This is a genomic window from Nonlabens xylanidelens, from assembly GCF_002934445.1.
Taxonomy (GTDB): Bacteria; Bacteroidota; Bacteroidia; order Flavobacteriales; family Flavobacteriaceae; genus Nonlabens; species Nonlabens xylanidelens.
On record NZ_PTJE01000006.1, the window covers coordinates 1 to 115,343 of the forward strand.

A 115,343-nucleotide genomic window follows, 5' to 3' on the forward strand; every position below is an offset into this window, starting at 1 on the left:
CTGCGGTAACAGGTCTAGTAGGTTTTCAACTAAGTGATCAAATGATGATAGGATTTGCCTATGATAGAGAGACTACAGAGTTAGGAAATGCCGTTTTTAATGACGGTAGTTATGAGCTTTTCATGAGATTTGAATTATTTAACAGCTACGATCGTATCATTACACCTCGTTTCTTCTAAGAAAAATAAACACAGCATACATTATGTTAAAAAAACTATCCATACTAATCATTCTTTTTGCTTTCTCTTTTGGACATGCTCAAAAGGGTAAGTTAGATAAAGGAAATGAAAAATTTAAATCTTTAGCATTTATAGAAGCTCAAAAAATGTATCTTGAGATTGTAAACAATGGTTATGAAAGTGTAGAGCTCTTCCAGAAATTAGGAGATACTTACTATTTTAATAACGATTATAAGAATGCTCATAAATGGTATTCTAAACTTTTTGAATACAATCAAGATACGATATCAAAAGAATACTATTTCAGGTACATACAATCATTAAAAGCAGTAGGTGATTACACTAAAGCAAATGATTTACTTGCCAAGTATAGAAGGATAAATGGCGATGATAATTATATAAAAGAATATGCTAATGATGTTAATTATTTAGAATTGATAGAGTTACAATCTTACAGATTTTCTATTGTAAATGAGCCTATTAATACAAAAAGGCAAGATTTTGGAACGGCTTATTATCGAGGAACAAATAAAGTAGTGTTTGCAAGTGCAAAAGACAGCTCTTCATTAGTTAGTAGAAGACATAAATGGAATGATAGACAATTCTTAGATCTTTATGAGGCAGATATGGATAGCCTCACTGGAGAGTTAAGTAATGTAACTAAATTTGGTAATGGAGGAAATGAGAAGTTGAACACTAAATTCCATGAAAGTAATGCTGTTTTTACAAAAGATGGACAGACCGTTTATTATTCTAGTAATAATTATTTTAATAAAAACTTTAAAAAGAGTTCAGACGATGTAAATAAGCTTAAGATATTTAGAGCTCAAAAAACGTCTGATGGTTGGGGTGATATCATAGAATTAAAAATTAATAGTGATGAGTTTTCTACAGCGCATCCTGCTTTAAACATTGATGAGTCTAGACTTTATTTTGCTAGTGATAGACCGGGAAGTAAAGTGGGTTTACAGGGTAGAGTACTTTCTGATATATGGTATGTAGATTTAAATGAAGATGATGAACTTTCAGAGCCTGTAAATGTTGCTTCTATTAATACTGCTGGAAATGAATTGTTCCCATTTATTTCTGATAATGGGGATTTATATTTTTCTTCAACTGGACACATGGGGCTGGGAGGTCTAGATATTTTTGTAACGCCATTAAATAAAACTTACAATAAAGAGAAAGTAACAGTTACAAATATAGGTAAGCCGGTTAATGGTCAACATGATGATTTTTCATTTATCATTAATGACAGTACTCAGATGGGATATTTTAGCTCTAACAGACCAGAAGGTAAAGGACTGGATGATATTTATAGATTTGTACAAAATAATCCTCTGGTATGTAAAGACATCATTCAAGGTGTTGTTACCAATGAAAAAACAGGATTGTTAATGCCAGACACACAAGTTAATTTACTAGATGCAGATAATAAAGTAATAGAGTCTGTTGTAGTAGGTAAAGACGCGGCTTATAAATTTAGTGTAAACTGTTCTAGTGATTATTCTATTAGAGCTTTAAAAGAAGGTTATTCTCCTGCTGAGGCTAACACAACTACGCCGAATACAGTGGCAACTATAGATTTACCATTACAAATAAGCAAATCTATAGATGACAGGTTAAAAGATGTGAAAGAAGGAGATGACCTTAATGATATACTAGATATCAACATGATCTACTTTGATTTTGATAAACATAATATACGTCCAGATGCTGAATTAGAATTGCAAAAAGTATTGCGATACATGAAAGCATATCCTACAGTTAGTATAAATATACGTTCTCATACAGATAGTAGAGCGCCAGATGGATATAATATCAAATTAAGTGATAGAAGAGCAAAATCTACTAGAGCTTATTTGATAATGAAAGGAATATCTGCAGACAGACTCACAGCTAGAGGTTATGGAGAGTTTCAGTTAGTAAATGAATGTGCAAACGGTGTAGAGTGTACTGAAGAACAGCATCAATTAAATAGACGTTCTGAATTCATAGTAACTAAAAGATAAAACAAACATCATCTTAGAGTTAAACTTTAAACTTAAAAAGAAGTCTATATTAAGTTTAGAAAATCATCTATAATAACTTGTGTTTAATAAGCTTGTTGGTTTATGTTTAAGAGATCAACAAGCTTATAACAAGTTTCTTGAAAAAGAAATAGTAATTATTATCTTTATTGCTATAGTTAGAATTTCAAACGTATGTTTGTGAATTCTATATATTTGATTCATTTCTAAATAAATAAAATATGATAACCCTTAAAGATCTGGCTGCCACCTTAGGAGTTTCAGTTTCGACTGTTTCTAAAGCTTTAAAGGATAGTCCAGAAATAAGTAAAGACACGATTGCTCGTGTAAAAGAAATAGCAAAAGAGCTTAATTACAGGCCTAATACACTAGCACTTAGCCTTAAGAATAGAAAAACCAAGACTATAGGTGTTATTATTCCTGACATCTTGAATGTGTTTTTTGCACGAATACTTTACGGTATAGAGCAGGAATCTAATGTTTTAGGTTATAATATAATTACTTGCCTTTCAAATGAATCTTTTAAGAAAGAGAACAACAGCCTTAATCTTTTAGCAAACGGTAGTGTAGATGGATTTATCATGTCTGTAGCACAAGAAACACAAACTAATGGAGAGGTAAAACACCTCAAAGACACCATTAATCAAGATGTTCCCATCGTGATGTTTGATCGTGTAGCAAATGATGTAGACTGTGATAAGGTAATCATAGATGACTTTAATGCAGCTTTTAGAGGTACCGAGATATTAATCAAAGAAGGTCGTAAAAAAATCATTTTAGTAAATACATTAGGAGATTTAAGTGTTGGAAAACTTAGAATCTTAGGATATAAAAAAGCTTTAGAAAAACACGAGTCTTATAAAGGAGAACCTATAGTCATAGATATAGAAGATGACAAAGCAATTCTTAATGACCAGTTAGAGAACATCATAAGGGAACACAAAGATATGGATGGTCTATTTTGTATAGATAATGTATCTGGTGTGATGTCTGTTAATATAGCACAACGTATAGGGAAAAAAGTTCCAGAAGAACTATCTGTAATAGGGTTTGCGTCAGATGATATTTCACACTTGTCCTATCCACATCTTTCTACTATTACACAACATGCTGAGGCTATAGGGCAGCAATCTGTACGTATGTTGGTTGCTCGTTTAGAAAGTAAGGAAGAGGCGATACCTACATCTACAGCTACAGTAGATTTCACCATAGAATTAAGAGGTTCAACCTTAGAAAAGTAATGATATCTAGATACTGGTGTGTCCAGTAATAGATATCATAATAAATAGAACATTAATTCATTTTGTAATGAATAACTAGCCTTAACTACTTAGTAAATGTTTAAGGAATCAAAAGGGTTTCCTTTTGTATTTTTGTTATATAAATTATTAGAAATCATAGAACAAGTAATCTTAGTAAACGAGAACGACGAGCAAATCGGTCTAATGGAAAAAATCGAAGCTCATGAAAAAGCACTATTGCATAGAGCTTTTTCTGTCTTTGTAGTAAATGATAAGAATGAAATCATGCTGCAACAGCGAGCACTAGATAAATATCACTCACCTGGTTTATGGACTAACACCTGTTGTAGCCATCAACGTGAGGGAGAATCTAATATAGAAGCTGGTAAAAGAAGGCTCATGGAAGAAATGGGTTTTGTGACCGATCTAGAAGAGCTGTTTCATTTCATCTATATAGCACCTTTTGATAATGGACTAACAGAGCATGAATTAGATCATGTGATGATAGGCCATTATAACGACGCCCCTCAAATTAATCCAGAAGAAGCAGCCGCATATAAGTGGATGACAGCACAGGCCATAAAAGAAGATATGGCACAGCAACCAGAGATTTATACCGAGTGGTTTAAAATCATTTTTGAAAAATATTATTCCCACATTTCATGATATTAACTGCCTACCGAAAAGCTCATTTTAACGCAGCACATCGTTTATATCGCAAGGACTGGAGTGATGAAAAAAACGCTCAGGTTTTTGGACTATGTAGCAATAAACATTACCACGGCCACAATTATAATATTGAGGTAGGAGTGACAGGAGAGGTAGACCCAGAGACAGGTTATTTAATAGATCTCAAAGTTCTTAAAGACATTATTAAAGAAGAGGTAGAAGACGCCTTAGATCATAAAAACCTTAACGAGCAAGTGCCAGAGTTTGCTTCCTTAAACCCAACTGCAGAAAACATAGCATTTGTAGTTTATAATAAAATTAAAGCAAAATTAGATCCTAAATTTGATCTAGAAATTAAGCTTTATGAGACAGAGCGCAACTTTGTAGTCTATAAAGGACTGTAAAATATATAGATGTATTTCTGTTCCGCTTTCGCGAAAGCGGACTAATTATCAAGAATTTAAAAGTGAAAAAGCAGATAGTTACTATTACGATTCTATGCTATCGTGTAACTCTTTTATTCACTATTTTTGCAACAAATTAAATTATTATGGCAAGTATAAAAAATCTTAAGCAAGACATCAATTACGTATTAGGAGATATCATAGAAGCAGCACTTATCACTCAGGCATTAAGCCCAGAGAAAACTGCAGAGTCTGAAAAGATCGTTGATGATTCTATCGAAGTATTTGACGGTTTAATCGCTAGAGTAAACGACCGCAAAGTAGAAAACCGTAAGGCTCATCTTACTGCAGTACGTTCTGACTTAGAAACTCAAGGAAAAGGACTTATCGATAGAGTTAACGCTCTATAAATTATCCTTAGCGTTATTTATTAATTCAGACAGTTGTTTTCCATAAACAGTTGTCTGAATTTTTTTTGGCATACTTCTATACACGCTATCTAGTAAAATAGGATTTGCCTCACTAGCCTCACTTACTAGTAAATATGGGGCCACCACTTTATCATTATGTAATTGTGCATAATTAATAGCGTGTAACACCTTTTTTCTTAAGTACCTGTCATAGGCAGTATTGATAGAATCTGTCACTGCTAGAGTTCTAGTCTCATCAGTAAGAGACATACTTCTTTTTACTAGATCGGTATAAACCACATTTAGTTTTTTACTATTTTTTAAATAAGTAGCATAAATATCTTGATTTTTAGAACCGCTAAAAGCAGCGTCGTTTACAAAATTATCCCAGGTAGAATTCATGGTCATTGTTGTGTCCTCTGCAAAGAACAAAAGACGGTCATTAAACTCAGTTCCATCCTTTACATCTAGATGTAGGTACATGATTTCTGGTTGACTTAATGATGTTTTAAGGTAAAAATCAGATTCTCCATCAAAAACTACAGAGTCTACATTTACCAGAGTTGAATCTTGTAAACGTTGTAAGAATATTTTTCCGACCTTAATTCCATCTACAGTTCCAGAAATAGAAAAGTTGCTAGAGTTAGAATCACTACAAGATGCTATAAGAGTAATAGCGATAAGAAGGAAGAATACTTTTTTCATGGTAAGTTTTTAATGGCTGCAAATATGCATTATAAGTTTTAATTATGATAATAATCCTACTATGAAGTAGCGACCATTTGCATTAAAATGGTACAACCTATAGCGCCTATCGTACCCACTACATAACCAAAAACGGCAAGCAAAACACCAACACTTGTTAATGATGGATGAAACTCTGCCGCAACTATAGGAGCGCTGGCAGCGCCACCCACATTTGCTTGCGAGCCTACGGCTAGAAAGAAGTAAGGAGATTTGGTAAGTTTTGCCATTAAAATAAGAAGTCCTGCATGAATAGCCATCCATATAATTCCTACTAGAATAAGTAATGGATTTTCTACTATTTGAGTCAGGTCCATTTTCATACCTATTGTAGCTACTAGGACATAAATAAAAATACTACCTATTTTACTAGCACCTGTACCTTCATAACTTTTGGCAGGCGTAAATGACAGTCCTATACCTATTAAAGTAGAGATAGAGATCATCCAGAAAAACTGACTAGTTAAGAAACTCAAAAAGATGTTTTTTGCAATACCATCCATGCTCTTCATTAATTCAGATAAGTAGTTTGCTCCAAAATGTGCTACTGCTACAGCACCAAAGCCTATCCCTAACATGACCATCTTATCTGTAAAAGTAGCCTCGCGCTTTACACTTTCTGTATATTTTGAAACTCTATTTTTTAGATCTTCAATAGACTTACTATTTGCACCGAACCATTTATCTATTTTGGCAGCTTTTGCAATACCGAATAACAATATTCCCATCCATAAGTTAGCCACCACTATATCTACTAGAACCATACCTCCATATTTAGATTGGTTAAATTGATACACCTCTAACATAGCAGTTTGATTTGCGCCACCACCTATCCAGCTACCGGCAAGCGTAGAAAGGCCACGCCATGCAGCGTCAAAACCTTCTCCACCTACAGTCTCCGGAGAAAAAGAGCCAACTATTAAAATAGCGAGAGGTCCACCGATAACGATTCCTATTGTTCCAGTTAAAAACATGATTAATGCCTTAGGACCCAGATTAAATACAGCTTTTAAATCTATAGACAGTGTCATTAACACTAACGCTGCTGGCAATAAATAGCGAGAGGCCATGAAGTATAAACTAGAACTTTCTTCTACTATTTTACCGTCTTTAACAATTTCCCAAGGCTCGCCAGAAATGACTCCTAATGAACTTAAAATAGAAGGCAATAAATAACACATCAATAAAGCTGGCACTATTTTATAAAACTTAGACCAGAATCCTTTTTCTAATGAAGAAGAATAAAAGACTAAGGCTAGACACATCATTAATAAACCAAAAACAATTTTGTCATCGGTAATCATAGGTGGTAATACCTCGATAGTAGGTTCTATAAATGAAAAAGCCATAAAATCATATTTTGAATAGCTGCAAAATACGACTTTATAAGAAGTTGTTTAGGGTAGTTTCGCTTTCGCGAAAGCGATATATGGAATTATTTTATATTAAAAACTATTTTACAAATGCTGTAATTAGTTCTAACAGTCTTTGATTTAATGGGAAGTTGGGGTTTATGTAGCTTTTAGAAGCTTCTATCTCATCATTTCCCACGGTCTTAAGAACATGGTTCATGTTTTCTATAATCTCAAATGTAGCAGTAGGTGCGGCGTCTTTTAAAAGTTGCGCTTCGGTAGCATCTACCTGCCTATTCTTACTGCCGTTAACAATAAGAACAGGAGCAGAGATGTTTTTTAACTCTGTTGCAGGATCATATTGCATCCATGATTTCATGAAGGGCTGCACCTGTGGACCTATAATAACATAAAGATCGCGTTCTATGTCTACTACCGGTTTTTCAGATTTCTTTACTCTTTCAAAGGTCTCTGCAGCTACCTTATCTAGACCAGGCTGTTGTTGTGCTATTTGTTGTACAATAACGTTATCAATAGATTGTCCTGCACCGTTAATGGATATAATTCCATCAACATTTTTATCTACAGCAAGCATGGCTACAAGAGATCCCTGACCGTGTCCGGCTAGATATATTTTAGAAAATCTACGGTCGTTTTTGAAAAAATAAACAGACTCTTTTGCGTCTATTATAAAATCACTGAATAATGTCTTATCACTAGGTTTGCGATTTTTTATTTGGGTTAAGATACGCTTGTCATATCTATAAGTAGCAATACCTCGAGTAAGTAAAGAATCTGCAAGTTGTAAATAAGCGTTGCTCTTTGTTCTACGTTCATTACCATTGCGATCTACAGCACCTTGATCGCCTATGATGATGACCAGCGGTACTTTTTCATAAGTATCTGGTGTGAGTAATGTTCCTTGAATATTTTTATTAATATTTACCTCAGTAAGATCTTCGGTAGGTTTTTGTGCATTTTTTTTAGAAAAAGCATCTTGCGCTATAGTCACAAGAGGTAAAAGAAGTAAAAGGAATAATGACTTTTTCATGATTTGGCTGTTCTCTATTAATAACGTCCAAATCTAGGCAATAGGTATGCCATTACATATATTCTATTAAAAAAATCTAATTATCGTTTTGCAATCTTATTACCAGTACTACGCTGCATACTACATTTAAAACGACTCATTTCTGGATCTCGCTGGGCACGGTGTTTAGTCGCACGACCTTGCACACGCTGGCGCCACATTCTAAAACTGCTTTCCTTCATCTCACTGCGCATGATCATGATCACTTCTTTTTCTGTCACGCCGAATTGTGCCTCGATCGCATCAAATGGTGTGCGATCTTCCCAGCCCATTTCTATAATGCGGTCTATCTGACGATCGTTTAAATTTGCTAAAATGTCTTTTGCTCTAGTTCTTGCCATAAAATTAAAGTCGTTAAAATTTCTAATAATTACAGATTGTATTTAACTAAAAGCTGTTTTATTATCGATTTAACAGATTACAGAAATTGCCATAATTCTCGCGATGTTTTATGATGAGACTCTAATAATTATTTTACCACGTTTCTAAATGTAAGATTGATGCGTAGACCTACCTTTCTTTTAGTTTTAGCAATCTGATGTTTATAAGTATGCTGCGTTTGTTTTTCCATTATAAGCAGGCTACCATTTGCTAGAGGGAATTTAAAACGCCAGTCTTTGTTCACATTATGTTTTAGGTGAAAAAATCGTTCTTGTCCTAGACTTACAGAGGCGATAGTAGGGTTAGTGCCTAGTTCTTTTTCATTATCTGCATGCCAGCCGTTAGAATCCTGACCATTACGGTATTGATTTATGAGACATACATTAAAGGTGGTGCCGGCTGCTTGCTCCACATCTGCTTTAATCTGTTTCAATGTGTCTGTCCATGGTAATGCTTTGAATTCTATACCGCTGTATCCATAGGCGATATCTGCATCTCCATATAATTGGGTTAATCTTGGCTCGTCATGTGTTTTACCGAATAGCTGTATTTTATTTTGTCGCCACGGTGTTTCAGTTAATAAAGTGTTTTTTAAAAGTTCCGCTTTCGCGAAAGCGTAAAAAGAACCATCATAACGCACCGATGCATCTGGAATCTCGGGAAAAGTATCTGAAAACAACTTGTTATGCATGCATATAAAAAACAGGTTCAAACTAGCAAGATAATGAGACTGTCACGTATCTTGCGAAAGATTTAAAACAAATTTATGTATACTTCTCGCATAGCCGGAATGGGGAAATTTGTCCCTGAAAATGTGGTTACTAACGATGATCTTTCTAAAGTAATGGATACTAACGATGCCTGGATACAGGAACGTACTGGAATCCAAGAACGTCGTCACATTAAGAAAGGCGATGGAAATTCTACAGCTACCATGGGTGTTAAAGCTGCAGAAATAGCTCTAGAAAGAGCAAAAATATCTAAGGACGACATTGACATGATCGTGTTTGCAACCCTATCTCCAGATTATTATTTTCCTGGTTGTGGTGTGCAAGTACAAGAAATGATGGGTATTCATACCTGTCCAGCTCTGGATGTAAGAAACCAGTGTAGTGGTTTTATTTATGGACTGTCTGTTGCAGACCAGTTTATTAAAACAGGAATGTATAAAAATGTACTCGTAATAGGATCTGAGAATCACAGTGGTGGTTTAGATTTTTCTACACGTGGCCGTGGTGTGACGGTAATATTTGGAGATGGAGCAGGAGCAGCAGTTCTTACCAGATCAGAAAATGAAGGTCAGGGTATCCTTTCTACCCACTTACATAGTGAGGGAAAACATGCACTAGAATTATCTCTTAAAGGACCATCTACTATGCACTGGGTCCCTCAATTAATTGAGGAGAATCCGCAAGAAGATATTCCTTATTATCCTTATATGAATGGTCAGTTTGTATTTAAAAATGCAGTGAGACGTTTTAGTGAGGTGATTATGGAAGGCCTTCAAAAAAATAATCTAGAAGTAGGTGATATAGATATGCTTGTGCCACACCAGGCTAACTTGCGTATATCTCAATTCATACAGAAGAAATTCCAATTAACAGACGATAAAGTCTATAACAATATCCAGAAATACGGTAACACTACAGCTGCATCTATTCCTATCGCTCTTTGTGAGGCATGGGAAGAAGGTAAGGTAAAAGAGGGTGATACGGTGGTTCTTGCTGCTTTCGGTAGTGGGTTTACTTGGGGTAGTGCTATTATTAAATGGTAACAACATCTATAGGTGCGGACTTAAGTCCGCACCTATAGATGTTGAGCAAATTGATTATTTTTAAAGATGTCCAAAAATAATCTTCAAGTTTATATTCACATTGTATTTTGTACAAAGAATCGAGGTGTGTTAATTTCTGATACAATAGAGAAAAAGTTATACCCATTTATCTGGTCTGTTATAGAAGATAATGATTGTACTCCTTTAATGATTAATGGTATGCCAGACCATGTCCATATATTATTAAAAATGGACTCAAAAGTTTCATTATCTGATTTGATGAGATTCATTAAAGGTAAAAGCTCTAGATTCCTTAATGAGAATTACTCGTTTTTAAACGGCTTTGAATGGCAGCGCGGCTATGGTGCGTTTTCTGTTAGCTCAAGTCAGGTATCTCAGGTCGCAGATTATGTTAAAAATCAAAAGCATCATCATGTGGAAGGTTTTATTATTGAAAATATCGAGCTTTAAACCATGTTTCATTCATAGGTGCGGACTTAAGTCCGCACCTATGAATAGAAATGATATAAATACAAAATCCCGAGCCTGCAAGCTCGGGATTTCTAAATCGTATAATAACACTAACCATTAATTATGAATTATACGATTATGTGTGTCTTTTAAATTTAAGTCTTAAACGTAAAAGACATTAACCTTTGAATTCTTCTTTTTCAATAAAATTCAATTAACCAAATAAATCAGAAGGGTTTATCACGTCCTTCATAATAAAAGACGATCTATTTTGTATATTGTTACATATTAAATCATAAAAATGTCTAAAAAAACTCTAGTACTAGGTGCGTCACTTAAAGAAGAACGCTATTCTAACATAGCTATTTACCGATTGCGCAAGTTTAATATAGAAACTGTCGCTATAGGATTGCGTGAAGGGCTAGTAGATGACGTAAAAATTCATAAGGAACTTATACCTTTTCAAGGGATAAATACGGTGACCCTATATTTAAATGCGCAAAGGCAACCACAATACTATGATTATATCATAAGCCTTAAACCAGAGCGTGTTATTTTTAATCCAGGAACAGAAAATCCTGAATTCTATCAAAAGCTGACAGATCACAATATTGAACATGAAGTGGCGTGTACACTAGTTATGCTGGGGACACATCAATACTAACTTTTTGATTACTAAATGCCGATGCGATTAATAAACCTAAAAAGGTGATGAAACCATTGAGCAATAGTATAAAGAAACCAAATTCAAACCCAAAGTAATAATCAGCGGCGGTGCTTAATGCATAGGCTATGAATGGCGATGCAATAGCAATAAACGGAATAAGTCTATGGTTGACTTGAAGCTTTGTCAGTATCCCAAATCCAAATAATCCCAATAAAGGACCATAGGTATATCCAGCAAAAACAAAAAGTTTTGTAATCACACTTGCATCTTTAATGATATATTCAAAACTCACGATGACAAGTATGAGTAGAATGGAAAAAGCAACGTGAACGAGTTTGCGCATCCAGCTTTGTTTTTTCTTATCATAGTTTTTTTCTAATCGTAATATATCTACAGAGAACGATGTGGTGAGTGAAGTAAGTGCGCTGTCTGCACTAGAGTATGCTGCGGCAACCAGCCCTAGAATAAAAACGAGTCCTATACCTATTCCCATGCCGCTTTGTACGGATATACAAGCAAATAAACTGTCTTTGTAGCCACCTGTTAATTCCGCTTTTGCAAAAGCGGTAAGCAAAACACCTAATCCTAAGAATAACAAGTTCACAAAAGTCAACACAATAGTAAACCAAAACATGTTTTTTTGAGCATCTTTAAGGCTGCGACAGGTCAAGTTTTTTTGCATCATATCTTGATCCAGTCCTGTCATTACAATAGCAATAAAAGCACCTGATAAAAACTGTTTAACAAAATGCTGACCACTTTTCCAGTCGTCAAAAAAGAAGATTTGCGATAAATCACTATCTGCTATAAAGCCAGTAATCTCACCGATACCATTGAGGTTAAGACTGTCTGAAATGTAGTAAATACCGACACCTACGGCTATTAACATAAACAAAGTCTGTAGTGTGTCTGTCCAGACTATGGTTTTGATTCCAGATTTAAAAGTGTACAACCAGATAAGAATGACGGTAAGGGTAACCGTTTGCCAAAACTCCACACCCATACTTTCAAACACAAATTCTTGCAACACACCAGCAACCAGATATAATCTAAAACTAGCACCTACCACACGAGAAAGTATGAAGAAGCTAGAACCGGTAAATTGAGCAGCACTTCCATATCTATCGTTGAGGTAACTGTAAATAGAAGTGAGGTTCATTTTATAATAAAGTGGTAATAGCACAGTACCTATGACTAAATAACCGACTACATAACCCAGTACTACTTGAAAGTAATTCATGGCACCTTCTTCTACCGCACCAGGAACTGAGATAAAGGTCACACCACTAAGCGATGCACCTATCATCCCAAAAGCGACAATAAACCAAGGCGATGATCGATTACCTCTAAAGAAAGTGGCATTATCACTTTTACGACCAACAATAAATGAGATAGCAACAAGTACTGCAAAGTAACAAGCTATGGTAATAAGTATTTGAGTAGAAGTCAAGACTTTTAATTTTTAATGCTAAGGTAAGAAGGTTCAAGTTCAAACTTAAATCTAAATCTAAATTGAAAATAAAAACTGATGTCAGTTCGAGCGCAGTCGAGAACGCTTATTTACGAAAATAGACTGTACGATCTAAAAAAAAAGGTTTCGACTGACGCTCAATCAAATTTTCTAAGGCACAGGATCATAACCACTACCACCAAAAGGATGACAACTAAAAATACGCTTTAGAGCAAGCCAGCCACCTTTAAAAGCACCGTGTTTGATCAATGCTTCTTTAGAATATTGAGAACAAGTAGGAGAGTAGCGACAACTAGCAGGTGTAAAAGGTGATATCACCGACTGATAAAATCTGATGATCAACAAAAACGGATATGCTAGTATTTTTTTCATAAACCTAGATAGATGTCTTAATTTCTGAAATTACTTTTTAGTTTTGGAGATTTTTGATTTGTTTTAAATCAAAAATCTCTAATCGTTAACCCTTAATCAACACTATAACTGGTCCCGTCAGCGCCATCTTTTAAAGAAATTCCAGCCGCAGCTAGTTCGTCTCTTATTTTATCACTGGTGCTCCAGTCTTTATTAGCTCTTGCCGTTGCTCTCAGGTCGATTATTAATTTCATCGCACCATCCATTCCTTTATTAAGTGATGCGCTTCCTTCTTCTTTGGCATCCTGTAAACCTAAGACATCAAAGAAAAATGCGTTCATCGTTTCTTGAAGGTCGGCTAGATCACTTGCTGTGATGGTTGCATTTCCATCATTGATAGAATGAATCATCTTTACTGCATCAAAAAGCTCTGCAATAAGAATGGGTGTGTTAAAATCATCATTCATGGCAGCATAGCATTTTGCTTTCCATGAAGATAGATCTATAGAAGAGGTTTTAGATACAGGTAATTTATCCATAACCTTCATTGCTTCTGTAAGTCTGTTAAAACCTTTTTCAGCAGCAAGAATTGCGTCATTACTAAAATCTAAAATAGATCTATAATGAGCTTGCATCATGAAAAAGCGCACGACACTAGGTGCAAATGCTTTTTGCATAAAGTCGTTTTCTCCAGTAAAAAGCTCTACCGGTAAAATGCTATTTCCGGTAGATTTAGACATTTTCTGACCGTTTAAAGTCAGCATGTTTGCGTGCATCCAGTAATTTACAGGGCTGTGGCCATGTGCGGCCTCACCTTGTGCGATTTCACACTCGTGATGTGGGAATTTAAGATCCATTCCACCACCGTGTATGTCAAATGTTTCTCCTAGGTATTTAGAACTCATTACTGTACATTCTAGGTGCCAGCCAGGAAAACCATCACCCCATGGACTAGGCCATCTCATAATATGCTCTGGACTTGCTTTTTTCCATAAAGCAAAATCTGCTGGGTTTTCTTTATCGCTTTGAGCAGCCAGTTCACGAGAGTTGGCCATCATATCTTCTAGATTGCGACCACTTAATTTACCATACTCATGGTCTTCATTAAACTTAACAACGTTAAAATAGATAGAGCCATTTTTTTCATAGGCATATCCATTTTTCATGATCGTTTTAATTATCTCTATTTGCTCTACTATGTGACCTGTAGCAGTAGGTTCTATACTAGGTGGGTAGGCATTAAATTGCTTCATTACCGTATGAAAGTCCAGCGTGTATTGCTGTACTACTTCCATAGGCTCTATTTTTTCTAACCTTGCTTTTTTAGAAATTTTATCTTCACCTTCATCTGCGTCATCTGTTAAGTGGCCGGCGTCTGTAATGTTACGTACATAACGTGTTTTATACCCTAAGTGTTTAAGGTATCTAAATACCATGTCAAAACTGATAAACGTACGGCAATTCCCTAAATGCACATTGCTGTAAACGGTAGGTCCACAAACGTACATTCCTATGCGACCTTCAGTAATCGATTTGAAAACCTCTTTTTCGCCTTTTATGGAATTGTAAATCCTTAATTCATTGTCTTGATAAAGCGCCATGACTTGTTTTTATGTGATGTTGATGGTGTTGATCTCGCTTTCGCGAAAGCGGAATCTCAATACTAATTATTCTCAAAAATAACCGTAAATATCTAATAGAGCTTAATTGCTAGTTTAGATTTTAAATTTATTCTAAGTAAATGGGTAATTTAAAACTTGGTCTCCATTTTAATGTAATCTAGGAATTCCCTTTTTACTTCTGGATCTTTAAATTTACCACCGAATTCTCCTGTAACGGTACTGCTCTCGATATCTCTAATACCACGACTGTTAACACAAAGGTGTTTTGCATCTATAATACACGCTACATCTTCTGTATTCATTACTTTTTGTAATTCTCGCACGATCTGTATATTTAAACGTTCTTGAACTTGTGGACGTTTTGCATAATAATCTACGATGCGATTCATCTTAGAAAGTCCTACTACGCTACCGTTAGAAATATAGGCAACGTGAGCACGACCTACTATAGGTAATAAATGATGCTCACATGTAGAATAAACCACTATGTCTTTTTCTACCAGCATCTCATTATACTTGTACTTGTTTTCAAAAGTACTAGCGTTAGGTTTTTTATCTGGGCGTAAACCTCCAAAAATTTCATTCACAAACATTTTTGCAACACGATTAGGTGTTCCTTTAATGCTGTCGTCTGTCATGTCCATACCTAGAGTTTCTAGTATACTATAGACATCTTTTTTGATAGATTCTATTTTATCAGCATCGCTTAATTCAAATGCATCTGGACGTAAAGGGGTTTGCTCGTTTGAAGAAAGGTGATCGTGATCTTCAATATTATCTAATAGGTCGTCAATTTTCATATAGGTACTGCAATTAATAGCGGCAATTTATTTTAAATGCAAATTTACACATTGAAAGGCATAAGTGCATTGTTTTGTTAGATTTAGACTAAGATTAACTATGTTACGTTAAGTAATAGTTAACAATATTTCTCATATTTGTTGTTTAGAAAAAAGCCCACTCATATTCAAAACTGTAAATGATGAAAAGAATCTTATTTTTTTTAATCCTAATTAGCTCTTATTTTTCTGTAGCACAGACTAATATAAATATGCCTCAAGGTACTAATGGCGGTAATGGATTTCGTTTTGTAGGTTGTGGTTTAACGGTGTTTAATGATAGTCAGGGTAATCAAAATTACGAGATTAATGAAGATAATATTTCTGTTTTCTGTCCTGCTATCGATACAGATAGAATGCAGTTGGATTTTTTACAGGTCGGTTTATTAGCAGGTGATGTGGTAACTATCTATGATGGAGATTCTACAGCAGCTGCAGTATTAGGTACTATTACTGACACTACTGCAGCAGCAGGTTTGTTTCAAGCTAGTGCGGCCAACCCTACGGGATGTCTTACAGTAAGATTTGTTTCTGATGGTTCTGGAGTGAGTTCTGGGTGGAGAGCAAGAAGAACTTGTTTTGATCCATGTCAGACTATTACCACAGCTATAACTACTACTCCAGCAATGGATGCAGATGGTATACTAAGAATATGTCAAGGTGATACGGTTACCTTTGATGGGTCTGCAACTTTTAGTGTCGATGGTACTGGTGCAACATATGAATGGGACCTAGCAAATGGTAATGGGTTAAATATGGGACAGATTCAAACAGAAACGTATACTGCACCTGGAATATATCAAACAAGATTTATTGTTACTGATAGTAGTGGCTGTACGGATAGAGATGAGATAGATTTAATAGTTCAGGTCTCTACCGACCCTGATTTTACAGGTACCATGGCAGACGATACCGTACTGTGTTTTGGAGAGTCGACCACTCTTAGAGGAGTTGTTTCTGCTGAGGAGTTTGCTATACCAGTTTCTCCACCAGTAACAGGTTTAACATTTTTACCTGATGGTAGCGGTGTGAGTTATGTAACATGTATTGATGTAGATTTATTTGCTCCTGGAGCATTAATTGCTAGCGCCAGCGATCTTGCGGATATTTTTGTGAACCTAGAGCATAGTTGGGTTAATGATTTAGAAATTATTTTAACGGCACCTAATGGTACGTCTGTTATATTATTACCTAATCCTAATGGAGGAGGTGGAATTTATTTTGGTCAAGCAGTTGATGATACTTCTGGAACTCCTGGGGTGGGATTTGACTATATCTTTACGGAAAGAGCAACTGCGACACAAACCTTACAACAGGCAATTCCTGCGGTAGGAAATGCACAACCGATACCGGCTGGAGAATATTTGCCTGAAACTGCTTTTTCTGGGTTAATTGGTTCTCCGTTAAATGGACAATGGTGTTTAACTATAACTGATAATTTAGGTGCTGATGATGGGTATATATTCTTTTGGGGTCTTAATTTCGACCCAGCGATTATTCCTTCAGAGCTTTCTTTTACACCTCTTGAGACTACTGCAGCATGGCAAGCAAATCCGGATATTGCAATGAATACAGGTAGTATCGTTACAGTGACACCTTCAATGCAGGGTTTAAACTGTTATGATTATGTGTTTACAGATAATCACGGTTGTTCTTATACAGAGCAAGTATGTATAGATGTTGTTGCTCCTATACTGTCAGGTGCACCTAACGATATTGTTATTTGTGATCCTACTGGTTCTACCGCGGTGGTAGATTTAACGGTTAATGATGCTCCTATTTTAAATGGTCTTAGTGGTACGAACCATGTAGTTAGTTATTTTGAAACCCCTACTGATGCAGAAAATAATACCAATTCTATCACTAACCCTACTGCTTATACCAATATATCAAACCCTCAAACTATCTATACTAGAATTACAGAAGGAGCGAGTGGCTGTAATAATCTAGATTCTTTTGAGATAAGAATAGGGAATGTTGTTTTTACACCTGTGGATGATCTGGTTCTTTGTGATGACTCTACAAACGATGGTTTTGAAGTTTTTGATCTTACTTCTCAGTCTGCTGGGATTTTAAACGGACAAGATCCTGCAGATAATATTGTTACTTTTCACACATCACAAGCAGATGCTGATAATAACGTAAATGCTATCGTTAATCCTGATGCTTACACAAATGTAATTTCTCCTGTAGAAACTATATATGTGAGAATAGAAAACAGTACAGATGCTACTTGTAATGCTACAGGAACATTTGATATAATTGTTGCTCCAGCACCACAAACAGTTGTTTTACAAGATCTAGAATTATGCGATTTTGCTAATGATGGTGTAGAGCTTTTTGATTTAACGGTTAATGAACCTGTTATTATAGCAGGTCAGGCTCAAGGAACTCCGGCTGCCCCTTTAAACTATGTAATAACTTATCACACCTCTCCAGCAGATGCTTTAACTGGAGTAAATCCTATTATGAATCCTGATGCTTATGGTAATACATCTTCTCCTCAGACTATTTTTGTGAGGGTAGAAAGTGATCTTACATCAAATTGTTTTAATGCAGACATGAGTTTTGAAATAGCTCTTGTTGCTCAGCCAGTTTACAATGTAGTGGATGACATGGTAGTTTGTGATGATGTTACCAACGATGGTGTAGATATATTTGACCTTAATAGTCAAGAGGTAGGTATCCTAAATGGACAAGATCCTGCTTTATTTAATGTTGAGTTTTATGAAACTCTAGCAGACGCTCAATCGGGAACTAATGCCATAATTGATGAAGCAAATTATCAAAATACGTCTAGTCCTCAAACGATATACGTTAGAATAGTTAATAGTGTTAATTCACTTTGTGATGACAGTACAGGGTCATTTCAGTTAGTAGTAAATGCATTAGCTATCGCAAATCCTTTACCAGATGTTGAGGTGTGTGATGACTCAAGTAACGATGGTTTAGGTGGTTTTCAATTTGATGCTTATACAGCACAAGTATTGCAAGCACAAGACCCTTTAATGTTTATAGTTTCTTATCATGAATCACAAGCAGATGCTGATAGTGGAGCAAATCCATTATCTACTACATCTTATACTAATATCTCAAATCCACAAACAATATATGTACGTGTTGAGAGTTTGGAAAATGTACTATGTACTGCTTCTACATCATTTGATTTAATTATCAATGAATCACCTACTATAACCAGTGCTCCAGACCTTACTTTATGTGATGATCCTAGCGGTGATGGAGTAGAGTCTTTTGATTTAACACAAAACGACGCGACTATTTTAAATGGATTAAATCCTGCAGATTATACAATTACTTACAGTAATGCATCTGGCGCAATTACTTCGCCTTATGTAAATGTTTCTAGTCCAGAAACGATAACGGTATCGGTAGAGAATAATGTAACAGGCTGTTCAGACACAACTACATTTGATTTAATAGTAGGCGATGTGCCAGTCACTATTCCTACTTTTTTAATAGAAGAGTGTGATGAAGATGGCGATGGCGCTGCAACATTTATCCTGAGTGAGACAACTACTCAAATAACAAATGGACAAGTAGGTACACTTGTTACATTTCACGATGCTCAAGCCGACGCGTTGTCTGGTGTGAATGCATTGAATGATGCTAGCTATGATAATACTAGTAGCCCACAAACTATTTATTATAGAATAGAATTTACGGCGACGGGCTGTTTTGCTATGGGAGATTTTACCATAGAGGCGGTAGATGCGCCTATAGCTATTGTACCTAACGCATTAGAATCTTGTGATAACGGTAATGGAACGGCTACGGTAGATGTTAGTCTGGCAAGTGCTGAGGTAACAACAGGACAAGTAGGTTCTACAGTAGTTTATTACTTAAATCAAGCAGATGCAGATAGTCAAGTAAACGGAATCACTGGAAACTTTGATTACTCTTCAGACACTACTTTAATAGTAAGAGTAGATGACGATAATACAGACTGTTTTAGTTTCACAACTCTAGATCTTATATTTAATGAACTTCCTGCTCCTTCTTTATTAGATCAGTATGTGCTTTGTCTGGATGAAGTTGGTAATCTAGTAAATGGTCCTGTAACCTTGGATACAGGTTTAAATAATACAGATTATTCCTTTGAGTGGTCACTAGATGGTACGGCAATAGCTGCAAGTACGGCGTCTATAGATGTGTCTGACGGTGGTGATTATGAAGTTATAGCAACTGATGTTGTTACAGGTTGTTCTAATAATGAGACGACTAATGTGCGCATCTCTAGCGTTCCAGATGTATATGATATCGATATTACTACAGATCCTTTTGATAAAGACCATCAAGTAATAGTAACTGCTGAAGGTCCAGATCAATACTGGTTTAGGCTAGATGATGGTCCTTATGTTAACAATGGTACATTTAATAATGTAGAGCCTGGACCGCATACGGTAACCATAGCAGAGAGAAGTGGTTGTGGCGAGATAGTGGTGGATATATTCGTATTCGGTTATCCAGATTATTTCACACCTAACGCAGACGGTATTCATGACACTTGGAACATAGTAGGTGGAGATCGCTTACCAGGTACGGTTCTTTATATTTTTGATAGATATGGAAAGCTAATTAAACAACTGGATGTAGCAGGTCCAGGATGGGATGGAAATTATAATGGCCAGCCTTTACCTAGTACAGATTATTGGTTTAAAATTGAATATGCATTTGATGGAGAGCAAAGAGAGGCTTCTGGTCACTTTGCAATGAAAAGGTAATAAATCACTACTCATAAATATAAAAAGCACATCGATTAAGATGTGCTTTTTGCGTTTATAAAGGTCGTGTTCCAGATAAGTTATTTTTAGTTAGATATCAGTTCCGCTTTCGCGAAAGCGGAATTACTACCATCTTCACAATAATTAATTTACCCTATTGATGGGTTTTAATAGTTCTTTTTATCGTGTCTTTTTATCGTGTCTTTTATATCTTCTTTGTAGTCTAATAGGTTATTACCTATACGGTGTGTTGTAAAAAGATGCTTTGATACATTGTTCTATTTCAGGTCGATTTTACGCGTTAGTATCTTTGTTTAGAGATTTTAGGTCCATAAAAAAAGCATCTACTTTATAGTAGATGCTCTGTGTGTTTTTGTGTGTCGCTATAGGAGAAGCGAGAAGCTATTTATAAATTAAAACCTAAAGTTACCACAATATTATCAAGCTCATTAAGAACGCCAGCTGGTGTGTCTAGACCACTGTCAAATAATTGCTGACTGTAATCTCTTTCAGAATGGTCATAAGAAATATCTAGAATAGTTTTACCCCATGAGTAACCTAAGCCTAGACTGTAACCTGTAAGATCGTCCATGATAGCTTTATTATCATAAGGAGATTCTTCTATACGGTATCCACCTCTTAATGTCCAGTTATTTATACGGTATTCACCACCTATTCTTACACTCGATGCTCTAGAAAGGTTGCTGTCAATAAAAGCGTTGTTGTTTACGAATAGATCGCTATCATCTGGGCTAAATTTAAGCTGGCTATAATCTCTAGAAGTGTAATCCAGGCTTAATAGTCCTTTTTTACCAAATATATAAGCGATGCTACCAGTAACGCTTCCTGGTGATCTTAATTCATATGGAGCAAATACGTTTAAGACATTAGGTGACACAGTCGCTATTGCGCCATCATTGCTTATGGTTGTGATTTCTTGAATTTGTGTTTCTTCTATGGTGTACCAGGTAGGTGATTCATAAGTAGCACCTATTCTTATGTTGTCGGTGACTTTACCTATCAGTCCTAGTTGAAAAGAAAATCCATTACCTTCGATAGATAAGCGGTTGTCAAATCTCACGTCGGTTATCGTAGCGTCAGTATTAGAATTTCTTTCTTCTATACTTGTAAATCTCTCTGAACTTATAATGTGAGAGTTGAGGTTGATACCTAGATTCCATTTTTTATTTAATTCAAGTGCGCCGTTAAAACTGAATTTGCTGTTGTAACCAGTTGTTTCAACCAGGTAATCTTGATTAAAACTGCCTGTTCCAGTAGCGCTGGTGTAAACAGTGTTAGTTAAATCAGTATTTCCATTAGGGCTGTCTGTGGTAGAATTGATTAAAAAAGATTCATAACCTAAAAAGCCTTGTTGTGCTCCGAATCCTAAATCTTGTCCTAAAAAGCGATATAGATCGCTTGTTGTTTCACCTTCGGCAGTTCTAACGGTAAAATTGTCTACGGCTATGCCAGATGCATTATTTAAAAAATATTGTGATATAGAGGTAGGGCTTGTTCCTATTACTCTTAGAGAGTTGTCAAAGTTTCTAGTCGTGTCGTAATTGAGACTCATCGCAAATTTAGTCACCGTTCTGTTTTCAGGTGTTTGAAAAACTAACACGCCACCTGCTTGATTTATATCTATGTCAGATTCATCAGAAAATGCTGTTGTGCCAAAATAATTTGATGTGTTATCACTACCAGTAAAATTTAAAGAAACACCGGCATAATTATTTGCAAAAACTACAGAACTTGCAGGGTTAGATCCTATGGCACTAAGGTCGCCACCTAATGCTCCAAAAGCACCACTTAAACCTCTATAGCGAGCTGTTCCTTTTAAATCCTGACCTGTATAAAGCAATCCATCGCTTACAGTCTGTGCGTTACTAAAAAACGCGCTAGCAAGTAGCGCGCTTAAAATAAAAATATTTTTCATTCTTAAAATGTTTTGAAAATTAACCTCTTCTACCAGAAGATCTACCACTTGATCTAGAACCGCTTGAAGATCTTGAGCTAGAGCTAGATGATCTTGCTCTACTAGATGAACGGCTAGAAGATCCAGAAGATCTCATCGTTCCCGTATTACTTCTTGTAGATCTTGTAGTTCTCATTGTTCCCGTATTGCTTCTCGTAGGACTAGAGCTTCTTCTTACTGTAGAAGAAGATCTACGCGTTGTGGTACTTCTTCTTGTAGTAGTTGATCTAGAATTACTAGCTCTGGTTGAACGATTTCTGCTGTTAGTAGCGCTTCTAGTGGTAGCAGTAGAGCGACCGCTTGTAGTATTGTTTCTGCTATAAGTGGCGCTTCTTCCATTGTAAGTAGAACGACCTCTAGAGTTTAGTAATTGTCCTCTAGATCCTCGATTAGAGTTTTGATAAGCATATCCGCTTACATTATTACGTCTGTTGTTTCTGTAATATCTATTATATCCATTACCAAAGTATCCTCCATAGTAACCGCCATAATAATTACCGTAAAAACCATTGTATCCATAGTTGTTCCATCCATATCCGAATCTGTTACCGTAAAAACCTCCATAGCCATAATTGTTCCAACCAAATCTATTGAAACCATAGAAACCACCATTCCAGCCCCAGTTATTGTATCCAAAACCGTTTCCGTAGAAACCATTTCCCCAACCGAATCCGTTATTCCAGCCACTGCTGTAATAATTAACAGTTACCTCTGAAGGGTTAGTGCCCCATCCAGGCTCACCACCACCATAACTAGCTGTGTAGTCAGGGTCAGATTCGTTATAACTGCTTGATGAGTAGTTTTCTACATCTGTAAAAACAGCTTCTTCAGAAAAATTATTTCCATGGCTATCTGCACCTTCTTGAAATAAAGATTGATAATAAGAAGAGGAATTATCTTCATATCCTACTGGTTCAGGATTTTCTGTAGTAGTATTGTAATCGTTATCACCATAAATTCCATCATTGTATGAAACACTTTGGTAAGAACCGCAAGAAGTGATTACAGCAGCTAGTAAAATCATTGCTGCTATGTTGTAAAAAGCAGTATTTCTTAAGTTAAGTTTTTTCATGACGTATTTATTTGATAGCATTTGATAAAAATAAGTAGTTTTGTCAAGCATAAAAAGCAATTAACAAACTTCTAATAATAGCACAAGTTTTGTGCCAAAACAAATATTATGGGCAAAAACCTTACGACTCGTAGCGAAGACTACTCTAAATGGTATAACGAATTAGTAGTTCAAGCAGATCTTGCAGAAAATAGCGCCGTAAGAGGTTGTATGGTTATTAAGCCGTATGGTTATGCTATTTGGGAGAAAATGCAAGCAGAATTAGATCGCATGTTTAAAGAAACTGGCCATCAAAATGCTTATTTCCCATTACTAGTTCCGAAAAGTCTTTTTGAAGCAGAAGAAAAAAATGCTGAAGGATTTGCAAAAGAATGTGCTGTTGTAACACATTATAGACTGCAAAATGATCCAGATAATCCAGGTAAGTTAAGAGTAGATCCTAATGCAAAGCTAGAAGAAGAGCTGGTAGTAAGACCTACTAGTGAGGCTATTATTTGGAATACCTACAAAGGTTGGATCCAGTCGTATAGAGATTTACCATTGCTTATTAATCAATGGGCAAATGTTATGAGATGGGAGATGAGGACCAGATTGTTTCTCCGTACTGCAGAATTTTTATGGCAAGAAGGACATACAGCCCATGCCACTAAAAAAGAGGCTATTGCCGAGGCAGAACAAATGAATGATATCTATGCTGATTTTGCAGAGAACTTTATGGCTATTCCAGTTATTAAAGGGTTAAAAACAGAAAGTGAACGTTTTGCTGGAGCAGATGAGACGTATTGTATTGAGGCTTTAATGCAGGATGGAAAAGCGCTACAAGCTGGGACGAGTCATTTCTTAGGTCAAAATTTTGCAAAAGCCTTTGACGTAAAGTTCACTTCTAAAGAAGGGAAGCAAGAACATGTGTGGGCAACATCATGGGGTGTTTCTACTAGATTAATGGGCGCGCTTATCATGACGCATAGTGATGATCAAGGATTAGTACTGCCTCCTAACTTGGCACCTAATCAGGTAGTGATTGTTCCTATTTTTAAAAATGAAGAACAATTAGAGGCTATTTCAGAAGTAGTGAACGGTATTGTTAAAGAGTTAAGATCTTTAGGTGTAACCGTTAAATTTGATTCTAGAGATACTTTAAGGCCTGGAGCAAAATTTGCGCAGCATGAATTACAAGGTGTTCCTTTAAGAATTGCTATAGGTTCTAGAGATCTAGAAAATGGTACAGTAGAGCTAGCGCGTAGAGACACACTTTCTAAAGAAACTACTTCTATAGACGGAATCGCAACTAAGGTTAAAGATTTATTAGCCGAAATACAGCTAGCGCTTCATGATAAGGCATTGAATTATAGAGATACTCATATTACTGAAGTAAATAGTTTTGATGAGTTTAAAGAGGTTCTAGAAACTAAAGGTGGCTTTATTTCTGCACACTGGGATGGAACTATGGAGACCGAGGATAAAATAAAAGATCTTACTAAGGCAACAATTAGATGTATACCTCTAGATGCTGTAGAAGAGCCTGGAGAGTGCATGTTTACTGGGAAGAAGTCTAATAAAAGAGTGCTTTTTGCAAAGGCGTATTAATTAAAATCAAAAAAAAATTGAATTTTTTTCATTTTTCTATTGCGCAATTAAAAAAAGGGACTATCTTTGCAACCGCTTAAACGAGCAAACGCAATGGCCCGTTCGTCTATCGGCTAGGACGCATGGTTTTCATCCATGTAAGAGGGGTTCGATTCCCCTACGGGCTACAAATTAAATCGATCTATAAAAGGATCAAGTTTTACAAGATATGGCAAATCACAAAAGTGCTTTAAAAAGAATTCGTAGAAATGAAGTAGCGAGACTTAGAAATAAGTATCAGCACAAAACTACGCGTAATGCAATCAAAGCGTTAAAAGAAACAGAAGATAAGACAGCTGCTCAAAAGCTTCTTACAGAAGTAACTTCTATGCTTGATAAGCTAGCTAAGAATAATGTTATACATGCTAATAAAGCAGGTAACCTTAAATCTAAGCTTACAAAGCAAGTGAATGCTATGGCTTAATTGTAAAGCAACCTCATTATTAAAAGCCTTTCAGTTTTCTGAAAGGCTTTTTTTTGTGCCTTATTTTCTAGTTAAACTTTATGAAAGTTCCGTTTTCGCGAAAGCGAGACTAATAACCATCTATATAAATATTTCAATACTGTGATAGATGTTTTTAAAATATTGCTCTTTAATTTTTAAATAATACGATTCAGCTATTCGTCATATCGCATTGTAAAGAGAAAGTTTAAAGGCTAAGGTTCTGTCCTAGGTTTTCTACTTCTTTACATCAAGGTTGATGCTAGTATTAAAACAAGAGATATTCATTATTTTCATAGATCTCCTTCTATAAATTCTACAAAGAATGAGCCAGCAGTTGAAAGTAAGCGTTACGTATAGTGATGCTTAATAATAGGTAGAGATATATTTAAAATTTAATATGTTCTAAACAAAAAAAAGCCCTTACGATTTAACGCAAGGACTTTACTGGCTAGATTTAAATAAATCTATTGGAGTCTTATTCCAAAACTTACATACTGCGCGTCTACTGATCCAGATTTAAACACATTATTTAAATTCATACGACCGAAAAGGGTGTAGTTTCCATATCCTACGAAAGCATCAACCCCATAAACCCAAGGATTAGTGTCAAAAGCATTTACGGTAGTTTGTTTAATTTTGCGTCCATTTTGTTCATATTTAAGCTTTATTCTGGAACTCATGTTAAAACCTACAAATCCTCCCATTCCAGCTTTCCATTTCCCTCTTTGATTGTAGCGTATTCTGCCGTCTTCAAATTCTTTTTTTGAAGTACCGCCAAATTCAATGTTTAAAGGAAATACTAATTGATCTTGCCTAAAAATCGCTTTGTTTGTATCAAAGCCTATACCAACCAGTTGAGTTTGATCTGTATTAGGAGAAAATATTCTACCTCCATTTAACTCTGTTTTATGCGATTGATATGTAATACCATAATTAAACCTCCATTTTTGATTTTTACTGATGGCAGTTTGCCATTGATAGCCAAATGAAATGTACGTGTTGTCGTCTGCCCAGCCAAAATCATCAATACTAAGATTATCTCCTGTCATAAAATTGTATCCACTACCTGCAGTAAGACGAGATGTTGTTTTTATCTCTTTTTGATATTTTCTGCGATAATCAATATTTACACTTACGTCTACATTTTCTGGAGATACAAGTGATGTTGTTATTTTTGCGAATTCAATTTCTGCTTCTGTTTTGGTTTTATGAGCCATTATTCTATCGGCAACGTTTTGCGCATGATTTCTTTTAAACTCCGTTGCTTTTTCCTCGGTCATTTTCCCGTTTTTAACTCTTTCGTTTATTCTTTCAATTTGTTCTTTTAGAAATGTTTTTTCATTTGAAGCGTAAATTTCATGTTCTTTCTGCAACCTGTTAATAATTAAAAGCTTGGATTTTTTCATTTCTTCATACGTTCCATCTCCAAAGTCTGCGTAGCGCACAGCTTTTCCGTTTACAGTATCGATTTTTATTTCATAATCTTTCTTTTTTTGCGCCAGACTTGTAAAGCAAATGGTGAGTAAAACTAATGTTGATAATAGTCGGTTTGTTTTCATAATAGTGTTTTTTAGATATAAGTGTGGCTGTCCGTTGTTTATAACAGCAGTTTTTAATTTAAAAAAGGGGTTAATTATTTCTTACTAATAAGTGTAAGAGCTTCGGCCTTTAGATTACCTAGTTGATTAAAGATGGCGTTATTAATCTTGTTCCTGTGGTCTGCTTCAATATCCCATTCGCTTTCTCGTACCAGTTGGTCTATATTATATTCTTTAGTTGCAATTACTGTCTTGGGAGTATTTTGCATCGCTTCATTTAAAAGCAATTCCATTTCTTCTTCGGCAGTAAGTTTCTTAGGTGTTATTTGTGCAATAGGATTAGATAATAAAGGATTGATGCTGTTGTCTTCTATAGAGGAGTTTGTTTTTATCTTCTTTACAGTTGACTCTTCATTTACTATTTGCTTATTTACTATTGTTTTAGAAACGCTAGCAATGTGAGAAGAACTTTTTTGTTTTCTTTTTTCTGATACGGCGGTAGGAGTTGTGTTTTTGATTAATTGTTTCTCTACAGAGCTTTCTGTTTTTTCTTCAAAATCAAATTTGTTTTCTAAGGCTATATCGTTCTCCTTACCGGTTGATTCTTTAGTAGGAGTTGTGTCTTCTAAAACGATGGTGTTTTCATTACTTTCTAGTGTTATAGAATCACCATTTAAAAACGGATATAAAACTACACCTAAAATAAAAATTGCTGCAATAGCACCCAACCAATATATAAATGGTTTTTTCTTGTTCTTTTCTTCTTGATCTAATCGTGCTGCTAGTTGATCCCATGCACCAGCGCTAGGTTCTATCTCACGATTATTAAAAGAGTTTTTTATATTTTTAAGCTTCATAACGTTGCTTTCTTGTTTGTTGTACTTCGGCCTGTAACATTATTCTAGCCTTGCGATACTGCGTTTTACTCGTGTTCTCACTTATGTTTAAAGCCTGTGCAATTTCTTTGTGTTTAAAACCATCTACGGCATACATCATAAAGACGCTTTTGTATCCATGGGGTAAATTATCTACACATTCTTGTATAAGATCTAGTGGCAAGTCAGATTCTTCTTCGTCTATATTTTCGCAGCCTATTTTTTGCTCATCGATCTCATCCTTAAATTTAAAAGGATCTTTCTTTCTCAAGTGATCGATACATTCTCTTACCATAATCCTGCGCACCCAGCCTTCAAAGCTGCCTTGATGAGAAAAGCTGTCTAATTTTGTAAAGGTTTTAAAGAATCCATTTAACATGATTTCTTCAGCAGTCTCTACTGGCGAGATATACTGACGGCACACACTCAACATCTTAGGTGCGTGCTTATCAAAAAGATGCTTCTGCGATTTTCTATCGCCTTGGGCAGCTTTTTGAATCAGCTTTTTCTCGTTAGTATATAGTTGTATCACTTTCACAATTTACATGCTTTCTACTTATAAAGACGAGAGTGTTTTAAAAAGGTTGTCTGGTAGTTGGAACTTTTTTATATGTTTATTGGAATTCCGCTTTCGCGAAAGCGTAACAAAGCAAAAAAAAATCCCTTACAACTATGATTGCAAGGGATTTATTAATGAGATTGTAAAGTGTGATTTTTTATTTATTATCTCCTTTATAACCGAAACGTCTCAACTGTTTCTCGTTGCTACGCCAGTTTTTATTCACTTTTACATACAACTCGATATGAACTTGTTTACCGAAGAATTTTTGTAAATCTTTTCTAGCCTCTGTACCTACACGTTTAATAGCAGTTCCTTTATGGCCGATGATGATTCCCTTTTGAGTCTCACGTTCTACCATGATGACAGAGCGTATTCTGATGATTTTTTCATCTTCAAAAAACTCTTCTGTATCGATTTCTACAGAATAAGGAATTTCCTTTTTGTAATGAATCAAGATTTTCTCTCTGATGCTCTCGTTAACAAAGAAGCGTTCTGGCTTATCAGTTAAAGCATCTTTGGGGTAAAATGCAGGAGAAGCAGGTAGGGTTTCTACAATGCGAGCAAGTAATTCTGGAACACCAAAGTTTTTTAAAGCACTAATGGCAAAAATCTCTGCGTTAGGTAGTCTTTCTTTCCAGTGTTCTAGAGCTTCAGCAAGTGATTCTGGATCTCCTTGATCTATTTTATTAATAATTACAAAAACAGGAACTTCTGCAAAGGTCAATCGTTTTTCAAATGCCTCATTTTTTAATTCTTTCTCGCCTAGTTCTACCATATAAAGAATACAGTCTGCATCTTCAAAAGCATTTTTTACAAACTCCATCATACTTTCTTGAAGCTTGTATGCTGGTTTTATAATACCTGGTGTGTCACTAATTACGGCCTGAAAATCTTCTCCGTTTACAATACCTAGAATACGGTGACGTGTAGTCTGTGCTTTTGATGTGATAATAGATAGACGTTCACCTACCAGTGAGTTCATTAACGTACTTTTACCTACGTTAGGGTTACCTACTATGTTTACAAATCCTGCTTTATGTTCCATTTTGCAAAGATAGTCTTTAGGGAATTATTCAAGATTTTAATGCTGGAATTTTTTAGTGTTCTGGGTTTTCTATTAATTCTCTTAAGAATTGATTTTCTGTCTGTAAGGCATCGTTTTGTAGGGTTGTTATTTTTGCAATAGATGCAATAGCAGGATATCCTTTAAAGTGATAGTCTAGGTAAGTGATTTCTTTACCCTCACGATTTTGAACAGTTTCTACAGTGAAATGTTCTTTCATGATTTTTTCTGCTTTTGGATAAAAGAAGAGTTGGTCTTGTGTGGTCGTATTGAAATCTGTTAAAGCCTGGATTATTTTTTCACCAGTGGCAGCAGGTGTGCCGTCTTGATTAAATAATAAATTGTCTAAGTTATCTCCCATTTTAGAATAATCAGTTGTTTCTCCTATATGATCATGAATGCTCGTAATAATCTCTTTTAATTGATTATCTAGGGTAGAAACTTTGTCGTGAAACTCTAAGGACTGGCTGTAAATTTGAGCATATTTATCTGGTTGTGTCATCGCTTTGTTTTCAATTTGCGACATTAAGGACAGATTAGAGGCTGTTAATGTGTCGTTATCAAGTAGTTGATTTTCTGTTACTGTAGAGAATGATTCTAGAACCTCTTTATTGTTTTTACAAGAGATGAGAGAAATCGATATGATAAGCGTAATTATAATGTTTTTCATGGGATAAAGATACAAGTTATTGATAAGTCATCGAGTGATATGAAAAAATTATAGAACTACTGTTTAAATAGAGTTTTTTTAGTTTAAAAGTTAAATATCATAGGGATTGTTATAAAAACTATCTTAAAAATGAGATAAAGTAGTTAAACCATGTTAATTAATATGGGTTGGGGTTTTTATAGTATTAGATTTGACCCTATGATATTATTACAACAAACCGAAGAAGCAGCAAAGAATTTACCTGAATTGAAGGACAGTGGAACCTTGATATGGGGTCAACTCACTGGCTGGTATAATTCTTTTGTGCGTTTGCTACCTAATTTAGGAATAGCAATTATAGTTCTCATCATTTCTTATTTTATATCTAAATATGTAGATAAAGGGGTGCGTAAACTTTTAGGCAATAAAGCACAAGAAAGTGTCAAAAGGCTGGCAGGTAAAGCAGTGGCCATTATCGTTGTTTTGGGTGGGATATTTATAGCTATGAGCGTATTGCAATTAAATGATGCGGTACAAGGTATAATAGCTGGTGCTGGTATCTCTGGACTGGTAATAGGTCTAGCGTTACAAGGATCGCTTTCTAATATAATAAGTGGTATCGTACTTTCTTTCCGTAAACAGGTTAAGGTAGGTGACTGGATAGAGACTACAGATTTTTCTGGTGAGGTGATGGAAATACAGTTAGATAAGTTTATTATTAAACAGGCAGATAATAATCTAGTTCTCATACCTAATAAAACGATTATTGATAACCCCATGAAAAACTGGACGCTTACACCACGTATGAGAATTACTCTCGAGTGTGGAGTAGGTTATGAAAGTGATCTAGAGGCAGTGAAAAAACTGGCAACAGATACTATAGAGGGCATGTTTAAGCAACAAGGTAGTGAAGAGGTAGAGTTTTTCTACAATGAATTCGGTGATAGTAGTATCAACTTTATGTTGCGTTTTTGGGTAGATGCAAAAAAGGCCAAACAAAAACATATTGCTTTAAGTGATGCTGTAATAGGAATTAAGAAAGCATTTGATAAAGATGGTATTAACATACCGTTCCCAATAAGAACGTTAGAGTTTAATAATAATTTACAAATGAAAAATATTACAGATATACAGCAGTAATAATTTTACTAAATTTAAAAGCCCCAAGAGTTGATTCTTTTGGGGCTTTTTGGTTTTAAAGATTTTGTTTAAAGATCTTTTTTAATTTTTAGTATTGCGAGTAGAGTGCATAAGTTCTAATTTCCAGATACTATCTTTCTTTACAGCAACAACACTTTCTAACCAGCTCAGATTTCTCTCTGTAGAATCTTTAGTTATGGTAGCATAGTTGTGATAAGCGAGCCATATTTTGTTGCCATCTTGTTTTGCGCTTATACGCTCAAAATTATTGACACGTTTTGATCCATTATCTCTTTTTGCTGCCATTTTACACCAATTTGCAATGGTGTCGTTAGTCCATACTTCTCCATGTTCTAAAAGTAGAAAATCATCTGTATGGTATTTTGAAATAGCATCTGCTTGATGGTCTGACCATATATCGTCAAATATATTCTGTATTAAAACTTCTACCTCATCTACATCTTTTGAACTGGTAGTAGATGTATCGCTAGTTTTAATTTGAACGCAGCTAGTGAAGAAGATGGTAATGATTATAGCTTTAAAGATGTTTTTCATAATTTTTTATTTTGCACTTTAACAAGATCGATATTTAACTTGCGAGCGATTTATTTAATTAAAGATCCTTTAATTAAACTTTCTACTACTTCAGGATTTATTAAAGTAGATATATCACCTAATTGATCAGATTCTTGATGTGCAATTTTCCTTAAAATACGTCTCATTATTTTACCACTACGCGTTTTAGGAAGTCCCTCGGTAAACTGTATGAGATCTAATTTTGCAATAGGTCCTATTCTAGAAGTAATCATATCATTGATCTCTTTATAAAGATTATCTTGATTTCTCTTTTCACCAGTTTCTTTTAAAGTAATGTAACCGTAAAGCGCGTTTCCTTTAACGTCATGTGGATAACCTACTATAGCACTTTCTGCAACTGCAGGGTGCTCGTTAATGGCATCTTCTATAGGTGCAGTTCCTAAGTTATGACCACTTACAATAATAACGTCATCTACACGACCAGTTATTCTATAATAACCTACCGCATCTCTTAAAGCACCATCACCAGTAAAATACATATTATCATAGGCGCTGAAGTAAGTTTCTCTATAGCGGTTGTGATCGCCATAAATCGTACGTGCCATAGATGGCCATGGGAATTTGATACACAATTTACCTTCTACTTGATTCCCTTTTATCTCTTCACGATTATCGTCCATTAATGCTAGTTGCACACCAGGTAATGGTAGTGTAGCAAATGTCGGGATAGTAGGCGTAGAGTAGGGAATAGGGCTTATCATAATACCGCCAGTCTCCGTCTGGAACCACGTGTCGGCTATAGGGCTTTTTTTCTTTCCTATATTTTCATTGTACCAGTGCCATGCCTCTTCATTAATAGGTTCTCCTACGGTACCTAATACTTTAAGAGAGCTTAGGTCGTATTGAGAGGTAAATTCTATTTTCTCTTTGGCAAGTGCTCTAATAGCAGTAGGTGCTGTGTAAAACTGAGTTACTTTGTGTTTTTCTACTATATTCCAGAACCTGCCATAATCTGGGTAAGAAGGCACGCCTTCAAACATTACAGAGGTTGCACCATTACAAAGTGGTCCATACACGATATAACTATGGCCTGTAATCCAGCCTATGTCTGCCGTACACCAGTACACATCGTTTTCTCTATACTGGAATACATTCTTAAAAGTATAAGCCGTGTACACCATATAGCCAGCTGTAGTATGCAACATGCCTTTAGGTTTACCGGTAGATCCAGAAGTGTAAAGAATAAAAAGAGGATCTTCGGCCTCCATAATCTCTACTGGGCAGTCTGCACTAGCACTTTCTAATAAAGGAGCGATCCATTGATCACGTCCTTCTTTCATTTGTACATCATTACCAGTTCTATTAACTACCAATACAGTGTCAACATCGCAATTTTCTAGTGCTTTATCCACTAGCGATTTAAGATCTATCGTTTTTTTACCTCGATAACTACCGTCACTACATATAACTAGTTTACAATCACAATCGTTAATACGCGATGCTATTGCAGTGGCACTAAACCCAGCAAATATTACTGAGTGAACAGCGCCTATTCTTGCGCAAGCGAGTAGAGCGACCGTTAATTCTGGTATCATAGGTAAATAAATACATACTCTATCTCCTTTTTGAACACCTTGAGATTTTAAAACGTTTGCAAATTTACACACACGTTCATGTAGCTGCGTATAGGTGATGTGTTGTGCAGGCTCATTAGGATCATTTGGTTCAAAGAGAATAGCCGTTTTATTACCGCGAGTGGTAAGATGTCTGTCTAGACAATTCTCTGTAATATTGAGTTGTGCCCCATCATACCATTTTACTATAGGTGTATTAAAATCCCACTCTAGAACTTTATTCCATCGCTTGCGCCATAAAAAATGTTCTTCGGCTACTTCTTCCCAGAAATGTTCTGGATGTCTAACTGATTTTCTATATACCTGCCAGTATTCTTCTAAATGTTTTATGTGATAATTACTCATAGCTTTGAATTTTGGGTCATTAAAAATATGTAAAATAATTCTCGATCTAGTTCATTATAACAGTATATTATTAATCTATGTGAAATTGAATCTATACATAGAATTAGAATTACTTTTGTAAACTCAAAATATACGTAGTGAATAACCTGGTCCGCATCTTATTTTTATTGTCTGTAGTTGGTAGCGTTAATGCTCAAGATTCTTTAAACACTAATAATTCACGAGTTAAAAAAGGTGATTTTTATGTGTATTGGGGCTGGAATCTTTCTGGTTACAGTGATAGTGATATTACTTTTAAAGGAGATGGATATGATTTTACTCTAGATAATGTACAAGCATACGACAGGCAAAGTGATTTTGACCCTGGTAAATATTTAAATCCAGGATCTATTACGATACCTCAATATAACTTTAGGATAGGATATTATGTGAGAGAGAACTATAGTATATCTTTAGGTATAGATCATATGAAATATGTGGTTGCAGAGAATCAGACGGTTAATATTAACGGTTTTATAAACGATACCAATTCCTTATATAATGGTGTCTATAATAATGAGGCTATAGTTTTAGAACCGACTTTCTTAACCTTTGAGCACACAGACGGTTTAAATTATGTGAATGTAGGGTTGAGACGTCACGACGATCTTTTTCAATACAGAAATTTTGAATTGAATACTTTATTCGGTCTAGAAACAGGGGTTTTAGTTCCTAAAACTAATACCAGATTATTAGATAAACAGCGATACGATCAGTTTCATGTTTCTGGATATGGTGTTAATGCAGTAGGTGGTATACAGTTGACCTTTTTGAAATATTTCTTTGTACAGAGTGAATTAAAAGGTGGTTATATTAATTTACCAGATGTTAGAACCACTATGGACGAGGCAGATTCTGCTAGTCAGAGTTTCTGGTTCTATCAGGTGAATATGGTTTTCGGTGCTAGATTTAAAGTATTTTAGATTTATTTCTGTTCCGCTTTCGCGAAAGCGGATATCTCAAAAATATATTCTTCTTAAAAAGATCTTATCTATACAAAAAACTGAATAGATCTATATTTTTTCTTAATAAATCATAATTTTTTAACATAACTAAAAAGACTGTTTTTAGTTATAAGTGTTTGTTTATCAAGTCTATTAACAAAACACTTACATTCTTTAACAAAAGCATAGGATATTAAAAAGACTGTGGTGAAAAGTAGTTCCGTTACTTAGCCACAACAAAATAATCAAATACCCTATTATGAAAAAGTCAAACTTAATTCTCGCAGTAACTGCTGCAACTATTCTTGCGAGTTGTGTATCTAAAAAGAAATACACAGAATTAGAAGCAAACTACAACAACACAAGATCTGAATTGCAAAAAACGCAAGTAGAGAAAGAAGATCTAGAAGGTAAAATGGCGCAAATAGAAATGCGTGTAGAACGTTACAACACAAAAATAGCATCTCTTAAAACAGAAAAAGATGGTATGATGGTGAGTACTCCTAATGGAGAACTGGTACTGTCTGAGAATAATAAAAATGCAATGCGCAAGACTCTTAAAGATGTACCTGCTTCAAAACTAGCTGGCGCAACAACTTTAAAAGATTCTTTAAATATTGCTATTGCTCATAACATCTCAAAAAACATAGGTGCACAAGACAGTGAAGATTTAAAAGTATCTATAGAAGAAACTGTAGTGATGATTAATATAGATGACAATCTTCTTTTTAAAGACAGTAGTTATAGAGTAGGTAACGATGCAGATGATATTCTTGCACGTATCGCAAATGTGGTAAAGTCAGAACCGTCTCTAGAAATTCTAGTAGAAGGACATACAGATAGCCGTACCGTAAAAGGCGGTAGTTATATTAAAGATAACTGGGACCTAAGTACTGAAAGAAGTGCTGCTATTGTTAGAAGATTAGAGAAGAAATTTGGTGTAGCACCAGATCAATTAATTGTTGCTGGTAGAGCAAGTTATGACCCTATAGTAGCAAATGATAATAAAGAGAATATGGCAAAAAACCGTAGAACTCAAATCGTTATCATGCCTAATCTTGATAAGTTCTTTGCTATGTTAGGTAATGATGTTGCCGTATTAAGTGAAAACGAAAAATAAGAAGTAATTATTTCTCGATAAGTTAAGTCCCAATCTACCTAGTTGATTGGGACTTTTTTTATGCAATATATAATAATAGGACCTTTAAAATAGGAACTAGCCGGAGTTGTTTATTTAAGCTGGAGTTATGTGCATATTTTATTAATGTAGTGCTTACAGAGTCTTTAAATAGTTATTATAGCGATAATGCTGTTTCTATTTGAGTCTGTTTTCAAAATCTAGAGCATTAAAAAAGGCTCTCCAATTTAATTAGAGAGCCTTTTTATTGTTAAAGGATTATAACCTAATTGATTAAAATAGGCTTACCGTAACCTAACTTTTCTAGTTTATCAAATTGAGTTGCTTTGTCACCTACTATTAAATAGATCATATGATCTGGAGTAATATATTTTTGAGCAAGTGTTTTAATATCCTCTACGGTTAGATTTTGAACCACTTCTTGACGTTTTAAGGCATAGTCTACAGGTAAACCATCTTCATAAATATTAGATAGCATGTTTAATTTTGCCCCTTGAGATTCAAAAGATCTTGCACTTGATTTGATCATGTAGCTTTTAGTTACTTGTAGGTCTTCGTCGTTAAAGTTTTTACCGTAATTGGTTAAAATGTCTTTTACTAGGTCAGTAGATTCATAAGTAACATTTGATCTTACACCACTACTTACAGTAAATGTACCGGATAGGGGAGAACCACTATATCTAGAGCTTATCCCGTAAGTATACCCTTTTCCTTCACGTAACTGCTGTGTAAGTTGTGATGCAAATCCTCCACCGCCTAGACGATAATTTAAAACTTGTACTTTATAAAAATCTTTATCAGTAGATGGGATTGCAGGATTACCAAAACTAAGAATCGATTGTTTTGCATTAGGTACATCATAGAAATAGACTTGAGATTTTAAAGGCTGTATCACCGTTGCTAACTTTGGAAAAACAACATCTTTCTTAGTCCATTTTTCGTTTATTTTCTCTAGAGATGCAGCTACTTTTGCTTTATTAATATCACCTACTATTTTAAAACTAGCTAGTTGTGGGGTTAAATAGTTATTGTAATAAGTTTTTAAATCTTCTAGAGTAATGTTTTCTACGCTTTCATTAGTACCTAGATTGTTCTGTGCTAGAATATGGTCTTTTCCATAAACTAATTTATCAAACTCATTTGCAGCTATCGCTCTAGGGCTAGCTTTTTGTTGCTGTATCTGACTAAGAGTTTGTCGTTTAATTAAATCAAATTCTTTGGCATCCCATCGTGGCTCTAATAACATCTCATAAATTAGTTTCATCACCTCATCATAATTGCGAGATAGAGAGCTAGCATTTATAGATATACTACTGCTACTGCCATAAATACTAATGTTAGCACCTAGTTGATCTATAGCTTCTTCTAGTTGAGTAGGTGTCTTGCTTGCAGTTCCTTTATTCATTAAATCTGCTAGCATATTTGAAACACCTATTTTTTTAATGTCTTCTAATAGCATACCTCCTTCTACCTCTAACTGCAATTGTACTAGAGGTACTTCATTATCTTCTATACCTAATACTTCAATACCAGAAGATAAAGTTTCTGTATAAACGTCAGGTATAGCTAGTTGAGGTGCAGGACCATACATAGGCTCTATTCTTTCAAAGCTAGATGGAGTGCGTTCATAAGTAGCAGTGATACTAGCGTCAAAGCTTTCTTCGGCACCATCTACTATTTTTTCTTCAGCTACCTGAGCAAGGGTGGATTCATTTACAGCAAGGTCTATACTTCCCTTAGGTACAAAACTGGTCATCACATAGTTTTTATCTTTTATATAAGTTTCATAAACGCGTTTTATATCTTCTACAGTAACTGCTTGCATGTTTTTAACATCTTGAGTTAAGAAACCGGCATCTCCTGCTAGAATTTCATATTGTGTAAGTTGAAATCCTTTACCTAAAACACTGGATAGACCTTTGTAAAAATCTGTTTCTTGACTTGTTTTAATACGATCTAAGTCACTTTGAGAAATACCATCTTTTTCAAATAATGCCATTGCCTTGTTTACACTAGTAAGAACGCTATCTAGATCTTTGCCATCATATGCTCTTGCTACTAGACCGAATTGTCCAGCGAGTTCTGTGGTGTAGCTGTAAGCATATGCCTGGTCTGCTACTTGATCTTTTTCTACTACAATCTTATTTAAAGGAGCTTTTTTACCATTAGAAAGGTAAGTACCTAGAATATCTAGAGCATAAGAATCTTTGTCATAATTAGGTACTGTAGGCCATGTCATAGCCAGTCTAGGTGTTTGGGCAAAATTATCTTCAAAATACAATTTCTTAGATTCATTTAATACAACTGGTTCTACAACAGTCTTTTCTACAGTTTTACCTCTTTTAATTTCTCCAAAGTATTTTCCAACCCATTCTAGAGCTTGCTTTTTATCAAAATCTCCAGCAATAGTTAATACCGCGTTATTAGGAGTGTACCATTCATTATAGAAATCTTTTACATCTTGTAGTGAAGCGTTTTGAAGATCTTCTAAAGAACCTATCACTTGCCAGTTATAAGGATGTCCTTCTGGATATAGATTTTTACCGATCACATATGATTCATGTCCATAAGCATTGTTATCAACACTCTGGCGTTTTTCATTTTTAACTACTTGCTTTTCTTTGGCAAGAACAGGATCAGTAACCGTGTTTATGAAATAACCTAGTTTATCAGCTTCGGCCCAGATCATTTTTTCTAATGCATCTTTTGGCACCGTCTGGAAGTAGTTAGTTACATCACGACTCGTAGAGCCGTTTGCACCAGAGCCACCTATTCTCGCGCTCATTTCATCTAGTCCACCTTTTCCTAAGTTTTCAGACTCTAGAAATAATAAATGTTCAAATAAATGTGCAAAACCTGTCTTGCCTGTTTTTTCTCTTGCGCTTCCTACGTGTGCGGTAAGTGCTACAGCAACTACAGGATCTGATTTGTCTTCATGAAAAATAACGGTTAGTCCATTTTCTAGAGTGTGTTTTTCAAAAGGTATTGAAATATCGTTAGTGACGCTTTGTTCTTCTTGAGTCTCTTGCGTGTTGTCTTTACAAGATATGAAAGCGGCTAGAAATAGTGCTGGTACTAGAAATTTAGTTAATTTCATAAGTAATAGATTTGGTTCAAGTGACCAAGGTACTTATAGTAATAAATCAGCAACTGTTAAAATTAGTTAAATTCAATTATAAGGGCATAAAAAAACCGCTCATAGAGCGGTTTTATCAAAGTATGTGTCATCTATAAGTTATGATCGTGAGCAAAATCTTCTAAAGTTTTTACTTCATTAACCGTTGCTTGGATTTCGTCTTTTTGAGCTTCTAGAACTGAAACAATAGTAGGAGGTAACTCACTTTTATGTTCTAGCACTTGATCATATTCTTCAATGGCAGATTTTTCACCAGTCAGACATTCTTCTAGAACAGACTCGTCTTTATTAAGACTCAAGGCTGCTTTAATATTCATCCAGCCTCTGTGCATGTCTCCAGCAAATGTACCGTCATTTTTAGGATTTTCATTCATTCCTTTCATTTCTCCAGCTAGTGCCGCTGCAAATTCTGTACGTCTTGCACCTTGTTGTGCTAGCCATCTCTTTAATTGTACATGCTCTGTAACCTCGGCAGCATTTGCATACCCACGTTGTGCATCATATGTTTTTTCTAATAAAGAGTTGAGATATTGTTCTGTTTTTACATTTTCCATGGTAGTTAGTTTTTTATTAAAGATACAAATAGAAATAAGTCATTTTTCTTAAAAAACTGTGAGTTGAGAAAGGTTTAACTTCTTCAAAAAGAACGAGTAAAAGAAATCTTAACTTCATAAAAAAAAATAAATCCGCATTAAATATATATTTAATGCGGATTTAAAAATTAGGATAACAAAGATTATTTATCTCCTTTTAATTTAGCGTACTTATTACGTTCATCTTGTAACTGTCTACCTAGTTTTTGTTCTTTTTCTATAGACTTGCGTCTTAGATCTTCTAGTTCTTCCTCGGTAGTGGCAAGTTGTTTATTTGCAGCCTTTGTAGTAGCGTTACTGTTTTTAAACCTTAAACTCATAAATACAAAAAGAAACGCGAGTAGTCCTACTATAGACCATACTACAGTATTGTAAAAACTTTTATTAGTCTGTATGCCTAAGAAATTCATGGAATCTTTTTCAGCGTTCACATCACTTAGTTGTGTGTTGATGCCAGCTAGTTCATTTTCTAAAGATGCAATTCTACTATCTTTAGTAACTATAGAACTCTCTAATGAGGTGATGTTTTCATTAAGTTTTTGAATGCTTTCATTAGCATTTTTACGCAATTTATTGATGTCAGTCTCTTTAACGACTTTGTATTCTTTAAAATTATTAGACTCATCTAGCAATTGTTTAAACTGGCCGTCTATAGAAACTGCTGTCTGATTAGAGTCTTGTGCTTGTATAGTAAAGCTTAGTGCTAGTACTAGGGTAAATAATATGTATTTCATTTGATAGGGTATAAAAGAGAAAACGAGATGAATCGTCGCTCATTGTGTAGTCAGGTATTTTATAATGTTAAATCTTTGTGAGAGTAATTATAACCCCTTTTCTAAAGAATTATAAGCGTCGCAATGTTAGATTTTTCTATAAGGTTTGTAGTGATTTCGCTTTCGCGAAAGCGAGAATAAAAAATGCCCCACCGTAAAGTAGGGCATCATGAATTATGTTCTAGAATTACTCATTCATAGTAGCAAGAAACTCTTCGTTATTGCGAGTTTGCTTCATTTTTTGAGAGATAAATTCCATAGCTTCTACAGGGTTCATGTCTGCAAGATACTTGCGTAAGATCCACATGTGTTTCATAGTCTGCTCGTCTAACAATAAGTCATCACGACGTGTAGAAGAAGAGGTAAGATCTATAGCAGGGAATACACGACGGTTAGAAATGTTTCTATCCAGTTGCAGTTCCATGTTACCGGTTCCTTTAAATTCTTCAAAGATAACTTCGTCCATTTTAGAACCAGTCTCTGTAAGAGCAGTAGCTATAATAGAAAGAGAACCACCGCCTTCTATATTACGTGCCGCACCGAAGAAACGTTTAGGCTTGTGTAACGCATTTGCATCAACACCACCAGAAAGTACCTTACCACTAGCTGGTTGTACCGTGTTGTAGGCACGTGCTAGACGTGTTATAGAATCTAGTAAGATCACTACGTCGTGACCACATTCTACCATACGCTTTGCTTTTTCTAGCACTATGTTTGCCACCTTTACGTGGTCGTGTGCTTCTTTGTCAAATGTAGAGGCGATTACCTCTCCATCTACATTACGTTGCATGTCTGTTACTTCTTCTGGACGCTCATCTATTAATAAGATTAATTGATAAACCTCAGGATTATTTGCTGCTATTGCGTTTGCAATATCCTTAAGTAACATGGTTTTACCTGTTTTAGGTTGTGCCACTATCATACCACGCTGTCCTTTACCTATAGGGGCAAAAAGGTCCATGACACGAGTAGATATACTAGCGCGTCTGTCTGCTAGGTTAAATTTTTCTTCAGGGAATAATGGTGTTAAATGCTCAAAAGAAACACGATCACGTACTACTTTAGGGTCTAGACCATTAATTTGAGATATTTTAATAAGTGGGAAATACTTTTCTCCTTCTTTAGGTGGGCGCACCATACCTAATACAGTATCACCTGTTTTAAGACCGAAAAGTCTAATTTGAGATTGCGACACATAAATATCATCTGGACTCGCTAGATAATTATAGTCACTACTACGTAGGAAACCATAACCGTCAGGCATCATGTCTAGAACACCTTCACTCTCTATAATACCATCAAATTCAAAGTCAGGATCGCGGTAACGGTTGCGAGTGTCTTTGTTTCCTTTAGGAACATTGTTTTGAGTATTATTATTACGTGTGCTTTTTTGACGACTGTTGTTACGGTTGTCATTTTTTGCATCGGCAGTATCTTTCTTAGAGTCTGCAGTATCTGCAGTTTTTTTAGAAGAGGTATCTGTAGTGTCTTTTGCGGTATCGCTAGTTTCCTTAACGGTTTTCTTAGCCGTTTTTCTAGGCCTAGGTCTAGGATTAGGTTTGCTAGGGTCTTTGCGTCCTTTAAGAGTTTCTTCAGTTATTTCAAAATCTTCTTTTTCTTCAGATTTTGTTTCTTTTGTTGTTTCTTTCTTAGATACTCTAGGTTTGCGTTCCTTCTTTACAGCAGGCTTTTTGGCAGCTGGTTTTTCCTTTACAACTTTTTCAACCTTTTCTTTAGCTTCTTCTTTTACAGGAGCTGGTGTTGTTTCAATATCTAGGCTTTTTACAACGTCTGGATTTGCTGCTTGTAGATCTAGAATTTTATAAACCAGATCTAGTTTACGTAGTTGTTTGAATTTAGGAACGTTTAATCCTTTTGCGATTTCCTGTAACTCAGGAAGTTTTTTAGATTTTAAATCAGCTATTTGAAACATGTATCGTTATGATATATATAATTTGTTATCAGGGGGAAAATGAAAGTCTAAAACTTATCAGAAAAATTTTAAACTGCTAGATAACCTATAAAGAGTAAGTTACCTTAATAGCATTGCAATGATACATTAAAAAATTAATATCTGTTGTTCTTTTTGCTTGTTATGTTCTATTTTTGCTTTGCTTTTGAAAAATAGCAGTAATGATACAACGCATACAGACCATTTATTTACTTCTAGCCGCAATAGTCTCTGGTGGACTTATTTGGGTAGTAGAGCATTTTAACGATGGAGAAGGAAATGAGTTTGTAGGTATGGATGAAAGTTTGTACTTTGGTATCTTTACAGTGAGCGCGTTAATGTCGGTAGTTGCGATGTTTTTATTTAAAAACAGACAGTTGCAAACAGTGGTTAACCGTTTAAACTTGTTATTAAACCTTTTTATACTAGGTGTTTACGTATATCGAGCGCTAATGATGTCTGGAGAAACGGCGGTTTCTGAGAAAGGCATTGGGATGTTCATTCCTATCCTATCTATCGTTTTACTTGTCTTGGCTAACAAGGCAATAAGAAAGGATGAACAGCTTGTAAAATCTGCTGATCGATTACGATAAACGCAATAAACTTAGTAATATTAGTGAAAAAACCTGCAGGGCGCCACCTTGCAGGTTTTTGTTTTTTAGGGTTTTATCTGTTCCGCTTTCGCGAAAGCGAATCTTAAATAAACATTTTTTAAAGAATTGTGATTCTAGATTAAAATAAACAACAAGCAATAAGTAATGTTTAATCCCTCTTTTTGCTACATTTAAAGCATGATAAACGTTATAATCATTGATGACGAATCTCACGGAAGGTCATTGCTCCATAATTTATTAGAAAAAGAACTGGGCGATCAATACCAGCTTAAAGAAAGTTGCTCTTCTGTAAAAGAAGGTGTTAAGGCTATACAACAGCATAAGGTAGATCTAGTGTTTCTAGATATTCAAATGCCAGAAGAAGACGGTTTTGAATTGTTTAATTATTTTGAGAATATAGATTTTGAAATCATCTTTGTTACTGCTTTTGATCAATATGCGATCAAAGCTTTTAAATGCAGTGCATTGCATTATTTGTTAAAACCGATAGATCCTGTGCAGCTGCATGAGGCAATTGAGAGGTACAAAAATTCTAAGGAGAATAAAAAAGCCATACTCAAAAAATTTGACGTCTTTGCAGAGTATATAGAAGGACAACAAGAGAAAAAACGTATTGTTTTTAATACTACTACAGGCTTTGAAGTAGTAGTTATTAAAGAACTAGTACATATTGCTGCCGAGGGTAATTACAGTCAATTATATTTTAAGGATGGTAGTAATAAGTTGGTTACTAGTTCGCTCAAGGGAATAGAAGATTGTCTGCCAGATTCTTATTTTCTTAGAATCCACCACGGACACATTATTAATTTAAACGCGGTGGAAAAATTTACTAAAACAGATCGTGAGGTTACCCTAATTAATGGGGATACTCTAAAAGTAGCAGAGCGAAAGTTGAAATTATTCTTAAGCCGCATCAGTGAAGCAATCTAATTTTCTGATTTTTTTACTCTTTACTATAAGTGTCTTAGGGCAAAGGCATCCATCTGTTTCTTATACAGAGCAAAATGTGTTGCCTAATAATGCGGTGCGCTGCCTTTTTAAATCGGATGACGGTGCATTGTGGATAGGTACTGATAATGGGCTAGTGCGCAAGTATAATAATCAGTTTACTACCTATTATAAAGAAGATGGACTTGCACAAAATAACATTTGGGCGGTTGCACAAAGTAAGGATCGTACCTTGTGGATAGGTAGTTATGGAAAAGGGTTATCTACTTATAGAAAAGGTGTCATTAAGGAGTATGAGTATAATGATCAATTAGTACATCTAGAGGTGACTCAATTAATGATTCATGAATCCTATTTGTATGTAGGAACTAGTAACGGTGTCGCCATCATCAATATTAAAAATGGTAAACTGGTTAAAAACTTAAAACCTAAAATGCCTTTTGAGGATAGTTTTAGGATTCAAGATTTTTTCTTGATAGAAAATGAGGTGTATGCAGTAAGCTATTTACAAGGGGTGTTTAAGGTTCAAGAAAATGGCGCGACCTTTAATCTGTTTCAAATTACAGATGCAAAAGAACTTTATGCGGCACAAGTATATCGTGGACAGTTGTTTTTAAGTGGTAAAGAATTCTATAAAAAAATAAATCTAGATAGCGTTGTACAGCCAGGTGTTTATAAAAAGGCCTTAAAAATAGAAAGTTCTATCCTTTGGGATTATGAAGTGTCTGATAATTTATTTTATGCAGCGGCTTGGGGTATTTATCAAAACGATGGAGGGATTTATAAATGGGAGAACGGAAGTTTTAAGAATAAGAACAAGGATTATGGAGTGGAAAGCACGCAAGTAACTAGTTTACAATATGACCAAGAGGTAGACCGCTTATTTATAGGGACACTAGATCATGGGTTGTATGAAGTTTACTTGAATGAAACGATACGTTTTGAAAGTGTACCACACGAGAGTGTGATCGATCTAGCACATCTAGAAGAAATTAATGCTTATTTATTTAATGATGGTTTAGAAATAGGGGAGACTTCTATAAATGCATCTAGGTTTAAAGAATGGCAATCAGAATTTGTGAAAACTCATCCCGAGCAATTGCCAAAGCATAAAGACTTTTTCTATGAATTAGATTACGATACACCTGCTGCAAACATCGTTTTTTATAGTCTCAAAACGAATAACAATGAGTTTTGGATTAATACTTCTATAGGTCTATATGTGTTCAACAAAAAGGCAGAGTTAGTTAGGTATATGCCGTTACATACTCTAGAGTTTAATTTTACAGATTCACGTGATTTAATAGAGACTAATTTTTATCATGGCTCACGAGTTTATGATAAGTTAGAGCCGTTATCGTATACATACTTTGATAATGTGGCCGATGTGAATAACCCTGGGCATGTGGTAGGTAGCGCACAACAAAAGGATAAAACTTATTTCACATCTATATTTAGTGGGTTGTATGCTTATAAAAATGGTGTATTCACTTCGTATGTGAAAAATGAGTTGTGGCAAGAAAAGCGCTTGCGACACATTACTAGATTGGATAAAGATCGATTAGCGATTTCTAATGAAGATGGTGATGTTTTTATAGTGGAAGACACGATACCTATTCGTGTTAAAAAGATCAGCCGTAATTATAAACACGGTAATACTATTAATTTTCTTAGTTCATATAAGGGTAGGCTTATAATAGGCACCTCAAAAGGTGTGGTGTTGTACAAAGATGGTGTAGAGATTTTTATAGATAAAGAACAAGGCTTAGATGATAAAGTAACCAGTTGTATGGTAAAAAATGATACTTTATTTTTAGGAAGTGGTCACGGGCTATTTAAAGTAGCGTTATTAGATGTTTTAAATAAGCCAAATAGAGTGAAAAGCTTAAAAATTATAGATTTTAAAGTGAATGGTGTAGTCCAGCAGCCATTGAGAATGAAACAGTCTAGCCTGGATTATAATCAAAACTCCATACAGTTAACACTTGCTACCAATCAACATCCATTTCCAGAAAAATTACAGTACAGTTATCGAATTAATGAGGACGAAGACTGGATTTCCATAAAAGGATCTGTAATTAATTTGCCTTATTTACAGCCTGCTTTTTATGATATTCAAGTAAAGATAGAAGACGCATCTACTGGTGCTATATTTCAAAAATCTGTAATTAATTTTATTGTTAACGATCCGTTTTATCAAAGTACTTGGTTTATAATTTTATGTTTTAGCATTGTTATAGGGATTTTATACACGTACTTCAGCTTAAAGCGAAAAGGTGCAAAACAACTGTCAGAAGAGAGAGAAGCTATTACTAAGCGTGTAGAAGAAGTGAAATTAGAGGCGCTATTATCGCAAATGAATCCGCATTTTGTATTCAATTCACTTAATTCAGTTCAGTATTTTATTAGTAATAATGAGAACGATCGTGCAATGAAATATTTAGGGACTTTTGCAGGATTGATGAGAGCTAATTTAAATAATAGTACCAGGCAGTTTATAGCTCTAGAAGAAGAAATAGCATACTTGAAGAGCTATACTCAATTAGAAAATGCACGTTTTGACGATCGTATTTCTATCCTTTTTAATATCGATAAAGAGCTGTCATTATCTCAAGTTAGTATTCCCAATATGGTGTTGCAGCCATTTGTCGAAAATGTATTTGTACATGCATTTCCATCTAGAATAGAATCTCCTAATTTAGAAATAGAATTCTCAAAAATAGATGAAGATCATTACCGTTGTGTAGTAAAGGATAATGGTATAGGAAACGCAAGCTTTACAAAAAATAAGCATCATGTTTCTAAGGGAATGCAACTTGTCCAAGAACGCTTATCATTTTTAGGATACGACCCTGAAAAAGCGCTTAGAATCCTTCATACTAGTAAAGGAACAACTATAACACTTGATTTAGAGCTGTAACAGTTATTTAATAATCACCTACAGTTATGTAATGGGCTGGATTTTATAAAACCATTAAGTTAACTTTATTTCTGTAAGATTTTTGTTGATTTCAACCTTGTGTTTTTTTAACAAGAATTGAATTACGAAAAGAGTTTTTTATTGAAACACACAACCGGCCAAAACAAAAATTAGGGGTAATATTTTAAAGTTGGTTTGTGTGAAAAACTGGAAGCTTTGCTTCCAGTTTTTTTTTTTTTTTTTGCTTAATTCTGTTATCGATCTTTCTCTATAACTTCTAGATTTGAAATCTTGCCATCATTTAATTCAAAACGTAACATGGTACGTTTTTTATGAAAACCATGCATTCCTATGGCACCAGGATTCATGTGTAAGCATTGAATCTTTTTATCCATAATTACTTTTAAAATATGGCTATGCCCACAAATAAAAACCTGCGGTGGATTTGCATAGAGCTCTTCTCGTATTTTGGGATTATACCTTCCAGGATAACCACCTATATGAGTGATCCATATATCCATCCCTTCACAATTAAATCTATTGTTTAAAGGGAACTGCATTCTTGCTTTATCGTCGTCTATATTTCCATAAACAGCACGCAGTGGTTTTAATGCAGCAATTTGATACGTAACGTTTAGATCCCCTATATCACCAGCATGCCACACCTCGTCAGCTTGTTTTATGTATTTGATTATAAAATCATCTATATGACTGTGCGTGTCAGAAAGGAGTAATATTTTCATATTGCAAATTTAATAAGCAAATAGCTATGGTTAATTTCAATTCTCGTGTGATTTCAGAATCAATTTCAAATTCATTCCACTTATCTTTGTGGCGATGCAAGATAAACCACGTTATTTTATAGAATTAGCCTATGATGGTACAGCCTATCACGGCTGGCAACGACAGCCCCAAAGTATTTCTGTACAAGAGGTGCTAGAAGATGGTTTGCAAAAAATGCTGCGTGAGAAAATTGCTATTCAAGGCGCAGGAAGAACAGATGCTGGTGTGCATGCCGCATATATGGTTGCTCACTTTGTATTTGATGGAGGTATAGATATCGAGCATTTAGTATATCGCCTTAATAGATGGTTGCCTAAGGATATAGCTGTTTACGATATAAAGCCAGTTACCGATAAAGCACACGCACGGTTCCATGCTTATAAACGTTCTTATGAATATCATTTTCTATTGAGACCTAATCCATTTGATGTAAATCAGGCTTATGTGTTATTTAGAAAGCCAGATTTTGAATTGATGCAAAAAGCGGCAGATATTCTTCTAGAATATAAAGATTTTGAGTGTTTCTCAAGAACTAATACCGACGTGAATACCTTCATTTGCGACCTTACAGAAGCGCGTTTTGAATTTAAAGAACACAAGGTGATTTTTCATATCACGGCAAATAGATTTTTACGTAACATGGTAAGAGCAGTAGTAGGGACATTGCTAGATGTAGGTTACGGTAAAAAAACGGTAGAAGACATGCATGAAATTATTGCTTCAAAAAATAGAAGCAATGCAGGAGCAAGTGCGCCGGCAGCAGGTTTATTTCTTACACAAATTCATTATCCTGAAGAGCTGTTCTTATAATGGGAAAAATCCTCTATAAAGAAACTCAAAAATTTAATCAGTGGTGGCTGTGGTTAATTGTTATAAGCTTGTTTCTTATTCCTATCTTACAATTTAACTGGTCAGAAGATCTTTTAGGTCAATTTACTACTGATAAAATTATCCCAAGTATTTTACCTGTTGTCATTTTGGTTTTATTTTTAACACTTAAAATGACTACGGTTATTACCGAAGATAAAATTACAGTACGCTATATTCCGTTTGTAAGAAAAGAATTTAATTGGAGTGAATTAAGCTTTGCTCAAGTTATAGATTATGGTTTTATAGGTGGCTGGGGTATTCGATTTTGGACCTCTTATGGTACAGTTTATAATGTAAGAGGCTCAAAAGGTCTACACATAAAAACAGCTAGTAACCAATATGTAATTGGTACACAAAAAGAAAAAGAATTACGTTCTACAATAGAACATTTATTGAAATAAATATGGCATCTACAACAGGTAATGCATTTAACATGTCTCTTTTTAGAAGACTACTTTCTTATACTAAGCCTTATAAGCTTACTTTTTACTTTGTAGCGTTAAGTGCAATTCTCATTGCAGTAGTTGCTATAGGAATGCCTTATTTAATAAAGGTTTCCATAGATGAGCATATCATACCTCGTCAGTTTGACGGTTTTACAACTGTTATAGGCATGATGACAGCCGTTCTAATTATAGACGTTTTACTACAGCTCAGCTTTATTTATTATGCAAACTGGTTGGGACAGCAGGTGATAAGAGATTTACGTGTAAAACTCTTTACTCACATGATGGGCTTTAAGATGCAGTATTTTGATAAAAGTGCTGTAGGTAAATTAGTTACTAGAGCGGTGAGTGATATAGAAACTATAGCGAGTATTTTTTCTCAAGGATTGTTTGTCATCATTTCTGATTTGTTGAAAATGGTCGTTGTTCTTGGTTTCATGGCCTATTCTAGTTGGAAACTGACCTTAATAGCGTTAATAGTCATGCCTTTTATATTGTATGCCACTCGTGTATTTCAAAAAGCTATGAAAGTTGCTTTTGAAGAAGTGCGTACTCAAGTAAGTAATTTGAACTCTTTTGTGCAAGAACGTGTTACTGGTATGAAAATCGTACAAATCTTCAATCGTGAAAAGGTAGAGTACGAGCAGTTTAAAGAGATTAATGATAAGCATAGAAATGCGTGGGTAAAAACGGTATGGTACAACTCTATTTTCTTTCCTATTGCAGAGATGGCTTCGAGTATAACAATCGGTTTGATTGTTTATATAGGAGTAGTCATGAATCTAGGTGCAGAGGCTACAACTATGGCTGTAGAAATAGGTACTATCGTCATGTTCATTGATCTATCACAAAAATTATTTAGACCATTGCGCCAGATAGCAGATAAGTTTAACACGCTACAAATGGGAATGGTAGCGGCAAATCGTGTTTTTGCTATTCTAGATACAGAATCTCAAATAGAAGATCAAGGAGATCTAGTGGCTGCGCATCTTAAAGGTGATATAGAGTTTAAAAATGTAGACTTTAGCTATGTAGATAACGAGCTCGTTTTAAAGAACCTTAGTTTTAAAGTTGCCTCTGGTGAGACCGTTGCCATTGTTGGTGCTACTGGTGCAGGAAAATCTACCATCATCAACCTTCTTTCTCGTTTTTATGAAATTAATAGTGGAGAGATTTTGATAGATTCCGCTTCCGCGAAAGCGTACCAGTTATCATCTCTTAGATCACAAATAGCTGTGGTGCTACAAGACGTATTCTTGTTTGCAGATACTATTTTAAATAATATCACACTACAGAATCCAGATATAACAGAAGACGATGTCATCAAGGCAGCTCAAAAAATAGGGGTGCATGATTTTATAATGACCTTGCCTAATGGTTACCATTACAATGTTAAAGAAAGAGGAGTGATGCTTAGTTCTGGACAGCGACAGTTAATAGCATTTTTAAGAGCTTATGTTTCTAACCCAAGTATCTTAATTCTAGACGAGGCAACAAGCTCTGTAGACGCATACAGCGAGCAGTTGATACAAGATGCGACAGACATTATAACTAAAGGACGTACTTCTATAGTAATCGCTCACAGACTTGCAACCATCAAAAAAGCAGATAAAATTATCGTGATGGATGCAGGAGAAATAGTAGAAATAGGCTCGCATAGTGAGTTACTTCAAAAAGAAAATGGTTATTACAAGAATCTTTATGAAGTGCAGTTTTTACAACAAGAAGTGGCTTAGACCACACCAGTAGTTCTAAGAATAATACCTATTAATATACTCAGTATACCAAGTATAATACCTACAACTATCATAAGTGTTATACTCACTAAAACAGAGATGAGCGCTTTTAAAATTAAAGATTGATTATCCAGGTTAAAACACCTTTTGTAACAATATATAATATAAATAATCAGTAAAGGAAACCCAACAAACCCTACATACATAACTGCCTGAGGGAAAATAAGTACGGTTATAATGGTAAAAGGAGTTGTCACAATTACAGAGTGGCCATATGCATACATGTAGAAAACCATCTGTTCAGTAAAATTAAAATAGCGTTTTCCCCACAAGCTAATTCTAGCTATTAAGGCCAGAAAAGGAATAGTGAGTAATAAAAAGAATCCTTGAAAATCAAATGCGTATTTACCAAATTCTTCATTAAACTTATTGGTCATTTCCATTTGCTCAGGACTGTAATTCATTTGAGAATAAACCTCTTGTTGTGATGCTAGAATTTGATCAAAAGCTCCTGTGTTCTTTAAAACAAAAGTGTAAATACCAGTGACAAAAAGAGCTAATAATAAATATCTCATCGCATCCATATAATTAACACGACGTCCATTCATATAACCTAATATGACAGCTTCTGGTTTCTTAAATAAGTCTATAAAAGTTCTAAAAAACTTAGTGTCTATACCCAAGTACATATCAGTAAAATCATGAGTTACCTGTTTCATGGTAATGCGATTTTCCAACCATTTTGCACCACAATGCGAACAGAAATTCTGTTCCAAGTATATCATTTGAGAGCAGTTTTTACAATTTCTTTCCATAGATTTTTAACTTCTAGACGATAATAGGTTTTTTATTTTTGTGGTAAAAAGGCACTTAAATCATAGCCCAAAACTTTATCTGCAATAAGCAATGTTATAATTGTTAATATTATCAATAAGAAAAAAATAAGAATCGCCATTACACTTAATACCAATACAGCAATTAGCGATTTTAAAATAGTTGTTTGAAGATCTAACTGAAAACATTTTTTATAACAATAAGCATTGTATATAAACATTATAGGATAGGTCATGAAAGACCAATACGTAAATACTTCTGGACTTATCCACAAGAGAATTAAACTGATAGGAGTTGTTGCAATGGTAATTTGCGCAAAGGTGTATAGATAAAAAACAATTTGCTCTGTAAAATTAAAATAGCGTTTTCCCCAAAAAGTAATACGACCTATAAGCGCTAGTAATGGAATACTAGACAATGTTATTATTCCTAAATAATCAAAAATAACGTCAGATGTTTTTCTTTGAAATTCCATCATATTTGCATCATTTCCATGACTTCCTTGCCGTGCCCAGCCACTTTGAAAATCTTGAAGGTATTGATCCAGTGCTCCAGAGCTGCGCATGATAAACATATAGATTCCTGTCACAAACAAGGCTAGTAACATGTATCTCACCGCATCCATATAGTTAACACGGCGTCCATTCATGTAGCCTAGTATGACCGCTTCTGGTTTTCTAAAAAGATCTAGAAACGTACGTACAAATTTAGTGTCTATACCTATGTACATATCGACAAAATCGTTACCTACCTGCTTCATTGTAATGCGATTTTCTATCCATTTTGCTCCACAACCAGAGCAATGAGATTTCCCTGCATAAATAAGGTCGGCACAGTTTTTACAATTTCTTTCCATAGATTTTTAATGAGCAGCAGCTGTATTGAGTAGGTCTGAGTTGAAGAAGAATAAGAGAGCAACTGCTATAATAATTACAATGATCATCAAAATAGCAGAGATAACGTTAAATACGATAATAGCAAGCAGTCCTTTTAAAACAGTTTGTTGTACATCTAGTTTAAAGCACCTTTTATAATACCAGGCTACTTGTAAAAAAATAAAAGGTGTCAGTGCTAGTGATACCATTTGATAAGGAATGTCAAAACCAATCATAAGTGGCGTAGCCACAAAAGTAACTATGTTAACAAGTGCGAATACATAAACGTATAAAATCAAATGCTCTGTAAAATTGTATTTTCTAATATCTAAGAAGATTATATAACCTGATAAAGCATAGGCCGGTAAGAAAAATGTAGTAAAAGCACCTATGTAGTCATAAAAAAAATCTGTAAAATTTTCTAAGCTTTGACCGGTATTATTTTGAACATTTGTTATTTCGGCTACATTCATCCCTAAAGTGTCTGGTGCGAAATGCCTTAATAAAAAAATTTGTAAACCTACTAGAGATAAACTGATTAAGTAAAAGTTAATGGGGTTTACATATTTCTTGCGTTGGCCACTTATATAGCCATTTATTACATCTTCAGGATAGCGCAGTAAACCTAAAATGGTAACTAGAAAAACATTGTCAGTTCCTAAATATCGATTAGATAACTCGGCTGTTATTTTACGAGGGGTTAATCTATATTCTACCCATTTAGAACCGCAATGCGAGCAATAATTTTGTTGCGCATAAAGTAATTTTTTACAGTTTTTACAATTACGTTCCATTAAGCGAGGTGAGATTTGATTTTGGCAGCTAGTTCATCTGTGTCAGTATATGATTCAAACTCGCCTTCATGAACTAGAGATATTTGACCAGTTTCTTCACTTACTATTAATGCGATAGCACTACTTCTTTCAGTTAAACCTAAAGCCGCTCTGTGTCGCAACCCAAAACGTTGAGGTATCTTTCTGTTTTCAGATACAGGTAATATCACTCGTGTAGCTGTAATCTTATTACCTTCTACTATCATCGCGCCATCGTGTAGCGTACTGTTCTTATAGAAAATACTTTGTATGATAGAAGAGTTTACTAAAATGTCTTGATCGTCTCCAGTGTTTTTAACAAATTCTAAAGAGCCATCTCTCTTAATACCTATTAATGCGCCAGTTTTAGTAGAGCTCATTTTTTTACAAGCTTTAACGATCTCGTCCACAACCATATGATTGTTGTCTTGTTCTTCTTGAAAAATGCGTAGTTGTTTAAAAAATCGCCTGCGAGAAGTGAATTTTGTAGAACCTAGCATTAAAAGAAAACGTCTTATTTCTTGTTGAAATACCACTATTAGAGCAACCACACCAGCACCAGTAACAGCGCCTAATGCCTGACTCAACATTTCCATTTTCATGAAAACCGTTAATTGATAAATCAAGTAGATAATAAAAATTCCTATAAAAATATTGAGCGCTGCGGTACCTTTAACCAGGCGGTATAAGTAAAAGACCACAGCTGCGACTAGCAGTATGTCTATTAAATCTATTATTCTAAATCCAGGAAGTTCCATGTAGCTAAAATATAATTAATTTACCGTTAACTGGTTATACAACGCTATAGTTTCCATCGCTTCTTTAACATCGTGCACACGTAAAATTTTTGCGCCTTTCATTAAACACACCATGTTTAGGGCTGTTGTTCCATTTAAAGATTCTTGTGCGGTGCTATCAAGGGTTTTGTAAATCATTGATTTACGAGATATTCCAGCTAGAATAGGTAGTCTGTGAGCTTTTAAAAGATCTAGGTCAGAGAGCAATTCAAAATTTTGTTGGGTAGATTTTGCAAAACCAAAACCTGGATCTATAATTAGGTCATTAATTCCGCAAGCTCTTGCAGCAGCAACACGTTCAGAAAAATAACGATTTATTTCTACCACCATATTTTCATAATCGGTCATGGTTTTCATGCTTTGTGGAGTACCACGCATGTGCATCATGATGTAGGGGATTTTGGCTTTTCCCACAGTTTGTAACGTGTTTTCAGATAAAATACCAGCGCTTATATCGTTCACGATAGTCGCTCCGTGATTAATAGCCTTTTCTATTACGCTTTCGCGAAAGCTGTCACAACTTAAACCTTTAATATCAAAACGAGCTGTTATCAAATCAAGAACTGGGAGAACTCGAGATAACTCTTCTTCTACAGAGATGTCCGTACCATCTGGTCTGGAGCTGTAACCACCTACATCTATAAATGTAGCGCCAGCATCTAGCATGGTTTCTACTTGGTTTAAAATAGCAGCGTCATTTTTAAGCCTGCCGCCATCATAAAAAGAGTCTGGTGTGCAGTTCACAATACCCATGGTGTGAGGTGTAGAAAGGTCGATTAGTGTGCCCGTGCAATTTATAGTCGCCATGAAATATGGTTAATTGAGTTTTAAATGCGAAATTTACGCAAAATTTATAGCCCTTATGTCGCAAACTAGTCAGCAATATGATGCAGTTATCACACAATGTCGTGATTTGTTTTCTAATAAAATGAAGGATTATGGTAGTGCATGGCGCATTTTACGCTTGCCATCACTTACAGATCAGATTTTTATTAAGGCACAGCGCATAAGAGGTCTTCAAACTCTTGCAGAAACAAAGGTGGACGAAGGCCAGGAAAGTGAATTTATAGGCATTATTAATTATTCAATAATGGCACTTATACAACTAGAAAAAGGTGTGGTAGAGCAACCAGATCTAGAACTAGAAGAGGCTGTTGCATTGTACGACCATCATGTTGCGATTACTAAACAGTTAATGATGGATAAAAACCATGATTATGGTGAGGCATGGAGAGATATGCGAGTAAGCTCTTTAACTGATTTGATTCTTCAAAAGTTATTGAGAGTAAAACAAATTGAAGATAATGAAGGTGCTACACTAGTGTCAGAAGGTATCGATGCAAATTATCAAGACATGATTAATTATGCTGTTTTTGCGATGATTCATTTATCATGAATTTTTCCTCAAAAATATTAGAAGAAGCGGTAGATCAAGTATCGCAATTACCTGGCATAGGTAAACGCACGGCATTGCGACTGGTGTTGCATTTAATGCGCCAGCCAGAGCATAATACAGATGCGTTATCTGATGCGTTATTAAAGATGCGACACGATCTTAATTTTTGTAAAAAATGCCATAATGTAAGTGATGTAGAGATTTGTGAGATTTGTGCCAGTCACAACCGCGATCAATCCATCGTTTGTGTGGTAGAAGATATACGAGACGTCATGGCTATAGAAAACACGAGTCAGTATCGTGGTTTGTACCATGTTTTAGGAGGTAAAATAAGTCCTATGGATGGAATAGGGCCACAAGATCTTAAAGTGAGATCACTGGTAGATCGTGTAAAAAACGATGGCGTTACCGAGATTATCTTTGCACTAAGTCCAACCATAGAAGGAGATACTACTAACTTCTATATTTTTAAACAACTCGATGGACTAGAAGTCAACACTTCTACCATCGCGAGAGGAATAGCCGTAGGAGATGAGTTAGAGTTTGCCGATGAGGTAACGCTAGGAAGAAGTATCTTACATCGCGTTCCTTATGAGAATTCATTAAAAAACTAATTCTTGCAATTATCCATAATCATACTTAATTATAACGCAGCAGCTTTTCTTGAGCTGTGTGTTTATAGTGTGATGCGAGCGGTTAAAAATCTAGATGCAGAGATTATTGTAGCCGATAATAATTCTACAGATCACAGCCTTGAGATGTTAGCCTCTATTTATGGTGATCGTATAAAAGTGATAGTACATAAAGAAAATCATGGTTTTTCTAAAGGGAATAACCTTGCTGTAGAACAGGCTATAGGAGAATATCTGTGCATTTTAAACCCAGATACGATAGTAGGAGAGAAGGTTTTTGAAGAGTGTTTAGCTTTCGCGAAAGCGGAACCCAAAGCAGGCTTTTTAGGAACCCAGCTTATAGATGGAACCGGCAAATATTTGCCAGAAAGTAAACGACATGTTCCTACACCTAAAGTCGCGAGACAAAAAATGCTGGGCAACGACAGTAATTATTACTTTAATGAAGTTGGTCAAAATGAAAGAGGCAAAGTAGATGTGCTAGTAGGAGCTTTTATGTTTTGTAAGAAAAGTGTTTATGAAGATTGCGGTGGTTTTGACGAGCGTTACTTTATGTATGGAGAGGACATCGACTTAAGTTACACGGCACTTCAAAAAGGGTATGATAATTATTACCTAGGTGATCAAAAAGTGATTCATTTTAAAGGAGAAAGTACGGTGAAAGATAAAGTCTATTTAAAAAGATTTTATGGAGCCATGGGGTTGTTTTACGATAAGTATTTTAAACAATCTACCTTAGAAAAAAAGGCAATTGACCTTTTAATAAGTAGTATGATAGTCATTAAAGGCACAAGAACGACCGAAACTGTCTTAGAAGAAAAAGAATTCATACTCGTTACCGAAGATCCTACGCTTAAAATACAAAATGTAGTATCCTCAGCGTCTATAGAATTACTTGAATCTTGCAATACGCTGAATAAGAGTGTGCTTTGGGATTTGAGTTCTCTGAAATTTGAAGAAATGATAAATTATATGTCTAAAAATACAGAAGGGACTTATAGATTTCTAAATCAGAATAAAACCTTCTATTTAGGCAGTGATAGCAGTAAATCACGTGGAATAATGAAAATTGTGTAATAGATCTTTGTAAACACTGCAAAATCGATAAGTGATTCTTAAAATATTCCCATATCAATGAATAATCCGCAATTGTAAACTGTTTAATTAGTACTTTTGCAAAATAATTAAAACGTAATAGTACCTTATTAGTTATGGCAAAATTTGAACTTAAATTACCTAAAATGGGAGAATCTGTAGCTGAGGCTACAATAACTTCTTGGCTTAAAAATGTAGGCGACACCATAGAAATGGACGAGCCTGTTTTAGAAATAGCGACAGATAAGGTGGATAGTGAAGTGCCTAGTGAGGTAGATGGAACTCTTGTTGAGATTTTATTTCAAGTAGATGATGTGGTACAAGTAGGCCAGACTATTGCAATTATAGAAACTGACGGTGATGATAGTGGAGCGACTACCGCTGCTCCAGAAACTACTGTTACTGCACCTAAAGAGATAAAAGCTGCTGCGACTGAAGTAGAAAAGCAAATCTCTCAGGTTACAGAAAATGTAGATTATACAGATAGTGATTCTTTTTACTCTCCACTTGTAAAGAATATCGCAAAAGAAGAAAACATATCTCTTACAGAGTTAGAAGGAATTTCTGGTACAGGTAAAGATGGTCGTGTTACTAAAAACGACATTTTACAATATGTTGCAGATAAGAAAGCAGGTAAAACTGCTGCACCTGCAAAGACAGCGGCTCCTGTAGCTGCTGCGGTTTCTAAACCAGCTGCAAAGGCTGCTCCAGTATCTGTAAATGGAGAAGATGAAATTATTGAAATGTCACGTATGGGTAAACTGATTGCTCATCACATGGTGGCATCAGTACAAACTAGTGCGCACGTTCAAAGTTTTATTGAGTGTGATGTGACTAATATCTGGAACTGGAGAAAGAAACATAAAGATGGTTTTAAACAAAGAGAAGGTGAGAACCTGACCTTTACACCTATTTTTATGGAAGCAGTTGCACAAGCTTTAAAAGAATTCCCGATGATGAATATCGCGCTAGATGGTGATAAAATCATTAAGCGTAAAAATATAAATCTAGGTATGGCTGCTGCTTTACCAGATGGTAATTTAATTGTACCTGTTATAAAAAATGCAGACCAATTAAATCTAGTAGGTATGGCAAAGTCGGTAAACGACCTAGCTAACAGGGCTAGAAATGCAAAATTAAAACCAGACGATACTCAAGGCGGTACGTATACGGTAACTAATGTAGGTACTTTTGGATCTGTGTTAGGAACACCTATTATCAATCAGCCACAAGTAGGTATTCTTGCTCTAGGTGCGATAAGAAAAGTGCCTGCTGTTGTTGAAACACCAGAAGGTGACTTTATCGGTATAAGAATGAAAATGTTCTTATCTCATAGTTACGATCATAGAGTAGTAAATGGTGCGTTAGGTGGACAGTTTGTTCAACGTGTGGCACAATTGCTAGAAGCGTTTGATGTAAATCGTACGGTTTAATTTTAAGCTGTTGTATTAAAAGTAAAAGCCAGTTCTTATGAACTGGTTTTTTTTGTTTTAAGAATATGATTGGATGTTGTTTTGATCGGCGGCAATAATTTGATTCATATTTTGTTTTATATTCATCAATATTTATGCTTTGTTAAACAGTGTACAGCTATTTAAGACTATGAGGAAAATCGTGTTAACAATTGTTGCTAATTTAGTTTTTATCTCAATGTTAGCGCAAGTAGAGATTAACTTGAGAGATGCGAGAAATTTATCGCTAGATGATAGGGCTGAATCTACTTATTTTAAAGATACTTTTAATGATCTTGATAAATTTGTAGGAGAGTGGACTCTAGAAATTGGTAATAAAAAACTGGAAGTTTCTATTCAAAAATTAATCAGAGTTCCAGAAATTAGAATGCTAAGAATTGATGATGGGCTACAACATTATCAAGATCTTATAAGTGTGAATTATAAGTTATATGAGAATAATCAGTTGATCATCAATTATAATTCTTCAGATTATCAATTTTTAACAATTCAAAGTAATGATTTTGTTGATTATAGAATTCCTAATGGACCAAGAACATCTAATATTTTAAATCATATATTTTTATCATATTATGAACCTACTTCAGATGGTAGTTGCCTTCGATCAATAGCAACAAATCTGCAACTAACTTATCAAGATGTACCATCTACTGATAGTCAAGGTAATGCTACAACGGGAGAGTTGTTCTGGCGAATAGAAAGTGAAAGACAAATTGCTTTTAATAATGGTTGTGATGATGGAAACGCTTCGGATACTGGTCCTCTAAGAAATTTAAGCGAGGTGACATTAATAAGAGATTAATTGAGCTCAAATTATAATTTAAAGCCAGTTCTTATGAACTGGCTTTTTTTGTTTTAATATTATTGTATGAATAAGTTTTTTAAAACTTCGGCTTTGCTATGGTTGCCATTTTTATTCTTGCTTCTCTATTTGAGTTCGCAAATCGCTAAAATATTGGAGTTTATATTAATAGCTTTCTTTTTATTTAGTTGGGTTTTAGGGGTGTTTGGTGTTATTCTGGTTTTTTCAAATTGGCAACGTTATAAGAGTATACTTTTTTTTAGTGTGTTTTTTATTTTAATGCCTTTCGTAGTGATTCTTTATTTTGTATCTCAATTACATTAACAAGAATACGATTAAGCGATTCTCAGACAGCAATTCTAATTAAACCTCTTACCTTTGCTGCATGGAAAAAGATCTTTACTTACAGCAAATAGATTATTTTAAGGGAGCACAAGTTTTACATTACTTTGAATTTGTAGAGCCTCAAGAAATTAAAGACGAATATTTTGCTGTGCATGAAATTCATGCCGTAGTAATTTGTGATTATGAAGGAGAAGAAACTATGTTATTCTATTTAGATGATGGTCTAGAAGTAGCTTTAGAATTTGAATGTGTAATCCCTAAACAAGCTAAAGAACAAACAGCTCAGGATTTTGCTGGTATAGACATTCAGTGGAAAAATAAATAAAGTAAATTCCAACTAGAATTTTATAAAAAAAAAGGCTCTAAATATCAATTTGATATTTAGAGCCTTTTTAGATTCACTCAAAACCCCTAAGGTCCAAAAAAAACTCAATCAAGTTTTCTTTTTTTGTAATGTACCATAAGTCTCTGTTTTACCTTGACGATTTATTTAAAATCGGTAACCTTATTTTTAATCCTATCCGATGTTAAGATAGTGTTGTTGATATGCTCGCGCTATTTTAATACTGTCGTGATGGTCTAGAATATGTTTTCTAGCGGCCTTTCCCATTTCTAGAATATTTTGTGGGTTATCAATGAGAAGAGATAATTGATTCACTAAATAATCGACATCTGGTCTAGCATCCATAACAGGAACAGAGGCTAGATCATGCGCTTTTAAATAGATAGAACTACCGCCAGAAAAAACGACTTTTCCCTGCGCCATAGCTTCTAGCGCATTGTAGCCTTGGTCATAACACAATACTTGATCTAGTAAAATATGAGCGTTTTTATATTTGGTAATATATTCTTGATAGGGTAGACTTACTGCTATCGTAATAAACACTTTATTACCGTATTTCTTCTTTATAATTTCTAGCGCTTCTTCAAAATAGTTGATTCCCTTTTTCCAATAATTACCTCTGTTGATTCCCATAAATATTTGAATTTGTGAGAGATCTGTATTTAATTCTAATTGAAATTTTGAATGGTTTATAGCTGCAGGAATTATAGCTGTTGCCTTATCCTGCTGTTTTAAAGCCATCGCATAATCTACATTACTAGGTATTATTTTTTGAGACGCTTCTAGTACTTTATAATAATTATCTCGGTAACCGTTACCTAGATATTTATACGTGTGAAACAATTGCTGTTTTTGAAGATGTCCTCTGTGTACCGAGTCTAAAATATTGTAACCCTCATGTTCTTCTGTAAGAAATCGGGCATATTCGTAGTCGTCACCACAGGCTATTAAAAAGGACTTTTGATTATTTTTAATTAGAAAATCTAGCATGATACGTTCTACAGCCGGCTCGCACCCAAAAGGGTTGGAATTGATAAACTGTACGATATCGTAGTTTTTTAGATGGTTCTCGCTTTCGCGAAAGCGTGCTAATTTCAATCTATCTTCTAGGTTATAGCCTGTCAGTTTCCACCAGCCTACTTTTATTTTGCGATGTAGCCAGCTTTGTTCAAAATACGTACTACCTATTTCTATATCTACAGGGAAACGCTTAAAACCATCACCATCGCCCACAATGTTTACTTCATGACCTAGCTGTTGCAGACCATGTTTTAAGGAATTATGAAAACCACTGTATTCACCTACGAGCAATATGCGCATATAGAAGTATATTTGAGGTAAAGATAAGCACTTGAGCAATTACACATCAGATGACCTAGAAATTTGTATCGCTACTATGAATAGGAGTGATTTATCATTTCTGGAATTGATGTTTCAGTGCTCTTTATCAGAAATTAAACATCAGATTATTATTGTAAATCAGTCTAAGACGGCTGTGTTAAAATCTGAATATTCTAACATCCGTATTTTTAATGATTGTGAGTTTGGGCTTTCTAGAAGTAGAAATCTTGCTTTAAGGAATTGTAACGGTGCGTTTGCATGGATTTTAGATGACGATGTGCAGGTATTGCAGGAATCAATAAGTGTGATAGTTGATAAATTGAATGCTTACAAAAATTCTAGTCTGTTAGTTTTTAAGATATTAACTCCTAAAGGAGCGGATAAAAGAGTGTACTCTAAAAAAGATAAATTAGCGACTACTAAAAAAGAGTTGTTTCATATTCATTCTATTGAAATGATTTTCAATACAGCTATTTGGAGAGATAAGAATTTTAGATTTGATACTAGATTTGGCTTAGGGTCACAATTTAAGATGGGAGAGGAGTATGTACTTAGTCAAGAAATTATATCCCAAAAATGTGCTATTATGCTTGTTCCAGAGGCTGTGGTTGTTCATGCTGAGATAAGTACAGCAAATGATCCATCATCTAATGAAGTTATCTATGCTCGTGGGGCTATTGCAGCACATGAAAATTTAAAGATCGTAGGTTTAATACAGCTCAAGTACATATTCTTCTTATTTAGAAAAGGTTATATAAAACAGTTTAGTGATTTACGTGATAGTTATAGACTTTTTAAAAAAGGTGTAAATGATTATATTAACAGTCTTGAAAGATATTCCAAGAATGATGTGAAACAATAGTATATTTGATTTATGGATTATAAGATTATAGACATTCCTAAAATTACAGACCCTCGTGGTAATCTCGCAGTGCTAGAAAAAGATACGATTCCTTATAAAATAGAACGTGTTTATTATTTGTACGACGTGCCTAGTGATTCCCATCGCGGTGGTCATGCACATAAAGAATGTCTAGAATTATTAATCGCTGTATCTGGTAGTTTTACGGTAGAATTAGATAACGGTAAAGTAAAAGAAACAATAACTTTAAATAAACCAGATAAAGGTTTATTAATATCTACCATGGTATGGCGTGAGCTTGCCGACTTCTCTAGTGGTGCGATGTGCTTGGTTCTTGCTTCTCATGAATTTGAAGAGTCCGATTACATAAGAGATAAAGAAGATTTCTATCTAGCGACCGGTTCTAATTCTTAATCCAGAATTAGATAGTCTGTGATGTATTCTCTTTAATAATTTTAATTGCCAGCTACTTAACTTGAGTAACTTTTGTTGTTTTGCTGTTAAGTTAGAAAATTCCATTTTACTAACTAATTGTTGAGCTTCTACTTTTTGATTTGCTATAATCAATTCTATGGCAAGTGCATATCTATTGATGTCTAGAAATTTCTTTAAGCCTTTATGTTGGGATGTGAACTTTTCATAGATATCAAAATCAGTATAAGTTCTGGTTTCTAAATTTATGAGATGAGATCTGTTTACTGCTGTTTCATCTTTTATGACAGTAACTGTAGGGTTAAATGCGATCTTTTCGTGTAAAGCTAGTTGTACATAAAAATCGATATCTTCAGAATGTGTTATCTCTTCATTATAAAGTGAGGTAATGCTAGTTTTAAACCCAAAACTGGAAGAGAACAATATAGAATTAAGATAGTTGTAGATAAAGAAATCATCTAGTTCTCTAGAAGTATCAGTTTCTAAATTAGAGAATAGAGTTGCTTCAAATGTAGTAGCGCTTTTCCTTATTTTATAGTTGTTAGCAAACACCGTAGCGTTAGGAAACTTTAAAATGTTTTTAGTTAGTTCTTCTACATGGTTCGTTTCCCAATAATCGTCTGCATCTAGAAATAGGATGCAATCGTAATTGTTAGATTTTGCATAAGAGATGCCTTTGTTTCTAGCGTTGCTTACTCCTTGATTATCTTGTGATATGATCATGACAGCATCACTCTCAAACTCGCTTGCAATGGATAAACTATCGTCTGTAGAGCCATCGTTGATTATTAATAAATCAGTCACAACGGTTTGTGATAGAACAGATGTAATAGCTCTTTCTATAGCAGCTTCTTTATTGTAAAGCGGTATAATAGTTAAGAATCTATGGTCCATCATCTACTTATTCTTGAGTAAACTCCCTTAATAATTAAGAGAAGCGTTTTTAAAACAGAATTTCTATTCCTAGCATTTTTGTAATACAGTTTAAAAATATGTTTTCTAAAAGTATGATCTTTTTTAACAGCGCTGTATCCGCCATCGCTAAAATAGGCGATATCTCTATCGATGAATCTATGTTTTATGGTTTTATGAAAGAACCATTCCATATTGTGTGCCCAGTCTGCATGTACATGGTAGGATAAGTCATAGAAGCCAACAAGGTCAAAAACGTTTCTTTTAAAGAAAATAGCTTGGTGCGATATATTTTTATAAAAAATAGCTGCGTCGGTAAATTTACCAGCATAATGATTACCAAGTTTAGGGCTGTTTACATTTCCATAAATAACATCTGTAGGATGGAGTAGTGCGTATTCTTTTATATCACTAAGTACGTTTTTATCTAGAAGGTAATCGTCAGCTCCTAAAAAGTATAAAAAACGACCTTGAGACATTTTTACACCTTTATTCATAGCGTCATAAATACCGCGATCCTTTTCAGAAATAGAACGCAATACAACAGTGTCGTCTCTGTATGATTCTATCAGCTGTAACGTGTTGTCAGTAGAACCACCATCTACTATTATAATTTCGTAGTCTTGTGAGGACTGTATTTTAATGCTGTTAATGGCATTATCGAGAACCTTTTCTACATTAAAAGTAGGTATGATGATACTGAAGAAAGGTTTCTTTTTTTCTGACATGGAAAATAGCTGGGTTATACCGCTTTTTGGACTACTTCAAAAATTTCTCCATCATCACATTTAAGTGTTTTAGATGGGTATTTAAGAATTAAGGCATAATCATGAGTTGCCATGAGAATGGTATTACCATTCTTATTAATTTGTTGAAGAACTTCCATGATTTCCACACTGGTTTGTGGGTCTAGATTTCCGGTAGGTTCGTCTGCAATGATAAGTTCTGGCTCGTTAAGTAATGCTCTAGCTATCGCAATGCGTTGTTGCTCACCTCCAGAAAGTTCGTGCGGATATTTAAAACCTTTAGTCTTCATGCCTACTTTATCTAGTACTACCTCGATACGTGTAGACATTTCTTTTTTACCTTTCCAGCCTGTTGCTTTAAGGACAAATTTTAAATTGTCGTTGATCGTACGGTCAGTTAATAGCTTAAAGTCTTGAAAAACCACTCCTAGTTTACGTCGCAGGTGAGGAATTTCTTTTTCGCGCAAGCGAGATAAATCATAGTCTACTATAGTTCCTTCTCCTTTTTTAAGCGGTATATCGCCATAAAGGGTTTTCATTAAAGAACTTTTACCGCTACCGGTCTTACCTATAAGGTATACAAATTCTCCTTTTCCTATTTCCAGATTCACATTTTTTAGAATGAGGTTATCTTTCTGGAAGACATCTACTTTGCTTAATGATAAAACGTGATCTGACATGGATAAAAATATTTGATGTAAAGTTAATCAAGATGTGGATAAGATTATGAATAATTAATGAGGTTTTAAGACGTTCTAGCTTAGGAAATCATAATTTTACTCTAACAATTAGAATCCTTCTTATTATGAGAAAACTAACAATGGCGCTGTTGTTTATAATCAGTATCACTGGTATAACTAACGCACAACAGTCCAAAATATTTACCGACGACCTGGCTATTTACAATCAGGCGATAGATCTTTATCAAGAAGACCAGTATCTGGCCTCGCAAAGACTGTTTGAAAAAGTGCTCGACGCCTCTAGTGATGAGGTGATTAAAGGGAATGCTTCTTATTACATCGCAAATTGTGCTGTACGTTTAAACCAGCGTAATGCAGACGCGCTAGTAGAAAATTTTGTAGAAGAATATCCTACATCTACAAAGAAAAACTCTGCTGTTATTGATGTGGCAAATTACTATTTTGATAATGGTGATTATAGAAAAGCCGCAATATGGTATCAAAAAGTAGATAAGAGCACGCTTTCGCGAAAGCAAGCTAACCGTTATTACTTTAATACAGGTTATACTCTTGTGCAGTCTAAAAAGTATGATGAGGCAAAACCTTTTTTAAACCGCGTAAGTGATGATCCTGAATACGGCAGTAAAGCAAAATATTATCTAGGTTACATAGCTTATGAAGGTGATGAATTGCAAGAAGCTAGCGATCTTTTTGATGAAGTAGGAGAATCTCCAGAGACAGATGAGAAACTTTCTTATTATCAAGCAGACCTAAATTACAAATTAGGAAACTTTGATAAAGCAATAGAGCTAGCAAAAAAACAATTGGCTAAATCTAACCGCAAAGAACAATCAGAATTAAACCGTATTATAGGACAGTCTCTTTTTAACAAAGAAAATTATACAGAGGCTTTACCTTATCTAGAAAAGTATCAAGGTGTACGTGGTAAGTGGAATAATAATGATTATTATCAGCTAGGTTATGCTTATTACAAGCAGGGTAACTTTGAAAAAGCGGTAGAGACTTTTAATAAAATTATAGACGGTGAAAATGCTACTGCTCAAAATGCCTATTACCATTTGGGTCAAAGTTATATTAAACTAGACCGTAATGAAGATGCTCTTAATGCTTTTAAGAAAGCCAGTGAGATGGATCTAGATGCTCAAATAGCGCAAGATGCTTCTTATAACTATGCAAAGCTTAGTTATGAAAATGGGAATCCATACGATAGTGTGCCAGCGGTTATTCTTGCTTATTTAGAAAAATACCCTGCAACAGATAAGAACGAAGAGATGAATGAATTTCTAATAGACTCTTATTTTACTTCAAAGAATTATAAAGAGGCAATTAACTTATTAGAAGATGGCAGAATAAAAGGGAACGAAGCAGTTTATGGTAAAGTAGCTTTATACTACGGTCTTAATTTATTTACAGCTGGAGAATATCAAGATGCCTTAGGTAATTTGAATAAAGCAATAGATAACATTACAGATCCTGAACTTAAGAAAAAAGCAACTTTCTGGAAGGCAGAAAGTATGTACCAGCTCAATGATTTTACAGGTGCTTATTCTAATTTTAAAGCAGCAAATAAAATGAGTACTGCCATAGAAGAAGACGATTTATATAATTATGATATGGGTTATACAGAGTTTAAATTGAAAAAGTATGACGCAGCAATTTCTTCTTTTACCGCTTATACAAATCAGTCGGACGCAAGCAACGATCGCATTAGGTTAAACGATGCTTACTTAAGAATAGGGGATGCAAATTTTGTGACTAAAAAATACTGGCCAGGAATGGAAGCTTATAATAAAGCTATCGAGATGAATGGTTTTAATTCTGACTATGCAGCATTTCAAAAGGCTATTTCTTATGGATTTGTACAGAAAAATGACCGTAAGATAGAAGACCTAGAAGGTTTTGTTACCAGATTTAAATCTTCAAAATATAGAGATGACGTGATGTATGAATTAGGTAATACTTATATCAATACCAACCAGGTTTCTAAAGGTATTAGTACCTATGATAAGTTAATTGCAGAATATCCTAATAGTAGTTACACTTCTCAGGCAATGATGCGTAAAGGATTACAGTTATATAATGATGGTAATCTAGATGCGTCTTTAACGGTGTTTAAACAAGTAGCAAATAAATATTCAGGTACTCCACAAGCTGTGCAAGCTATAAGTAGTGCGAGACAGGTGTATATAGATCAAGGTCGTACTAACGATTATGCCGTATGGGTAAGAGGTCTAGATGGAGTTGAGGTTACAGATAATGAGCTAGACGACACGGCTTATGAAAGTGCAGAGCAGCCATTTATTCAAGGTGATATGAAAGGAACTGCAAGAGAAATGGATAAATATTTAAAGCAATTTCCTAATGGTAAACATGCTTTAAAAGCACACTTCTACCTTGCACAATCCTTATTCTCACAAAACAAGAAGTCAGAAAGTATTTCTCATTATGAGTTTGTAACTGCCAAAGAAAGAAGTGAGTTTACAGAACAAGCACTGGCTAGGTTAAGTGAAATTCATTTAGGGACTAAGGATTATGTAAAAGCTATTCCTGTTATGAAACAGTTAGAACAACTGGCAGATTTCCCTCAGAACATCATTTATGCACAATCTAACTTAATGAAGGCTTATTATGAGACAGAGAAGTATGCTGAAGCTGTTACTTATGCAAACAAAGTATTAAGTGATTCTAGTATCGAGAATAATGTAAAGTCTGATGCCGAAATTATTATCGCACGTTCTTCATGGAAACAAGGTGATGAAGCCGCTGCAAAAGCAGGTTATGAAAAAGTAAGAGAGACAGCAACTGGTAGTCTTGCTGCAGAGGCTACTTATTATAAAGCCTACTTTGAGAATAAAGAAGGAAATCACGATGCAACTATTGCTACAGTAAATGGTTTAAGTAAGAACTATGGTGGTTATAAGTTGTGGAGTGCAAAAGGTCTTGTGGTTATGGCAAAAAGTTATGCTGCCTTAAATCAAACTCTTAATGCAACTACTATTCTTGACGCTGTGATTTCAAATTTCACACAATATCCAGGAGTAGTAGCAACTGCACAAAGCGAGCTGAATAAGATTAAAAATGAAGCTGCAAAAACAAATTCATCTGTCGTACCGACAAGTCAAAACTAGCAAACAATGAATTTCAATATAAAATATATATCACTAGCAATAGTTGCGTTAACTGCAACTATGGCTACTGCACAAACTACAGAAGAAGAGGAAGATCGATTAAACGGTGGTACGATTACGGTGGTAAAAGCCTATGATCCTACCATAAGCGATGCTTTTAAGGTAAAAAGCAATCCTAGCTTTAACGACACTACAAAAGTGAAGAAAAAGTCAGTGACGTACAGCATCTTTTCTGTTCCTGTTGCGAGTACGTTTACACCTGCCAAATCTCCTTTAGGAAAGCTAAAGAAAGCTCAGAGACCTAAGTACTATCAAAACTACGCTAGATTAGGACTCGGTAATTATATCAATGTACTAGGTGAATTTGCTGCCAACTTTGAGTTAGATAGAGATAGTGATCTAGGAGTTTTCTTTAATCACAACTCTTCTCAAGGAGGTATAGACGAAGCCATTGCAGACGATTCTTACTCGGACACCTCATTAGATGTTTCTTATGGAAAACGTACCAGAGATATGAATTGGGGAATCACAGCAGGTGCTAGATATCAAACAGCAAACTGGTATGGAGATTATGAAAACGGACTTAACCTATTGACAGAAGATACAGACGTTGCTTTTAACTACTTATCTTATGCTTTAGGCGGTAAAGCAACTTTCTTTGACGGTGTTTTTAAAGGTGTAGATGTAAACTTTACTGGTACCACATCGAGCAATGACGGTAGTGAGATACGCTTTAATGCACAACCTCAATTAGGTTTTGATATTTTGGATACAGAGGTTGCACTAGGAGTAGAGCTAGATTACTTGAGCGGTAGTTTTGATACACAAGGTTTAATTCCAGCGGCAGACGAGTACACGTACTTAAAAGCAGGGTTAAATCCATCGATCAACCTTTATGGAGATAATTATAAAGTAAAATTAGGTGCGACGGTTAACTACCTTAACAATAGCGAGGCATCAGAAAGTGATGTGTACGTTTATCCAGATGTGGTAGCGAGTTATATCGTAGTAGAAGAAAAATTCATTCCATATGTTACCTTAGGTGGTGGTCTAGATATGAATTCATTACAGCAATTTGCCGCAGAAAATGTTTTTCTAGCACCAGCTATAGACGTGATACCTACTAGCAGATTGTTAGATGCTCAATTAGGTTTTAAAGGTAAAATATCTGAAAACTTTGGGTACAAAGTATTCGGTGGTTATAAAATAGAAGAGAGCAAGTCTTTTTATAATAAAGGAGTAGGAGCAACCACAACTACAGGTCTAGAAGCTTATGAATATGGAAACGTGTTCTACACACAATATGCAGATTTAAATACAACACTTTATGGAGCAACATTAAGCTATGATGTGAATACCGCATTTAACCTTAGTTTAAATGCGACCGGTTTTAGTTATGACGTTTCAGAAGGAGATGCTTTTAATAACGTAGCTTCTCATTTACCAGAATTCACTGCAGACCTTGTGGGGAATTATGAGATCAATGAAAAATGGAATGTAGGAGCAACACTTTACTTCGTTGGTGAGAGAGATGCCTTCAGAAATGGAGTAGGAGCAGAGACTCTTGATTCTTTTGTAGATCTTAATCTAGACGTTAATTATAAAATAAATCCTAAATTAACTGCCTTTTTAAGAGGTCAGAATCTTACAGGTGGTAACTATGAATATTACTTAGATTACCCAGTTCAGAACCTACAGATTATGGGTGGAGCAGTTTATAAATTTGATTTTTAAAATTGTTTTAATTCCGCTTTCGCGAAAGCGGAACAATTAAATAGCTAGTAAACTCATTCAAATACAGAACTCACTCAATTAACTTTTGAGTGAGTTTTTTTTATGTTTAAAAACTATAATTGTCAGCATGTATACAAGCTGCAGTAATTAATTGTTTTAAAAGTTTCTGTGACTTATTTTCACATCATGAAAAAAATTCTCTCCTTACTAGCGCTTGTGTTGATTATTTCTTGTCAAGAGAAAGAACAAAACACAGCAGACCTCATTATTGAAAATGCTCAAATTTATACTGTAAATAAGGACTTCTCCACGGCAACTGCTATGGCAGTAAAAGATGGTAAAGTTGTTTTTGTAGGTAGCAAGGAAGCTTTAAAAGCTCAAAACTTAAAGGCTGCTAAAACTATAGATGCTTCTGGTAAGTTTATTTATCCTGGTTTAATAGATGCTCACTGTCATTTTTATGGTTTAGGACAGCAATTACAGCGTGTAGATCTAGTCGGTACGTCTAGCTATGATGAGGTGGTACAAGAGGTTGTAAATTTTCAAGAGAAGAATAGCAAAAGCTTTATTATAGGACGCGGTTGGGATCAAAATGATTGGTATGTAAAAGAATTTCCTACTAATGAAAAGCTTAATGAATTATTTCCAGACATTCCTGTTGCTTTAACAAGAATAGATGGTCATGCGATGATTGCAAATGATGCCGCTTTGAAATTAGCTGGTATTACTGTGGATACAGATCCATTCGGTGGAGCTATTGAAATTAAAGAAGGAAAGTTGACTGGAATTTTAGTGGACAATCCTATGGAACTTGTAGAAGCGGTTTTCCCTGCAGAAACTACTGAAGAGTCTATTAAATCTTTAATGGATGCTCAGGAGATCAACTTCGGTTATGGAATTACTACGGTGGATGACGCTGGTTTAATGCGTTCTACCATAGAACTTATCGATAGTCTACAACAAGATGGAACTTTAAAAATGAAGATCTATGCGATGATTTCTAACACACCAGAAAACTTAGATTATTATTTAAATAAAGGAGTGGTAAAAACAAATCACCTAAATGTAAGATCGGTAAAGTTCTATGCAGACGGCGCTCTAGGTAGTCGCGGTGCTGCAATGAAAGAATCCTATTCAGATAAACACGATCATTATGGTGCGTTATTAAGCAGTGTAAAAGATTTCAGAGGTATTGCAGAGCGTATCGCAGCTACTGACTACCAGATGAATACCCATGCGATAGGTGATAGTGCTAATTATGTGGTTTTAAAAAACTATAAGGAATTACTTAGTGATAAAAAAGACAGAAGATGGAGAGTAGAACACGCTCAAATCGTTGATCCAGTAGATTTTGAGTTTTTTGATACAGAAAATATTCTTCCGTCGGTGCAGCCTACTCATGCTACTAGCGATATGTATTGGGCGCAAGATAGAGTAGGAGAAGAGCGCATTCAAGGAGCTTATGCTTATAAGAAGCTTTTGGGTATGTCTAATATGCTAGCTCTAGGTACTGATTACCCTGTGGAGCAGGTAAATCCGTTTTTGACCTTTTATGCCGCAGTTGCAAGAAAAGACACTAGCGGTTTTCCAGAAAATGGTTTCCGTGCAGACCAGGCTCTTTCAAGAGAAGAAGCTTTAAGAGGTATGACTATCTGGGCAGCTTATTCTAATTTTGAAGAAAATGAAAAAGGAAGTCTAGAAATAGGAAAAGCAGCCGACTTTATTATGTTAGATAAAGATTTAATGGAAGTTGCTATAGAACAAGTTCCTAATTTGAAAGTTAGTGCTACTTACAGTAATGGGGAATTGGTTTACTCTTCTAAGTAAAAAGTATTAATAGATTCTTAGATGTAAACTAATGACTAATTCTCTAATAATTTTCCTGTTCTGTTTTAGCGGTATAAGTTGTTTATCACAAGATCTGAAGTCTTTTCAAGAGCAAGGTGTATATGGCTACAAATTAGGGGATAGTGTGGTTATAACTCCTCAATATAATTATGCCAAAGATTTTTATAAGGGTAATGGTGTTGTCTGTTTAAATAAAAAAGTAGGTGTAATTGATAGGAAAAATAATATTGTGCTACCTATTAAATATTATAAGGTTTACATCCTGAATGATTCGCTTTACAAAGTCAGAAATGAAGGCGAATATTATTGGGATGATATTTATGGTGTAGTAGGTAAAAATGACAGATTGATTTTGCCTCTACATTTTAAAAGTATAAATCTTTTAAAAGATAAACTTTTAGTTAGTAAAAGGAAGTTTGGAAAAATAAATAAAGGACGTTACAGTGTTTCCTATAATTCCACACAAGTACATGGTATTTATGATTTGAGTGGCGATGTAATTTTGGAGCCAGAATTCAGTTCTTTTAAAAAGCTAGGACAAGATACTCTTTTAGTTGGCAAAGACAGCCACTACGCATTAGTAAAGACAGATGGAAGTTTTATAACTGATTTAAAATATACCGCATTTGGGGAATATTATTTTAACAAAGCAAAAATTCGTGTTGATAATTTATACGGCTTCATAGATAAAAAAGGATTCGAAGTAATCAAACCTCAGTTTAAACTGATCAGTCCGTTTTACATTAAGCAATTTACTGTCTTTTGGAAAGAGAATGGCAAAGTTGGTTTCCTAAATAGTAAAGGAGAAATTATTTTTGAATCCGATGATATTGGTTTAATGTATCCCCATTTGAATGTTGCAGCTACAATAAAAAATAAAAAGTGGGGATTAATTGATTTACAAGGCAAGGTTTTAATTCCTTTTGAACACACTACCTTTATAAGAGAATTCGAGGGAATTATAGGATTTAAAAAGGATAGTAAATGGGCGGTTTTTGATTCTGCTGGGAAGCAATTAACAGATTATAGATTTGATTCCTTGTCAGTCTTTCAAAATGAAGAGTCGCCAGATCATTCATTTTATAAACTCAAAAGCAGTATATATCCTCAATCACTTGGTTTCGTAAAAGAGTCTAATCAATATGGAGTAATTGATTCCAATGGAAAATTTGTGATTCCATTAAATGATTCAAAACAGATCGTTTTTAAATTATTAGATGAAATAAAAATTAAAGAATAAATTCTTTAGAATTGACAGTGTTCTAATCCTCTAAATAAGCCTTCTCCTTCAACTTCCAGTCTAGATATCTATGTAAGTCGGTCTCGATCCATCCGGTTACAAAGGAGAGGACTGTTAGGTCATCTATAAATCCTAATCCTGGAATAAAATCTGGGATAAGGTCTATGGGGCTAAAAACATATAATAATCCTGTAGTAATGGCAGCAATGGTAAACCATGGGATGTTCGTATAAATGCCTTTACGATAATCTTTAATCATCATAAACATGATCTTACCTAGCTTGGCATATTTTTTTAAAAAGCCAGAATTTGCAATAGTAGAAGTAATACTTTCTTCTTTTTCTATCGCGTCATCCACATCTGCGACAGTAGTTTGTTCTACCGTTTCTAGTGTGTAATCTTCGTCAGGTAAATTTATTTTTTTTCTGAATAGTCTCATGATGCAAATATTTGATCAAAGTCCTTAAAAGACTTAAATTCTAATGAATTTCCGCTTGGGTCTTGAAAGAACATAGTGGCTTGCTCGCCTGGCAGTCCTTCAAATCTTATATACGGCTCGATTATAAATTTGATTCCTTTTTCTTTTACCGCTTTCGCGAAAGCGTGAAAAATATCCCATTCTAGAACGACACCAAAATGTGGAACAGGAACGGCCTTGCCATCTACGGCATTAATGGCTGCTTTTTGAGCCTCTTCTGTCACATGTATAACTAGTTGATGGCCGAAGAAATCAAAGTCTACCCAATGGTCAGAACTGCGTCCTTCTTTACAGCCTAATGTATCGCGATAAAACGCACGTGTAGTGGTGATTTCTTTGACAGGAATAGCTAGGTGAAAAGGAGTTAGTTTCATTTAGTTAATTTTTTATGGATGTAATAATAAAGCCAGGCGATGGGAATGTTACCTACTACAACTGGCAGTAAGGTGTATGAAAAAGAAGTGACAAATGATTTTAAGTATTCTTCTGAACCTATAGTAAGTATCGCATAAATACCGAACAAGATTAAAAAGATAAATGAAATTGTTCTAAAGTAAGCGTTTAAGTAATCTCTAACCATTTTTATGAAATTAAAAAGCCAGCTTAAAGATAAGCTGGCTTTTTGAATAAATGTGTTATGTTATTTATAAAATACCATCCACGATTCCGTATGCTAAAGCTTCATCAGCACCTAGCCAGTAATCACGGTTAAAATCTTTCATCACTTTTTCAAAAGTCTGTCCACAGTTGTCTGCAAGAATTTGAGCACTTAATTCTTTGGTTTTAAGAATCTCGTTTGCAGTGATTTCAATGTCTGCACTGGTACCACGAGCACCACCACTAGGCTGGTGTATCATTACACGACCGTGTTTTTGTATCATGCGACGTCCTTTAGTACCGCCAGAAAGAAGTAAAGAGCCCATAGATGCAGCAAGACCACTACATACAGTGCTTACTGGGCTTTTAATTTCTTGCATCGTGTCATAAATAGAAAAACCAGCAGTTACATAACCACCTGGACTATTAATTACAAAAGTGATTTCTTCATTACTTAAAGAATCTAGGTACAATAATCTGTCTACACAATGTCTAGCTGTTTTATCATCTACCATTCCCCAAATGAACAATTTGCGTTGTTCAATGTAAGTTTCGTCTATTTTATCTTGAAGTTTAAATGCTTTGCTCATTCAATTTTAATTTGGGTTAAAAATACGGAATCTTAAAAAATAAATCTACTCAATTAACAAGACTATATCTTCTTACCTTGTTTGCCATATTCATTTTTGTAAATTTTTACGAGTAGTAAAAATAAACTTACTAATAAAGGTCCAAAGATAAGCCCTATAAAACCGAATAGAGGTACACCGACTACTACACCTATAAGTGTAACTAGTGGATGTACGTCGGCTAGGCGTTTTTGCACTACCAGTCTAAATAAATTATCAGTAGAACCTACAACCACGGCGCCATAAATCAGTATTCCTATAGCAGCAGTGGTATCTCCTTGTGAGAATAATAAAATACACACCGGTAATATTCCTAAAGCTGTTCCTACAAATGGAATCATACTACCTATTATGGTGATTACAAACCAAAAGAATGGGTTATCCACGCCGAATATGAAGTAACCTACCAAAGCAACAACACCTTGAAGTAATGCCACTAGTGGGATGCCTATGGCGTTTGATTTTACTAAGTCTATACTTTCCTTACCTATATTTTTTGTGTTTTCTTCTTTGAGTGGTAAATAAACTAATGCAGTTGCTAGCCATTTTTTGCGCTCTGTTAACATGAAGTATAATAAAAAGAACATAATCCCTACAGATATGGTTACGGTAAGGCTAGAGTTTGCGAGATCTTGGATGTTTTGGGATATCCATGTACTTACTTCACTAGAATTTATGTTTTCAGAAATATTCATTCCTACTAGTTCTTCAGCTTTGGAAATCTCTGATTTTATAGCGTCGGTTATAGCTGTACTGTTCTGGATAGCTGTCTTTACTTTAGAAGTAAGCATCAATCCTATTCCTGCAATAGGTAATAGAATAATCACAAATGATAAGAACATAAGGAGCGTTGCGGCTAGTGCAGGTTTCCATTTTCTTTTTTCAAGCTTCTCTTGAAGTGGTGCGAGTAAAATAAATAAAGTAACAGCACCTAAAACGCCTCCTAAATAAGGAAGTAGTTCCATGCCTATCAAGAATAGAATACCTATTATGATTAATAGGATGAATAGCTGGCGTATCTTAGTAGTAGGAATCTGATCAGTCATAAGGGTCAGTTATTTCTTAATGAAATTGTTAGCTCTTCTTTACTCTTTTGAAATTTTATCTATGTGTAATAAATGCGGTTAATTTATTTTAATGAATTTATAATTAATTTGCTTAGTAATCAATCACTATAGGTTAATATAAATGTAATTAAGGTCTCGCCAGAAACTTTAGAACCTCTTCTATCACTTCTGGAGTGTACAAACTATGACCACCGGTTTGAGATGTATAAGTGCTGGAATTAGGCATTTTTGCAGCTATTTCATCCATTGCAGCATAGGGTACAATCACATCCTGCGGATTATGGACAATTAGGGAAGGGATTTGAATTTTCTCTGCAAAATCTGCAGCTACAAAATCTTCTATTAGAAAGCCAAAAGTGTTTTTAAGTAAGTTGTTTAAACTACCATAAACAGAGTTATTGAAGCTAGTTATGTTTTGATAATCGCGCATAATAACTTCTAGTTTATTAGGGCTACCTAATAAAACTAATTTCTCTATAAAATTATGTGGATGATTTGATTCTTGATATATAGTAGCCATGGCGCCTACACTATGAGCGATTACTATTTTAGGCTCATATAAATCAATAACCGTCGTAATAACTTTTGAATATTTTACAGCGGTAAATAATTCACCGTCAGAAGCTCCGTGGGCAGGTGCGTCTATAGCGATTATGTTATAGTCTAGTTTCTGTAATGGTTCAATAAGGTATTTCCATCTGTAGGCGTTAGATTCCCAACCATGATTTAATAAGACTGTAGGACCGTTACCTTTCCAGTGATAGAGCTGAAATAAGCCATCTTCAAAGGCTATCTTTTGTGTTCTAGCCGTACTAAGAAACTCTTTTTGATGTTCTGCAATTTTACCTCTTCTAGGTATGCTGAATACTTTGAGTGCTAGACTTGCTGCCTTTTCTTTAGAGAATAGGTGAATCGTATTAAAATAAAAGCCATACAGTTTAGGTATGGCTTTTTGAAGTGTTTTTTTCATGAGTATTTAAATTACCAGGATACAAACATATAAAGTGGCTTGGTGTCTTCTGGAATCATCGTTTTTTCTATAGAAGCACTAATGTCAAATTTCACATCAGTAGGTAAATCATCTTTAGATATTGTGAAATAAAAATTTTCTTCATTTACCCATATTACAGCATCGTCGATCATGTTATCTACACTACTTATTTTGTATGCTGTACTTATCTCTTTATAAGTACTGTTTTTAGTAATACCTTTTAAAGTAGTAAAACGCTCGTCACGTATAATAATATTCTCAATAGTAGCTGTACTATCTAGCGCTTCACTAGGTGTAAGAGTTAATAAATGTGCTCCACCTTTTTCAAAGATCTCTATTTGGTTTGCGCCATTACTAAATTCATCTCCTTTGACCGCTCTTACAATACTATCGTTTGCATAAATGCTATCTAATTGAAATACTTTCATGTCTTTAGTCAGGTGACCTACACGATCTTTATTCCATTCAAATGGATCTTGATCTTTAGAGCAACTAGCTAGTACGACTATTACGGCAATTAACGCTATTACTTTTTTCATATTTTTATTTAAAGATGTAAAATTACAATTGCTAGAGAAACTACACGAGTTTTGCATTATTTATTTTACAGTTCTTATTAGTATTTTAACTCTTAAATTATTTTAACGCTTTACCTAAAATTCCCATTACTCCTCTAATAAAAGAAGCGCTGGTTAATACTTTTAGGATAGGGTTCTGTCTGGTGCTAGTTCTAGAAGTAGAAGATTTACGAGCTTTTGCTTTTTCCTTTGCCGCCTTTTCTTTGATCTCTTCTTCATTTGCCTCTTCAATTTTTTTCTGTAGAATTTCTTCAGCACTTTCTCGATCTATTTCTTCATTGTACTTATCAGTAAGTTCAGAATCTGCAATGAGATCACTTAGTTCTCTGTCAGATAGAACATCCATGCGACTTTCTGGAGCACGCAATAGGGTTGCAGCTAGAGGACTAGGTCTTCCTTTCTCATCTAGTGCGCTTATTAAAGCTTCTCCTATACCTAACGATGTGAGTATTTCGGCAGTGTTGTAATAATCTGTTTCAGGATAATTTTGTGCGGTAAGCTTTATGGCTTTTCTGTCTTTTGCAGTAAAAGCTCTTAGTGCATGCTGTATTTTAAGTCCTAGTTGACTTAATACCCCTTCAGGTATATCTGTTGGGTTTTGAGTTACAAAATAAAGACCTATTCCCTTAGAACGTATTAATTTTACAATACTCTCTATTTGACTTAGTAATGCTTTGCTTGCGTTGTCAAAAATTAAATGGGCCTCGTCTATAAATAAAATAAGCTCAGGTTTATCACTATCACCTTGTTCAGGAAAAGTAGAATATATTTCAGCCAGCAGGCTTAGCATAAACGTAGAGAAAAGCTTAGGTCTGTCTTGTATGTCGGTAAGTCTTATTACATTAACATATCCGTTACCGTCACGATCTTTTCTTACTAGATCTTTAACATCAAAACTACGCTCTCCAAAAAAACGTTGAGCACCCTGTTGTTCTAGTTCGATAAGTTTTCTAAGAATTGCACCAGTAGAAGATGTAGATATGCGGCCATACTCTTTTTGGAATTCTTCTTTACCTGCTCCAGTAGCATATTGTAATACCTTTTTTAAATCATCTAGGTCTAGTAGAGGTAACTTATTATCATCACAATACTTGAAAACTACTGATATAATACCGGCTTGCGTTTCTGTAACATCAAGAATCCTTGATAAAAGCACCGGGCCGAATTCGCTCACGGTAGCTCTCATTTTAATTCCGTCTTGTTCAGAAATAGTCATGATTTCTACAGGTGATTTTCTTTTTTTGAAATATAGACCTATTTTTTCGTGACGCTCATCTATTTTTTCATGTCCAGGACTTTCTGCAGCTATACCAGAAAGGTCCCCTTTTATATCCATCAATAGAGTAGGTACACCTTGTTGTGATAGTTGCTCGGCTATTATTTGTAACGTTTTTGTTTTCCCAGTACCTGTGGCACCAGCTATTAAACCATGACGGTTCATAGTTTTTAATGGGATTTTTACATGTGCATTTGTTAACGTCTCGCCGTCTAACATTGCAGCACCCATAATGATAGCATCGCCTTTTGGGCTGTAACCGTCAGTTATATATTTGAAAAATTCATCTTTTTGGGACATGAAAAAAGTGTTTCCTCAAAAGTAATTCAAAAATTTGGGTATAAAAAAAACAGTTCTGCAATAACGAAGAACTGTTTTTGTAATGTCTTTAAATGGTATTATTTAATCGGATACTCTTAAGATCCCTATATCACAAAAGTCTAATGGTTCTACTGTTTCGCTATTAGTTAGATAAAAACGTAGGTCGAGCACTTGACCAGCTGTGATTTTAAATTGAAACACCCCAGAAGCACCCCAGTAATCGTTACTTCCAGGTATATTAGCGTATCCACGACATAAATAACCTTTGCGACTGGAGTCTATAAAAACACCTAATATGTATTTATGATCTCCACTATTAACATTACGCAATGAAATCCCTCCGCTTATTTGATAAGTTCCAGATTTTAGTATTCTAATTTTTCCGTCAGATATAACATCAAAATGTGTAGGGTCTGAAGAGAGAATTTCTCCAGAACCTTCACCTATAGGGAATTGATGAAAGTTAGAATCGGTTCCTATATCTTCAGTTCCATTAAAACTTTTATACAAAGTGATTTGTGGAATGGTGGGAACTGCCTGGTTCTCCCAATTTGAATTTGTATAAATGTGTAATGATTTTGTATCCGTATTAAATACAATAGAGCCTTCTAGAGGCGTTGGGATTAAATTCATTGCGGCAGTATCCATTCTAGGAGGGACAAAACTGCCAGTTGTACTATCTATTTGTAATGCAGAGCCGTCATCAGGGGTTGAAGTATTGACACCTACTTGGGCTGTAATAATCTGGCTAGAGATTATTATAAGTAAATAAAAGAATTTTTTCATGAAGAAAGTAAAGAGTGAGTATGGTTAAGTATTTGAATAAAATATAGTTGAGGGATTATATTTTTTACAAATGTATTAATTTATCATATGTTACTCTGTTATAAATAATGTAAAAGCTAACGTATCTTTGCAAGATGCTAGAGAAAACAATACAGCAACAGGTTGAAAAAGGTACTATGTTGCCTTTAATGGAAGAATTTTACACCATTCAGGGTGAAGGATATCATACTGGTCGCGCGGCTTATTTTATTAGAGTAGGTGGTTGTGATGTGGGATGTCACTGGTGCGATGTAAAAGAGAGCTGGGATCCAGAAAAACACCCACCTACAGGTGTGGATCAAATCGTGGTAAATGCAGCAAAGTATAGTAAAACTATAGTAGTGACAGGAGGAGAGCCTCTTACATGGAATATGGAACCTCTTACTACAGGTTTAAAAAATGCCTCTCTCGATGTGCATATTGAAACCAGTGGAGCCTATCCGCTCTCTGGTCATTGGGACTGGATTTGTTTATCGCCTAAAAAAGCAAAAATGCCACTTCCTGAAGTCTATGAAGCAGCACATGAGCTTAAGGTAATCGTATTTAATCGTCATGATCTCGCTTTCGCGAAAGCGGAATCTGAAAAAGTATCTTCTACATGCAAGCTTTTTTTACAGCCAGAGTGGTCTGTGCGTGAAAAAATGATTCCATTTATTACCGAATTCGTTATGGAAAATCCAGAATGGCAAGTCTCTTTGCAAACTCATAAGTATTTAAATATACCTTAGGGATTTACCACGGTAAAAGGTACGCTAGCGATAGTGTCGTCCCAACCTAAGAATAACATACCTCCATTGTTTTGTTCTACAAAGCTTATAGAGAAGGACTCTATTTCTTGTGGTGATGGTAGTACGTCCATAGTGGTGGTGATTAGGTTTTTAGAGGCGTCATATTCAAGTCCAGATTGTGTGGTGTCTGTGTTAAGTATAAATTTCCAATTATTTTCACTCGGAATAGTGTAAAGAGAGTAGGTGCCTGCTTTTACTAGTTCATTATTGAATTTCACATCCTTATAAAACGCGATCTCAGTCGCTTCATTTGCGCCAGTTCTCCATACTTGGTTATAAGGAACTAATTTTCCGAAAATTTCTCTGTCACGTTTAGATGGGCGGCTGTAGATTACTCTAGCAACAGCGGCTTTATTTGCGTCGCGATACATAACCACATCTAGTGGACTTTTATCTAGTTGAGAGAAAGTTAGGTCGCTCTCATTTTGTGCAAAGGAGAAAAATGAGCAGGTTAGACATAAGAGAATAATTTGAATATTTTTCATAGTATGAGTTGTTGATTATGATAGACCTAAATTAATCAATATTAATGCCATATGCCTATTAATAATTTGTTAATAACTTAAGCTGCTATTTTAATGGTTAAGGCCTATAAACATTAGTGGTTTCTTATATTTGTGTATTACGCAAATAGCAGTAAAAATCATACGTATTTATGAGCGAAGAAAATAATAAAAATTACGGCGCAGATCAGATTCAGGCGTTAGAAGGAATGGAGCATGTGCGCATGCGTCCATCCATGTATATAGGAGATGTAGGAGTTAGAGGTTTGCATCACTTAGTTTATGAGGTGGTTGATAATTCTATAGATGAAGCGCTTGCTGGACATTGTAATAATATTACTGTACAGATAAATGAGAATAACAGTGTTACCGTGACTGATGATGGTCGTGGTATTCCTGTTGGGATTCATAAAAAAGAAGGAGTGTCTGCATTACAAGTAGTAATGACTAAAATCGGTGCAGGTGGTAAGTTTGATAAAGATTCTTACAAAGTATCTGGTGGACTACACGGTGTTGGTGTTAGTTGTGTAAATGCACTTTCTGATCATTTAAAAGCGACCGTTTACCGTGATGGTAAAATATGGGAGCAAGAATATGAGCGTGGTAAAGCTATGTATCCTGTTAAGGCTATAGGTGAAACAGATAAAAGAGGTACTGATGTTACTTTTACTCCAGACCGTTCTATATTTCAACAGACTACAGAGTATAATTATGATACTCTAGCAAATAGGTTACGTGAACTAGCATTTTTAAATAAAGGAATAAAAATTATCCTTACTGATGCTAGAAGACAAGATGAAGAAGGGAATAATATTACTGAGGTATTCCAGTCAGAAGAAGGTCTTAAAGAATTTATACGTTTCTTAGATGATACTCGCCAGCCTATTATAGAAGATGTGATCTCTATGGAAGGTGAGAAAAATGGTATTCCTGTAGAAGTAGCGATGATTTATAACGATAGTTATTCTGAAAATTTACATTCTTATGTAAATAACATTAATACGCATGAAGGAGGAACGCATCTAGCTGGTTTCCGTCGTGGTCTTACTTCTACATTAAAGAAGTATGCTGATGGTTCTGGTTTATTAGATAAATTAAAATTTGATATTGCAGGAGATGACTTCCGTGAGGGGCTTACTGCTATTGTTTCTGTAAAAGTTCAAGAGCCACAATTTGAAGGACAAACAAAAACGAAATTAGGTAACAGAGAGGTAACAAGTGCTGTTTCTCAAGCGGTGTCTCAAATGCTTGAAGATTATCTAGAAGAGCATCCTAATGACGCAAAAATAATTGTTCAAAAGGTGATACTTGCAGCTCAAGCACGTCATGCGGCGCGCAAAGCTCGTGAGATGGTGCAACGTAAAACGGTAATGAGTGGTGGTGGTTTACCTGGTAAACTTTCTGACTGTTCTGAAACTGATCCAACTTTGTGTGAGGTATTCCTTGTTGAAGGAGACTCTGCAGGTGGTACGGCAAAACAAGGTCGTGACCGTGAGTTCCAAGCTATCCTGCCGTTAAGAGGTAAAATTCTTAATGTTGAGAAAGCGATGCAGCATAAAGTTTTTGAAAATGAAGAGATTCGTAATATTTATACCGCTCTAGGTGTTACTATAGGAACTGAAGAAGATTCTAAGGCATTGAATCTTGAGAAACTACGTTACCATAAAATTGTTATTATGTGTGATGCCGATATTGATGGTTCTCACATTGCAACTTTAATTCTTACTTTCTTCTTCCGTTACATGAAGGAGTTAGTGGAACTGGGATATATTTATATAGCAACGCCGCCTTTATATCTTGTGAAAAAAGGTGCTAAAAAACGCTATGCATGGTCAGATAAAGATCGTGATGAAATAGCAGAAAGTTTCGGTGGTGGAGCAGCTATTCAACGTTATAAAGGATTAGGTGAGATGAATGCAGATCAGCTTTGGGATACTACTATGAATCCTGAATTTAGAACATTGCGTCAGATTACCATAGATAGTCCTGCAGAGGCAGACCGTGTGTTCTCTATGTTAATGGGTGATGAAGTACCACCTCGTAGAGAGTTTATAGAGAAAAATGCGATTTATGCAAATATTGATGCATAGATAAAGTACGTGATAATTTAAAAAAGCTCTCTTTTATAGAGGGCTTTTTTTATGTTCTGTTTTTAAAGGGTACTTTTACGGTCGGCTTTTTATAAAAGGTGATTTATTTAAGTTTAATCAATTATAGTTTAAATTTAAGAATATGAAACTGAATAAAAATATAGTAATTATCGTGCTGTGTTGTTTTGGGTGCTTATCGCAGGCGCAAAATGGCTTTTCTGATATTCTTGCGGCAGGTGTAGAGGCGGCAGATAAATATGCAAATTCTTACACTGCTCCAGCAGCTGAAGCTTTTACCTATAATCTAGCCTCTGGATGGTATGAAAGTGGTAAGGTGTTACAGCCTGGTAAGTTTAAATTACAAATTAAAGCTCAAAGTACTTTTGCTCCAGATGAAAAGAAGTCATTTGTTCTAGATCCATTAGAGTATGAACGTATCATACAGGATAGTTATAATAATACAGGTAATCCTTCAGCAAATATCTCGGTAACTTTTGGTGATGGTAGTACGACACCTAGGTTAGTAGCCAGTGCTCTCGGTGAAAATAATCCAGATGAGTCCTTAATAATAAGGAGTAGAGAGTCAAATACAAATTTATTATTACAAGAAGATATTATAACGCTAGCTCAGGGAATAGGTAGTACAGGTCTTGATGTGGTGCCATCGGCATTTTTTCAAGTAGGAGTAGGTCTAGGTGCTGGTCTAGAGGTTAAAGCCCGTTTTATACCAAAAATAGAAACAGATGAGGTAGAAACAGGTCTTTACGGTGTAGGTTTACAGTGGGAACTGACACAGTTTTTTACTAATGAAGATGGAGTGAATAATTTGCCAGTTTCTGTTTCTGTTTTAGGCGCGTTTACAAGGTTGGATGCTTCTTATGATTTTGAAGATGGCGCAGTGGTAGAAGGTAGTGACCAGTTATTAGAAACTAAAACAAACGCTTACAATTTTGCTGCTATTGCAAGTACAAATTTTAAAGTTCTTAATTTTTATGGAGGTCTTAATTACGTTTCAGGAAATTCTACAACAGATTTAAAAGGTACATATACCTTTAGATCTAACACGGTTATTTTTCCAGTTTCTAGTACCGTTGAAGATCCTTTGTCATTAAAAAGTGATGTAAGTGGTGTTTTAGGAACCTTAGGTGCAAAATTAACTTTGGGAGCATTTAATATCAATGCAGATTATAGTTTTGGAGAATATGACACGGCAAGTGCGTCCGTATTTTTCAGAATTTAAGAGTTTATACATTAATTATCCTTTTTGGGATCTTAACGTCCATAGTTTTAAGGCTACTTTGTCTTTAATTATGGGCGTTTTGTTTATTTTTGCTTAGAGCCATTTTAGGCCTTAAATTATACTATAAATTAAATCATTATAACATGAAAGTTACCGTAGTAGGAGCAGGTGCAGTAGGCGCTAGTTGTGCAGAGTATATTGCAATCAAAAATTTTGCAAGTGAAGTAGTATTAGTAGATATCAAAGAAGGTTTTGCCGAAGGTAAAGCAATGGACTTGATGCAAACAGCATCATTAAATGGTTTTGATACTAAAATTACTGGAGCGACAAATGATTACTCAAAAACTGCTGGTAGCGATATCGCTGTTATCACTTCAGGAATTCCACGTAAGCCAGGAATGACTCGTGAAGAATTAATAGGTATTAATGCAGGTATTGTAAAGTCTGTTTCAGAAAGTCTAGTAAAGCATTCTCCAGACGTTATCTTAATTGTGGTTTCTAACCCAATGGATACCATGACTTACCTTGCGCACAAAGTAACAGGATTACCTAAAAACCGAATTATAGGTATGGGTGGTGCTTTAGATAGTGCACGTTTCAAATACCGTCTTGCCGAAGCTCTTGAAGCGCCGATATCTGATGTAGATGGTATGGTTATAGGTGGTCACTCTGATAAAGGAATGGTTCCATTAACACGTCTTGCAACTCGTAATTCTGTGCCAGCAAGTGAATTCTTGTCTGAAGAAAGATTAGATGAGGTACTTCAAGCTACTAAAGTAGGTGGAGCAACTCTTACAGGTCTTTTAGGTACAAGTGCATGGTATGCACCAGGTGCTGCTGTTTCTGGACTAGTACAGGCTATCGCTTGTGACCAGAAGAAAATATTCCCATGTAGTACTTTATTAGATGGCGAGTACGGACTTTCTGACCTTTGTATAGGTGTGCCAGTTGTATTAGGTAGAAATGGTATCGAGAAGATCGTAGAGATAAACTTAAGTGATGCTGAAAAAGCTGCAATGCAAGCAAGTGCAGAAGGTGTAAAAGCTACTAACGCACTTATCTAGAGATTAGATACATTTTATTATATAAACCGCTCCATGTGAGCGGTTTTTTTATGCCTTATGTTTTCTAAGTAGCTTATGTGTGTTTTAATTGTTTTTCTGTATTCCGCTTTCGCGAAAGCGGAACTTGTAATCATATTTTAATTGATAAATAAATAATTGAAAATCAATAAATTATGTAGTTATTATGACTGCTAGACTTTAAATAAATAGGGTTAGTGTAAAAGCAGATGTAATTCTTTATATTTGGCACGTGAATGTAAAATGGTACATAGGCGCACTGATCGCTATAATCTCTTATTTTGTTGTAGAACAACAAAGTGTAGATGTACCTAATCAAGAGGTTCTACTTACATTTATACAAGGTGAAAATACTTCTTCTAAAGATCTAGCAATAGAAACCGTAAAGGCTCAATTATTGAGTTTAGGTGCTAGAAATGTAACTATTTCTAGTCTAGATAATGGCTCTTTAAAAGTGTCTTATTACAGTCATCTAGCTATTCAAAATGTAAAAGAACAATTATTTAAAGATCTAGATGATTCAACAGGTGTAGCAACTGCATTATATCATGTAGGAGACGAGCCTGTAAAAGAGAATATACGAGATTATCAAATAGATGTTTATGAGATTCAAGAAAATGTCGTTTCAGGATTTGATAATGAGGGTAAGTGTTACTTTGAATTAAAACAAGATTATAATAGAGGCTCGCAAGTTTTAGGCTTTGTAAGTCCTGTTGTTACTATTGATAGTCGCAATCAATTAACTGCGATAGCGGTAAAAGTTAGAGGCGACGTCTTATTTGCTTTTAATGATTCTACCTATAAAATTCCAGAAGTAAGAGCAGGCCCTATTTCTTAGGTCTGGTTGTTAACCAGTTTATTCTACATAAATAGATATTCATGTATTAATGGGTGTCTAAGAAAGGTTATCATTCTTTTGATGATAAATATTTCGTTTTTAAAGGACAAATGAATTGTCCATATAAAAGGTAAATCTCATATTTGCCGACTTTTAAATTTAACCTAAAAATATAACAACATGCAAAATAAAGGATTGATCCGTTTTTTCGCGATCATTTTTGCAATAGCTAGTATTTACCAGCTTACCTACACGTTTATTACTAATAAAGTAGAAGGTGATGCTGATGTTTATTCTAGTTCTAAAGTAGATGAAAGTGCTGTAAACGCATCTTCATTAAAGAGCGAGGCTCAAAAACATTATTTAGACTCTGTAGCATCACAAGATGTATGGGGTGGATTTACAACTTATGCTGACGCAAAGAATCAAGAACTTAAGAAAGGACTTGACCTTAAAGGTGGTATTAACGTAATTCTTCAAGTATCTGTACGTGATCTATTAACAGGAATGGCAGACGATTCTACTGACCCTGATTTTAATAGAGCGCTAGATGCAGCAGATGAAAGAATTAAAGATGGTCAGGATGACTACTTTAACTATTTCATTGAAGAATTTAATAACATAGATGGAGCACAACTTGCGTCTCCAGATATTTTTGCAAATCAGGAAATGCAAACTCGTGGAATTGAATTTGACATGAGTAATTCTGATGTAGAGCCTATTCTTAGAGAAGAGCTTAAGGACTACATGACTAGTGCATTTGATGTACTTAGAAAGCGTATCGATAAATTCGGTACTACACAACCTAACTTACAGCAATTAGGTACTTCTGGTCGTATTCTTATTGAATTACCTGGTGAGACTGATGTAAAGCGTATTAAGGATATCCTTACTAAGGCGGCACAATTAGAGTTTTGGCATGTGTACCAACCTAATGCAATTGCTTCTTATTTAAACGAAGCAAATACCTACTGGGCAGCAAAGCTTGCAGCTAGCGCGGCATCTCAAAAAGAAGCTGTTGCAACAGACGATCTTGCAGCACAAACTGAAGTAGCTACAGATTCTACTGAGGCTGGTCTAGGAGATTTATTAAATCAAGAAAATGAAGAAGAAGCTTCTACAGATGGACCTTCTAATGCAGACTTTGATAAGAGTCCTATCTTTAGTAGAATGTTTCAATCTCCTAATGGAGCACTTGCAGCTTTTAAAGCAGAAGATAAAGACTTGATAGATAGTTATATCAATGACCCACAAGCTAGAGGTAAATTAACTTCAGAACAACGCAATGTGAAATTTGCATGGGGACTTCCTGTTCTTAATGAAGCGTTAGGTTATGAAATTATAGATTTATATGCATTAAAAGGTAACTCTCAAAATGAAGCGCCACTTACTGGTGGTGTTATTACAGATGCAAGCCAGCAGTATGGTAACTCTGGACTACCAGTAGTGAGTATGTCTATGAATGGTGAAGGTGCTAAGATCTGGGAAGATATGACTGCTGAAGCTTATCAAAACCAATCTCAAGTATCTGTAGTTTTAGATAATACAGTGTACAGTGCGCCTAATGTAACTAACGGTGCTATTTCTGGTGGACAGACTCAAATTTCTGGTAACTTCTCAATTGATGAGGCTAAAGATCTTGCAACAGTTCTTAGAGCTGGTAAATTACCTGCAAAAGCAGAAATTATTCAAAGTGACGTGATCGGACCATCATTAGGTCAAGAAGCTATTGACAGTGGATTATGGTCATTTGGAATCGCTCTTTTATTAGTATTAGTATGGATGTTCTTCTATTATGGTCGTGCAGGTTTATATGCAGATATTGCTCTTTTAGTAAACATACTATTCATATTTGGAGCTCTTGCATCTCTTAAAGCAGTTCTAACTTTACCTGGTATTGCAGGTATTGTATTAACTATCGGTATATCGGTAGATGCTAACGTACTTATTTTTGAAAGAATACGTGAAGAACTTGCAAAAGGTAAATCACAAGCAGACAGTATTAAAGATGGTTTCAACAACGCATTAAGTTCTATTCTAGATGCAAACGTTACAACATTCTTAACGGCTGTTATTCTTTATGTATTTGGAACAGGACCTATTCAAGGTTTTGCAACTACATTAATGATAGGTATTCTTACTTCATTATTTACAGCAATCTTTATCACAAGATTATTTGTTGATGGTTATGTAAGTAATGGGAAAACTATTGGATTCTCAACATCTATTACAAAAAACTGGTTTAGAAATGTAAATATCGACTTCTTGAAAAAGAGAAAGATGGCTTACATTATTTCTGGTGTTTTAGTTGTAGGAAGTTTAATCTCTCTAGCAACTAATAAGTTGAACATGGGTATTGACTTTACTGGTGGACGTACTGTAATTGTAGGTTTTGCTCAAGATGTTAATGCAACAGAGATCACAAAGCAACTAAGTGCCGAAGATATCTTCGGTAGTGCTGAGGCGAAAACTTATGGTTCTGGAAATCAATTAAAAATTAGTACGAAGTATGGTATTGATAGAGATGATAGTGAAGTAAGTCAGGAAATAGAAGATAAATTATATCAAGTTCTTAAACCTTATTTACCTAGCGACATGTCACAAGCTCAGTTCGCTGATGTGAGTAACGAAAACAAGAAGCACGGTATTAGATCTTCTTTCCAGGTAGGTGCATCTATTGCAGATGATATTCTAACAGGTTCACTTTATGCGATTTTAGGATCTCTTATCGTGGTGTTTATTTATATCTTAATACGTTTCCGTAAGTGGCAATTCTCATTAGGTGCAGTAGCAGCTGTATTCCATGATGTTATTATTGTATTAGGTGCGTTCTCTGTATTATACAAAGTGTTGCCATTTAACATGGAAATAGATCAGGCGTTTATTGCAGCGATCTTAACCGTTATTGGTTATTCACTGAATGATACAGTGGTTGTATTTGATAGAATACGTGAATTCATCAACGAGCGTACTAATTGGGAATTCCCTAGAACGGTTAACTCTGCAATAAGTAGTACTATATCACGTACATTAAATACATCTTTAACTACATTAATTGTATTGCTTGCTATCTTCATATTCGGTGGTGAGTCTATACAAGGATTTATGCTAGCGTTAATTATCGGTGTAATAGTAGGTACATATTCATCTGTGTTCATTGCAACACCAGTGATGTTTGATACCATGACTAAAACAAATGGAAAATTGACTCCTAAAGAGCCAAAACCTGAAAAAGAAGAGCTATAATCTATCTTTTTAATAATTTATTTAAACCGCTTGATCACATCAAGCGGTTTTTTTATGCGTTATACCGAATAAATACGTGTTTTATCTAATTGTGTAAATTTGTTTGATAAACAGTTCATAGAAATTATAATTTCTTAATAATGGGTTAATGAATTTGATTATTTTGCAGGTAGTTATAACCATATCCAAAACGCAATACTATATTTATGAAAAACTTTATTCTTAGTTGTATAGGCATACTATTTTTTACAGCCTTCTCAACCGCACAAGACTTTCCTATGACCGACGGTGAGTTTGTTACTTGTTCAGGTAGCTTTACAGACTCAGGTGGTATTACTGGTGATTATGCTGTTAGTGAAAGTTTTACTATTACTTTCTGTTCTCCATTTGAAACAGATGCTATGCGAGTAACTTTTAATTCATTTGACACACAGTTCGGTGATATTCTTCTTGCTTATGATGGAGATAGTAATACAGCTCCTTTTTTAGGTGTTTTTCAAGGAACTACGTCTCCAGGAACACTTCTAGCAAGTGCTACAAATACCTCAGGGTGTTTAACTTTTACTTTTATTTCTAATGGAGCAGGAACTTCAACTGGCTGGCAAGCTGCTGTAGAATGTTTTGACACATGTCAAACTATTACTACAGATATAGTAACCGTACCTGCAATTGATGCAGACGGTATCCTTAGATTATGTCAAGGTGAAGTTGTAGACTTTACTGGTTCAGCTACATTTTCAAATGATTCTGCTGGAGCAACCTATAAATTTATATTACCTGACGGTACAGAGGCTTTGGGAACTACTTTACAACAGACTTTTAATGATCCAGGTGTTTATAGAATAGACTTCGTCGCTACCGCACCAGACGGTTGTAGAGATAGATCTTTAGAAGATATTGTTATACAAGTATCTACTACACCAGACTTTACTGGTACTGTAGCTGCAGATACTTCTATCTGTTTTGGAGAATCTACGAACATTACTGGAATGGTTGTAGCAACTGAATTTGCATCACAAGTTGCACCTCCAGTTTCAGGTGTAACATTTTTACCAGATGATAGTGGTACAACATTTTATGAAACTTGTATTGATGTAAGTGGTTTTGCTCCTGGAGCAACGCTTAGTAGTGCAGCAGACTTACTAGGCTTCTTCATTAATATGGAACATAGTTATTTAGGAGATTTAGATATTACCTTAACTGCTCCTAACGGTGCAGTAATTGATGTAAAAACCGGTGGTGGTGGAAATACATTTTTAGGTGTACCTATTGATGTTGATTCAGATTTAACTCCTGGAGTAGGATTTGTTTATAATTTTACGGAAGCACCTAGTGCTACACAGACTCTTTTACAAGCTTCTGGAGCAGTGTCTACACTTCCTGCAGGAGATTACCTTGCAGAAGATCCTTTCTCTACATTTGCAGGAACATCTCTTAATGGATTATGGTGCCTTAGAATTGTAGATAACTTAGGTAGTGATAACGGTTATATTTTTGAATGGGGTATCAATTTTAACCCATTAATTGTTCCTGACGCAGAAAGGTATACTCCTGGTGAAGTTTCTCAAGAATGGGCTGCAAATGCAGATATTACCGCAACAAATGGAAATGTTATTACCGTGACACCTACTACTGCTGGGCAACATTGTTATGACTACATATTTACAGATAGTTTTGGCTGTACATATACAGAAACCATTTGTATAGATGTAGCTTCAGAAATTACAGTTGTCGAGCCTAATGATATTATAGTATGTGCTCAAACAGGTTCGGCGGCTCAAGTAGATTTAACAGCGCGTGATACTCAAATTCTTAATGGACTAGATCCAGTTGCGTTTAGTGTTACTCCATTTGGTAATCAGGCAGATGCAGATGCTGCATCAAACCCATTAACTAGTATAACAGCTTATGATGTTAGCACTAGTGAAACTGTGTTTGTTAGAGTAGAAGAAGTTGCAACAGGTTGTTTTGAAGTTGTAGAGTTAGATATTGATTTCTCTACAGCAGCTTATACAGCTGTACCAGATTTAGAATTATGTGATGACCCAACTAATGCAGATGGGATAGAAGTTTTTGACTTAACTTCTCAAGATAATGGGATTTTAGGAACTCAATCTAGTACAGAATATGGTGTAACTTATTTCTTATCTCAAGCAGATGCAAATGCAAACTTGAATGAGATCTTAACGCCTGGAGCTTTTGATTCTATGGGAGAAACGATTTATGCAAGAGTTTCAAACCTTCAAGATGCAAACTGTTTTACAACTGGTACATTTGAATTAGTAGTAAATGCAGTACCTACCATAGGAACTGGTGTAGACGTTACAGAATGTGATGAGTCGCCTATCGATGGAGCAACATCATTTGATTTTACAGTAAATGACAGTGCAATCTTAAATGGTCAGTCGGCAGTAGATTTTACGGTTAGTTATCACGCAACTCAAAGCGATGCAGACGCTGGTAGCAACTCGATATCTACATCGACAGTAGTTGCTGGAGGTACTATTTATGCAAGAATTGAGAATAATATTACAGGTTGTTATAACACGTCAACTTTTAACTTTGTAGTAGAAACTTGTGAGGTAGAGGTTCCAGAAGGTTTCTCACCTAACAATGATGGTATTAACGATACGTTCTCTATTCCTGGTGTAGATCAGTTTTCGAATTTTGAAATGAAAGTATTCAATAGATTAGGTTCAGTCGTTTATGAGACTAGAGCAAATAACTATGTTGAGTTTACAGGTATTCCTAATACAGGAGTAGCCGCTGGTGATGGATTACTTCCAGTAGGGACTTACTTCTATGTAATTAAGTTTAATGATCCAGATACTGAAGATATTGCAAGCTGGATGTACATTAACTATTAAATATAGATACTAGTATCGCTTTCGCGAAAGCGAAACAAGTACTAAAAATCTTAAATACAAATGCCTCTCTGTAATGGAGAGGCATTTTTTATTTTCTATTGGTTTATCAACGTTGTTTTCTTTGACTTTTAAGTATCTTTTAGTCAATCAATAAAACTGCTAGTGTTCATTTCTATCGAGTAAAGAGTATGAGTAAAAAAGAATAGTTTAAAAATAAATAAGAAGCCTTTAAGGTGTAGAGATTTTCATGATTTATTATATTTATGTCTTCACTCTGTATGGTACTAGTTGCAAACTAGCACTAGTGCCAGTAGGAGAATTTACAATATATTTCTGCGACAGGAGACACAATTGAAGGTACGGCAGGAACTAGTCGTGGAGAAGCAGTCTCTAATGCGCCTAACTTTATTAATATGATTCGTAGTGAAATGTTTCTTGAAGAAAATTTGATTGGAGGTTATGAAGCATGGCGTCCACATGTTAGAGCAGCTAATAATTTACCAAATAACCCTAGAAGTGGATGTTCTACGAGTGCTTGTGAACTTCGTCAAGAAATGCAAAAAACTCATAAGTAAATAGCTATGAAAAATTTTTTATTATTATTGATTTGTTTTTGTTTTTTATCTTGCGCAAGTGATAAGTTCGTAAGAAAAGCAAAACATAAGGAGAGTACTCAAGACCTCATAGAATTCAAGGATTATCTATTGAAAAATAATGTTATGGACGACTTTAAAGAATCTAGGCCTATAACAGGAATTAAGGATCCAGTGATACTTGGTTTTTATAATAAATACAATGTTGGCTCTATGCATATTTGGAAGTGCGGAGAGGATAATTACGATACGCCAAGTAGCCCTTTTATTACTTGTGGAGATACCATAGATTTATATTATAATGGTACACATATGATATCAACTATTCATGCTATAACTTTTGACTACTCTTCTGAGCCTCTTGAGTTAAAAGCATCTATTGATGAAGAAAAACATAAAATAACAAATCGAATTTATGTGTTTTAATTCAGCACGTCTCACGCGTTTGCAACATTTTCGTTAAAGCCTAGCGTTTGTTATGCGCTGTAGCTCGATAGAGAATAAAAAAGGAAAACTTTAAATCAATTTCTTTAATAAATTGCGAATGTTCGAAGTAATTACATAAATCATTGAAATTACTTTTTCGCAACAGCGAATTAAAAATTTAAAAGGAGCTTCTCATATGAGACGCTCTTTTTTATAAAATAAAATCACACAAAAAAACTTAAATTATGAGATCATTCAATTTCAAAATATTTGTATTAATTTTCTTCTGTACTTTATTCTCTTATGCTCAAAAGGAAGATTCAACAACACACTCGAATCTAGTTTTTTTTAAGAACGAACAATTGATAAAAGAATTGGAGAACATTATTAGTAAAAATGATACCTGTCAAAACAATAAAAACAAGTTTAATTGGTATATTGATTTTAAGGAAAATGATTACATTTTAGTCACTCAAGGCAAAATTGCTAATCTGATAGACTTGAATAATTATCAGGAAAAAGCCATACTTTCAACTGTCATTAACAATAATGTTGTATTTGTAGTAATCAATAAACAAAACGACTTATTATTTAAAACTGATTTTAATATAGATTTGAGTAATTACGTAGGTAAATCTGTTATTTCTTTTAGAGATATTTCTGCTTGGCTTATTAAAAAGGATACTCAAAATTGTTACCATTTAGTCGATTCTCAGATTAGAAAATGCGATTAAAACCTCCCTAGTTGGCCCCTGCCACCGCCAGTACTCGTTTCTAACGAGTACAGAATATGAGTAAAAAAGAATAATTTAAAAATAAATAAGAAGCCTTTAAGATGTAGAGATTTTCATGATTGATTATATTTATGTCTTCACTCTGTACGGTACTAGTTGCAAACTAGCACGAGCGCCAGCAGGAGAAAGTGGTTATTATGAAAAAAAATAAATTTTTTATTATTGTGTTATTCTCTTTTTCAATGATGTTTTGTGTGTCTTTAAAAAAGAGCACAATGTGTTTTCAATTGAAAAATGGAAAGGAAGTTTGTTTAAATAGTGAAGATATAATTACTGAAGATTATGGTTTTACTATACTAAATAAAGAAAAATTAAACAGCTTAAAAGGAGAGGAAATTCAAAGAATCTTTGTCTCTAATTCTAATTTAAATGAGCGTGATGTGATATTTTTTAATATCTTTTCATCTTCAGTCCCTGAAAATGAATTGTATATAATAAATTTAAATAAAGATAAAATTAAATTTAGTGATGAATCCTTAGTGAATTGTAGTAAACAATTACTTGAAGTTTTAAATGATTGGTATAACTAGCCCCCTCGCTGGCGCTCATTTTTAACGAGTGCTAACCTAATGAAGCTAGTAAACACGATACCTATTGATACCATCCAGACCATCTAGGAACCACAAATGCATTAACAGACGTAAACGGTAATATGTACCAGTTTTTCCTTAACTTACCCTTTGGAGAAACTATGGCAGAGCAAACCTCAATATCTTATTACCAGACCGAGTTCAAGTTCAACGGTAAAGAACTGGACAATGAAACCGGTATGTATTATTATGGAGCACGCTATTATGACCCTAGTTTAAGTATATGGATGAGTGTTGATCCACTCGCAGAGCAGTTTCCTAACTTCTCACCTTATAACTATACCATGAACAATCCTATCAATATGGTTGATCCTGATGGTAGGGCGCCAGAAGTTGTGAATGATATTATATTCATAAATACCGAAGGTACTGTTATAAATACTGTTGAAGATGATGGACCCAATGTGGTTTATGAATTTGATAAAACTAGCAATGAAATTACTTTAGTTGATGATATAAAAGGTGAGATCACAGAGTCCGCTAACAATATTAAAGTAGGTGATAAAATTGTTGATGGAGATCTTTTTAGATTAGTAACAGATGTTGAGATATTTAGAATTGAGGAAAATTTGGATTTAGATAAATCAGGTGATAGAGAATATGGTCACTATTGGGTTGAAACACATGGAAATACAGAGAGTTACGGATGGTGGCCAAAGAAAAAGGGTGTAAATCTTTCAGATACAATATTTGGAATAGAGGGTGAGCTTAATGGACAAACCAATTACTCAGGAGGTAGTCGAACTTTAGATCCTCATCATAGCGATAGATATGCCGGTATAGATAAATTCAATGTTTATACAACAGGCGGAGGATCAGTAATTGGTATTTCTGACAAGATTAGAAATTACGCAAATGATTATTCTGGGCAGTGGAGCTATCCTATAGGTCAGAATTGTCATTCCTTTCAAGAAGGTTTCTTGGAGAAACTTAATTTAACTATTGACCCATGAGAATAACTTATATAGTAATAGCAATTATTTTATTGTCATGTAATAATTCTTTAGAAGACAACAATAGTATGAAAATAAAATATTTTCATACTTGGTCCGGTTATAGTCATCCTATAAATCCTATTGGTGAAATGCTAGAAAGTGATGTGAAAACTTATAAGTTTTCTTATTACATAGCCTCATACGATGATGAAAAACTGGTTTCATTCAAAAAGATTTATAAGAAAGAACTAATGTATGAGTATAAATATGTTTATAATAGTGAATCTGAATTAATAAAGGTGATTATTGTTGATAAAGATGGTGTGTCTAAGAATATCTCATTACTAAAAGATTGATTGACTATTTTCCACGTCGCGCGCGTTTGCAACGCGTTCGTTATAGTCTAGCATTTTTAATGCGACACAGTACCATCCTCGTTGCGCGCATTTGAAACACTAGGTAATGTCCCAAATTAGGACATAGCTAAAAAATAGAGTTCAAAAAATGAAAAACAGTAATCAACAATAAAGTTAATTTCCACGTCGCGCGCGTTTGTAACGCGTTCGTTAAAGTCTAGCATTTGTAATGCGCTACAGCTCTTATAGAATAAAAAAAGGAAGCTAGAAACAGTTTTCCTTTTTTATGGCTTAGAGATGTTAGTTTAGTTAGTTGTTTAGAATTGCATTTTTCGCAATAGCGTAATAAGAAAAGATAGTACGTCTTCGAATTATAACGCCCAAAAGTCAGATTTGGTCAACTTATTAAAAGAGACCAGCTTCAATAATTTTGTCTATAAAAAATATGAAGGCACAACCATTGAAGAACAAAAGAAACGATACGAGCGATTAGATCAAGGAAAAGATGAAAAAGAAATAGAAAAACGAGCGCCAGTAGATGTTCCTATCTACTTTTACCATCCAGACCATCTAGGAACCACAAATGCATTAACAGACGTAAACGGTAATATGTACCAGTTTTTCCTTAACTTACCCTTTGGAGAAACCATGGCAGAGCAAACCTCAATATCCTATTACCAGACCGAGTTCAAGTTTAACGGTAAAGAACTGGACAGCGAGACCGGTATGTATTATTATGGAGCAAGATATTACAACCCTAGTTTAAGTATATGGATGAGTGTGGATCCGTTGGCGGAAGAAATGCCTGAATGGTCGCCTTACAATTACACTTTTAACAATCCTATTAGATTTACTGACCCAGATGGTAGAGCACCTGAAGCACCTGAAGCACCTGAAGATGTAATTATATTAATTGGTGGTGCATACAAAGGGCATCCTTATGGACACGTTGCTATTGGGATAATAGACGCTAATGGAAATACAATAGTATATGATTTTGGAAGATATAGAGCAACTTCAGGAACATTCAATGAATCAGGCGATGGAGTATTAAGAGTTCATTCAAGTTTAGAATCATACATTGAAGGAGAGAATGCTACAGGAAGAACTACTTCTGGATATAGATTTAAAAGTACACCAGGAGAAGATATGAAAGTAGTAGAGTATTTTACAGGATTAATTGAAAAATCAACAGATAGAAAAACAGAGGTTAAAGATACGCGTTGGAGCTTTAAATTGGAAGACGATTATCACGCCACAGGTAACAACTGTACAACTTTATCTTTGTGTGGTTTAAATGTAGCTTTGCCTGATGTTGCTAAAGAGTTAAAAGACCCAAAAGAAAGTAAAGGAAGAGGATTAGGATGGAAAGAAAAACTTGCTGACAACACTATAGGAAATAATTCTATAGGGAATAAAATATTTATGCCAGCAGATTTAAAGAAAAATATCGATACTAAAAATAAGCATATCGACAGCAAACAATATTCTAACTAAGATAAAAGAATAATAATTATGAAGTATATAGTAGGTTTAGTTTTAGGTGTAATACTGACAGTTTTATTGTTGTTTGTATTTAGAAATAGTTTGAATGACTTTTTACCTGGAGTTACTTTAACAAATAAAATAGATAAAAATGTACAGTTAGAGGAAAGATGTTTTATAATCCAAAATCATAAAGTTGTTGGAGAGCTTTATACTGGAATGGTTATTAAGCATATATCAAATGATGAATTAAAGAGATTTTCAATAGACATAGCGTTAGATAAATACAATACATTAAAAACAAAAGAAACGGATGAATATCCATTCTCTGAAATAAGGACAAAAAAGTAGTAACCCCTTTCCACGTCGCGCGCGTTTGTAACGCATTCGTTTTAACTGGGCATTTAACATACACATTTGTAATAACAATAGAAGATAAGTCAAAACAACTTTTGAAAATGACGCATTTGTTCAATATAACATTTGTAGTGTATACAATATTAAGAACAATGTACTTACAACACGATCCTACGATAGATTTCAGTTGTTGAGAAGTGGTTTTGTGTAAATAGTAATCATTCTTTATTTGTGTTTCTCTTTCGCGAAAGCGAAACTCTTAAGAACATTATTCCAAACAAAAAATGCCTCTCAATATGAGAGGCATTTTTTTATATGATAATGAAAGGTTTTAATTGATTTTTTGCCATTTGAAAAGATCACCTTCTTTAAGATTCCATTTCTCTACCATACCTGCTTTTACCTCGAGTACGTATTGTGCCTCACCTTTACTTTTTAATAAGGTTTCGTCTTTAGGTACCGCGTTAGTATAGTAACTGTCTATGCGATTATTTGCAGTTATGTAGATAATGTCTAGAGGTACGTCGGTGTTTTTCATGTAGAAAAATCGAGGTCTAGAATCGTTAAAAACAAAAAGCATTCCTTGATCTTCAGTAAGCTGTTCTCTATACATCATACCTAGTTGGATGGTGTAATCAGTATCGGCTAGTTCTAGCTTTAATTGCTGGAGAGTGTCTTTTTCTTTATTAATAAGCACTGCTTGTGCCTCGTTCTTAAAAGACCAGTCACGAGCTCTCATTTCTGCTTCTTGGTCAGGTTTGCAACCGTGCAAGAGACAGGTTAATATTAATGTGCCTAAAAATAGTTTACGCATCGCTTTTCTTTTCAAACATACCATCAGGTCGGAACATAAGAAATAGACCCAATAGAATAAAAGGAACGCTTAAAAGCTGACCTGTATTAAAGTGCATGCCTATAAGTTCAAAAGCATCGGTATCTGTTTGTGGTTCTTTTACCGTTTCAATATGTAATCTTACTGTAAATAGTAGAACAAAGAATAACCCTAATATATACCCTAGTTTATTGCGCTTATCTGTTTTCCAGTAGACAAAATAAAGAATTATAAAAACTCCTACATAACAAATTGCTTCATACAATTGTGCAGGGTGTTTGTAAGGTATAGCTTCTAATACATCTGCATATTGAGGGTTGTTTACCAGTGTGTCAATAGCCTTATCGGTATCTAATATTTTAGTTTGTTGTAATGCAGCTCTCACATTATCATCACTCGTGTCGCGTACAAATTTAAATCCAGCAAAAAAGTCGCCGCTAGGTTTTCCATTTATCTCGCTATTCATAAGGTTACCTAAACGTACAAAAGTACCTCCTATAGCGGTAGGTACCACGATACGGTCCAGTATCCATAACATGTTTTTCTTTAAATGTTTGCGGCTGTAAAAGAACATAGCGATAATAATACCTATAGCTGCTCCATGACTCGCCATACCTGCAAAACCGGTCCATTTAAATGGAGATGTCTCAAATGGTAAGAATACTCTTAAAGGGTCTGAGAAAAATGTAGATGGCTCATAAAATAAATAGTGGCCTAATCGTGCACCTAGTAAACAGCCTATTACCGTGTACATAAATAGCGGATCTAGTTTTTCTACACTCACACCATCTCTTTTAAAGATAGGTTTGATAATGTACCATCCTAAGACAAATGCGATAACATAAGAAAGACTATAAAAATGCAATGTAAAAAAGCCTAAATCAAGCCCTTCTAACGGATTCCAGATCACTTTAAGTGAGAACATAAACGGTAATTTTATAAGTTGCTAAATTACTCTTTATCGTTTAAAATAGCGACTACTTCATCTTTCAATTATTTCCACTTGATATTGCAACCTATACTTGGTTTTTGTGGCTCTGGAACTTTTTTATTACCCAAAAGTGCATCCATAGATTCACGTAATGACCTGCCGGTAAGTGGTATTCCGTTTCCAGGTCTCGAGTCGTCTAGCTGGCCTCGATAGACTAACTTTAATCGGTCGTCAAATAAATAAAAATCTGGTGTACATGCCGCGTTATAAGCTCTCGCTACTTCTTGCGTTTCATCATATAAATAGGGAAAAGGGTAGTCGTTCTCATCAGCATGTTGGTTCATGCGATCTGGTCCATCTTGTGGATAGTTAACGACATCGTTACTAGAGATCGCTATAAAGTTAAACCCTGTAACTCTATAATCATTTGCTATTCTCACCAGTTCTTCATTTACATGAATTACAAACGGACAGTGATTGCATATAAACATAACCACCGTACCTCTAGCTCCTTTTTGATCTTGCAAGTGGATCATGTCACCACTTACGGTGTCTAGTAGAGTAAAGTCTGGTGCCGTTGTTCCTAACGGTAGCATGGTAGATGGGGTTAAGGACATGATAGTTTTTATTTATTAGTAGTAAAAGTATGATTTTTGTTACGCTTTCGCGAAAGCGAGACCATTAACCATCATTTTTCTTTTGCTAAACTTATTTTAAACCTTCTTCTAAAGGATTTGTTTTCTTTAAATTGAAAATAAAAACTATGAAAAACGGATACAATACACTATCAGAAGCGATAGAAGACTTGCAAAAAGAAGGTTTTACAATAAACTTTGATCTAGTAGAAGATGGAGTGCATTCTAAAGATTTGAAAAAACAATGGAAAGCAGGAGAGATAGAAGTGGTAAAGTTTTATAGATTTGAGGGAATGAGCAGCGCAGGAGATAACACTATTCTTTATGTTCTAGAGTGTAAAACAGGTGAGAAAGGATTGCTGGTAAATGCTTATGGAGCAGATGAATATGTCTCTCCAGAAATGATAGAAAAATTAAAAATGAATTAATGGAGATATCTTGGGGTGATTTTGAAAAAATAGACATGCGTGTAGGAACGGTGATGACGGTGAGTGATTTTCCAGAAGCACGTAATCCTGCTTATCAATTGCAAATTGATTTTGGCGATTTAGGTGTTAAAAAAACCAGTGCGCAAATTACTAAGCGATACGATAAAAAAGACCTGGTAGGTAAGCAAGTTATAGCGGTAGTTAATTTTCCTAAAAAGCAAATAGCCAACTTTATGAGTGAATGTCTAGTTCTGGGCGTGGTAGGAGATGATAAAGATGTTATCTTGTTACAACCTAATGCTCATGCAAAGAATGGCGATCGAGTAGGATAAAGAATCTTTATATAGGGTAAAACCTAAACTAGAAATTTTCCATAAAAAAATGCTTCTGAATATTCTTTCAGAAGCATTTTTTATGGAGTCAGAATTCAAAATTTACATTTGCTCAGCAAAGAAAATAGCGTTCATTAATAGTTTATTAGTTCCGTACCAGAATGCTCTAAACTGAGTATTATCTGTAAAACCTATCACGTCTCCACGACCATAATTATTATGCTGAAATGGCACCGTGCTCTTTAAAGCCTCTAGATTTATATCAGAAATATAGCCACTCATTAAAGGGCTGTCTGTATACTTGATAGGATTGCGGTAACTGTCTTTATTTGGTTCTACAAATAGTGTCGTGTTTCTAAACATAGGCAACTGGTCATCTTTAAAGCCAAACGCAATAGGATGTGATCGATCCAGCTTGGTTTCAAAAATAGCTCCACCTATACGTTGCGCGCCGCTGTGATCGCGACGTTGTTCAAAGGTGATGTTCTTTGCAGGGTTTTCTGTTTTTTTGAATTTAAGAGGTAACAATTTAGAACTGCTCATCCATCTTAATGCGCTACGATATCCTATTAAAGTACCACCATTGCGAGTCCATGTTTTTAATTGGTCGATCACCTCATTTTCTGGACTACCATATGTCGCTGGAACAATAATTGTATTGTAACGACTCAAATCCTTACGGTTAATATCTGCTAGGTCTATTTTTGTAATAGGAATATCATATTGCTGGTCCATTAAATGCCAGATCTCTCCAGCGTCAGATGGGTTAATGCCTTCACCTACAAGAACAGCGATTTTAGGTAATTTAATATCTCTAAACTGACGTGATCCTAAGTCGATTCCTTCTGTGAGGCCGGTGTTTACAATCGTTGTTTTAATCTTATATTCATTATTTAACTTCTTCATTATGCTCATCGAATCATAATTTTTAGAGCTAGAGTTTTTCATGGGAATCATTAAAGTACCATAATCAAAACTTTTACCGTCAATTTGAAATGGTTTCATTGCAACTTTTACTTTAACTCCATTTTTAAGTAGAATGTTCAATACTTTAGGACTATAATATTCATTCCAAGATATTAAATAAGCATATTCTGTAAAATCAACTCTATACATCGGATCATTAATGCTACGACGGAAAGTCCAGTCATTAGAGTAAAAACGCTCTAGAGTAATTTCCTCATTTGATTCACTCAAACTAGCACCTTCATCATAATCCATATCAAATGCTAGTGGAAAAGTCCATGCGCTGATGTCATAAAACAAACTGTCTTGAAAAGTAGTACGCTTTTCAAACATAGCGTTGATTAATCGAGAGTTTTTCTGATTCTTAGGTACGATGTAAGCATACCCTTTTTTATAGGTTTTACCATTTTTAGAAACATCGTTTTTAAGAGAGCGTACTTCTATTTTGTGTCTCAATAAAATTTCTGCAAGTGCATCTGTTCTTCCAGCATCTGTATGATCTCCAAAGATGATAGCGCCACCGCTCACTTCTTTTCTCGCATCTTTATAAAATTGATTTTGATAGTCTAGTATTTCTTTACGTTTATCAGTTGCTGCTTTTAAGGTGCTCAAAGCTGCTGTGAATTGGTTTCTTATCGTAAAAGGAAAAGTCAATACTCCGTTGTCAGAATTTTGAGCATGACCACGAGAGCTAGCTTGCTCAAACAAGATTCCTATAGATCCATTAATGTCTGGAAAAGTAGATCCCTTACCGTAGTAGAAATCGTCATAATCTTCTTCTGTGTAATAAAGCGAGCCTATCTTGTCAAAACCTTCTGCGAGGTAATTCCCTATTTCACGAGTCAGTTTTTGATTCATCGCAGGAGTTAGTGGGTGTGTTCTCGATGGTATTCCTGGTTGAAAAAAGAATGTGGAGTTAGTTCCCATTTCATGATGATCTGTAAGAATATTAGGTAACCATTTGTGGAATGTCTCTATGCGTGCTTGTGATTCTGGTAATTGAACTGGTAGCCAGTCGCGATTCATATCAAACCAATAGTGATTTGTACGTCCACCAGGCCAGGTTTCATTGTATTCTCTGTCGTAGGTGTCTGGGTTTACGTTATCACTTTTATTTTGATTAACCCAAGTGGCAAATCGTTGTAATCCATCAGGATTTAAACTAGGATCTAGAAGTATAACGGTGTTTTTTAAAAGTGCCTCTATTTCTGGGCCTTGTGCAGCAGCTAGGTGATAGGCTAGAAGTAGAGCGGCGTTAGAGCCACTAGGTTCGTTTCCATGAATGGAAAAACCTTGATAAACGACTATGGGTGCGTTAGTGTTGTCCACGGCATCCTTGTCTGTTGCAGCGACATGGTCTTTTCTTATTTGTTCTATGTTTTTTTGATTTTCAACACTAGTTACTGTTAGTAAGTATAAAGGTCGGTCTTCATAAGTTTTGCCACGATTTTCAATAGTAAAACGGTCAGATTTATCTGCTAGTACCATCATGTATTGCGCTAATTTATCATGAGATATATGCCATTTACCTGGTACATAACCTATTATTTCTTGCGGTGTAGGAATGTCAGGATTATAGGAAACATTTTGTGGTAAGTAATAATCTAGTGTAGGGTCTACAATAGTTTGTGCTGGTAACGCTTTCGCGAAAGCGAGAACCAACAATAGCAACATCGTTTGTTTCATGGTATAATTTTAATCGTGAGGTAATCGTAATTGGTGCATCAAAGAATGCGTGGGATATAAAAATAAAAAAAGCCTCTCATATAGAAAGGCTTTGTGATAATTTTAAGGATTTACTTATATGTCATCAAAACTGATGTCAGTAAAGCTTTCTGTAGAGTTAACAGTAGCTGTCTCTGTTGCGATAGGTGCCGCTTCTTCTCTTTTATAATCAGATTGATGGCGGTCAGATATAACTTCACCACCTTTTTTATCTATAATAAAGTCAGTGATCTCTTTGAGCGTGTCTCCAAATTCTTGAAAATCTTCTTTATAAAGATAGATTTTATGTTTCTTAAAGTGAAAACTACCATCGTCATTAGTGAATTTCTTACTTTCAGTAATAGTTAAGTAATAATCGTCTGCCTTAGTGGCTCTTACATCAAAGAAATAGGTACGTCTTCCTGCTCGTACTACTTTTGAAAATATCTCTTCTTGCTCTTGGTAATCTCGATCGCTCATGTTCTTTAAGTAGTGTTATATCTTACCAAAAATAGAAAAAAATGTCTAATAGAAAAGATAATCGATAATTAATATTATAAGCAACTGTGATATAGTTAATTGTGTGCGATAATTTTTGAATTATTAATCTTCTTGTAGCATTTGATTTGCATAAAGATCTGCATAATAGCCTTGATTTGCTAGAAGAGATTCATGATTACCTTGCTCTATAATGTTACCATCTTCTAGTACAATTATTTGATCTGCATTTTTTGCACTACTCACACGATGACTTACGATTACTGTAGTGGTGTCCTTAGTTACTTTTTTAAGATTATTTAAAATCTTTTCTTCGGTCTCTGTATCTACCGCACTTAAACAGTCGTCAAATAATAAAATTTGTGGTTTTTTAATAATTGCTCTAGCGATAGAAACACGTTGTTTCTGTCCGCCACTTAAGGTGATACCACGCTCTCCTAGTACAGTTTCATAACCCTTAGTAAAGTTGGTTATATTTTTGTGTACCACCGCATTTTTTGCAGCGGCTTCTATTTCTTCTTGACTAGCATCTTTTTTACCGAATGCTATGTTCTTACCTATAGAATCAGAGAATAAGAAGGCATCTTGGGGTACATAACCTATGGAGTTTCTTAAATCATTTAGGTTAAGTTGGTCGATTTCAATGTCGTCTACGGTTAGAGAGCCGTTATCGATATCATAAAGTCTACCTATTAATTCTAGGATAGTAGATTTACCACTACCTGTTTTTCCTAAAATAGCTAGTGTTTTTCCAGATGCTATCTCAAAGGATACATTCTTTAAAGCATGTATGTTAGTGTCTTCATAGGTAAAGTTTACATTCTTAAACGAGATGTTACCTTTAATAGGTGTAGGTGCTTCATTAAGATTTTTAATGGCTGGGTCTATATCTAAGAACTCGTTGATTCTTTTTTGAGAAGCCTCAGCCTGCTGTATCATGTTAGTCACCCAACCTACTATGGCAACTGGCCAGGTAAGCATGTTTACATAAATCAAAAATTCTGGTATGGTACCTACATCTATGGTTCCATCTATAACTTGTTTCCCACCTATATATATGACCATAATATTACTTAATCCTATTAATAAAACCATAAGCGGGAAGAATAGGGCCTGGATACGTGCTAGATCTATATTTTTATCTTTACTGTCGTTAGCTACTTGTGTAAATTGCTCATTCATTTGAGGAGCAAGATTATAAGCCTTAATAACAGATATACCACTAAATGCCTCTTGAGAGATGGTATTTAAATTTGATAAGTACTCTTGTACTAGTGTTGCACGCTTGTTGATTTCTCTACTTATTACATAAATAGCCACTGATAATATTGGTAATGGTATAATGGTATATATAGCTAGAGTAGGAGCGGTGTCTATCATCGCAGGTATAACAACGGCAAATAAGGTAATCATGTTTATACTGTACATGATGGCAGGTCCCATGTACATACGTACTTTAGAGACGTCTTCACTTATACGGTTCATTAAATCTCCAGTGCGATTTTGTTTGTAAAAACCTAAGGATAGGCGCTGGTATTGTTGATAAACTATGTTTTTAAGATCGTATTCTAGGTGTCTAGAAACAACTATTATTAATTGTCTCATGACAAAGGTAAGCACAGCGGCAAGTAGTGTAGATCCTAATATAATCAAGATGTATAAAACGAGATCATCTTTCATCGCTTCCTTATCTGTAATCAGTCCTTTATCATAATCATTGAGTAGGTTTATGATTTTACCTACGTATTTAGGTAAATACAAGGATAGATAACGAGATATGATGGTGACTATAACACCGCCTATAAATTGCCATTTGTACTTTGCAAACAGTACATTTAGTTTTTTAAGTTCTTTCATTTACTTACAAATTCCCTAAGGGAAATTATTTTTTTTAAACAGTCGGTAAATTAAGCATGGTAAATTGCCTAATCCCTAAAATCAAGTTATTTTTGCACGCTTTTTAATAACAATCTTTAAAGTCAATAAATTTATTTTTATGCCTCAAGAATTTGATTCTTTAGAAAAATTAGTTCGTCAAGATCCTGTCTTTGGTCAGGTATCGTTTGACGGTCACGAGCAAATCGTTTTTTGTAACGACAAAGATACAGGACTGAAAGCCATTATCGGTATTCATAATACAGTATTAGGTCCTGCATTAGGCGGTACACGTATGTGGCAATATGAAAATGAATGGGCTGCCCTTAATGACGTTTTAAGACTTTCTAGAGGTATGACCTTTAAAAGTGCCATTACTGGATTAAATCTAGGTGGAGGAAAAGCCGTTATTATAGGTGATGCAAAAACTCAAAAAACACCTGAGTTAATGCGCAAATTTGGTGAATTTGTACATTCATTAAGCGGTCGTTACATCACTGCCGAAGATGTAGGTATGGCTACCGAAGATATGGATACAGTACGTGAGGTAACGCCTTATGTAACCGGTATATCTCAAGAAAAAGGTGGTGCAGGAAATCCTTCTCCTATTACAGCATACGGTGTTTTTATGGGTATGAAAGCAGCTGCACAGTTTAAGTACGGCAGCGATGTGCTAGAAGATAAAAAAATCTATGTAGAAGGAATAGGTAACGTAGGTGAGACTCTAGTAGAATATCTAACACAAGAAGGTGCTGACGTAGTTGTTTCTGATATTAATCAAGACAGACTAGAAGAAGTAAGAGATAAATATGGTGTGACTATTTATGGAGGTAACGATTTACATGCAGAGCAAATGGATATTTATGCTCCATGTGCATTAGGTGCGACTATAAATGACACTTCTATAAATAAATTACAAGCATCTATTATTGCTGGTGCCGCAAATAATCAACTTGCAGATGAGGTAAAGCATGGTATGCTACTTCAAAACAAAGGAATTGTTTATGCTCCAGACTTTTTAATTAATGCAGGAGGGATTATAAATGTTTATGCAGAGTTAGAGGGGTATGACCGTTCTGAAATCATGAGAAAAACTGAAAATATTTATACGACTACTATAGAAATTTTAAATCGTGCCAAAGAAACTGGCGTGAGTACTCATAAAGCAGCTTTAGAGATCGCACAAGCTCGTATTGCAGCTAGAAAACAAGAGCAGCTAGTTTACTAGTTCACTTTAAAACAGTATTTTTGCCTCGTTTTTAGAAGTAGAAACGAGGTTAATAGTTATTATAATTCCGCTTTCGCGAAAGCTAACTTAAACAATAGCTCGCTAGAGTAATAAATAAAACGTTCTTATGCTTACCAGAAGACAATTGCGCATCAAAGTAATGCAAGCAGTTTTTTCTTTTCAACGTCAAAATACAGACGATTTAAAAGACCTTGAAAAGTTTATCAACACTAGTATGACGCAATCATACACGCTGTTTTTATACATGGCGCAACTGCTGGTTAAAATCCATGAAGAAGCTGTAGAAAGACATGGAAAAAAGCAAAGAAGATTGCTTTCTTCTAATGTAGAAGAAAATCCATCAAGACACTTTATTGATAATAAAATTTTATTACAATTAAGAGAGAGCGAGGCGCTTAAAGATGCGTTACAACAACGTGATCTAGATCCATGGCATCTAGATTCTAAGTATGTAGAAAATCTTTATTTCAAAATTCAAGAAAGCAAGACCTTTGTCGTTTATTCTATGGATGAAGAGCCTTCACTTAAAAAGGATCTAAAATTCTTAACCTACATCTACGAAGATATTATCGCACCTAGTGATGAGTTGCTAGATTACCTAGAAGACATTAACATCACATGGACCGATGATTTTCCACTAGTTAATTCTACCATGATTCAATTTATGCGTAAGATTAAACCTTTAAAGGAAGTTGTATTACCACCTTTATTTAAAGATCAAGAAGACGCAAAGTTTACTATGAATCTTTTTAGAAAGACATTATTAAACATTAATGAACTATCTGCTCGTATAGAAGGTAAAACACCTAACTGGGATAAAGAACGTATCGCTCAAATAGATATGGTGCTGATTATGATGGCACAAGCAGAGTTTTTATACTTCTCAGACATACCGGTTAAGGTTACTATCAATGAATATCTTGAGATAGCTAAAGATTATAGTACTCCTAAAAGTGCCAATTTTATCAACGGTATTCTAGATAATTTACTCAAGGAATTTGAGAAAAATGATCAGCTACATAAAATGGGAAGAGGTTTAATGTAAGGTTAAGTTAATAGCGTTGGATTAAAACATGTTTTTAATTACATTTGCTTTACATTTTTTAGAAATTATTAAAATAAAACATGATGAAAAAATTAGTTTTGATGGTAGCTGCTGTAGCTACAATGGCTTTAACTAGCTGTAACGAAAAAGCACAATCTGCAACAATCGATGAAGCAAACCTTACTGCTGCAGCTGCAAGTAAAGAAGTTGCTGGTGACTATCCAGAAATGACTTTTGCTGAAACTGAATTTGATTTTGGTACTGTAGAAGAAGGTGCTGTAGTTGAGCATGAATATAAGTTTACAAACACAGGAAGTGCTCCACTTATCGTTGTAAACGCAAAAGGATCTTGTGGTTGTACAGTTCCTACTTGGTCTAAAGAGCCTATCGCTCCTGGTGCTGAAGGTACTATGCTAGTGAAATTTAACACTAACGGTAAGCCTAACGCACAGACTAAAACAGTTACTATTAAGGCAAATACAGAATCTGGTACTGAGTCTATCCGTATTAAAGGTTTTGTAAATCCTAAGGCTAAGGCTGGCGCGCCTAACGCATAAGGATTTTTTATTATGGACATGAATACCATTATAAACTTTGCGCCTTACCTGCTTATCATCGGAGTGTTCTACTTTTTGATCATGCGACCACAAGCACAAAAGCGTAAAGAAGAAAAAACTTTTGCAGAATCACTTAAAGTGGGTACCAAAGTAATTACTACTAGCGGTATACACGGTAAAGTAAATCAAATTAATCCTGAAAAAGGAACCGTTTTGATTGAAACAGGTGCTGGTAAAATTACTTTTGAAAGATCTGCAATATCTGTAGAGCTGACAAAGAAATTATCTGAGACAGTGATTACTAAAGAAAATTAAGAACAGTTTATGTTCATTTATAAAACCCTTGAGAGATCAAGGGTTTTTTTTTGTGTCTCGTTTTAATTAAATTATTTGTGTTTATCCATTCCAGGTAACTCCTTCCATCTTCCATCTTCCATCTTCAGCGACATCTTTTAAAGTTTTATTGCGTTGTTCTAAAAGACGCGTCATATAGTTTTTTAGAAATAGAGTATCCGCTAGTTTACCTAGAATACCTAATGGTGAGGTGTAATTGAATATATCCTTCATGAGTGTAGAGCCATCTTCTTGTTGCTCAAAAAAATGTTCATGTTTAAAATGCTTGAAGGCTCCTTTTACCAGCTGGTCTGCAAAATAATTGTGCGGTTCTACATCTGTAATTAAACTAGTCAGTTCTTGAGTAAACCCTAAGTGCTTTGCTCTCCAGGTAACAGTTTCTCCCTTTTCTACAAGACCAGTCGTTCTTCCTGCAATGGCTTTTTCATTTGTATGTTCTAGCGATAACATATGCAAGTCTATACTTCTAGCTAGATCAAAAACCAGTTCAATAGGAGCGTTAATATGAGTTTTTAAAAGAAGTTGTGGCATGCTTAAATGAATAGTTTTACTGAATATAATAAAAGCGAACTGTAAAGTTCGCTTTTATTAGAAATGATATATGTGAATGATAGCTGATTAAAACCTCCAGCCAAAGTTTACGCCACCACGGCCAGTTACTTCTGGTAGATCAAAAGTTTCATTTCTGTCATCCGCAATTCCGAAATTACGACCTATACCAAAACCTACGTCGATTAAAAAACCGCTATCGCTTACCCATTTCCATCCTATACCGACTCCTATCGCAGCTTCAGTGTAAGATTCTGTTACGTTGCGACCGCCATTAAAATCGCTAATAAAGTATCCGTCTTCAAAGCTAAAAACTTTTACAAAACCTTCTCCGTAAAAACCTTTAGCACCATAGTCTTCTTTTGAAAAGAAGTATTGTCTGTAATAAGGTGTAATACTAAAGGTTTCATAGTAGTCAAATTTATCTTCGTTATCCAGAATACCGATGTTTAAATCTACACCTACACCAGAATATCTACCTAATACATATTCATATCTAGGATTAATACCTAAGCCTGCTATAGCAGCAACAACATCTAGACTTACCTCATGCTTTTTAGCTTCATTGAATTTATCTAGTCGTTTCTGACTATCTGTTTGATCATCATTTTGTCCTTCTTGAGCAAAACAATTTGTAGAGATAAAAAAGATAGTTATTATAAGCAGTAATTTTTTCATTGGTTTAGTTTTATTTTAGATACATAATGTAATTAAAGGTTGCGTTAGATTACAATATATTTTATTTGTATACACAAATTTAATAATGAGTTGAATTCTCGTAAATGATCTAAAAAATGCCAAAAAATAAGTGTTAATGTGTCTAACAATCATTACATTCTCTACTCTCCATAGAAAAAGGTATTTTGACATAAGATTGTACTGGTATGCCTCTTACTTGAGCTGGTTTCCATTTTACATCCATACTGCGTAGACCTCTAATTGCCATTTCATCAGGTCCTTTACCCATTCCATTCTTTATTTTAATATCACTTACATTACCTTCTGTATCGATCATGAAAAGTATACTCATGTTAGTGCTGTAATCGTTTTTATTGAGTTCTATTAAATCATAATAATGATTTATGTGTATCTGTAACTTACGTATGAATTTTTTAGAATTCATCAAAGGTTGAGCACTTTGAGAATAGGAATCATACGTGTAACTTTTTCCATTGTGATAGCTTTTTCCAGATTTGGGAACCCCATCTTCGTATATTTCTTCATATACTAAGGTATTGTCTTTGTACGCTTTCCATAAACCACTAGCTTTTTGGTTTTTGTAATGGCCACTCAGGCTATCTATTGCCTTACTGTCGCCTTTGTATGGACCATTAAAAACCCCATTCCCATCTTTGATAGAGACACTACCATCTACCTCTTTTTTATATTTGTAATAACATGGTACACCTTCTTCACTAGATTTACTCAAAGCATAGTTTTCTAGTAAGTTTCCAGTGGAATCATAAACAGATTGATAACCTACTATTCGGCCACTGGAATAGGTAAGTTGCCTCATCTTATTACCATTATTGTAAAACCATTGCCAGGTACCAGTTCTATAATCTGTTCTTATTTCCAAATAACCTTTTGAAAATAACTGATCATTCTGCTTGTAATAAGTTTCCTCTTTTATTAAACCTATAGATGCATCTGCTTCTTTAATTTGATAAAAGACTGCTTCTGTAGAATCGGTTACCACTTTTCTATTGTTATCTAGCCAGCTCTTTTCTTGAGCAATGGCTACCGCAAATAGACCAAGGGTTAATACTATGGCCAATGAATATTTGATCATTTTTATTTCTTTTCAGCTACTAATTCTGCTATTCTTACTATCACCTCTGTAGCTTTTATCATACTCTCTACAGGAACATATTCATAAGGGCCATGGAAATTATGACCACCAGCAAAAATATTTGGACACGGTAATCCCATATAACTCAATTGAGATCCATCTGTACCACCGCGTATAGGTTTAATAAGAGGTGTAATGCCTAGATCTTTCATTGCTTGTTCTGCAACATCTACGATATGCATTACTGGCTCTACTTTCTCACGCATGTTGAAGTATTGATCTTTGATTTCTATACTTACTGCCTCACGATCATATTGCTCATTAAGAGTGTTTACAAGGTTTTGCATCACTTCTTTACGTGCTTCAAAATGTTCTTTATTGTGATCTCTAATGATGTACTGTAATTCTGATTTTTCTACCGCTCCTTTCATATTATGCAGGTGAAAGAATCCTTGGTATTCCTCTGTATGTTCTGGAGTTTCCATTCTAGGTAAAGAATCGATAAATTCCTGAGCTACATACATGGAGTTGATCATTTTTCCTTTGGCATATCCTGGGTGAACTATTTTACCATAAAAAGTTACTACCGCGCCAGCAGCATTAAAATTTTCATATTCTAGTTCTCCTATCTGACTACCATCCATTGTGTAAGCCCAGTCAGCACCAAATTTCTCTACATCAAATTTATGTGCACCGCGACCTATTTCTTCATCTGGTGTAAAACCTACCTTAATAGCACCGTGTTTAATTTCTGGATTGTCCAGCATGTGCTTCATTGCAGTCATTATTTCGGTAATTCCAGCTTTATCATCTGCCGCCAGTAGAGTAGTACCATCTGTTGTAATAATGGTCTGTCCTTTGTATTGTTTTAAATCGTCAAAATATTCTGGAGATAAAACAAGATCAGATCCTTTTAAAGGAATATCACCACCATCATATTTTTCTATAATTTGAGGTTTAACGTCCTTACCTGTAAAATCTGGAGTACTATCAAAGTGCGAGATAAAACCTATAGTAGCCGTTTCATGTTCTACATTTGATGGTAGAGTAGCCATTATATATGCATTCTCATCTATAGTCACATCGCTCATTCCCATATCTATAAGCTCTTGATGTAATTTGCGTGCAAGATCCCACTGCTTTTCACTACTAGGAGTTGTGTCACTATTAGGGTCTGACTCCGTATCGATGGTGATGTAACTTATGAAACGTTCTATGATTTCTTGCTTCTTCATGGCTTTTTTTTGTTGTGTAAAGATAGTTTGATTCCGCTTTCGCGAAAGCGGAATTTTTCAAAAACTCTTTATATAAATATTAATTTATTGATTTGAGAATGTGATGGATAATGGGTTGTTTGCAATATTACCAGCGATTATTATAAACCGATAACGGATTATAAGATCTATGTAATCCGGTGTTTCTATTGGCTTCAAAAAAGGCAGGATTACTAGACTTAAATTTTCTAGCAAATCGATCGTTTTCTAAATACACATTTACAGCCTTGCGGTCTTTTTTAAATCTTAATCTGCCAAAATCTGTGTTTGCATTAGGTGTATAAGGCTTAGACTCTATGGACTGTGATTCATTATAAATGGAAACCATATCGATGGTTTTTACTCCAGGAGTTATAGAAAAACCTGTGTTAGGATTAACTATATTATTGCTGTCTAGACTCAAAGTAATATTGATTTGATGCTCTGGCATTAAAAAAAGATTGAAACCTTGAAGGTTATCATTATTTAATTCCTGTCCATAATTAATGGAGCATGCGCAACAAATAATAATAAAAGAGACCCATTTATTCATAGTTTTAAAGATAGATAATGAAAAAGGATTGAGCAAAAAAAATCGAGTTACATTGCTGTAACTCGATTCATTTTAAAAAATCTAAAATCAATTCAGATTTCCCCTTAATTACAACTATGGAAAATTCCAATAAACCATAGCCTCATCATATTTTATTTTTTGATAAACTGCTTTGTTGCTATTTCTCCAGTTTCTGTCGTTACTTTAATGATATACATTCCTGTTTTTAGGTCTTGAACATTAACTTCTTCTGTTTGAGAAATCAATATTTGTTGCCCTTGTAGGTTATATACTTCTGCTTTAGCGAAAGCGTTATTTTTAACAATGATATTTATAATGTTTGTTACTGGATTGGGATATAAGCTCATAGAGAGTTGTTCTACATCATTGATTCCTGCGGTTGCTCCGAACTCGTATGCACCCATGTCTATCGAGCTTCCTGCGATACGATTGTTACCAGTTAGGTCGTATTGTAACCATTGGTTATTATAAAGGCTGCTTAATCCGGTATCCACACTCGGAGAAGTACTTTGCAGACTGTAATCTCCATTTGCAGGATCGACAAAAAGTGGGTCACCTGTAATCATATTAATTCCAGATATACCGTATCCATTATCTGATAATGAATTTTTTAGATCAAAATTTCTCGGTCCATCATTGAACAGTGGTGTGGTTACACTATTACCATAAAAAATACAATTGTAATAACTATATGATGCAGTAAGCTGATCGCTGTAAGTTCTAATATTTGCATTACCATTTCCAGAATTAGGAGATGAATAAGTGTTATTTGCGACTACTGAATTTAGAAATTGCATATTTACCGCCGTTCCATTTTGACTATTAGGATTGATCCATACAACACCTGTTGAACTCTGTCCAAATATGCTGTTTGTTAATGACGTGTTATCCACTATCAATGTATTTACAAATCGCACTGAACCATCAATAGAAATATTATCATAAAATGCACAAACTCCACCAGTAAGGTTGTTTTTAATGATATTATTCTGACTTAGAAAAGCAGAGCCACTAGGCGATGAATTTACCGTAATTGTACCATGACCATAGGAAATATTGTTTTCAAATACACAATTGTTGATCGTTGTAGACTTATTGATAAGGGCACCAGCTCCATTTTGATTAGCATTTACATTTGCATGTCCACCGCTTATGTATATACCGTCTATTACCGTATTTGAAGCATAGACTTTTAAAATTACACGATTGTTGTCAGACCTGTCGGCGGCGTTAAAAGCTGGAATAGCAGTGTCATTATTTTGCTGGTCGCCAGATAATCTAGTGATGTTTGTTATAAAATCACGTTCAGCAAGAGTAGTTTCAGTTCCATTAAATCCTCCATAAATATTCTTAGTGTTATTTACTGTAAAGGATTCGCTTACACCAGCTAAAGGTTTATACGTTCCTGCTGCTACCCATACATCTACAGTGTTAGCATTATCAAGTGCATCTTGCAACTTTATATAAGCATTTGCCCAACTAGATCCATCATTTGCTCCGGTAGCATTAGCATCTACATAGAGTGGTGGTTGAACTATAGGTGAATTTTCTGAAGCTAGTGCTGTAACCTCAACACTTGTAAGTGCACGCTCGTAATATCTAATGTCATCAAGAGATCCTGGAAATGCTCCTTGTGGTGCAACTATTAATCGAGGATCTGTTATAAATTGTGGTGCTGCTC

General features: G+C 34.9%; 108 protein-coding genes and 1 tRNA gene (1 of these 109 running past the window's edge). 55 read left to right on the top strand and 54 right to left on the bottom strand.

All coding sequences use genetic code 11. The features are described 5' to 3' along the window. The 6 genes from LY01_RS11490 to LY01_RS11515 form a co-directional block, all read left to right on the top strand. Positions 1-179, top strand: a 179-nt coding sequence (locus tag LY01_RS11490; RefSeq protein WP_146080424.1) for a type IX secretion system membrane protein PorP/SprF, incomplete at its 5' end; no start/stop codon positions are given. A 23-nt stretch (positions 180-202) separates the two neighbouring features. Continuing rightward, positions 203-2,191, top strand: coding sequence for an OmpA family protein (locus tag LY01_RS11495; protein ID WP_104516006.1), 1,989 nt, complete (start codon positions 203-205; stop codon positions 2,189-2,191). Positions 2,192-2,430: 239 nt separating this feature from the next. Then, entirely contained in the window at positions 2,431-3,450 is a 1,020-nt protein-coding gene (locus tag LY01_RS11500) for a LacI family DNA-binding transcriptional regulator (protein WP_104516007.1), read from the top strand. A 96-nt stretch (positions 3,451-3,546) separates the two neighbouring features. Further along, positions 3,547-4,116: an isopentenyl-diphosphate Delta-isomerase gene (idi, locus tag LY01_RS11505; RefSeq protein WP_104516008.1), complete on the top strand. Its 570-nt coding sequence runs from the start codon at positions 3,547-3,549 to the stop codon at positions 4,114-4,116. After that, positions 4,113-4,523 carry a 6-pyruvoyl trahydropterin synthase family protein gene (locus LY01_RS11510; RefSeq protein WP_104516009.1) on the top strand — a complete coding sequence of 137 codons (411 nt, stop codon included), beginning with the start codon at positions 4,113-4,115 and terminating at the stop codon, positions 4,521-4,523. Before idi ends, LY01_RS11510 begins: the two co-directional genes overlap by 4 nt. Before the next feature lie 146 nt (positions 4,524-4,669). Further along, positions 4,670-4,933, top strand: coding sequence for a hypothetical protein (locus tag LY01_RS11515; protein WP_104516010.1), 264 nt, complete (start codon positions 4,670-4,672; stop codon positions 4,931-4,933). On the opposite strand, the gene LY01_RS11520 is transcribed toward LY01_RS11515, so the two are convergent. From LY01_RS11520 to LY01_RS11540, 5 genes are all read right to left on the bottom strand, one after another. Beyond that, complete coding sequence (locus LY01_RS11520) at positions 4,928-5,638, bottom strand: DUF4369 domain-containing protein (protein WP_104516011.1); 711 nt, start codon at positions 5,636-5,638, stop codon at positions 4,928-4,930. The two genes, LY01_RS11515 and LY01_RS11520, sit on opposite strands and share 6 nt — an antisense overlap. A gap of 59 nt (positions 5,639-5,697) precedes the next feature. Further along, complete coding sequence (locus tag LY01_RS11525) at positions 5,698-7,026, bottom strand: DUF819 family protein (RefSeq protein ID WP_104516012.1); 1,329 nt, start codon at positions 7,024-7,026, stop codon at positions 5,698-5,700. Positions 7,027-7,129: 103 nt separating this feature from the next. Next, the gene (locus tag LY01_RS11530; protein WP_104516013.1) at positions 7,130-8,080 is read right to left on the bottom strand and encodes an alpha/beta hydrolase; all 951 of its coding nucleotides are present in this window, start codon (positions 8,078-8,080) and stop codon (positions 7,130-7,132) included. An 80-nt stretch (positions 8,081-8,160) separates the two neighbouring features. Further along, on the bottom strand, positions 8,161-8,460 hold the full coding sequence (locus LY01_RS11535; RefSeq protein ID WP_104516014.1) for a TIGR03643 family protein: 300 nt from the start codon (positions 8,458-8,460) through the stop codon (positions 8,161-8,163). A 128-nt stretch (positions 8,461-8,588) separates the two neighbouring features. Further along, entirely contained in the window at positions 8,589-9,191 is a 603-nt protein-coding gene (locus LY01_RS11540) for an alpha-ketoglutarate-dependent dioxygenase AlkB family protein (RefSeq protein ID WP_104516015.1), read from the bottom strand. Between the two features lie 75 nt (positions 9,192-9,266). On the opposite strand from LY01_RS11540, the gene LY01_RS11545 reads away from it, so the two are divergent. The 3 genes from LY01_RS11545 to LY01_RS11555 all read left to right on the top strand — a co-directional run bounded on the left by LY01_RS11545 (position 9,267) and on the right by LY01_RS11555 (position 11,409). Next, complete coding sequence (locus LY01_RS11545; protein ID WP_104516016.1) at positions 9,267-10,274, top strand: 3-oxoacyl-ACP synthase III family protein; 1,008 nt, start codon at positions 9,267-9,269, stop codon at positions 10,272-10,274. A gap of 66 nt (positions 10,275-10,340) precedes the next feature. Further along, a complete protein-coding gene (tnpA, locus tag LY01_RS11550) occupies positions 10,341-10,745 on the top strand; it encodes an IS200/IS605 family transposase (RefSeq protein ID WP_104516017.1) in 405 nt (134 codons plus the stop codon). Positions 10,746-11,046: 301 nt separating this feature from the next. Next, complete coding sequence (locus LY01_RS11555) at positions 11,047-11,409, top strand: CoA-binding protein (RefSeq protein WP_104516018.1); 363 nt, start codon at positions 11,047-11,049, stop codon at positions 11,407-11,409. Here the strand turns inward: LY01_RS11555 and LY01_RS11560 are convergent. From LY01_RS11560 to folE, 4 genes are all read right to left on the bottom strand, one after another. After that, positions 11,384-12,862: a sodium:solute symporter gene (locus LY01_RS11560; protein ID WP_104516019.1), complete on the bottom strand. Its 1,479-nt coding sequence runs from the start codon at positions 12,860-12,862 to the stop codon at positions 11,384-11,386. The genes LY01_RS11555 and LY01_RS11560 overlap by 26 nt on opposite strands. Positions 12,863-13,033: 171 nt before the next feature. Further along, positions 13,034-13,255 (bottom strand): membrane protein insertion efficiency factor YidD, encoded by a 222-nt coding sequence (gene yidD / locus LY01_RS11565; protein WP_104516020.1) that lies wholly within the window; start codon positions 13,253-13,255, stop codon positions 13,034-13,036. Positions 13,256-13,347: 92 nt separating this feature from the next. Continuing rightward, positions 13,348-14,835: a cysteine--tRNA ligase gene (cysS, locus tag LY01_RS11570; protein WP_104516021.1), complete on the bottom strand. Its 1,488-nt coding sequence runs from the start codon at positions 14,833-14,835 to the stop codon at positions 13,348-13,350. Positions 14,836-14,984: 149 nt separating this feature from the next. Further along, positions 14,985-15,656, bottom strand: a complete 672-nt coding sequence (gene folE / locus LY01_RS11575) for a GTP cyclohydrolase I FolE (RefSeq protein ID WP_104516022.1) — start codon at positions 15,654-15,656, stop codon at positions 14,985-14,987. 182 nt (positions 15,657-15,838) lie between these two features. Between folE and LY01_RS11580 the strand changes: the two genes are divergently transcribed. Further along, positions 15,839-20,437 carry a T9SS type B sorting domain-containing protein gene (locus LY01_RS11580; protein WP_245890709.1) on the top strand — a complete coding sequence of 1,533 codons (4,599 nt, stop codon included), beginning with the start codon at positions 15,839-15,841 and terminating at the stop codon, positions 20,435-20,437. A 406-nt stretch (positions 20,438-20,843) separates the two neighbouring features. Here LY01_RS11580 and LY01_RS11585 read toward each other — a convergent pair whose 3' ends face one another. Both LY01_RS11585 and LY01_RS11590 read right to left on the bottom strand, forming a co-directional pair. Continuing rightward, on the bottom strand, positions 20,844-22,373 hold the full coding sequence (locus LY01_RS11585; RefSeq protein ID WP_104516173.1) for an OmpP1/FadL family transporter: 1,530 nt from the start codon (positions 22,371-22,373) through the stop codon (positions 20,844-20,846). Positions 22,374-22,392: 19 nt separating this feature from the next. Next, on the bottom strand, positions 22,393-23,484 hold the full coding sequence (locus tag LY01_RS11590; RefSeq protein ID WP_104516024.1) for a hypothetical protein: 1,092 nt from the start codon (positions 23,482-23,484) through the stop codon (positions 22,393-22,395). Positions 23,485-23,592: 108 nt separating this feature from the next. Between LY01_RS11590 and proS the strand changes: the two genes are divergently transcribed. The 3 genes from proS (at position 23,593) to rpsT (ending at position 25,534) form a co-directional block, all read left to right on the top strand. Next, the gene (gene proS / locus LY01_RS11595; RefSeq protein WP_104516025.1) at positions 23,593-25,071 is read left to right on the top strand and encodes a proline--tRNA ligase; all 1,479 of its coding nucleotides are present in this window, start codon (positions 23,593-23,595) and stop codon (positions 25,069-25,071) included. 95 nt (positions 25,072-25,166) lie between these two features. After that, positions 25,167-25,238 (top strand) — tRNA-Glu (locus LY01_RS11600). A 41-nt stretch (positions 25,239-25,279) separates the two neighbouring features. Beyond that, complete coding sequence (gene rpsT / locus LY01_RS11605) at positions 25,280-25,534, top strand: 30S ribosomal protein S20 (protein ID WP_104516026.1); 255 nt, start codon at positions 25,280-25,282, stop codon at positions 25,532-25,534. A 485-nt stretch (positions 25,535-26,019) separates the two neighbouring features. Here rpsT and LY01_RS11610 read toward each other — a convergent pair whose 3' ends face one another. The 5 genes from LY01_RS11610 to LY01_RS11630 all read right to left on the bottom strand — a co-directional run bounded on the left by LY01_RS11610 (position 26,020) and on the right by LY01_RS11630 (position 30,263). Next, complete coding sequence (locus LY01_RS11610; RefSeq protein ID WP_104516027.1) at positions 26,020-27,114, bottom strand: hypothetical protein; 1,095 nt, start codon at positions 27,112-27,114, stop codon at positions 26,020-26,022. 74 nt (positions 27,115-27,188) lie between these two features. Then, a complete protein-coding gene (locus tag LY01_RS11615; RefSeq protein ID WP_104516028.1) occupies positions 27,189-27,950 on the bottom strand; it encodes a hypothetical protein in 762 nt (253 codons plus the stop codon). Next, positions 27,940-28,500, bottom strand: a complete 561-nt coding sequence (locus LY01_RS11620) for an RNA polymerase sigma factor (protein ID WP_317044702.1) — start codon at positions 28,498-28,500, stop codon at positions 27,940-27,942. The genes LY01_RS11615 and LY01_RS11620 overlap by 11 nt, the downstream gene beginning before the upstream one ends. A 184-nt stretch (positions 28,501-28,684) precedes the next feature. Beyond that, positions 28,685-29,575, bottom strand: coding sequence for a GTPase Era (gene era, locus LY01_RS11625; RefSeq protein WP_104516030.1), 891 nt, complete (start codon positions 29,573-29,575; stop codon positions 28,685-28,687). 52 nt (positions 29,576-29,627) lie between these two features. Further along, complete coding sequence (locus LY01_RS11630) at positions 29,628-30,263, bottom strand: hypothetical protein (protein WP_104516031.1); 636 nt, start codon at positions 30,261-30,263, stop codon at positions 29,628-29,630. Between the two features lie 150 nt (positions 30,264-30,413). Here LY01_RS11630 and LY01_RS11635 point away from each other — a divergent pair, with 150 nt between their 5' ends. Further along, positions 30,414-31,382, top strand: coding sequence for a mechanosensitive ion channel family protein (locus LY01_RS11635; protein ID WP_245890710.1), 969 nt, complete (start codon positions 30,414-30,416; stop codon positions 31,380-31,382). 81 nt (positions 31,383-31,463) lie between these two features. Here the strand turns inward: LY01_RS11635 and LY01_RS11640 are convergent, their stop codons facing one another. Beyond that, entirely contained in the window at positions 31,464-31,937 is a 474-nt protein-coding gene (locus tag LY01_RS11640) for a nuclear transport factor 2 family protein (protein ID WP_146080425.1), read from the bottom strand. A gap of 50 nt (positions 31,938-31,987) precedes the next feature. Beyond that, positions 31,988-33,898 (bottom strand): acetate--CoA ligase, encoded by a 1,911-nt coding sequence (acs, locus tag LY01_RS11645; RefSeq protein WP_104516032.1) that lies wholly within the window; start codon positions 33,896-33,898, stop codon positions 31,988-31,990. Positions 33,899-34,035: 137 nt separating this feature from the next. Between acs and LY01_RS11650 the strand changes: the two genes are divergently transcribed. Both LY01_RS11650 and LY01_RS11655 read left to right on the top strand, forming a co-directional pair. Beyond that, entirely contained in the window at positions 34,036-34,860 is an 825-nt protein-coding gene (locus LY01_RS11650) for a hypothetical protein (protein WP_104516033.1), read from the top strand. 280 nt (positions 34,861-35,140) lie between these two features. Continuing rightward, on the top strand, positions 35,141-36,001 hold the full coding sequence (locus LY01_RS11655; RefSeq protein WP_104516034.1) for an OmpA family protein: 861 nt from the start codon (positions 35,141-35,143) through the stop codon (positions 35,999-36,001). Positions 36,002-36,284: 283 nt separating this feature from the next. Here LY01_RS11655 and LY01_RS11660 read toward each other — a convergent pair whose 3' ends face one another. The 4 genes from LY01_RS11660 to rho form a co-directional block, all read right to left on the bottom strand. Continuing rightward, positions 36,285-39,116, bottom strand: coding sequence for a M16 family metallopeptidase (locus tag LY01_RS11660; protein ID WP_104516035.1), 2,832 nt, complete (start codon positions 39,114-39,116; stop codon positions 36,285-36,287). Positions 39,117-39,247: 131 nt separating this feature from the next. After that, on the bottom strand, positions 39,248-39,709 hold the full coding sequence (locus tag LY01_RS11665; RefSeq protein ID WP_104516036.1) for a ferritin-like domain-containing protein: 462 nt from the start codon (positions 39,707-39,709) through the stop codon (positions 39,248-39,250). Between the two features lie 182 nt (positions 39,710-39,891). After that, a complete protein-coding gene (locus tag LY01_RS11670; RefSeq protein WP_104516037.1) occupies positions 39,892-40,482 on the bottom strand; it encodes a hypothetical protein in 591 nt (196 codons plus the stop codon). Positions 40,483-40,708: 226 nt separating this feature from the next. Next, entirely contained in the window at positions 40,709-42,454 is a 1,746-nt protein-coding gene (rho, locus tag LY01_RS11675) for a transcription termination factor Rho (RefSeq protein ID WP_104516038.1), read from the bottom strand. A gap of 200 nt (positions 42,455-42,654) precedes the next feature. On the opposite strand from rho, the gene LY01_RS11680 reads away from it, so the two are divergent. From LY01_RS11680 to LY01_RS11690, 3 genes are all read left to right on the top strand, one after another. Beyond that, complete coding sequence (locus LY01_RS11680) at positions 42,655-43,065, top strand: DUF4293 domain-containing protein (protein ID WP_104516039.1); 411 nt, start codon at positions 42,655-42,657, stop codon at positions 43,063-43,065. Positions 43,066-43,263: 198 nt separating this feature from the next. Next, positions 43,264-44,016 carry a LytR/AlgR family response regulator transcription factor gene (locus LY01_RS11685; RefSeq protein WP_104516040.1) on the top strand — a complete coding sequence of 251 codons (753 nt, stop codon included), beginning with the start codon at positions 43,264-43,266 and terminating at the stop codon, positions 44,014-44,016. Continuing rightward, positions 44,003-46,954 carry a sensor histidine kinase gene (locus LY01_RS11690; protein ID WP_104516041.1) on the top strand — a complete coding sequence of 984 codons (2,952 nt, stop codon included), beginning with the start codon at positions 44,003-44,005 and terminating at the stop codon, positions 46,952-46,954. Before LY01_RS11685 ends, LY01_RS11690 begins: the two co-directional genes overlap by 14 nt. A 254-nt stretch (positions 46,955-47,208) precedes the next feature. Here LY01_RS11690 and LY01_RS11695 read toward each other — a convergent pair whose 3' ends face one another. After that, positions 47,209-47,697, bottom strand: coding sequence for a metallophosphoesterase family protein (locus tag LY01_RS11695; protein ID WP_104516042.1), 489 nt, complete (start codon positions 47,695-47,697; stop codon positions 47,209-47,211). Positions 47,698-47,791: 94 nt separating this feature from the next. Here LY01_RS11695 and truA point away from each other — a divergent pair, with 94 nt between their 5' ends. Genes truA through LY01_RS11710 form a run of 3 tightly spaced genes read left to right on the top strand, consistent with a single transcriptional unit; the run spans position 47,792 to position 50,789 of the window. Continuing rightward, entirely contained in the window at positions 47,792-48,547 is a 756-nt protein-coding gene (gene truA, locus LY01_RS11700; protein WP_104516043.1) for a tRNA pseudouridine(38-40) synthase TruA, read from the top strand. Beyond that, complete coding sequence (locus LY01_RS11705; RefSeq protein ID WP_245890711.1) at positions 48,547-49,008, top strand: hypothetical protein; 462 nt, start codon at positions 48,547-48,549, stop codon at positions 49,006-49,008. Before truA ends, LY01_RS11705 begins: the two co-directional genes overlap by 1 nt. A 2-nt stretch (positions 49,009-49,010) precedes the next feature. Continuing rightward, positions 49,011-50,789 carry an ABC transporter ATP-binding protein gene (locus LY01_RS11710; protein ID WP_104516045.1) on the top strand — a complete coding sequence of 593 codons (1,779 nt, stop codon included), beginning with the start codon at positions 49,011-49,013 and terminating at the stop codon, positions 50,787-50,789. On the opposite strand, the gene LY01_RS11715 is transcribed toward LY01_RS11710, so the two are convergent. The 5 genes from LY01_RS11715 to folP form a co-directional block, all read right to left on the bottom strand. Continuing rightward, positions 50,786-51,508: a DUF3667 domain-containing protein gene (locus LY01_RS11715; RefSeq protein ID WP_245890712.1), complete on the bottom strand. Its 723-nt coding sequence runs from the start codon at positions 51,506-51,508 to the stop codon at positions 50,786-50,788. The two genes, LY01_RS11710 and LY01_RS11715, sit on opposite strands and share 4 nt — an antisense overlap. Before the next feature lie 128 nt (positions 51,509-51,636). Then, positions 51,637-52,479 carry a DUF3667 domain-containing protein gene (locus LY01_RS11720; RefSeq protein ID WP_104516047.1) on the bottom strand — a complete coding sequence of 281 codons (843 nt, stop codon included), beginning with the start codon at positions 52,477-52,479 and terminating at the stop codon, positions 51,637-51,639. Between the two features lie 6 nt (positions 52,480-52,485). Next, on the bottom strand, positions 52,486-53,292 hold the full coding sequence (locus tag LY01_RS11725; protein WP_104516048.1) for a DUF3667 domain-containing protein: 807 nt from the start codon (positions 53,290-53,292) through the stop codon (positions 52,486-52,488). Further along, on the bottom strand, positions 53,292-54,068 hold the full coding sequence (gene cdaA / locus LY01_RS11730; RefSeq protein ID WP_104516049.1) for a diadenylate cyclase CdaA: 777 nt from the start codon (positions 54,066-54,068) through the stop codon (positions 53,292-53,294). Before cdaA ends, LY01_RS11725 begins: the two co-directional genes overlap by 1 nt. Before the next feature lie 15 nt (positions 54,069-54,083). After that, a complete protein-coding gene (gene folP / locus LY01_RS11735) occupies positions 54,084-54,914 on the bottom strand; it encodes a dihydropteroate synthase (RefSeq protein WP_104516050.1) in 831 nt (276 codons plus the stop codon). A 55-nt stretch (positions 54,915-54,969) separates the two neighbouring features. On the opposite strand from folP, the gene LY01_RS11740 reads away from it, so the two are divergent. The 6 genes from LY01_RS11740 (at position 54,970) to LY01_RS11770 (ending at position 60,174) form a co-directional block, all read left to right on the top strand. After that, positions 54,970-55,503 (top strand): DUF1599 domain-containing protein, encoded by a 534-nt coding sequence (locus LY01_RS11740; protein ID WP_104516051.1) that lies wholly within the window; start codon positions 54,970-54,972, stop codon positions 55,501-55,503. Beyond that, a complete protein-coding gene (gene recR, locus LY01_RS11745) occupies positions 55,500-56,117 on the top strand; it encodes a recombination mediator RecR (protein WP_104516052.1) in 618 nt (205 codons plus the stop codon). The genes LY01_RS11740 and recR overlap by 4 nt, the downstream gene beginning before the upstream one ends. Before the next feature lie 3 nt (positions 56,118-56,120). Beyond that, complete coding sequence (locus LY01_RS11750) at positions 56,121-57,212, top strand: glycosyltransferase family 2 protein (protein ID WP_104516053.1); 1,092 nt, start codon at positions 56,121-56,123, stop codon at positions 57,210-57,212. A 134-nt stretch (positions 57,213-57,346) separates the two neighbouring features. Then, complete coding sequence (locus LY01_RS11755; protein ID WP_104516054.1) at positions 57,347-58,663, top strand: dihydrolipoamide acetyltransferase family protein; 1,317 nt, start codon at positions 57,347-57,349, stop codon at positions 58,661-58,663. Positions 58,664-58,832: 169 nt separating this feature from the next. Continuing rightward, a complete protein-coding gene (locus tag LY01_RS11760) occupies positions 58,833-59,504 on the top strand; it encodes a DUF6705 family protein (RefSeq protein ID WP_146080426.1) in 672 nt (223 codons plus the stop codon). Positions 59,505-59,889: 385 nt separating this feature from the next. Then, positions 59,890-60,174, top strand: a complete 285-nt coding sequence (locus tag LY01_RS11770; RefSeq protein ID WP_104516057.1) for a hypothetical protein — start codon at positions 59,890-59,892, stop codon at positions 60,172-60,174. 192 nt (positions 60,175-60,366) lie between these two features. Here the strand turns inward: LY01_RS11770 and LY01_RS11775 are convergent, their stop codons facing one another. Further along, positions 60,367-61,512 (bottom strand): glycosyltransferase, encoded by a 1,146-nt coding sequence (locus tag LY01_RS11775; protein WP_104516058.1) that lies wholly within the window; start codon positions 61,510-61,512, stop codon positions 60,367-60,369. A gap of 31 nt (positions 61,513-61,543) precedes the next feature. On the opposite strand from LY01_RS11775, the gene LY01_RS11780 reads away from it, so the two are divergent. Further along, on the top strand, positions 61,544-62,395 hold the full coding sequence (locus LY01_RS11780) for a glycosyltransferase family 2 protein (RefSeq protein ID WP_146080427.1): 852 nt from the start codon (positions 61,544-61,546) through the stop codon (positions 62,393-62,395). 12 nt (positions 62,396-62,407) lie between these two features. Then, entirely contained in the window at positions 62,408-62,809 is a 402-nt protein-coding gene (locus tag LY01_RS11785) for a sugar 3,4-ketoisomerase (RefSeq protein WP_104516060.1), read from the top strand. On the opposite strand, the gene LY01_RS11790 is transcribed toward LY01_RS11785, so the two are convergent. The 3 genes from LY01_RS11790 to LY01_RS11800 are packed head-to-tail and all read right to left on the bottom strand — an operon-like array spanning position 62,786 to position 65,165. Further along, positions 62,786-63,721, bottom strand: coding sequence for a glycosyltransferase family 2 protein (locus LY01_RS11790; RefSeq protein ID WP_170034621.1), 936 nt, complete (start codon positions 63,719-63,721; stop codon positions 62,786-62,788). The two genes, LY01_RS11785 and LY01_RS11790, sit on opposite strands and share 24 nt — an antisense overlap. After that, the gene (locus LY01_RS11795) at positions 63,721-64,467 is read right to left on the bottom strand and encodes a glycosyltransferase family 2 protein (RefSeq protein ID WP_104516062.1); all 747 of its coding nucleotides are present in this window, start codon (positions 64,465-64,467) and stop codon (positions 63,721-63,723) included. The genes LY01_RS11790 and LY01_RS11795 overlap by 1 nt, the downstream gene beginning before the upstream one ends. Before the next feature lie 14 nt (positions 64,468-64,481). After that, positions 64,482-65,165, bottom strand: coding sequence for a cell division ATP-binding protein FtsE (locus LY01_RS11800; RefSeq protein WP_104516063.1), 684 nt, complete (start codon positions 65,163-65,165; stop codon positions 64,482-64,484). 125 nt (positions 65,166-65,290) lie between these two features. Between LY01_RS11800 and LY01_RS11805 the strand changes: the two genes are divergently transcribed. The 4 genes from LY01_RS11805 to LY01_RS11820 all read left to right on the top strand — a co-directional run bounded on the left by LY01_RS11805 (position 65,291) and on the right by LY01_RS11820 (position 73,136). Then, on the top strand, positions 65,291-68,314 hold the full coding sequence (locus LY01_RS11805) for a tetratricopeptide repeat protein (protein ID WP_104516064.1): 3,024 nt from the start codon (positions 65,291-65,293) through the stop codon (positions 68,312-68,314). A gap of 6 nt (positions 68,315-68,320) precedes the next feature. After that, complete coding sequence (locus tag LY01_RS11810; protein ID WP_104516065.1) at positions 68,321-70,048, top strand: porin family protein; 1,728 nt, start codon at positions 68,321-68,323, stop codon at positions 70,046-70,048. Between the two features lie 186 nt (positions 70,049-70,234). After that, positions 70,235-71,875 (top strand): amidohydrolase, encoded by a 1,641-nt coding sequence (locus LY01_RS11815; protein ID WP_104516066.1) that lies wholly within the window; start codon positions 70,235-70,237, stop codon positions 71,873-71,875. Positions 71,876-71,906: 31 nt separating this feature from the next. Continuing rightward, complete coding sequence (locus LY01_RS11820) at positions 71,907-73,136, top strand: WG repeat-containing protein (RefSeq protein ID WP_104516067.1); 1,230 nt, start codon at positions 71,907-71,909, stop codon at positions 73,134-73,136. 22 nt (positions 73,137-73,158) lie between these two features. Here LY01_RS11820 and LY01_RS11825 read toward each other — a convergent pair whose 3' ends face one another. From LY01_RS11825 to LY01_RS11865, 9 genes are all read right to left on the bottom strand, one after another. Further along, entirely contained in the window at positions 73,159-73,575 is a 417-nt protein-coding gene (locus tag LY01_RS11825) for a YkvA family protein (protein WP_104516068.1), read from the bottom strand. Continuing rightward, positions 73,572-73,988, bottom strand: coding sequence for a VOC family protein (locus LY01_RS11830; RefSeq protein WP_104516069.1), 417 nt, complete (start codon positions 73,986-73,988; stop codon positions 73,572-73,574). Before LY01_RS11830 ends, LY01_RS11825 begins: the two co-directional genes overlap by 4 nt. Next, entirely contained in the window at positions 73,985-74,194 is a 210-nt protein-coding gene (locus tag LY01_RS11835; protein WP_104516070.1) for a hypothetical protein, read from the bottom strand. Before LY01_RS11835 ends, LY01_RS11830 begins: the two co-directional genes overlap by 4 nt. Before the next feature lie 64 nt (positions 74,195-74,258). Next, the gene (locus LY01_RS11840) at positions 74,259-74,801 is read right to left on the bottom strand and encodes a ClpP family protease (protein WP_104516071.1); all 543 of its coding nucleotides are present in this window, start codon (positions 74,799-74,801) and stop codon (positions 74,259-74,261) included. A gap of 62 nt (positions 74,802-74,863) precedes the next feature. Next, entirely contained in the window at positions 74,864-75,886 is a 1,023-nt protein-coding gene (locus LY01_RS11845; protein ID WP_104516072.1) for an AI-2E family transporter, read from the bottom strand. Positions 75,887-76,034: 148 nt separating this feature from the next. Further along, positions 76,035-76,877, bottom strand: a complete 843-nt coding sequence (locus LY01_RS11850) for an alpha/beta fold hydrolase (protein WP_245890713.1) — start codon at positions 76,875-76,877, stop codon at positions 76,035-76,037. 11 nt (positions 76,878-76,888) lie between these two features. After that, positions 76,889-77,437, bottom strand: coding sequence for a hypothetical protein (locus LY01_RS11855; protein ID WP_104516073.1), 549 nt, complete (start codon positions 77,435-77,437; stop codon positions 76,889-76,891). Positions 77,438-77,534: 97 nt separating this feature from the next. Then, positions 77,535-79,052 carry a helicase HerA-like domain-containing protein gene (locus LY01_RS11860; protein ID WP_104516074.1) on the bottom strand — a complete coding sequence of 506 codons (1,518 nt, stop codon included), beginning with the start codon at positions 79,050-79,052 and terminating at the stop codon, positions 77,535-77,537. 102 nt (positions 79,053-79,154) lie between these two features. After that, positions 79,155-79,859 carry a hypothetical protein gene (locus tag LY01_RS11865; RefSeq protein ID WP_104516075.1) on the bottom strand — a complete coding sequence of 235 codons (705 nt, stop codon included), beginning with the start codon at positions 79,857-79,859 and terminating at the stop codon, positions 79,155-79,157. A 134-nt stretch (positions 79,860-79,993) separates the two neighbouring features. Between LY01_RS11865 and LY01_RS11870 the strand changes: the two genes are divergently transcribed. After that, on the top strand, positions 79,994-80,626 hold the full coding sequence (locus LY01_RS11870) for a 7-carboxy-7-deazaguanine synthase QueE (RefSeq protein WP_104516076.1): 633 nt from the start codon (positions 79,994-79,996) through the stop codon (positions 80,624-80,626). Here LY01_RS11870 and LY01_RS11875 read toward each other — a convergent pair. Next, positions 80,623-81,171, bottom strand: coding sequence for a DUF2911 domain-containing protein (locus LY01_RS11875; protein WP_104516077.1), 549 nt, complete (start codon positions 81,169-81,171; stop codon positions 80,623-80,625). The two genes, LY01_RS11870 and LY01_RS11875, sit on opposite strands and share 4 nt — an antisense overlap. 170 nt (positions 81,172-81,341) lie before the next feature. Between LY01_RS11875 and gyrB the strand changes: the two genes are divergently transcribed. From gyrB to LY01_RS11940, 14 genes are all read left to right on the top strand, one after another. After that, positions 81,342-83,279: a DNA topoisomerase (ATP-hydrolyzing) subunit B gene (gyrB, locus tag LY01_RS11880; protein ID WP_104516078.1), complete on the top strand. Its 1,938-nt coding sequence runs from the start codon at positions 81,342-81,344 to the stop codon at positions 83,277-83,279. A 142-nt stretch (positions 83,280-83,421) separates the two neighbouring features. Next, entirely contained in the window at positions 83,422-84,519 is a 1,098-nt protein-coding gene (locus LY01_RS11885) for a DUF6588 family protein (RefSeq protein ID WP_104516079.1), read from the top strand. Positions 84,520-84,662: 143 nt separating this feature from the next. Beyond that, positions 84,663-85,583, top strand: coding sequence for a malate dehydrogenase (mdh, locus tag LY01_RS11890; protein WP_104516177.1), 921 nt, complete (start codon positions 84,663-84,665; stop codon positions 85,581-85,583). A 250-nt stretch (positions 85,584-85,833) separates the two neighbouring features. Then, entirely contained in the window at positions 85,834-86,439 is a 606-nt protein-coding gene (locus LY01_RS11895; RefSeq protein ID WP_104516080.1) for a hypothetical protein, read from the top strand. 180 nt (positions 86,440-86,619) lie between these two features. Continuing rightward, entirely contained in the window at positions 86,620-89,685 is a 3,066-nt protein-coding gene (gene secDF / locus LY01_RS11900; protein WP_104516081.1) for a protein translocase subunit SecDF, read from the top strand. 206 nt (positions 89,686-89,891) lie between these two features. Further along, complete coding sequence (locus tag LY01_RS11905) at positions 89,892-92,552, top strand: T9SS type B sorting domain-containing protein (RefSeq protein WP_104516082.1); 2,661 nt, start codon at positions 89,892-89,894, stop codon at positions 92,550-92,552. 413 nt (positions 92,553-92,965) lie between these two features. Continuing rightward, the gene (locus tag LY01_RS15165) at positions 92,966-93,127 is read left to right on the top strand and encodes a hypothetical protein (protein WP_170034623.1); all 162 of its coding nucleotides are present in this window, start codon (positions 92,966-92,968) and stop codon (positions 93,125-93,127) included. Between the two features lie 6 nt (positions 93,128-93,133). Next, a complete protein-coding gene (locus LY01_RS11910) occupies positions 93,134-93,571 on the top strand; it encodes a hypothetical protein (RefSeq protein ID WP_104516083.1) in 438 nt (145 codons plus the stop codon). A 245-nt stretch (positions 93,572-93,816) separates the two neighbouring features. Then, positions 93,817-94,305 (top strand): hypothetical protein, encoded by a 489-nt coding sequence (locus LY01_RS11915; RefSeq protein ID WP_104516084.1) that lies wholly within the window; start codon positions 93,817-93,819, stop codon positions 94,303-94,305. A 197-nt stretch (positions 94,306-94,502) separates the two neighbouring features. Then, positions 94,503-94,895 carry a hypothetical protein gene (locus LY01_RS11920; protein ID WP_146080428.1) on the top strand — a complete coding sequence of 131 codons (393 nt, stop codon included), beginning with the start codon at positions 94,503-94,505 and terminating at the stop codon, positions 94,893-94,895. A 122-nt stretch (positions 94,896-95,017) separates the two neighbouring features. Continuing rightward, positions 95,018-95,908 (top strand): RHS repeat-associated core domain-containing protein, encoded by an 891-nt coding sequence (locus LY01_RS11925; RefSeq protein WP_104516086.1) that lies wholly within the window; start codon positions 95,018-95,020, stop codon positions 95,906-95,908. Next, positions 95,905-96,246, top strand: coding sequence for a hypothetical protein (locus tag LY01_RS11930; protein ID WP_104516087.1), 342 nt, complete (start codon positions 95,905-95,907; stop codon positions 96,244-96,246). Before LY01_RS11925 ends, LY01_RS11930 begins: the two co-directional genes overlap by 4 nt. 393 nt (positions 96,247-96,639) lie before the next feature. Continuing rightward, positions 96,640-97,743 (top strand): RHS repeat domain-containing protein, encoded by a 1,104-nt coding sequence (locus LY01_RS11935; RefSeq protein WP_104516088.1) that lies wholly within the window; start codon positions 96,640-96,642, stop codon positions 97,741-97,743. 18 nt (positions 97,744-97,761) lie between these two features. Then, complete coding sequence (locus LY01_RS11940) at positions 97,762-98,082, top strand: hypothetical protein (RefSeq protein ID WP_104516089.1); 321 nt, start codon at positions 97,762-97,764, stop codon at positions 98,080-98,082. Between the two features lie 337 nt (positions 98,083-98,419). Here LY01_RS11940 and LY01_RS11945 read toward each other — a convergent pair whose 3' ends face one another. From LY01_RS11945 to LY01_RS11955, 3 genes are all read right to left on the bottom strand, one after another. Continuing rightward, on the bottom strand, positions 98,420-98,902 hold the full coding sequence (locus tag LY01_RS11945) for a DUF192 domain-containing protein (protein WP_170034625.1): 483 nt from the start codon (positions 98,900-98,902) through the stop codon (positions 98,420-98,422). Further along, on the bottom strand, positions 98,895-99,845 hold the full coding sequence (gene lgt / locus LY01_RS11950) for a prolipoprotein diacylglyceryl transferase (RefSeq protein ID WP_104516091.1): 951 nt from the start codon (positions 99,843-99,845) through the stop codon (positions 98,895-98,897). The genes LY01_RS11945 and lgt overlap by 8 nt, the downstream gene beginning before the upstream one ends. A gap of 68 nt (positions 99,846-99,913) precedes the next feature. Next, complete coding sequence (locus LY01_RS11955) at positions 99,914-100,468, bottom strand: thioredoxin family protein (RefSeq protein WP_104516092.1); 555 nt, start codon at positions 100,466-100,468, stop codon at positions 99,914-99,916. A gap of 146 nt (positions 100,469-100,614) precedes the next feature. Here LY01_RS11955 and LY01_RS11960 point away from each other — a divergent pair, with 146 nt between their 5' ends. Together LY01_RS11960 and LY01_RS11965 are read left to right on the top strand one after the other, a co-directional pair. Then, a complete protein-coding gene (locus LY01_RS11960) occupies positions 100,615-100,914 on the top strand; it encodes a phosphoribosylpyrophosphate synthetase (RefSeq protein WP_104516093.1) in 300 nt (99 codons plus the stop codon). Next, positions 100,914-101,246 (top strand): tRNA-binding protein, encoded by a 333-nt coding sequence (locus tag LY01_RS11965; RefSeq protein ID WP_104516094.1) that lies wholly within the window; start codon positions 100,914-100,916, stop codon positions 101,244-101,246. Before LY01_RS11960 ends, LY01_RS11965 begins: the two co-directional genes overlap by 1 nt. 102 nt (positions 101,247-101,348) lie before the next feature. Here LY01_RS11965 and LY01_RS11970 read toward each other — a convergent pair whose 3' ends face one another. From LY01_RS11970 to LY01_RS11980, 3 genes are all read right to left on the bottom strand, one after another. Then, positions 101,349-103,898 (bottom strand): M14 family metallopeptidase, encoded by a 2,550-nt coding sequence (locus LY01_RS11970; protein ID WP_104516095.1) that lies wholly within the window; start codon positions 103,896-103,898, stop codon positions 101,349-101,351. A gap of 114 nt (positions 103,899-104,012) precedes the next feature. Then, positions 104,013-104,396, bottom strand: coding sequence for a PUR family DNA/RNA-binding protein (locus LY01_RS11975; RefSeq protein WP_104516096.1), 384 nt, complete (start codon positions 104,394-104,396; stop codon positions 104,013-104,015). A 123-nt stretch (positions 104,397-104,519) separates the two neighbouring features. Beyond that, positions 104,520-106,271, bottom strand: coding sequence for an ABC transporter ATP-binding protein (locus LY01_RS11980; RefSeq protein ID WP_104516097.1), 1,752 nt, complete (start codon positions 106,269-106,271; stop codon positions 104,520-104,522). A 139-nt stretch (positions 106,272-106,410) separates the two neighbouring features. Here LY01_RS11980 and LY01_RS11985 point away from each other — a divergent pair, with 139 nt between their 5' ends. The 4 genes from LY01_RS11985 to yajC all read left to right on the top strand — a co-directional run bounded on the left by LY01_RS11985 (position 106,411) and on the right by yajC (position 109,455). Next, a complete protein-coding gene (locus LY01_RS11985; RefSeq protein WP_104516098.1) occupies positions 106,411-107,517 on the top strand; it encodes a Glu/Leu/Phe/Val family dehydrogenase in 1,107 nt (368 codons plus the stop codon). A gap of 127 nt (positions 107,518-107,644) precedes the next feature. After that, positions 107,645-108,583: a transcription antitermination factor NusB gene (nusB, locus tag LY01_RS11990; RefSeq protein WP_104516099.1), complete on the top strand. Its 939-nt coding sequence runs from the start codon at positions 107,645-107,647 to the stop codon at positions 108,581-108,583. Positions 108,584-108,666: 83 nt separating this feature from the next. Then, complete coding sequence (locus tag LY01_RS11995) at positions 108,667-109,140, top strand: DUF1573 domain-containing protein (protein WP_104516178.1); 474 nt, start codon at positions 108,667-108,669, stop codon at positions 109,138-109,140. Between the two features lie 18 nt (positions 109,141-109,158). Then, positions 109,159-109,455 carry a preprotein translocase subunit YajC gene (yajC, locus tag LY01_RS12000; protein ID WP_317044703.1) on the top strand — a complete coding sequence of 99 codons (297 nt, stop codon included), beginning with the start codon at positions 109,159-109,161 and terminating at the stop codon, positions 109,453-109,455. Between the two features lie 81 nt (positions 109,456-109,536). Here yajC and LY01_RS12005 read toward each other — a convergent pair whose 3' ends face one another. The 6 genes from LY01_RS12005 to LY01_RS12030 form a co-directional block, all read right to left on the bottom strand. Further along, positions 109,537-110,025: an SRPBCC family protein gene (locus tag LY01_RS12005; protein ID WP_104516101.1), complete on the bottom strand. Its 489-nt coding sequence runs from the start codon at positions 110,023-110,025 to the stop codon at positions 109,537-109,539. A gap of 87 nt (positions 110,026-110,112) precedes the next feature. Next, positions 110,113-110,721, bottom strand: a complete 609-nt coding sequence (locus LY01_RS12010; protein ID WP_104516102.1) for a hypothetical protein — start codon at positions 110,719-110,721, stop codon at positions 110,113-110,115. Between the two features lie 142 nt (positions 110,722-110,863). After that, entirely contained in the window at positions 110,864-111,835 is a 972-nt protein-coding gene (locus LY01_RS12015; RefSeq protein ID WP_104516103.1) for a hypothetical protein, read from the bottom strand. A 2-nt stretch (positions 111,836-111,837) separates the two neighbouring features. Continuing rightward, complete coding sequence (pepT, locus tag LY01_RS12020; protein WP_104516104.1) at positions 111,838-113,070, bottom strand: peptidase T; 1,233 nt, start codon at positions 113,068-113,070, stop codon at positions 111,838-111,840. A 127-nt stretch (positions 113,071-113,197) separates the two neighbouring features. Then, positions 113,198-113,641, bottom strand: a complete 444-nt coding sequence (locus LY01_RS12025) for a hypothetical protein (protein ID WP_104516105.1) — start codon at positions 113,639-113,641, stop codon at positions 113,198-113,200. Between the two features lie 152 nt (positions 113,642-113,793). After that, positions 113,794-115,343, bottom strand: the 3' portion of a protein-coding gene (locus tag LY01_RS12030) for a LamG-like jellyroll fold domain-containing protein (RefSeq protein ID WP_104516106.1). 604 nt of this gene lie beyond the right edge of the window; 1,550 of the gene's 2,154 nt are visible here — the last part of the coding sequence; the start codon falls outside the window, past its right edge; it ends in the stop codon at positions 113,794-113,796.

Bases quoted from the DNA above. Each gene is read 5' to 3' on its own strand.
- LY01_RS11495 (WP_104516006.1), top strand. From the start codon at position 203: ATGTTAAAAAAACTATCCATACTAATCATTCTTTTTGCTTTCTCTTTT.
- LY01_RS11500 (WP_104516007.1), top strand. From the start codon at position 2,431: ATGATAACCCTTAAAGATCTGGCTGCCACCTTAGGAGTTTCAGTTTCG.
- idi (WP_104516008.1), top strand. From the start codon at position 3,547: ATGTTTAAGGAATCAAAAGGGTTTCCTTTTGTATTTTTGTTATATAAA.
- LY01_RS11510 (WP_104516009.1), top strand. From the start codon at position 4,113: ATGATATTAACTGCCTACCGAAAAGCTCATTTTAACGCAGCACATCGT.
- LY01_RS11515 (WP_104516010.1), top strand. From the start codon at position 4,670: ATGGCAAGTATAAAAAATCTTAAGCAAGACATCAATTACGTATTAGGA.
- LY01_RS11520 (WP_104516011.1), bottom strand. From the start codon at position 5,638: ATGAAAAAAGTATTCTTCCTTCTTATCGCTATTACTCTTATAGCATCT.
- LY01_RS11525 (WP_104516012.1), bottom strand. From the start codon at position 7,026: ATGGCTTTTTCATTTATAGAACCTACTATCGAGGTATTACCACCTATG.
- LY01_RS11530 (WP_104516013.1), bottom strand. From the start codon at position 8,080: ATGAAAAAGTCATTATTCCTTTTACTTCTTTTACCTCTTGTGACTATA.
- LY01_RS11535 (WP_104516014.1), bottom strand. From the start codon at position 8,460: ATGGCAAGAACTAGAGCAAAAGACATTTTAGCAAATTTAAACGATCGT.
- LY01_RS11540 (WP_104516015.1), bottom strand. From the start codon at position 9,191: ATGCATAACAAGTTGTTTTCAGATACTTTTCCCGAGATTCCAGATGCA.
- LY01_RS11545 (WP_104516016.1), top strand. From the start codon at position 9,267: ATGTATACTTCTCGCATAGCCGGAATGGGGAAATTTGTCCCTGAAAAT.
- tnpA (WP_104516017.1), top strand. From the start codon at position 10,341: ATGTCCAAAAATAATCTTCAAGTTTATATTCACATTGTATTTTGTACA.
- LY01_RS11555 (WP_104516018.1), top strand. From the start codon at position 11,047: ATGTCTAAAAAAACTCTAGTACTAGGTGCGTCACTTAAAGAAGAACGC.
- yidD (WP_104516020.1), bottom strand. From the start codon at position 13,255: ATGAAAAAAATACTAGCATATCCGTTTTTGTTGATCATCAGATTTTAT.
- cysS (WP_104516021.1), bottom strand. From the start codon at position 14,835: ATGGCGCTTTATCAAGACAATGAATTAAGGATTTACAATTCCATAAAA.
- folE (WP_104516022.1), bottom strand. From the start codon at position 15,656: ATGAAAATTGACGACCTATTAGATAATATTGAAGATCACGATCACCTT.
- LY01_RS11580 (WP_245890709.1), top strand. From the start codon at position 15,839: ATGAAAAGAATCTTATTTTTTTTAATCCTAATTAGCTCTTATTTTTCT.
- LY01_RS11585 (WP_104516173.1), bottom strand. From the start codon at position 22,373: ATGAAAAATATTTTTATTTTAAGCGCGCTACTTGCTAGCGCGTTTTTT.
- LY01_RS11590 (WP_104516024.1), bottom strand. From the start codon at position 23,484: ATGAAAAAACTTAACTTAAGAAATACTGCTTTTTACAACATAGCAGCA.
- proS (WP_104516025.1), top strand. From the start codon at position 23,593: ATGGGCAAAAACCTTACGACTCGTAGCGAAGACTACTCTAAATGGTAT.
- rpsT (WP_104516026.1), top strand. From the start codon at position 25,280: ATGGCAAATCACAAAAGTGCTTTAAAAAGAATTCGTAGAAATGAAGTA.
- LY01_RS11610 (WP_104516027.1), bottom strand. From the start codon at position 27,114: ATGAAAACAAACCGACTATTATCAACATTAGTTTTACTCACCATTTGC.
- LY01_RS11615 (WP_104516028.1), bottom strand. From the start codon at position 27,950: ATGAAGCTTAAAAATATAAAAAACTCTTTTAATAATCGTGAGATAGAA.
- era (WP_104516030.1), bottom strand. From the start codon at position 29,575: ATGGAACATAAAGCAGGATTTGTAAACATAGTAGGTAACCCTAACGTA.
- LY01_RS11630 (WP_104516031.1), bottom strand. From the start codon at position 30,263: ATGAAAAACATTATAATTACGCTTATCATATCGATTTCTCTCATCTCT.
- LY01_RS11635 (WP_245890710.1), top strand. From the start codon at position 30,414: ATGTTAATTAATATGGGTTGGGGTTTTTATAGTATTAGATTTGACCCT.
- LY01_RS11640 (WP_146080425.1), bottom strand. From the start codon at position 31,937: ATGAAAAACATCTTTAAAGCTATAATCATTACCATCTTCTTCACTAGC.
- acs (WP_104516032.1), bottom strand. From the start codon at position 33,898: ATGAGTAATTATCACATAAAACATTTAGAAGAATACTGGCAGGTATAT.
- LY01_RS11655 (WP_104516034.1), top strand. From the start codon at position 35,141: ATGAAAAAGTCAAACTTAATTCTCGCAGTAACTGCTGCAACTATTCTT.
- LY01_RS11660 (WP_104516035.1), bottom strand. From the start codon at position 39,116: ATGAAATTAACTAAATTTCTAGTACCAGCACTATTTCTAGCCGCTTTC.
- LY01_RS11665 (WP_104516036.1), bottom strand. From the start codon at position 39,709: ATGGAAAATGTAAAAACAGAACAATATCTCAACTCTTTATTAGAAAAA.
- LY01_RS11670 (WP_104516037.1), bottom strand. From the start codon at position 40,482: ATGAAATACATATTATTTACCCTAGTACTAGCACTAAGCTTTACTATA.
- rho (WP_104516038.1), bottom strand. From the start codon at position 42,454: ATGTTTCAAATAGCTGATTTAAAATCTAAAAAACTTCCTGAGTTACAG.
- LY01_RS11680 (WP_104516039.1), top strand. From the start codon at position 42,655: ATGATACAACGCATACAGACCATTTATTTACTTCTAGCCGCAATAGTC.
- LY01_RS11685 (WP_104516040.1), top strand. From the start codon at position 43,264: ATGATAAACGTTATAATCATTGATGACGAATCTCACGGAAGGTCATTG.
- LY01_RS11695 (WP_104516042.1), bottom strand. From the start codon at position 47,697: ATGAAAATATTACTCCTTTCTGACACGCACAGTCATATAGATGATTTT.
- truA (WP_104516043.1), top strand. From the start codon at position 47,792: ATGCAAGATAAACCACGTTATTTTATAGAATTAGCCTATGATGGTACA.
- LY01_RS11705 (WP_245890711.1), top strand. From the start codon at position 48,547: ATGGGAAAAATCCTCTATAAAGAAACTCAAAAATTTAATCAGTGGTGG.
- LY01_RS11710 (WP_104516045.1), top strand. From the start codon at position 49,011: ATGGCATCTACAACAGGTAATGCATTTAACATGTCTCTTTTTAGAAGA.
- LY01_RS11715 (WP_245890712.1), bottom strand. From the start codon at position 51,508: ATGAAACAGGTAACTCATGATTTTACTGATATGTACTTGGGTATAGAC.
- LY01_RS11720 (WP_104516047.1), bottom strand. From the start codon at position 52,479: ATGGAAAGAAATTGTAAAAACTGTGCCGACCTTATTTATGCAGGGAAA.
- LY01_RS11725 (WP_104516048.1), bottom strand. From the start codon at position 53,292: ATGGAACGTAATTGTAAAAACTGTAAAAAATTACTTTATGCGCAACAA.
- cdaA (WP_104516049.1), bottom strand. From the start codon at position 54,068: ATGGAACTTCCTGGATTTAGAATAATAGATTTAATAGACATACTGCTA.
- folP (WP_104516050.1), bottom strand. From the start codon at position 54,914: ATGGCGACTATAAATTGCACGGGCACACTAATCGACCTTTCTACACCT.
- LY01_RS11740 (WP_104516051.1), top strand. From the start codon at position 54,970: ATGTCGCAAACTAGTCAGCAATATGATGCAGTTATCACACAATGTCGT.
- recR (WP_104516052.1), top strand. From the start codon at position 55,500: ATGAATTTTTCCTCAAAAATATTAGAAGAAGCGGTAGATCAAGTATCG.
- LY01_RS11755 (WP_104516054.1), top strand. From the start codon at position 57,347: ATGGCAAAATTTGAACTTAAATTACCTAAAATGGGAGAATCTGTAGCT.
- LY01_RS11760 (WP_146080426.1), top strand. From the start codon at position 58,833: ATGAGGAAAATCGTGTTAACAATTGTTGCTAATTTAGTTTTTATCTCA.
- LY01_RS11770 (WP_104516057.1), top strand. From the start codon at position 59,890: ATGGAAAAAGATCTTTACTTACAGCAAATAGATTATTTTAAGGGAGCA.
- LY01_RS11775 (WP_104516058.1), bottom strand. From the start codon at position 61,512: ATGCGCATATTGCTCGTAGGTGAATACAGTGGTTTTCATAATTCCTTA.
- LY01_RS11785 (WP_104516060.1), top strand. From the start codon at position 62,408: ATGGATTATAAGATTATAGACATTCCTAAAATTACAGACCCTCGTGGT.
- LY01_RS11790 (WP_170034621.1), bottom strand. From the start codon at position 63,721: ATGGACCATAGATTCTTAACTATTATACCGCTTTACAATAAAGAAGCT.
- LY01_RS11795 (WP_104516062.1), bottom strand. From the start codon at position 64,467: ATGTCAGAAAAAAAGAAACCTTTCTTCAGTATCATCATACCTACTTTT.
- LY01_RS11800 (WP_104516063.1), bottom strand. From the start codon at position 65,165: ATGTCAGATCACGTTTTATCATTAAGCAAAGTAGATGTCTTCCAGAAA.
- LY01_RS11805 (WP_104516064.1), top strand. From the start codon at position 65,291: ATGAGAAAACTAACAATGGCGCTGTTGTTTATAATCAGTATCACTGGT.
- LY01_RS11810 (WP_104516065.1), top strand. From the start codon at position 68,321: ATGAATTTCAATATAAAATATATATCACTAGCAATAGTTGCGTTAACT.
- LY01_RS11815 (WP_104516066.1), top strand. From the start codon at position 70,235: ATGAAAAAAATTCTCTCCTTACTAGCGCTTGTGTTGATTATTTCTTGT.
- LY01_RS11820 (WP_104516067.1), top strand. From the start codon at position 71,907: ATGACTAATTCTCTAATAATTTTCCTGTTCTGTTTTAGCGGTATAAGT.
- LY01_RS11825 (WP_104516068.1), bottom strand. From the start codon at position 73,575: ATGAGACTATTCAGAAAAAAAATAAATTTACCTGACGAAGATTACACA.
- LY01_RS11830 (WP_104516069.1), bottom strand. From the start codon at position 73,988: ATGAAACTAACTCCTTTTCACCTAGCTATTCCTGTCAAAGAAATCACC.
- LY01_RS11835 (WP_104516070.1), bottom strand. From the start codon at position 74,194: ATGGTTAGAGATTACTTAAACGCTTACTTTAGAACAATTTCATTTATC.
- LY01_RS11840 (WP_104516071.1), bottom strand. From the start codon at position 74,801: ATGAGCAAAGCATTTAAACTTCAAGATAAAATAGACGAAACTTACATT.
- LY01_RS11845 (WP_104516072.1), bottom strand. From the start codon at position 75,886: ATGACTGATCAGATTCCTACTACTAAGATACGCCAGCTATTCATCCTA.
- LY01_RS11850 (WP_245890713.1), bottom strand. From the start codon at position 76,877: ATGAAAAAAACACTTCAAAAAGCCATACCTAAACTGTATGGCTTTTAT.
- LY01_RS11855 (WP_104516073.1), bottom strand. From the start codon at position 77,437: ATGAAAAAAGTAATAGCGTTAATTGCCGTAATAGTCGTACTAGCTAGT.
- LY01_RS11860 (WP_104516074.1), bottom strand. From the start codon at position 79,052: ATGTCCCAAAAAGATGAATTTTTCAAATATATAACTGACGGTTACAGC.
- LY01_RS11865 (WP_104516075.1), bottom strand. From the start codon at position 79,859: ATGAAAAAATTCTTTTATTTACTTATAATAATCTCTAGCCAGATTATT.
- LY01_RS11870 (WP_104516076.1), top strand. From the start codon at position 79,994: ATGCTAGAGAAAACAATACAGCAACAGGTTGAAAAAGGTACTATGTTG.
- LY01_RS11875 (WP_104516077.1), bottom strand. From the start codon at position 81,171: ATGAAAAATATTCAAATTATTCTCTTATGTCTAACCTGCTCATTTTTC.
- gyrB (WP_104516078.1), top strand. From the start codon at position 81,342: ATGAGCGAAGAAAATAATAAAAATTACGGCGCAGATCAGATTCAGGCG.
- LY01_RS11885 (WP_104516079.1), top strand. From the start codon at position 83,422: ATGAAACTGAATAAAAATATAGTAATTATCGTGCTGTGTTGTTTTGGG.
- mdh (WP_104516177.1), top strand. From the start codon at position 84,663: ATGAAAGTTACCGTAGTAGGAGCAGGTGCAGTAGGCGCTAGTTGTGCA.
- secDF (WP_104516081.1), top strand. From the start codon at position 86,620: ATGCAAAATAAAGGATTGATCCGTTTTTTCGCGATCATTTTTGCAATA.
- LY01_RS11905 (WP_104516082.1), top strand. From the start codon at position 89,892: ATGAAAAACTTTATTCTTAGTTGTATAGGCATACTATTTTTTACAGCC.
- LY01_RS15165 (WP_170034623.1), top strand. From the start codon at position 92,966: ATGATTCGTAGTGAAATGTTTCTTGAAGAAAATTTGATTGGAGGTTAT.
- LY01_RS11910 (WP_104516083.1), top strand. From the start codon at position 93,134: ATGAAAAATTTTTTATTATTATTGATTTGTTTTTGTTTTTTATCTTGC.
- LY01_RS11915 (WP_104516084.1), top strand. From the start codon at position 93,817: ATGAGATCATTCAATTTCAAAATATTTGTATTAATTTTCTTCTGTACT.
- LY01_RS11920 (WP_146080428.1), top strand. From the start codon at position 94,503: ATGAAAAAAAATAAATTTTTTATTATTGTGTTATTCTCTTTTTCAATG.
- LY01_RS11925 (WP_104516086.1), top strand. From the start codon at position 95,018: ATGTACCAGTTTTTCCTTAACTTACCCTTTGGAGAAACTATGGCAGAG.
- LY01_RS11930 (WP_104516087.1), top strand. From the start codon at position 95,905: ATGAGAATAACTTATATAGTAATAGCAATTATTTTATTGTCATGTAAT.
- LY01_RS11940 (WP_104516089.1), top strand. From the start codon at position 97,762: ATGAAGTATATAGTAGGTTTAGTTTTAGGTGTAATACTGACAGTTTTA.
- LY01_RS11945 (WP_170034625.1), bottom strand. From the start codon at position 98,902: ATGCGTAAACTATTTTTAGGCACATTAATATTAACCTGTCTCTTGCAC.
- lgt (WP_104516091.1), bottom strand. From the start codon at position 99,845: ATGTTCTCACTTAAAGTGATCTGGAATCCGTTAGAAGGGCTTGATTTA.
- LY01_RS11955 (WP_104516092.1), bottom strand. From the start codon at position 100,468: ATGTCCTTAACCCCATCTACCATGCTACCGTTAGGAACAACGGCACCA.
- LY01_RS11960 (WP_104516093.1), top strand. From the start codon at position 100,615: ATGAAAAACGGATACAATACACTATCAGAAGCGATAGAAGACTTGCAA.
- LY01_RS11965 (WP_104516094.1), top strand. From the start codon at position 100,914: ATGGAGATATCTTGGGGTGATTTTGAAAAAATAGACATGCGTGTAGGA.
- LY01_RS11970 (WP_104516095.1), bottom strand. From the start codon at position 103,898: ATGAAACAAACGATGTTGCTATTGTTGGTTCTCGCTTTCGCGAAAGCG.
- LY01_RS11975 (WP_104516096.1), bottom strand. From the start codon at position 104,396: ATGAGCGATCGAGATTACCAAGAGCAAGAAGAGATATTTTCAAAAGTA.
- LY01_RS11980 (WP_104516097.1), bottom strand. From the start codon at position 106,271: ATGAAAGAACTTAAAAAACTAAATGTACTGTTTGCAAAGTACAAATGG.
- LY01_RS11985 (WP_104516098.1), top strand. From the start codon at position 106,411: ATGCCTCAAGAATTTGATTCTTTAGAAAAATTAGTTCGTCAAGATCCT.
- nusB (WP_104516099.1), top strand. From the start codon at position 107,645: ATGCTTACCAGAAGACAATTGCGCATCAAAGTAATGCAAGCAGTTTTT.
- LY01_RS11995 (WP_104516178.1), top strand. From the start codon at position 108,667: ATGAAAAAATTAGTTTTGATGGTAGCTGCTGTAGCTACAATGGCTTTA.
- yajC (WP_317044703.1), top strand. From the start codon at position 109,159: ATGAATACCATTATAAACTTTGCGCCTTACCTGCTTATCATCGGAGTG.
- LY01_RS12005 (WP_104516101.1), bottom strand. From the start codon at position 110,025: ATGCCACAACTTCTTTTAAAAACTCATATTAACGCTCCTATTGAACTG.
- LY01_RS12010 (WP_104516102.1), bottom strand. From the start codon at position 110,721: ATGAAAAAATTACTGCTTATAATAACTATCTTTTTTATCTCTACAAAT.
- LY01_RS12015 (WP_104516103.1), bottom strand. From the start codon at position 111,835: ATGATCAAATATTCATTGGCCATAGTATTAACCCTTGGTCTATTTGCG.
- pepT (WP_104516104.1), bottom strand. From the start codon at position 113,070: ATGAAGAAGCAAGAAATCATAGAACGTTTCATAAGTTACATCACCATC.
- LY01_RS12025 (WP_104516105.1), bottom strand. From the start codon at position 113,641: ATGAATAAATGGGTCTCTTTTATTATTATTTGTTGCGCATGCTCCATT.